Origin of the sequence: Granulosicoccus antarcticus IMCC3135 (assembly GCF_002215215.1) — a bacterium.
Classification (GTDB): Bacteria; Pseudomonadota; Gammaproteobacteria; order Granulosicoccales; family Granulosicoccaceae; genus Granulosicoccus; species Granulosicoccus antarcticus.
The window spans coordinates 2,921,469-3,036,811 of record NZ_CP018632.1; the positions used below are offsets into that span (position 1 = coordinate 2,921,469).

79 protein-coding genes, 1 tRNA gene and 1 pseudogene (1 of these 81 only partly in view) are annotated in these 115,343 nt (G+C 52.5%); 40 read left to right on the forward strand and 41 right to left on the reverse strand.

The genetic code is table 11. The annotated features are described in order from the left end of the window. The 3 genes from IMCC3135_RS12675 to IMCC3135_RS12685 form a co-directional block, all read right to left on the reverse strand. Positions 1 to 1,271, reverse strand: the 5' portion of a protein-coding gene (locus tag IMCC3135_RS12675) for an ATP-binding protein (protein ID WP_088917951.1). It extends 607 nt beyond the left edge of the window; the window shows 1,271 of its 1,878 coding nt (coding positions 1–1,271); its start codon is at positions 1,269 to 1,271; its stop codon lies off the left edge, out of view. A 160-nt stretch (positions 1,272 to 1,431) separates the two neighbouring features. Beyond that, positions 1,432 to 3,831, reverse strand: coding sequence for an ATP-binding protein (locus tag IMCC3135_RS12680; protein ID WP_088917952.1), 2,400 nt, complete (start codon positions 3,829 to 3,831; stop codon positions 1,432 to 1,434). Positions 3,832 to 3,897: 66 nt separating this feature from the next. Beyond that, positions 3,898 to 4,269, reverse strand: coding sequence for a hypothetical protein (locus IMCC3135_RS12685; RefSeq protein WP_088917953.1), 372 nt, complete (start codon positions 4,267 to 4,269; stop codon positions 3,898 to 3,900). A gap of 225 nt (positions 4,270 to 4,494) precedes the next feature. Here IMCC3135_RS12685 and IMCC3135_RS12690 point away from each other — a divergent pair, with 225 nt between their 5' ends. The 5 genes from IMCC3135_RS12690 to IMCC3135_RS12710 all read left to right on the forward strand — a co-directional run bounded on the left by IMCC3135_RS12690 (position 4,495) and on the right by IMCC3135_RS12710 (position 10,231). After that, complete coding sequence (locus tag IMCC3135_RS12690; protein ID WP_088917954.1) at positions 4,495 to 5,484, forward strand: HlyD family secretion protein; 990 nt, start codon at positions 4,495 to 4,497, stop codon at positions 5,482 to 5,484. Positions 5,485 to 5,486: 2 nt separating this feature from the next. Next, entirely contained in the window at positions 5,487 to 7,247 is a 1,761-nt protein-coding gene (locus tag IMCC3135_RS12695; protein WP_088917955.1) for an ATP-binding cassette domain-containing protein, read from the forward strand. Next, positions 7,244 to 8,380 (forward strand): ABC transporter permease, encoded by a 1,137-nt coding sequence (locus IMCC3135_RS12700; RefSeq protein ID WP_088917956.1) that lies wholly within the window; start codon positions 7,244 to 7,246, stop codon positions 8,378 to 8,380. The genes IMCC3135_RS12695 and IMCC3135_RS12700 overlap by 4 nt, the downstream gene beginning before the upstream one ends. Next, on the forward strand, positions 8,377 to 9,483 hold the full coding sequence (locus IMCC3135_RS12705) for an ABC transporter permease (RefSeq protein ID WP_088917957.1): 1,107 nt from the start codon (positions 8,377 to 8,379) through the stop codon (positions 9,481 to 9,483). The genes IMCC3135_RS12700 and IMCC3135_RS12705 overlap by 4 nt, the downstream gene beginning before the upstream one ends. 115 nt (positions 9,484 to 9,598) lie before the next feature. Further along, on the forward strand, positions 9,599 to 10,231 hold the full coding sequence (locus IMCC3135_RS12710) for a glutathione S-transferase family protein (RefSeq protein ID WP_088921823.1): 633 nt from the start codon (positions 9,599 to 9,601) through the stop codon (positions 10,229 to 10,231). A 3-nt stretch (positions 10,232 to 10,234) separates the two neighbouring features. Here IMCC3135_RS12710 and IMCC3135_RS12715 read toward each other — a convergent pair whose 3' ends face one another. Then, positions 10,235 to 10,912 (reverse strand): cytochrome b/b6 domain-containing protein, encoded by a 678-nt coding sequence (locus tag IMCC3135_RS12715; protein WP_157735949.1) that lies wholly within the window; start codon positions 10,910 to 10,912, stop codon positions 10,235 to 10,237. Positions 10,913 to 10,974: 62 nt separating this feature from the next. Next, positions 10,975 to 11,457 carry a c-type cytochrome gene (locus tag IMCC3135_RS12720; protein WP_088917959.1) on the reverse strand — a complete coding sequence of 161 codons (483 nt, stop codon included), beginning with the start codon at positions 11,455 to 11,457 and terminating at the stop codon, positions 10,975 to 10,977. 167 nt (positions 11,458 to 11,624) lie between these two features. On the opposite strand from IMCC3135_RS12720, the gene sseA reads away from it, so the two are divergent. Next, positions 11,625 to 12,467 (forward strand): 3-mercaptopyruvate sulfurtransferase, encoded by an 843-nt coding sequence (sseA, locus tag IMCC3135_RS12725; protein ID WP_088917960.1) that lies wholly within the window; start codon positions 11,625 to 11,627, stop codon positions 12,465 to 12,467. Positions 12,468 to 12,471: 4 nt separating this feature from the next. On the opposite strand, the gene IMCC3135_RS12730 is transcribed toward sseA, so the two are convergent. The 3 genes from IMCC3135_RS12730 to IMCC3135_RS12740 are packed head-to-tail and all read right to left on the reverse strand — an operon-like array spanning position 12,472 to position 15,498. Continuing rightward, a complete protein-coding gene (locus IMCC3135_RS12730) occupies positions 12,472 to 13,965 on the reverse strand; it encodes a tripartite tricarboxylate transporter permease (RefSeq protein WP_088917961.1) in 1,494 nt (497 codons plus the stop codon). After that, a complete protein-coding gene (locus IMCC3135_RS12735) occupies positions 13,965 to 14,471 on the reverse strand; it encodes a tripartite tricarboxylate transporter TctB family protein (RefSeq protein WP_088917962.1) in 507 nt (168 codons plus the stop codon). Before IMCC3135_RS12735 ends, IMCC3135_RS12730 begins: the two co-directional genes overlap by 1 nt. A gap of 28 nt (positions 14,472 to 14,499) precedes the next feature. Next, positions 14,500 to 15,498: a tripartite tricarboxylate transporter substrate binding protein gene (locus IMCC3135_RS12740; protein ID WP_088917963.1), complete on the reverse strand. Its 999-nt coding sequence runs from the start codon at positions 15,496 to 15,498 to the stop codon at positions 14,500 to 14,502. Positions 15,499 to 15,733: 235 nt separating this feature from the next. Here IMCC3135_RS12740 and IMCC3135_RS12745 point away from each other — a divergent pair, with 235 nt between their 5' ends. After that, positions 15,734 to 17,401 carry a SulP family inorganic anion transporter gene (locus IMCC3135_RS12745; protein ID WP_205738023.1) on the forward strand — a complete coding sequence of 556 codons (1,668 nt, stop codon included), beginning with the start codon at positions 15,734 to 15,736 and terminating at the stop codon, positions 17,399 to 17,401. 125 nt (positions 17,402 to 17,526) lie between these two features. Here IMCC3135_RS12745 and ugpC read toward each other — a convergent pair whose 3' ends face one another. The 4 genes from ugpC to ugpB form a co-directional block, all read right to left on the reverse strand. Continuing rightward, positions 17,527 to 18,579 (reverse strand): sn-glycerol-3-phosphate ABC transporter ATP-binding protein UgpC, encoded by a 1,053-nt coding sequence (gene ugpC, locus IMCC3135_RS12750; protein ID WP_088917965.1) that lies wholly within the window; start codon positions 18,577 to 18,579, stop codon positions 17,527 to 17,529. A gap of 9 nt (positions 18,580 to 18,588) precedes the next feature. Next, the gene (gene ugpE / locus IMCC3135_RS12755) at positions 18,589 to 19,434 is read right to left on the reverse strand and encodes a sn-glycerol-3-phosphate ABC transporter permease UgpE (protein WP_236994777.1); all 846 of its coding nucleotides are present in this window, start codon (positions 19,432 to 19,434) and stop codon (positions 18,589 to 18,591) included. Further along, positions 19,434 to 20,303 (reverse strand): sn-glycerol-3-phosphate ABC transporter permease UgpA, encoded by an 870-nt coding sequence (gene ugpA, locus IMCC3135_RS12760; protein ID WP_236994778.1) that lies wholly within the window; start codon positions 20,301 to 20,303, stop codon positions 19,434 to 19,436. Before ugpA ends, ugpE begins: the two co-directional genes overlap by 1 nt. A gap of 113 nt (positions 20,304 to 20,416) precedes the next feature. Then, complete coding sequence (gene ugpB, locus IMCC3135_RS12765) at positions 20,417 to 21,730, reverse strand: sn-glycerol-3-phosphate ABC transporter substrate-binding protein UgpB (protein WP_088917967.1); 1,314 nt, start codon at positions 21,728 to 21,730, stop codon at positions 20,417 to 20,419. 172 nt (positions 21,731 to 21,902) lie between these two features. Between ugpB and IMCC3135_RS12770 the strand changes: the two genes are divergently transcribed. The 3 genes from IMCC3135_RS12770 to exaC all read left to right on the forward strand — a co-directional run bounded on the left by IMCC3135_RS12770 (position 21,903) and on the right by exaC (position 25,527). Further along, positions 21,903 to 23,051: an ABC transporter substrate-binding protein gene (locus IMCC3135_RS12770; RefSeq protein ID WP_088917968.1), complete on the forward strand. Its 1,149-nt coding sequence runs from the start codon at positions 21,903 to 21,905 to the stop codon at positions 23,049 to 23,051. Beyond that, positions 23,051 to 23,893, forward strand: a complete 843-nt coding sequence (locus IMCC3135_RS12775) for an alpha/beta hydrolase (RefSeq protein ID WP_205738024.1) — start codon at positions 23,051 to 23,053, stop codon at positions 23,891 to 23,893. Before IMCC3135_RS12770 ends, IMCC3135_RS12775 begins: the two co-directional genes overlap by 1 nt. A gap of 113 nt (positions 23,894 to 24,006) precedes the next feature. Further along, positions 24,007 to 25,527 (forward strand): acetaldehyde dehydrogenase ExaC, encoded by a 1,521-nt coding sequence (gene exaC / locus IMCC3135_RS12780; protein WP_088917970.1) that lies wholly within the window; start codon positions 24,007 to 24,009, stop codon positions 25,525 to 25,527. Positions 25,528 to 25,608: 81 nt separating this feature from the next. Here the strand turns inward: exaC and IMCC3135_RS12785 are convergent, their stop codons facing one another. The 3 genes from IMCC3135_RS12785 to IMCC3135_RS12795 all read right to left on the reverse strand — a co-directional run bounded on the left by IMCC3135_RS12785 (position 25,609) and on the right by IMCC3135_RS12795 (position 29,722). Next, positions 25,609 to 26,763: a helix-turn-helix domain-containing protein gene (locus IMCC3135_RS12785; protein WP_088917971.1), complete on the reverse strand. Its 1,155-nt coding sequence runs from the start codon at positions 26,761 to 26,763 to the stop codon at positions 25,609 to 25,611. Positions 26,764 to 26,981: 218 nt separating this feature from the next. Further along, positions 26,982 to 28,490 carry a hypothetical protein gene (locus tag IMCC3135_RS12790; protein ID WP_088917972.1) on the reverse strand — a complete coding sequence of 503 codons (1,509 nt, stop codon included), beginning with the start codon at positions 28,488 to 28,490 and terminating at the stop codon, positions 26,982 to 26,984. A gap of 29 nt (positions 28,491 to 28,519) precedes the next feature. Further along, a complete protein-coding gene (locus tag IMCC3135_RS12795) occupies positions 28,520 to 29,722 on the reverse strand; it encodes a hypothetical protein (protein WP_088917973.1) in 1,203 nt (400 codons plus the stop codon). Positions 29,723 to 30,003: 281 nt separating this feature from the next. On the opposite strand from IMCC3135_RS12795, the gene IMCC3135_RS12800 reads away from it, so the two are divergent. After that, on the forward strand, positions 30,004 to 31,395 hold the full coding sequence (locus IMCC3135_RS12800) for a S41 family peptidase (protein ID WP_088917974.1): 1,392 nt from the start codon (positions 30,004 to 30,006) through the stop codon (positions 31,393 to 31,395). Positions 31,396 to 31,484: 89 nt separating this feature from the next. On the opposite strand, the gene IMCC3135_RS12805 is transcribed toward IMCC3135_RS12800, so the two are convergent. The 4 genes from IMCC3135_RS12805 to ltnD are packed head-to-tail and all read right to left on the reverse strand — an operon-like array spanning position 31,485 to position 35,045. After that, positions 31,485 to 32,249: a hydroxypyruvate isomerase family protein gene (locus IMCC3135_RS12805; protein ID WP_088917975.1), complete on the reverse strand. Its 765-nt coding sequence runs from the start codon at positions 32,247 to 32,249 to the stop codon at positions 31,485 to 31,487. Further along, entirely contained in the window at positions 32,246 to 32,896 is a 651-nt protein-coding gene (gene otnC / locus IMCC3135_RS12810; RefSeq protein WP_088917976.1) for a 3-oxo-tetronate 4-phosphate decarboxylase, read from the reverse strand. The genes IMCC3135_RS12805 and otnC overlap by 4 nt, the downstream gene beginning before the upstream one ends. Continuing rightward, on the reverse strand, positions 32,893 to 34,143 hold the full coding sequence (gene otnK, locus IMCC3135_RS12815; protein WP_088917977.1) for a 3-oxo-tetronate kinase: 1,251 nt from the start codon (positions 34,141 to 34,143) through the stop codon (positions 32,893 to 32,895). The genes otnC and otnK overlap by 4 nt, the downstream gene beginning before the upstream one ends. Further along, entirely contained in the window at positions 34,143 to 35,045 is a 903-nt protein-coding gene (gene ltnD / locus IMCC3135_RS12820) for an L-threonate dehydrogenase (RefSeq protein ID WP_088917978.1), read from the reverse strand. The genes otnK and ltnD overlap by 1 nt, the downstream gene beginning before the upstream one ends. Before the next feature lie 135 nt (positions 35,046 to 35,180). Between ltnD and IMCC3135_RS12825 the strand changes: the two genes are divergently transcribed. The 12 genes and pseudogenes from IMCC3135_RS12825 to IMCC3135_RS12875 all read left to right on the forward strand — a co-directional run bounded on the left by IMCC3135_RS12825 (position 35,181) and on the right by IMCC3135_RS12875 (position 48,383). Then, positions 35,181 to 36,197 (forward strand): LacI family DNA-binding transcriptional regulator, encoded by a 1,017-nt coding sequence (locus tag IMCC3135_RS12825; RefSeq protein WP_088917979.1) that lies wholly within the window; start codon positions 35,181 to 35,183, stop codon positions 36,195 to 36,197. A 126-nt stretch (positions 36,198 to 36,323) separates the two neighbouring features. Further along, positions 36,324 to 36,527 carry a hypothetical protein gene (locus tag IMCC3135_RS12830; protein ID WP_157735950.1) on the forward strand — a complete coding sequence of 68 codons (204 nt, stop codon included), beginning with the start codon at positions 36,324 to 36,326 and terminating at the stop codon, positions 36,525 to 36,527. Between the two features lie 247 nt (positions 36,528 to 36,774). After that, positions 36,775 to 36,954: pseudogene (locus tag IMCC3135_RS35485) on the forward strand (YgaP family membrane protein); the annotation flags it as partial. Between the two features lie 168 nt (positions 36,955 to 37,122). Next, a complete protein-coding gene (locus IMCC3135_RS12835; protein WP_236994779.1) occupies positions 37,123 to 39,015 on the forward strand; it encodes a putative bifunctional diguanylate cyclase/phosphodiesterase in 1,893 nt (630 codons plus the stop codon). A gap of 144 nt (positions 39,016 to 39,159) precedes the next feature. Continuing rightward, a complete protein-coding gene (locus IMCC3135_RS12840; protein ID WP_088917982.1) occupies positions 39,160 to 40,083 on the forward strand; it encodes a COG3904 family protein in 924 nt (307 codons plus the stop codon). Positions 40,084 to 40,383: 300 nt separating this feature from the next. Further along, positions 40,384 to 41,415: a Gfo/Idh/MocA family protein gene (locus tag IMCC3135_RS12845; RefSeq protein WP_088917983.1), complete on the forward strand. Its 1,032-nt coding sequence runs from the start codon at positions 40,384 to 40,386 to the stop codon at positions 41,413 to 41,415. A gap of 4 nt (positions 41,416 to 41,419) precedes the next feature. Next, positions 41,420 to 42,493, forward strand: a complete 1,074-nt coding sequence (locus tag IMCC3135_RS12850; RefSeq protein WP_088917984.1) for a Gfo/Idh/MocA family protein — start codon at positions 41,420 to 41,422, stop codon at positions 42,491 to 42,493. Between the two features lie 128 nt (positions 42,494 to 42,621). Further along, positions 42,622 to 43,902, forward strand: a complete 1,281-nt coding sequence (locus IMCC3135_RS12855) for an ABC transporter substrate-binding protein (RefSeq protein WP_088917985.1) — start codon at positions 42,622 to 42,624, stop codon at positions 43,900 to 43,902. Between the two features lie 134 nt (positions 43,903 to 44,036). Further along, on the forward strand, positions 44,037 to 45,005 hold the full coding sequence (locus tag IMCC3135_RS12860) for a carbohydrate ABC transporter permease (RefSeq protein WP_088917986.1): 969 nt from the start codon (positions 44,037 to 44,039) through the stop codon (positions 45,003 to 45,005). Further along, on the forward strand, positions 44,998 to 46,065 hold the full coding sequence (locus IMCC3135_RS12865; protein ID WP_088917987.1) for a carbohydrate ABC transporter permease: 1,068 nt from the start codon (positions 44,998 to 45,000) through the stop codon (positions 46,063 to 46,065). Before IMCC3135_RS12860 ends, IMCC3135_RS12865 begins: the two co-directional genes overlap by 8 nt. Positions 46,066 to 46,100: 35 nt before the next feature. After that, positions 46,101 to 47,183: an ABC transporter ATP-binding protein gene (locus IMCC3135_RS12870; protein ID WP_088917988.1), complete on the forward strand. Its 1,083-nt coding sequence runs from the start codon at positions 46,101 to 46,103 to the stop codon at positions 47,181 to 47,183. Between the two features lie 261 nt (positions 47,184 to 47,444). Then, entirely contained in the window at positions 47,445 to 48,383 is a 939-nt protein-coding gene (locus IMCC3135_RS12875; RefSeq protein ID WP_088917989.1) for a DMT family transporter, read from the forward strand. Between the two features lie 4 nt (positions 48,384 to 48,387). Here the strand turns inward: IMCC3135_RS12875 and IMCC3135_RS12880 are convergent, their stop codons facing one another. Continuing rightward, on the reverse strand, positions 48,388 to 49,425 hold the full coding sequence (locus IMCC3135_RS12880; RefSeq protein WP_088917990.1) for a trans-3-hydroxy-L-proline dehydratase: 1,038 nt from the start codon (positions 49,423 to 49,425) through the stop codon (positions 48,388 to 48,390). A gap of 453 nt (positions 49,426 to 49,878) precedes the next feature. On the opposite strand from IMCC3135_RS12880, the gene IMCC3135_RS12885 reads away from it, so the two are divergent. After that, complete coding sequence (locus tag IMCC3135_RS12885) at positions 49,879 to 51,513, forward strand: hybrid sensor histidine kinase/response regulator (protein ID WP_088917991.1); 1,635 nt, start codon at positions 49,879 to 49,881, stop codon at positions 51,511 to 51,513. Positions 51,514 to 51,693: 180 nt separating this feature from the next. Then, positions 51,694 to 53,295, forward strand: coding sequence for a hybrid sensor histidine kinase/response regulator (locus IMCC3135_RS12890; protein ID WP_088917992.1), 1,602 nt, complete (start codon positions 51,694 to 51,696; stop codon positions 53,293 to 53,295). Between the two features lie 22 nt (positions 53,296 to 53,317). Here IMCC3135_RS12890 and ilvY read toward each other — a convergent pair whose 3' ends face one another. After that, on the reverse strand, positions 53,318 to 54,196 hold the full coding sequence (gene ilvY, locus IMCC3135_RS12895) for an HTH-type transcriptional activator IlvY (RefSeq protein ID WP_088917993.1): 879 nt from the start codon (positions 54,194 to 54,196) through the stop codon (positions 53,318 to 53,320). A gap of 107 nt (positions 54,197 to 54,303) precedes the next feature. Between ilvY and ilvC the strand changes: the two genes are divergently transcribed. Together ilvC and modF are read left to right on the forward strand one after the other, a co-directional pair. After that, positions 54,304 to 55,776: a ketol-acid reductoisomerase gene (gene ilvC, locus IMCC3135_RS12900; RefSeq protein WP_088917994.1), complete on the forward strand. Its 1,473-nt coding sequence runs from the start codon at positions 54,304 to 54,306 to the stop codon at positions 55,774 to 55,776. 21 nt (positions 55,777 to 55,797) lie between these two features. Beyond that, complete coding sequence (gene modF, locus IMCC3135_RS12905) at positions 55,798 to 57,228, forward strand: molybdate ABC transporter ATP-binding protein ModF (protein WP_088917995.1); 1,431 nt, start codon at positions 55,798 to 55,800, stop codon at positions 57,226 to 57,228. A 41-nt stretch (positions 57,229 to 57,269) separates the two neighbouring features. Here the strand turns inward: modF and IMCC3135_RS12910 are convergent, their stop codons facing one another. The 4 genes from IMCC3135_RS12910 to IMCC3135_RS12925 form a co-directional block, all read right to left on the reverse strand. Continuing rightward, on the reverse strand, positions 57,270 to 58,538 hold the full coding sequence (locus IMCC3135_RS12910; RefSeq protein ID WP_088917996.1) for an amidase family protein: 1,269 nt from the start codon (positions 58,536 to 58,538) through the stop codon (positions 57,270 to 57,272). A 125-nt stretch (positions 58,539 to 58,663) separates the two neighbouring features. Continuing rightward, positions 58,664 to 60,430, reverse strand: a complete 1,767-nt coding sequence (locus tag IMCC3135_RS34980) for a diguanylate cyclase (protein WP_088917997.1) — start codon at positions 60,428 to 60,430, stop codon at positions 58,664 to 58,666. A gap of 151 nt (positions 60,431 to 60,581) precedes the next feature. Next, entirely contained in the window at positions 60,582 to 61,823 is a 1,242-nt protein-coding gene (locus IMCC3135_RS12920) for a hypothetical protein (protein ID WP_088917998.1), read from the reverse strand. A gap of 101 nt (positions 61,824 to 61,924) precedes the next feature. Further along, the gene (locus IMCC3135_RS12925; protein WP_157735952.1) at positions 61,925 to 63,304 is read right to left on the reverse strand and encodes a DUF2254 domain-containing protein; all 1,380 of its coding nucleotides are present in this window, start codon (positions 63,302 to 63,304) and stop codon (positions 61,925 to 61,927) included. Between the two features lie 247 nt (positions 63,305 to 63,551). Here IMCC3135_RS12925 and IMCC3135_RS12930 point away from each other — a divergent pair, with 247 nt between their 5' ends. Then, on the forward strand, positions 63,552 to 63,914 hold the full coding sequence (locus IMCC3135_RS12930) for a response regulator (RefSeq protein WP_157735953.1): 363 nt from the start codon (positions 63,552 to 63,554) through the stop codon (positions 63,912 to 63,914). A 54-nt stretch (positions 63,915 to 63,968) separates the two neighbouring features. Here the strand turns inward: IMCC3135_RS12930 and IMCC3135_RS12935 are convergent, their stop codons facing one another. Continuing rightward, entirely contained in the window at positions 63,969 to 64,982 is a 1,014-nt protein-coding gene (locus tag IMCC3135_RS12935; RefSeq protein WP_088918001.1) for a GlxA family transcriptional regulator, read from the reverse strand. Positions 64,983 to 65,122: 140 nt separating this feature from the next. Here IMCC3135_RS12935 and IMCC3135_RS12940 point away from each other — a divergent pair, with 140 nt between their 5' ends. From IMCC3135_RS12940 to IMCC3135_RS12955, 4 genes are read left to right on the forward strand one after another with little or no spacing between them, the layout of a single operon-like run. After that, complete coding sequence (locus tag IMCC3135_RS12940) at positions 65,123 to 66,376, forward strand: sarcosine oxidase subunit beta family protein (RefSeq protein ID WP_088921825.1); 1,254 nt, start codon at positions 65,123 to 65,125, stop codon at positions 66,374 to 66,376. A 33-nt stretch (positions 66,377 to 66,409) separates the two neighbouring features. Continuing rightward, positions 66,410 to 66,742, forward strand: a complete 333-nt coding sequence (locus IMCC3135_RS12945) for a sarcosine oxidase subunit delta (RefSeq protein ID WP_088918002.1) — start codon at positions 66,410 to 66,412, stop codon at positions 66,740 to 66,742. Beyond that, the gene (locus IMCC3135_RS12950) at positions 66,739 to 69,792 is read left to right on the forward strand and encodes a sarcosine oxidase subunit alpha family protein (RefSeq protein WP_205738025.1); all 3,054 of its coding nucleotides are present in this window, start codon (positions 66,739 to 66,741) and stop codon (positions 69,790 to 69,792) included. Before IMCC3135_RS12945 ends, IMCC3135_RS12950 begins: the two co-directional genes overlap by 4 nt. Beyond that, positions 69,789 to 70,493, forward strand: a complete 705-nt coding sequence (locus IMCC3135_RS12955; RefSeq protein WP_088918003.1) for a sarcosine oxidase subunit gamma — start codon at positions 69,789 to 69,791, stop codon at positions 70,491 to 70,493. Before IMCC3135_RS12950 ends, IMCC3135_RS12955 begins: the two co-directional genes overlap by 4 nt. Here the strand turns inward: IMCC3135_RS12955 and IMCC3135_RS12960 are convergent. The 6 genes from IMCC3135_RS12960 to IMCC3135_RS12985 all read right to left on the reverse strand — a co-directional run bounded on the left by IMCC3135_RS12960 (position 70,486) and on the right by IMCC3135_RS12985 (position 91,221). After that, positions 70,486 to 84,396 (reverse strand): cadherin domain-containing protein, encoded by a 13,911-nt coding sequence (locus tag IMCC3135_RS12960; RefSeq protein ID WP_088918004.1) that lies wholly within the window; start codon positions 84,394 to 84,396, stop codon positions 70,486 to 70,488. The two genes, IMCC3135_RS12955 and IMCC3135_RS12960, sit on opposite strands and share 8 nt — an antisense overlap. Before the next feature lie 165 nt (positions 84,397 to 84,561). Beyond that, positions 84,562 to 85,728: a carboxynorspermidine decarboxylase gene (gene nspC / locus IMCC3135_RS12965; protein WP_088918005.1), complete on the reverse strand. Its 1,167-nt coding sequence runs from the start codon at positions 85,726 to 85,728 to the stop codon at positions 84,562 to 84,564. Positions 85,729 to 85,852: 124 nt separating this feature from the next. Then, positions 85,853 to 87,049: a saccharopine dehydrogenase family protein gene (locus IMCC3135_RS12970; RefSeq protein ID WP_088918006.1), complete on the reverse strand. Its 1,197-nt coding sequence runs from the start codon at positions 87,047 to 87,049 to the stop codon at positions 85,853 to 85,855. Positions 87,050 to 87,103: 54 nt separating this feature from the next. Further along, the gene (speA, locus tag IMCC3135_RS12975; protein WP_088918007.1) at positions 87,104 to 89,092 is read right to left on the reverse strand and encodes a biosynthetic arginine decarboxylase; all 1,989 of its coding nucleotides are present in this window, start codon (positions 89,090 to 89,092) and stop codon (positions 87,104 to 87,106) included. A gap of 8 nt (positions 89,093 to 89,100) precedes the next feature. Continuing rightward, positions 89,101 to 90,069 carry an agmatinase gene (gene speB, locus IMCC3135_RS12980; RefSeq protein ID WP_088918008.1) on the reverse strand — a complete coding sequence of 323 codons (969 nt, stop codon included), beginning with the start codon at positions 90,067 to 90,069 and terminating at the stop codon, positions 89,101 to 89,103. A gap of 12 nt (positions 90,070 to 90,081) precedes the next feature. Beyond that, positions 90,082 to 91,221, reverse strand: a complete 1,140-nt coding sequence (locus IMCC3135_RS12985) for a GNAT family N-acetyltransferase/peptidase C39 family protein (RefSeq protein WP_088918009.1) — start codon at positions 91,219 to 91,221, stop codon at positions 90,082 to 90,084. Between the two features lie 138 nt (positions 91,222 to 91,359). On the opposite strand from IMCC3135_RS12985, the gene IMCC3135_RS12990 reads away from it, so the two are divergent. The 3 genes from IMCC3135_RS12990 (at position 91,360) to IMCC3135_RS13000 (ending at position 94,325) form a co-directional block, all read left to right on the forward strand. Beyond that, positions 91,360 to 92,856 carry a RimK family protein gene (locus IMCC3135_RS12990; protein ID WP_088918010.1) on the forward strand — a complete coding sequence of 499 codons (1,497 nt, stop codon included), beginning with the start codon at positions 91,360 to 91,362 and terminating at the stop codon, positions 92,854 to 92,856. After that, a complete protein-coding gene (locus IMCC3135_RS12995; protein ID WP_088918011.1) occupies positions 92,846 to 93,928 on the forward strand; it encodes a peptidase M42 in 1,083 nt (360 codons plus the stop codon). Before IMCC3135_RS12990 ends, IMCC3135_RS12995 begins: the two co-directional genes overlap by 11 nt. 157 nt (positions 93,929 to 94,085) lie before the next feature. Beyond that, positions 94,086 to 94,325, forward strand: a complete 240-nt coding sequence (locus tag IMCC3135_RS13000) for a hypothetical protein (protein WP_157735954.1) — start codon at positions 94,086 to 94,088, stop codon at positions 94,323 to 94,325. A 27-nt stretch (positions 94,326 to 94,352) separates the two neighbouring features. On the opposite strand, the gene pyc is transcribed toward IMCC3135_RS13000, so the two are convergent. From pyc to IMCC3135_RS13015, 3 genes are all read right to left on the reverse strand, one after another. Then, on the reverse strand, positions 94,353 to 97,820 hold the full coding sequence (gene pyc, locus IMCC3135_RS13005; RefSeq protein ID WP_088918013.1) for a pyruvate carboxylase: 3,468 nt from the start codon (positions 97,818 to 97,820) through the stop codon (positions 94,353 to 94,355). Between the two features lie 147 nt (positions 97,821 to 97,967). Then, the gene (locus IMCC3135_RS13010; protein ID WP_088918014.1) at positions 97,968 to 99,125 is read right to left on the reverse strand and encodes a cytochrome b/b6 domain-containing protein; all 1,158 of its coding nucleotides are present in this window, start codon (positions 99,123 to 99,125) and stop codon (positions 97,968 to 97,970) included. 43 nt (positions 99,126 to 99,168) lie between these two features. Continuing rightward, the gene (locus IMCC3135_RS13015) at positions 99,169 to 99,786 is read right to left on the reverse strand and encodes a YceI family protein (protein ID WP_157735955.1); all 618 of its coding nucleotides are present in this window, start codon (positions 99,784 to 99,786) and stop codon (positions 99,169 to 99,171) included. Positions 99,787 to 99,930: 144 nt separating this feature from the next. Between IMCC3135_RS13015 and IMCC3135_RS13020 the strand changes: the two genes are divergently transcribed. Next, positions 99,931 to 100,007: transfer RNA gene (locus IMCC3135_RS13020), tRNA-Arg, on the forward strand. A gap of 573 nt (positions 100,008 to 100,580) precedes the next feature. On the opposite strand, the gene IMCC3135_RS13030 is transcribed toward IMCC3135_RS13020, so the two are convergent. Together IMCC3135_RS13030 and IMCC3135_RS13035 are read right to left on the reverse strand one after the other, a co-directional pair. Continuing rightward, a complete protein-coding gene (locus IMCC3135_RS13030; RefSeq protein WP_088918017.1) occupies positions 100,581 to 101,654 on the reverse strand; it encodes a hypothetical protein in 1,074 nt (357 codons plus the stop codon). 279 nt (positions 101,655 to 101,933) lie between these two features. Further along, positions 101,934 to 103,001 (reverse strand): MBL fold metallo-hydrolase, encoded by a 1,068-nt coding sequence (locus tag IMCC3135_RS13035; protein WP_157735956.1) that lies wholly within the window; start codon positions 102,999 to 103,001, stop codon positions 101,934 to 101,936. Positions 103,002 to 103,122: 121 nt separating this feature from the next. On the opposite strand from IMCC3135_RS13035, the gene IMCC3135_RS13040 reads away from it, so the two are divergent. Together IMCC3135_RS13040 and IMCC3135_RS34720 are read left to right on the forward strand one after the other, a co-directional pair. After that, positions 103,123 to 104,169, forward strand: coding sequence for an RNA-guided endonuclease InsQ/TnpB family protein (locus IMCC3135_RS13040; RefSeq protein WP_088921827.1), 1,047 nt, complete (start codon positions 103,123 to 103,125; stop codon positions 104,167 to 104,169). Positions 104,170 to 104,585: 416 nt separating this feature from the next. Next, positions 104,586 to 105,071, forward strand: coding sequence for a hypothetical protein (locus IMCC3135_RS34720; protein WP_205738026.1), 486 nt, complete (start codon positions 104,586 to 104,588; stop codon positions 105,069 to 105,071). Positions 105,072 to 105,191: 120 nt separating this feature from the next. Here IMCC3135_RS34720 and IMCC3135_RS13055 read toward each other — a convergent pair whose 3' ends face one another. The 3 genes from IMCC3135_RS13055 to IMCC3135_RS35340 form a co-directional block, all read right to left on the reverse strand. Further along, positions 105,192 to 105,578, reverse strand: coding sequence for a SpoIIAA family protein (locus tag IMCC3135_RS13055; protein WP_088918019.1), 387 nt, complete (start codon positions 105,576 to 105,578; stop codon positions 105,192 to 105,194). A gap of 116 nt (positions 105,579 to 105,694) precedes the next feature. Further along, positions 105,695 to 107,926: an ATP-binding protein gene (locus tag IMCC3135_RS13060; protein WP_088918020.1), complete on the reverse strand. Its 2,232-nt coding sequence runs from the start codon at positions 107,924 to 107,926 to the stop codon at positions 105,695 to 105,697. 21 nt (positions 107,927 to 107,947) lie between these two features. Next, positions 107,948 to 108,187 carry a type 2 periplasmic-binding domain-containing protein gene (locus IMCC3135_RS35340; protein WP_335589294.1) on the reverse strand — a complete coding sequence of 80 codons (240 nt, stop codon included), beginning with the start codon at positions 108,185 to 108,187 and terminating at the stop codon, positions 107,948 to 107,950. 689 nt (positions 108,188 to 108,876) lie between these two features. Here IMCC3135_RS35340 and IMCC3135_RS13075 point away from each other — a divergent pair. After that, complete coding sequence (locus tag IMCC3135_RS13075) at positions 108,877 to 111,945, forward strand: HD domain-containing phosphohydrolase (protein WP_157735958.1); 3,069 nt, start codon at positions 108,877 to 108,879, stop codon at positions 111,943 to 111,945. Next, positions 111,935 to 113,116, forward strand: coding sequence for a cache domain-containing protein (locus IMCC3135_RS13080; RefSeq protein ID WP_088918024.1), 1,182 nt, complete (start codon positions 111,935 to 111,937; stop codon positions 113,114 to 113,116). Before IMCC3135_RS13075 ends, IMCC3135_RS13080 begins: the two co-directional genes overlap by 11 nt. A 233-nt stretch (positions 113,117 to 113,349) precedes the next feature. Here IMCC3135_RS13080 and IMCC3135_RS13085 read toward each other — a convergent pair whose 3' ends face one another. After that, a complete protein-coding gene (locus tag IMCC3135_RS13085) occupies positions 113,350 to 114,699 on the reverse strand; it encodes a glycoside hydrolase family 16 protein (protein ID WP_088918025.1) in 1,350 nt (449 codons plus the stop codon). Between the last annotated feature and the right edge of the window lie 644 nt (positions 114,700 to 115,343).

Sequence of the window (115,343 nt, forward strand, 5' to 3'; positions counted from 1 at the left end):
CCGGTATCGCTGATAGTCAGGCGAGTTCGCAAGCCCCTGGTTTCTTCATGATCTGATGATGGCGGAAATTCAATCATGCTGGTTGCGACAAGAATGGTTCCACCTTGGCTCATGGCGTCCCGTGCATTGATAACCAGGTTGAAAAAAACTTGCTCTATCATGCGCTTGTCGGCATTGACACGGGAGGTGCTCAGATCCAGATCATGTTCGATTCTGATATCCGGGCCCAATAGCCTTGAGACCATGGGAGTCACGCCCATGATCAGTTCGTTCAAGTCAATAAGCGTAAATTCAGTCTTTTGTCCACGGCTGAACGTCAATAACTGATTGACCAGGGTGCCGGCTGCATCGGCTGCATCTTCTATTCTGTCCAGCGCTGTATCAATCGATGTCGATTGGTTTTTTTGATTTCTGGCCAACTCCACGTATCCCAGTATGATTTGCAAGTGATTGTTGAAATCATGTGCGATGCCTGAGGAAAGCTGGCCTAATGCTTCCAGACGCTCTGAATTCTGGATACCTTGTTCCCGTTGCCTCTGGTTGCCTTTGCGAAAGCTGACAGATGCGTAGGCCAATAACAGAATGGCCATATTGGCAATGAAGCCGTGTGCTGGAATCGGTTGGACGAGGGGAATATCCAGTCTCAATAAATTCAGCGTTGCATCGATAAATATAAGTAGCAAACCGGCGGCAATCGGCAGTCGGACTCGTCGACGGCTGCCCACCAGCGAGAGAATGACTGCGACCATCAGAAGAGCCGCTGAACTACCGTAGACGAACCAGCTTTCAGATGTTTCCGAGAACAGCAAGGCTGTATTGTTGGCACTGTCATTCAACCAGCTTGGAGCTGCTACCAGATAGGCGAGCGAAAGCATGGACAATGACAGTGCCAGATAGCCTTGATAACTTGTACGAGACTTGAGCAGCAATTGTAGAAAGGCGGTAGCTATCAGGATCCGGCAGAGAGAGACCAGCAAGGCTTGCAAGGGTGGCCAGAACGGCAGGAGTAGGTTGGCATGAACCATATCCTCGATGAGCAAGGCATTGACGGTGAAAAGCAGCAGCTCTGTCAGAAAGCAGAATGCAATGCTGTTTAACAGGAATCGGTCACCGACTTGCCGATGTTGTTTCTGGCTCAACCTCTCATAGACGAAGAAACCTCCCCACAAGATCATGCCGACGAAATAGGGTATCAGGGTATAGTGCACGTCCTGATGAGAACCGAATGGCTGATCAAGCGCATTCAGCGGAATATTGACTTGGTTGGCCATTGGGCTTTATGACGCACGCGCGTAGAATATGCAACATCTAATGGGTAATCACTTGCTTCATAAACTCTGCGTGTGACTCTTTCGTTCGCTGGTAATCAAATGATTATCTGAAAAATACTGGCTAATCAAGCTGTAATAAGCTGATTAGCCGGTTGAGTGATCAGTCGCAGGGTATCCAGACTAGTGTTACATCATCAATGCTGATATCGGCTTTTTCAAGACCGATAATCAGTGTTGTTATCTCACTGGCCTTGTCCGACCACTCATTCTGTATTTCGAACAGATCCTCACCGAGCGAGTCTTCGAGTTGGTCGCGATCTTCCAGAAGCTCGTTGTAGCGGTTCTCAGCCGTTTTCAGACGCTCTTCGGCGCGAGCTACCAAACGTCCCTTGCTTTGACTGCGTCGCAGGCCTCCGGTGATGATGGAGCGTGTACTGCGCCTGCCACCCAGTAACCCACCCAGTAGTCCACCGGCGATATCCATGACTTGCGTGGTGCGTTGATCTTTCTTGCGGCTAGCTGCATCAAATTGCAGTTCTCGAAGCTTATCTTCAGAGACCTCGATAGCTGCATTGATGCGATCTGTTTTTTTGGCCAGTATCTGGCGAAGTTTGTCTGCGTCTTTATCTGTCTGTTCGTCGGCCACAAGCTGACAACGCATTTCAAAATCTGCCTGACTCTCGCCTATGCGTGAGAAGACTTTCAGAGCAGGGTTGTGAAAAAGCTCCACTTCCTGATTTCTGTAAATATGATCCTTGATGATTTTTTTTGCCGAAGTGAAATAGGTTTTGTTCTGAATCTTTGCATCCGGCAGTTTATAGATCGCTTGTTCGGGAGCAGCGCGTCTCAGATCGCGATCATCGAAATCGACAAGCAAGGCATCGTCGCCGTCAATAACCCTGGATAGTGGTGTGAATATGGCTTCCCATTCGACTTCATGTCGCAGTTTGGACTTGGTGTCGTCAAACAGCATATGTACCCGCACCGCGATGCCAGCCTCCAGGCGCTTGCCACCTGCGGATGCGCCGATGATGTCAGCATAAGGGACGGCAGGATCCAGATAGCGAACCGGGGCTGTGTCTGCAATTCGTGGCGCAATGGCACTTTCATTGTCTGCCAGCTCGACAACTGCGGAGTCCTCGTGACTTGCACCAGTCCCGTTGTCTGAGCTGCGACGGGTGACTGCCTGTCGCTTTTCCGGAGGTGTCAGTAGACTTATCTGATCGCGAGTCAAGGGGCCAGCCAGATAAGACATGGCCCAGCGAGTATGGAACGATTGGGGTTGTCTGGTACGCGTGGAATGCAATACGAATTCACGCTTTTCCAATCTGGATATGCTGTCACTGATGGCTTTCAGATCGACGGCCCCGTCCGAGGAACCCATGCCGTCGAGCAGGCGTTGTTTGTCCCGTTCAGTTTGCAGTCGACCGATCATCCAGGTGCCCGCATTGGAGATTGCCTTGTAGTCTATATCCACCGGGTTTTGTGTTGATAATACAAGTCCAACACCAAATGCACGGGCTTGTTTGAGAATCGTCAGGATTGGTTTCTTCGAAGGCGGTGCTCCGACTGGTGGCACATAACCAAACACCTCGTCCATATAGATAAGTGCGCGCAAGTCACTGGTACCCGGTTGCGCCCGCATCCAGGTAACCATCTTTGAGAGTAGCAGCGTTACGACGAACTGCCGTTCTTCCTCAGACAGGTGAGACAGGCACACGATGGCTGCCTGTGCCTTGCCGGTATCGGAATACAATAATTTCTGTATATCCAGTTCCGGCCCTTCATTCCAGCTGGCAAAAGAAGGTGAGGCCGCCAGGCCATTGAGCTTCATGGCCAACTTGACTCGATCACCGGGAGGGAAGAATGTATCCAGATCAATGACGCCCAGTTTTCGCATGGGAGGCTGTTGTACTAGCCCGATCAACATGCCCAGATCCAGATCACGGCCCTGGCTCCAGTTCCAGTAGATGATATTGGACAGGAGTATGTGTTCGCGGCTGCTCAAGGGGTCGCTCTGGATGCCGATCAATCCCAGAATGGAGGAGGCGAATCCGTCAATCTCGTCTTGCATGGCCTCGGGGTCGGTACCTTCGGCCGGGGCTTTGAGCGTGCCGATAATATTCAGCGGTATACCGGCAGTGGAGCCTGGTGTATAGATTGAAAAGTCGGCTTTTTCATGCAAGGCTTTGATGCGTGCCGGCTCGATGCCGGCTTTTTGCAGTCCCGACTTCCAGAGTTCGGCCTTTTCGTAGGCCGCTGTTGGCAAGTCACCAGCGGCTTCAGATTCGCTGATCCAGGGCATGAAATCGGTGGGCAGGAGACTGGGAAAACTGAGCAACAAGTTACCCATGTCACCCTTGGGATCAATGATCAAGGCAGGTGTGCCTGCTTGCAGGGCCTCTTCGAGTAAAACAACGCCAAGGCCTGTTTTGCCTGATCCGGTCATGCCAACGATGACCCCGTGGGTAGTCAGATCGGAAGCTTTGAGAAACAGCGGCTGATTATCTGTCTCGTTGAGGCCGAGATAGTAATGGCCGGCAGGTGTTTCCATTGACATGCTGCTGTGTCCAAGGGTAATGAGCGATAGCGTTAACTATAGCAATCAGCACTGCATAACGCCGGACTAGCGTGAGGTGCCCAGACGTTCCTGATTGGCCAGGACACGACTATTGGACGGGTAAGCCAGGCGCTGACTACTGTCGATGAATGCCTCGTTGACAGACTGACATGGGTTAGCACTCCAGCAGGCGCTCATGATGTCTACCCACAGCTGCATGGGGGTCTGACTGATGGCGACAATGGTTTCGCTCAAGGCTTCGTGCTTTTCGGTGATCATCTGTTGCATTTCCCGAGAGGCTTGCATCGGATCGCTGATCCATAACCAGGGCATCGCAACCAGTCTCAGATTGACTACGTCAGGTGAGCCCGTTGCCAGACGAGTCCAGGGCTCGAGCATGGAGTGGTAGACGGCGTAAGGCGATGTGATTTTGGGCATGGATTGTCGAGTCGGTTTTAAGTCAGTTGAATCGGGGTCAATGTGAACGAGTAGTAGCGATTTATGTTACATCGCTTGTATTCGGGCTGCGCAACAGAGAGGAAATTTGGCATGATTATTTACGTTTACGCGTTTGATCTATATCAGGATCTGTGAGGATATAGTGCAATAGCTATGCCTCGAGGTTCATAATCAGGCCTGTTGCCTGAACCGAAGCCTGATTGCATGGCGTTGAAATCCAAATTGCTTGCCGGTACGATTTTTCTTCTGGTGTCTCTGGCATTTTTGTTCTGGATACGCCCTTGGTCGAGTAACGCCGCTATCGAGACACCGCTCTACGGCAATGTCGATGTGCGTGAATTGCAACTGGCGTTCCGCACCAGTGGCCGTTTGCAGAGCATGAATGTCGAAGAAGGAGATCTTGTCGCTACCGGGGACTCTCTGGCCAGTCTGGATAGTGGGCCTGCTGAGGGCAATGTGAAAATAGCCGATGCCGAGCTGGCACATGCCGAGGCGCAACTGGCCAGTATTCGTGCAGGGTCCCGACCACAGGAGATTGCCCAGGCACGCGCGGCAGTCAGGGATGCTCAGGCGGCATTTGATGATGCGCAGCGCGGGGCGGAACGACAGGCTCAGTTACTGCGAACGCAGAGTACGAGTCGTACTCTGTTAGAGAGCGCCCAGACTTTAAGAGAAAGTGCTGCCGCCAGGCTGGTCTCTGCAGAAGAGGCACTTGCATTGGCTGCCGCGGGTGCTCGTCCGCAGGATATCAAGGCGGCAGAGGCGCTCGTTGCTGTTGTTCAAGCCCAACGAGACCAGGCGGCCCGAACCTTGGCAGACACGGTATTAACTGCACCAACGGCAGGAATCATAAGTACCCGTATATATGAGCCAGGTTCCATGCTCGCAATTGGTCAGTCGGTTTATACATTGGCGTTGACCGATCAGCTTTACGTGCGTGCTTATGCTGAGGAGCCCATGCTTTCGAGTATTGCCCCCGGCACCCAGGTCAGTATTCATACGGACAACGGCGCTCGCTACACCGGCCAGATTGGTTTTATATCGCCAAGCGCTGAATTCACGCCTAAAACGGTGCAGACCCCTGAGCTCAGAACGTCACTGGTCTACCGTTTACGCATTCTGGTCAAGGATGCCGATCAAGGCTTGCGACAGGGAATGCCGGTGACGATTGTATTGCCTGATGTCATGCCGTAGCCATGACCCGGCAAATAACCGAACTAGCCCCTGACTGTGGCCATGAACCGGCTATCGTAATCCGGGGAGTGGTCAAGCGTTTCAAGTCAGTGACGGCTATTCGACAACTGGATGTCGACGTGTTGCCTGGTCGATTGACCGGTCTGGTAGGGCCTGACGGGGCTGGCAAGACGACCCTGCTACGCATGCTGGCAGCCTTGATGGCCCCGGATGAAGGGCTTGTTCGGGTCATGGGCCATGATGTGGTTACAGCTGCCGAAGCGGTGCACTGCTGCATCGGTTACATGCCACAACGTTTTGGTCTCTATGAAGATTTATCGGTGGCGGAGAACCTGAAACTCTATGCGGATCTCAAGGACGTCGCTGTCAGTGAGCAGTCTGAAGTATTCGACAGGCTCTACGATTTCACCCGACTGAAACCCTTTGCCGCCCGACGTGCTGGAAACCTGTCAGGTGGCATGAAGCAGAAACTGGGACTCGCTTGTGCATTGATGGGCAAGCCGGATGTGTTGCTTCTGGATGAGCCCAGTGTCGGCGTGGATCCGGTGAGTCGCCAGGAGCTGTGGCGCATGGTGCAGGAGCTGGCTGGCGATGGTATGGCAGTGATCTGGGCGACAGCCTATCTGGATGAGGCAGAACGCTGCGAGTCGGTGTTGTTGCTTGAACAAGGTTCCTTGTTATTTGCAGGTGCGCCGCAAGAACTGACGTCAAGGCTTGCAGGCAGAAGTTATCGCGTTGTCGGCATTCAGGGGGACAGGCGAGCACTGCTGAGCTCGGCACTGGCACTGCCTGCTGTTTGTGACGGCGTTATTCAGGGCGATAGCGTTCGTCTGGTCCGTACGCCAGTGGCCGATCAGTCATCGTTACAAAGACTGGCCGAGCAGGCAGGTGCACGACTTGAGCCTGTTTTATCGCGTTTCGAGGACGCCTTTATCGATTTGTTGGGCGGTGGGCCGGATGGACATTCGCTAATTGCCGAGCGCATGCAAACCGTCGATACGCAGCGTGATGTCATGGTTGAGTGTTCGCATCTGACTCGTCGTTTTGGCGATTTTGTGGCGACAGATGACGTCAGCTTTTCTGTTAAAACCGGAGAAGTATTCGGCTTGCTGGGTCCCAATGGGGCAGGCAAATCGACAACCTTCAGAATGCTTTGTGGCTTGCTGCGCCCCAGTGAAGGTGTAGCAAGGGTTGCAGGTCATGATCTGGTAGCTGCACCGGCCATGGCGAAATCACAACTGGGTTATATGGCTCAGAAATTCTCTTTGTATGGCTTGTTATCTGTCCGGCAGAATCTGGATTTTTTCTCAGGCGCCTATGGTTTACGTGGCCCGTTGCGTCGGCAGAGAATCGAAGAGATGATCGATTCCTTTCAGTTGGGTGATGTGCTGAATGTGTCGCCTGAGAGCTTGCCATTGGGTTTCAGGCAGAGACTTGCACTTGCCTGTGCTCTGATGCATCGGCCCAGTGTGCTGTTTCTGGACGAGCCAACATCGGGTGTGGATCCGGTCACTCGCCGTGAATTCTGGACGCATATTTCAGGGCTGGTCAAGAAGCGCGTCACCGTGATGGTCACGACACACTTCATGGATGAAGCTGAGTATTGCGACCGGATTGCCTTGATGCAGAATGGGAAGCTTGTCAAGCTTGATACACCTGATGCATTGAAGGCGATGGTTGTCAGCGAAACACTGCCTGAGCCGACGATGGAGGAGGCGTTCATTCGTCTGGTAGGCAAAGAGCGCGGTGGAGTAGAGTCATGAGCAGGAGACGTCGCCTGCGTGCACTGGTCCACAAGGAGTCGATACAGGTACTGCGTGATCCATCCGCGTTGCTGATCGCACTGGTGATGCCGTTTATATTATTGTTTCTCTTTGCGTATGCCGTCTCGCTTGATGTGAAGGGTGTACGGTTTGGTGTCATTATCCAGAGCGAAGGTCCTGCCTCAACTGACCTGCTTGCAGCCTTTGAGTCAAGTGAGTGGCTGGATGTCCGGGTGGCGCATGATCGCAGGGAGTTGGAGCCTCAACTTCTGGCAGGGGACATTCGCGGCATGCTGGTGATACCTGCGGATTACGAAGCGCAGTTTGCAACGGCGCCCCGGGACATCACCCTGCAGTTAATCACTGACGGCTCACAACCGAACACAGCTACCTTTGTCTCAAATTACGCCCTGGGTATCTACAAGACGTGGTTGGCATCTTATCCTGGTGATGAGATGGGCATGCCTGCAGCGGCCAGTCAGGCCTTGATAACTGCCGAGCCGCGATTCTGGTTCAACCCCGAACTGGAGAGTCGACGTGTTCTGCTGCCAGGGGCCATTGCAATCATCATGACGATGATCGCCACCTTGTTGACCGCCCTGGTGGTATCGCGAGAATGGGAGCGGGGCACCATGGAAGCCCTGCTGTCTACACCTGCGAGTACAGCAGAAATTCTGCTTGCCAAACTGGCGCCTTATTTCATCCTGGGTCTGGCTGCAACGGTGGTCTGCACATCGGTCAGCCTGATGGTTTTCGAGGTGCCTCTGCGCGGCTCTTTGACAGCCTTGTTATTACTGTCGATAGTTTTTCTCCTGCCGGCACTGGGTCAGGGATTGCTCATATCGGCGATTGCCAGAAATCAGTTCATTGCCGCTCAGATTGCCTTGATCACGGGTTTTCTGCCTGCTTTTCTGCTGTCCGGATTTTTGTTCGAGATTGAAAGTATGCCCTTGCCAATCCGTGCCCTGACGACATTGGTATCTGCGCGTTGGTATGTTGAGGGCTTGCAAACCGTGTTTCTGGCGGGCGATGTCTGGTGCCTGTTGGGAAAAGACATGTTGATCCTGGCATGCCAGGGTGTCGCGCTGGTACTTCTGGCCGTCTGGTTTTCACGGCGAGGACTTGATGAATGATGGCATCGTTGAGTCGCTTGCAGACATTGGTTATCAAGGAGCTGCTGAGCTATCTGCGGGATCCGCGCACTCGCCTGATATTGATAGCTCCACCATTGATGCAGCTGTTGATCTTCTCGTTTGCCATTACTCTTGAGGTTCGGAATGTGAAAGTGGCCGTGCTTGATCTTGATGCCGGAGACTACGGCACACGATTGGTTCAGCAGCTTGATGCAACCCCGTTTATTACTGATGTCATTCTCACGCGCTCAATCAAGGAGCTTGGCGCAATGATAGATGAACGCAAGGTGCTGCTGGGTTTGGTCGTCGCTGCTGATTTTTCGCGTGAAATCGGCAGAGGCAATCCGACTGGAGTGCAATTGTTGCTTGATGGTCGTCGTGCCAATGCCGCGCAAGTCGCAAGCGGTTATGTGACCAGTATTGTGGCAGCCCTTGCCAGTGATGTGATGCCAAAAACCGTGCAAGCAGGTCTTAGGGTACGTCACTGGTTCAATCCAAATCTGTTGTATTCCTGGTTCATCGTGCCAAGCCTGTCCGGGGTGCTGGCCTTGCTGATAGCCATGCTCGTGACGGCATTGTCCATTGCACGTGAACGAGAGCTGGGTACCTTCGAACAATTACTGGTATCACCGATATCGGCCACCGAAATAATTATTGGCAAGAGCCTGCCAGCGGTTCTGATCGGTTCCGTACTTGGCACTGTCATGGTGCTTGTCGGTATTCTCATTTTCCAGATACCCTTCACCGGCAATCCAGCTTTACTGGCCGTGACGTTGCCCTTATTCATACTCTCAGGGGTGGGCATCGGCTTGTCGGTATCTGCGATCAGCAAGACACAACAGCAGGCCATCCTGGGGGCCTTTGCGATTATCGTTCCGGTGGTGCTGACATCCGGTTTTGCCACGCCGGTGGAGAACATGCCTCAATGGCTACAGTTTCTATCGATTGGTAATCCATTGCGATGGTATCTGGTGATAGTGCAAGGCTTGTTTCTGAAGGCGTTGCCCGCAGTCGACGTGTTCCGTAATTTACTGCCTTTGCTGTGCATCGCAGGCGTCTCTCTGAGCGTTGCTGTCGTGCTGGTACGCCGAAGGCTGGAATAAACCAAGGATAAAATCAAGGATAAGCCAAGGCAGACAGGGAAGGGAACTCATGCGGCTGCATGATAGTCTGACGCCTCAGCTGAGACCCTTTCCGCAACATCGCAAACAGGTAACTATGATCGAACTCTATACGTGGGGCACGCCTAACGGCCGCAAGGTGTCCATCGCTCTGGAAGAAATGGGCTTGGACTACACAGTCCATGCAATCGATATAGGCAAAGATGATCAGTTTGCGCCGGAATTTCTGAAAGTCAGCCCCAATAACAAGATTCCTGCCATCCGTGACGGTGATACGACGGTCTTTGAGTCGGGTGCTGTTCTCATGTATCTGGCACGCAAGTCAGGCCAGTTTCTAGCCGCAGAAGGCACGCCGGAATACTGGAAATGCATGGAGTGGTTGATGTGGCAGATGGGTGGGTTTGGTCCCATGCTGGGGCAGGCGCATCACTTCCTGCAGTTCAATCCGGGTACCTCGGAATATGCTGAAAAACGCTATGGTACCGAGGCACTTCGTCTGTACGGTGTGCTGGATCGACAGCTGGCAGAAACGGCTTATGTTGCTGGTGATTCACTGACAATCGCAGATATGGCGATCTGGCCGTGGGCATCACGATACGAATTTCAGCGTATTGATCTGAATGATTTCGCCAACGTCAAACGCTGGTATCTGGAACTGGCAGATCGTCCCGGATTCCAGCGCGGTTATGCCCAGCCTTCCTCGGCTCAGGCAATACCGATGCCCAAGTAGTCTTTAGCCAAACCAGCCGGCAACGTATCCGACTGCAGCGGCAGAGATGGCAAACAGCACCGCCCCGACCCAGAATTTCTGGAAAGTCACGGGCGGTGGTGTGGCATCGGATGACCAGTTCATCCAGCCGGTGATCATGGGTTTGATCAGATTCTGTTTTGCATATAGCAGGTAGGCGAAGACCATCAGAATATGGACGGCTACGACTATCTGGATCAGCTGAGCATTCAGTGAATGGATGCGCATGGCGATATCCGTACCTGAGCCGGAGAGGCTGCCATACAGTGCCCCTTCGATGAATTCGTCTTCATCGGCAATGAAAAAACCGGTGACGGCTTGTGTCATGATAATCAGCAATAATGTAAGAACTGCCCAGCTGCCGGCGGCATTATGGCCACGCTCAGCGGAGGGCTCACGGCGAAACAAACCGGCCAGATGAAGTAGGGAGGCCTTGGGGCTATGAAACAATTGCCCAAAGCGGGCATTGCCACTACCCCAGAATCCCCACAGCACCCGAAACAGAATCAATGCCAGAACCAGCTCGCCGACGGAGCGGTGCCAGTCGTAGAACTGCCAGCTGGTTTCGCCGCTGAGCAGCTGAAAGCCGACACTGATTGCCAGGCTCCAGTGAAACAACCTGACCCAACTATCCCAGATGCGGATTTTTGACGTTTTATTCATTGTCTCCATACCGACAAGATGTACAGGTTGTTTACCGGAGCTTTAGATGCAGATTGTCGGGATCAATCTTTCTTGACGCGAAAGTCGTCGTGACAGCCCTTGCAGGAGCCGCCAACATCACCAACCACGCCTTGCAGGGCGTCAAGGCTTTCGCCAGCAGCAGGCATCAGCATGGCAACAGCTTCATCGAATTTCTCGCCTTTCTCGGCAATAGCCGGGTAGGTTTCCCAGATTTCTACTGCTGCACGGTTCTGGGCATTGCCCTCAGTCTCACTGTCGGAACCTTGAGGCCAGAGCTGACTTTGACCCAGAGTGGCCAGAGCGGTGAGGTTGTTCGCAGCTTCCGCGGCAATCTCAGCGTCATAGGGAGCCTTCTCCTTCGCCATGTTGCTCAATATGCCCAGATTCTGGCTATATAGCTGCATCAAGCCCTGGCGAGCTTTGATGGCATCGTCGTGCGGACCTTCATCGGCGGCATATGAAAAGAGACTGAAGGCGCTCAATGCGCCAACGGTGGCAGCAATGGTCAATATTCTTGAAGTCATTTGGCTAGTTATCCTGTTAGCTGATGATCAATCGATTGGCAAGTGATGGCTCACGCAGACACCCGTCACGATTGTGACCATATCAAAGTATTCCGCTGTAGTTGTATCATGTTGGTAACAAAGCATTTCAACTTGCAAGCGCACTGAAATAAGGAGTTACACGGTTTATGAGTATGCGACCACTGGTTACGACAGACTGGCTGCATCAACATCTGCAGGATGATGACATCCGCATTGTTGAAGCCTCATGGCATCTACCGGCAGCAGGTCGGGATGCCCGCAGTGAATTCGAGACGGTCCATATTCCGGGAGCCGTATTCTTCGACATAGACGAGCATTCCAGCCCGAGTCATTTGCCGCATACGATGCCCACGGCCGACATGTTTGCCAGCGCTGCGGGAAAGCTGGGTATATCGAAAACGGACACGATCGTGGTTTATGACAGCCTGGGGCTGTTTTCGGCTGCGCGGGTATGGTGGATGTTCCGCTATTTTGGAGCTCAGAATGTGTACGTGCTCGATGGTGGATTACCCGCCTGGCTGAGTTCGGATCATGCAGTTGCAAAAGGTTTGGCCACGCCGGAGCCTGCGCACTTTGAAGCAGGTCGTTCTGCGCTCGCTATTGCCAGCGCTGACGATGTACTGCAGGCATCAGTTTCAGGAGATAGCCTGATACTGGATGCCCGTTCGCACCCGCGTTTTCTGGGTGTTGAAAAGGAGGCGCGTCAGGGGCTGCGCAGCGGTCATATACCCGGTAGCAAAAGCATGCCTTTCAGTGAACTACTTGAAAATGGCTATGTGAAGTCCGATGACGAATTGCGAGCCTTGCTACTGGCACGTGATGCAACCGGCGAGCGTCCTATCATTACCAGTTGTGGCTCAGGCGTAACTGCCGCTGTCATCAGTCTGGCCCTGGAGTGCATCGGGGTGTCCAATGTTGCCTTGTATGACGGCTCATGGACGGAGTGGGGTGCATTGACGGATATGCCGGTTGCCACCGGCGAGGCCTGAAGGTTCAGCGACGCTGTCGCCATCGATGCCAGACAGGCAGTTGCGAAAGCACGATGGCGAGCAGCATCAGGCTCAGTACACAGGTGATGGGGTGTGAGACGAAATTCCAGAGAAAAGTGCTGACATCACCGCGAGCACCGAGCATGGCGCGTCGATAGTTGGAATCCATCATGGGCCCCAGAATGACACCCAGAATAACCGGGCCAACCTGAAAGCCATGAATCTTCATGAAATACCCGGTAATGCCGAACAGCAGCATCCAGTAGACATCAGTGACGTTGTTCTGGATGGCATAGGTGCCCACTGCCGACAATACGATGATCAGTGGAATCATGACGGCTTTGGGGCATTCGACCACTTTACTGAATATTCGTACGCCTGTTAGCCCGAAGATCAACAGAAAGCAGTTTGCCAATGTGAGAGAGCCGACAATGAACCAGAACAGATGCGGTGTCTCAACCAGTAGCAAGGGACCGGGTTTGAGTCCGTGAATGAACAAGGCTCCGATGATGACAGCCGTTACCGCATCTCCCGGTATGCCCAGGGTCAGCATGGGAATGTAAGCACCTCCGACGGCTGCGTTGTTGGCAGTCTCAGGTGCGATCAGACCCTCGGTTGCACCTTCTCCAAAAGGCACCTCTGGATCGGGCGTGGAGCGTTTGGCATGATCGTAGGCCAACAAGGCTGCAATGTCGCCACCGGTGCCAGGTAGTGCTCCGATGACCGTGCCGATTCCGGATGTTCGTATAGCCAGCCAGAAGTGTTTCTTGATGCTGGACATTGACGGGACAATACGCCCGATTTTCTGCTTGACAGCCGGCATGTCCAGGTGTCGAAGTTGCACAAGAGCCTCGGCCACGCCAAAGAATCCGATCATGGCGGCAATATAGGGTATGCCTCCCATCAGAGCCACGGTACCGAAGGTAAAGCGTCCTTCCGCTGTCATCGGATCCAGTCCCACCATACTGATCAACACTCCCAGTGCAGCAGCAAAAATGCCTTTGGCAAAACTCTCACCGGAAAGAGTCCCGACCAGCATCAGTCCTATCAGACCCAGTAGCAGGTAGTCGCGGGAGTTGAACATCAGGGCAAAGCCTGAGATAAGCGGGGCAAACAGTGCCAGTGCAATGATGCCGATAAAGCCTCCGAATACGCTCATGATTGTCGTCAGGCCAATGGCTTCACCCGCCAGGCCTTTTTTTGCCATGGGGTAGCCATCAAGTGCACTGGCGATGGCGCTTGGGGCACCTGGAATATTCAGCAAAATGGCCGTTCGGGAGCCACCGTAAACACCACCGATAAAAACACCGCTAATTAGTGCCAGAGCCTCGTTGACGTCCCATTTGAAGGTAAACGAGATGAGGATTGAGGTGGCCATGGTGACCGACAGGCCAGGAATGGCACCGACATAGATGCCGGAGAAAGTGCCTGCGGCTGTCAGAAATACAAGCCAGGGGTTCAGCCACGCAATAGAGAAAAACGTCAGGGCGTCACTCATTACAGAAACAGGCCGGGTAGTGTACCTTGCGGCAAAATGACCTGGAACAGAATACGAAATATGACATGAATGGCCAATAGGGAAACCACACTGATAAGCAAGGCAAACCAGATGGATCTGTTCCACAGATAGGTGATGCAGGCAAACAGGAACAGCCAGGAGTCGAGCAGGAAGCCCAGTGTGGGCATCGCCAGTACGTACAGAATCAATAACAGAGCAACGACAACGACCCTGATTGGCAGGGGTCTGTAGGGAGCACTCTCGGTGGCGTTTTCAGACGCCGGTTCTTGTGCCTGGCTCTGATGTCGAGCATTGCGCAAGATGGCAATGCCGCTTGCCAGCATGGTGGCTGCGGCCAGCATGGGGAAGGCTCCCGGTGACGCCCATTTGGAAAAACCTGCAATCAGATAGGCTTGCCACAGAGCCGCGGCACTGAAGACAATCAGTACCGCCACAAATATCTGTTCACCCTTTTTGGCTTGCGCCGACGGTTCAGTCTTTTTCACCGGAAATTGTTTATAGCTAGCTGAGAGTTTATGGACGTTCGATGCCCAGTGATTCCGGGCTCACTTTGGCAGCTCCGGTATCCTGCAATGCCCAGGAAGTCACTTGCTGCCATTTGCTCAGAAACTCGGACGCCTTATCGCCGTGCAGATTCATGAGTACGTTGCCCGTGTTGATCATCAGCGTCTTGTAGCGCTCATCTTGAGCGGCAGTCTCAAAAGTTCCTACCAGTTTTGCCTTGATCTCATCTGGCACGTCTTCTCGTACAAAGACACCGTAGAAAGGACCCCAGGGCAGGAATTGTCCCATGCCTGGCAATGCGTCAGTGATGGCCGGTACACCTTCGAGTAGCTCCACCGGAGTGTCATTGATTACCGCTAGAGCGCGCAAGGTGCCAGCCTTGATTTGTTCAGCAGCGGCCGAGATGCCGGCAGGCATGAAATCGACTTCCTTGCCCAGCATGGCAAGTAATCCGGGGCCTTCACCACCGAATGGAATGGAGGTGACATCGAAGTCGGTGGAGTTTGCGATCAGAGCCGCGACGGTGCTCGGCAAGCCACCGGGGCCTGTAGAACCCATCAATACCGAGCCGGGGTTTGCCTTGATATCGGCTAGCAGCTCTTCGATAGTCTGGTAAGGGGAGTCTGTCGGCACAGTGATGACTGCGACACCCCGGCCCAGAATACGCACAGGGTAGAACAGTGAGTAATCCAGGCTGGCAACTCCCATGACCGGATGTAGCTGCGGATTTTCAGCACCATACAAAAAAGTGTAGCCGTCTGCGGGAGCAGTATTGACAAATGCTGTGGAAATAGCGCCTGCACCACCTGCCTTGTTGAGTACAACGATGGGTTTGCCCAAGGCCTCTTCGGCGGCCGGGTTGATTGCGCGTGCAACCGTATCGGTTGCCCCACCAGCACCCCACATGACTACACCCAGTACTTCTCGTTCCGGAAAATCTTCGGCGTGCAGTTGCGTCGTGTAGAGCGCGGCGAGAGCTGCCAGGCCCACGAAAAATTTCATGTTCATGATGCTATGTGTTGAGAAGGTTGATGATGTACTGGTGTAATAACATTATCCGCCATCATTGCGCAACTTTGGTGCGACAGGCACAGGAAAGTGCAAGTGGCTAAAGAGATGTGACTGGAAAGCGGCTTCGATCAAGAGTATGGTTTGGCCGTTCTGTAAGGAGTGAGCCAAGTTGTCTGTTCATGAGAGAGAAGGGAGGAGCGAACAAGGGTTCGCAAAACCAGCCAGCACTTTTTTGGAGCTGTTCACTCCCAAGCTCATAACGATTCTGCGAGAGCGCTATGGCCTCTCGCATTTTCGCTCTGATCTATTAGCTGGTTTGACGGTTGCCATTGTCGCCTTGCCCTTGTCAATGGCAATAGCAATAGCCTCGGGAGCTTCTCCGGCACAAGGCCTCTATACCGCCATCATTGGCGGGTTCCTCGTTTCCGCCCTGGGTGGTAGTCGGTTTCAGATTGGCGGCCCGGCCGGGGCCTTCATTGTACTTGTGGCCAGCACGGTACAGCTGCATGGCATGGAAGGTCTTTTTCTGGCAACCATCATGTCGGGGATTCTGTTGATGCTTGCAGGTTATCTGCAGCTGGGCAGCTATATCAAGTTCATTCCTTATCCGGTAACGATCGGCTTCACTGCCGGTATTGCCGTTATCATATTTGCCAGTCAGGTCAAGGATCTGCTGGGTCTGACGCTGTCGGGTCCCGAGCCCGGTGCCTTGCTCGAGAAACTACCGGTTATCTGGCAAGCGCTTCCCACCTGGGATTTGCCAACGGTGATTGTGGCCTTTGTGACGATCGCCATTATTGCGAGCCTTAAAATCTATCGTCCCCATTGGCCGGGTATGTTGTTTGCCATTGTCATCACCTCCATAGCGGTGACGATTCTGAAGTTGCCATTGAGTACGATAGGTACCGCATTTGGTGGAATTCCCAATACGCTACCCATGCCTTCGTTGCCAGAAGTGAGCTTTGCCAAGGTGGGTGCTTTACTGCCTGTCGCCTTGTCGTTTACGCTGCTCGGTTCCATCGAGTCTCTGTTATCAGCGGTGGTTGCAGATGGCATGACTGGCAGGCGACACCGCTCAAACTGCGAGTTGGTCGCCCAGGGCGTGGCCAATATAGCATCAGGTTTGTTCGGCGGAATCTGTGTGACCGGCACCATCGCCAGAACCGCTACCAACGTTCGCGCCGGGGCTCATGGTCCTGTTGCAGGCATCTTGCATTCGGTTTTTCTTCTGTTATTCATCGTGCTTGCAGCGCCGGTTGCCAGCTACATACCGCTCGCCAGCCTGGCCGGTGTTCTGGCTATCGTTGCCTGGAACATGATTGAAAAGCACGCCATCGCTTTGTTGCTGCGAGCTTCGCGTGGCGATGCTGCGGTGCTGATGGCAACCTTGCTGCTGACCATCTTCCGTGACCTGATGGAAGCTATCGTTGTCGGCTTTGCATTGGGTTCGGTGCTTTTCATACACCGTATGTCGAAAACCACAGCGGTATCGACACACCGGCCCTGGGTTGAGGATGATCAGCCCGATAAAGTCGATGGTTCACGCCTGCCTTATGATGAAAGTATCGCCTCCAACCCGGACGTATTGATTTACCGCATCAGTGGTGTTTTGTTCTTCGGCGCGGCAGCTTCGGTAGGCTCGGTGCTGGACAATATCTCCGACAGTTGCAAGCTGCTGGTCGTTGACTTTACTGAGGTGCCGTTTATTGATTCAACCGGTGCCAATACACTGGAGGGCCTGGCGCACAAGGGACGACAACGAGAGTTGCAGGTTGTTTTCACAGGGCTACCAGAAGAGCTGCGTGAAAAATTACGCAGCTATGGAATATCAGAGCCTCTGGTTGCATTTGCCGGCACTATTGATGAGGCGTTACAGCAGCATGGGGCGAGTACTGTGTAACAGCCTTCAGTTGTTCCAAGGCGTGCTGTGAGCATCGTTTGTCTGGTTCTATTCGACCTGGGCTGGTGGCCACTATATGTATATGGCTGGCTACCGATTGTGCACTACCATTGCCTACAACTGGTTCAGAGTCTGGATCCGGTCTCTGAGCTGAACACATGCTGCGCTGTCACAGGCACTTCAAAGCGCAGTTCAGCGCCCAGAGAGGCTTCACTATGCACACCCTGCAAGCTGGCAATCAGTGGCGTGCGGGTGCCGGCAAGAAATCCATGGATCAGGGTATTGGAACCTAGTTGTTCAACCAGGCCGGTTTCCATGATCAGTGGTCCTGTATCGGATCTGAGCAGATGTTCAGGGCGTATACCAAGATCGACGGTTCCAGTGGTCCGAGTGTCGCTGGGAATGGTCACACCGTTTTCCAGCGTGACGGTGCCATTCAGTGACTCGCCCCTGAAAATATTCATGGACGGACTGCCAATGAAATCAGCGACAAACCGGGTTGCTGGTTTTTCGTATAACTCGATCGGTGTGCCGAACTGTTCGACATGACCACCATTAAGCACCATCAGCCGATCACCCAGCGTCATGGCCTCTACCTGATCATGAGTCACATAGACTGAGGTTACGCCCAGATCACGCTGCAGTTTACGAATTTCCAGTCTCATCTGTACGCGCAATTTGGCATCCAGGTTTGACAGTGGTTCGTCAAACAGAAAGACGTCAGGCTTTCTGACGATGGCTCGGCCCATGGCTACCCGTTGACGCTGACCACCGGACAGTTCTCTGGGCTTACGTTGCAGGTAGTCACTGAGTTGCAATAACTGGGCGGCTTTTTCTACCCGTTCGCGTATATCAGCCTTGTCCAGTTTGGCTATCTTGAGGCTGTAGGCCATGTTGTCGAAAACGCTCATATGAGGGTAGAGCGCATAGTTCTGAAACACCATGGCAATGTTTCTTTCCATGGGTTCCAGATCATTGACGACACGCTCACCAATCATGATTGAGCCTGCGCTGATGGTTTCCAGGCCTGCAATCATGCGCAGCAAGGTGGACTTGCCACAGCCGGACGGTCCGACTATGACAATGAATTCCTTGTCGGCAATGTCAATGTTGACACCATGAATGATTTCTTCGCGACCATAGGATTTACGAACGTCGCTGAGCGTGACTGTTGACATGTGCGTGCTTTATTTCTCGGTTTCCACCAGGCCTTTGATGAACAGGTTTTGCATGAAGACGACGACGAGCACTGGCGGTAACATCGCCAACAGTGCTGTAGCCATGATCAGAGGCCAATCTGTCAGGTCGTCTCCGGATGGAAACATCTGCTTGATACCCATCACGATGGTGTTCATTTCAGGGTCGGTCGTCATCAACAATGGCCACAGATACTGGTTCCAGCCATAGATGAACAGGATGACGAACAGCGCTGCGATATTGGTACGTGACATCGGTAAAAGTATGTCGAAAAAGAAGCGCATGGGAGATGCGCCGTCAACCCGGGCTGCCTCAGCCAGTTCATCTGGCACAGTCAGGTAGAACTGACGGAACAGGAAAGTGGCTGTTGCCGATGCCACCAGTGGCAGTATCAGGCCTGAATAACTGTTCAGCATGCCGAAGTTGGCAACCACTACGTAGGTAGGAACGATTCGTACCTCGACTGGCAGCATCAGCGTCATGAATATCAGCCAGAAGAACAAGCCGCGCATCGGAAATTTGAAATAGACGATGGCAAAGGCTGACATGAGCGAGATGATGATCTTGCCGATGGAGATACCCAGCGCCATGATCATGGAATTGAGCAGCATTCTCCACACCGGTGCGTTGACACCGGAAAACAGAGCTCGGCTGTAGTTCTCGATCAGTTGATTGCCCGGTAGCAGCGGCATGGGGGGGCGAACCAGTTCGGCCTGTGTGACCGATGAGGCAACAAAGGCCAGATAGATCGGGAAGCAGACAATGCCGATACCGATGATCAGCCCGATATGGATCAGCCAGGTAGCCTTGCCGGTTTTTTCAACCATGCCGCTCATCAGTAGTGCACCCGTCGTTCAATGAACTTGAACTGTATGACTGTCAATATGCCAACCACGACCAGTAGCACCACGGATTGTGCCGCTGATGATCCCAGATCCTGACCAACGAAGCCGTCAGCGTAAACCTTGTACACCAGTATGGTGGTTGCCTGCTGCGGGCCGCCCGAGGTAATGGTATGGATGACGCCGAAAGTTTCGAAGAAGGCGTACACGATGTTGACGACCAGCAGGAAGAAGGTGGTTGGCGACAACAAGGGAAAAACGATGGTCCAGAATCGACGCCAGAAGTGTGCGCCGTCAATGGCTGCAGCTTCGATGACGCTCTTGGGGACCGCTTGCAGGCCCGCCAGGAAAAAGAGAAAGTTGTAGCTGATGCGACCCCAGGAGGAGGCCAGTACAACCAGCCACATGGCTTCGCCGCTATTGAGTTTGTGGTTCCAGTCGTAACCCATCTGGTCCAGGTACCAGCTGGCAATACCGACGTTGGGATTGAAGATGAACAGCCACAGAACACCGGCGACGGCAGGTGCCACGGCATAGGGCCAGATAAGAAATGTTCGGTAGGTGCCGGCACCCTTGATGATGCGATCAGCCATGAGAGCCAGCCACAGGGCAATGCTCATCGAGACTACGGTGACCAGTATGGAGAAAATGGCTGTGGTCTTGAAAGAGGCCAGGTAGTAGGGGTCAGAGAACAGATATTCAAAGTTCCCGAATCCGACAAACTGGGTTTTCAGGCCAAAGGGATCCGGTATGAACGCGGACTGATAGATGGCTTGGCCGGCGGGCCAGAAAAAGAACACCGCCGTGATGATTGCCTGGGGCAATATCAGCAGGATCGGCAGGCGCCATCCCTTGAATGTCACGCGTTTTTCCACGGACTTTATCGCTACCTGTGATCGTTGTGTTGATGGAGGAGATGCTGAGAGGCAATTCTCCGACGCTCAGATAACGTCGGAGAATTACCCTGCGCAGTGAATTACTTGTTGGCTTGTTCGAAGCGGCGCAACAGTTGATTACCGCGGCTGACGGCACTGTCGAGTGCATCTTGTGCATCCTTGTCGCCAGTCCAGACGGCTTCAAGTTCTTCATCGATTATACCGCGAATCTGATCAAAATTTCCCAATCGCAAACCTTTTGAATTGGCGGTTGTTGGCTTGGCGGTCATCTGCAGAATGGCGATGTCGGTTCCGGGGTTCTTTTCATAAAAGCCTTCTGCCTTGGTCTGCTCATAGGCAGCAGTAGTGATAGGCAGGTAGCCTGTGTCCTGGTGCCATTTTGCCTGGATGTCAGAGCTTGACAGGAAGTTCAGGAATTGGGCGACACCCTTGTATTCTGCGTCTTCATGTCCGTTAAGGACCCACAAGGATGAGCCACCAATGATGGTGTTCTGAGGAGCTGCCTTGACAGTTGACCAGTACGGTAAAGGACGAATGTCGAATTCGAATTCTGCTTCTTCCTTGACACCCGCATAGCCGGCAGAGGATTCAGTGAAAAAGGCACATTCGCCGGCACGAAAATTTGCACCACCTTCGTTGCGTCGACCGGCATACATGAATTTGCCGTCTTTGGCCCATTCACCCATGGCTTGTACGTGGGCTGCGTGCAGGGGGCTGTTGAAAGACAGTTCTGTATCCAGCCCGGTGAAACCGTTTTCCTGTGAAGCGAAAGCGATGTCGTGGTAGGCCGAGAAGTTTTCCAGATGTACCCAGCTCTGCCATGCGGTGGTGAAAGCGCAGGAGCTGCCGGATTCCTTGATCTTGTTCATGGCGCCGTCGACCTGTTCCCAGGTTGTCAGATCCATGTCAGGGTCGAGTCCGGCTTCGGTCAGCGCGTCTCGGTTAACATAAAGAACGGGTGTTGAGGAGTTATATGGCAGCGACAGCATCTTGCCATCAGCAGTGGTGTAGTAGCCCTTGACTGGCGCCAGATAGGCATCCGGATCGAACTCTGTGCCGCTGTCTTCCATCACTTCGTGGATGGGTTTGATAGCGCCTGCAGCGCTCATCATGGTGGCAGTGCCGACCTCGAAAACCATCAGAATGTGCGGTTGCTCGCCCGCACGAAAAGCGGCGATACCGGCGTTCAGGGTCTCCGAGTAGTTGCCTTTGTAATTGCCAACTACTTCATAGTCAGTCTGGGAGGCGTTGAAAGTTTCGATCTGCTCGGCCAGCAGATCGCCAAGGCGGCCAGTAAATGCATGCCACCACTGAATTTCTGTGGCAGCCGAGGCAGGCAGTGCCACAGCGCTCAAGGCGATAGCCAGAGCGGTACCTGTCAGTGTCTTCTTCATAATCGGGAATGCCTCTTTTGAGTGCGGTATGGACGTCAGGAGGGCACTTAACCACGAGAAGCTACAGAACTCAAGAGGCAGATGTATCGAATATTCGAATTTTGTTCTGTCACCAAAATCGCTTAGACTGCATGGATCAATCTGAAATCAATCCGAACTGGAGGCTGTTGCCATGCTGAAATCCCCTGCCTGTGCATTTGGTGTCGCACTTGCCGCCACACTGGCTACTGCCTGGTCGGCAGCGGCTCTGGCGGATCCTGTCAAAGTGGGGATGATCACGACTTTGTCGGGGGGCGGTTCTGGCCTGGGGATTGATGTCCGGGACGGGTTCCTGCTCGCTACCAGAGATAACAAGGACATCGAACTGATCATCGAAGATGATCAGAACAAACCGGATGTCGCCGTCCAGTTGGCAGACAAGATGATTCAGTCCGATAAGGTGGATATTTTGACGGGCATCATTTTCTCCAATCTGGCAATGGCTGTGGTGCCGGCTGCTGTCAATCAGGGAAAATTCTATCTGTCTCCCAATGCCGGACCCTCGGCTCTGGCAGGTAAGGGTTGCCACATGAATTATTTCAATGTTGCCTGGCAGAACGACAATCTGCATGAAGCCGCTGGCAGCTATGCCAATTCTGCAGGTCTTGTCAATTCCTTCATTCTGGCGCCCAATTATCCGGCTGGAAAAGATGCGCTGACCGGCTACAAGCGTTATTACGAAGGCGATCTGGCGGGCGAGCTTTATACCAAGCTGGGTCAGACCGACTACGCCGCAGAGATTGCCCAGATTCGTGCCTCCGAGGCTGACAGTGTATTTTTCTTCCTGCCCGGTGGCATGGGGATCAGCTTCATGAAACAGTGGGATCAGGCCGATATCGATCTGCCAGTACTAGGGCCTGCATTCTCATTTGATCAAGGTATTCTGGGAGCTGTAGGCGATGCAGCGCTGGGTGTGAAGAACACATCACAGTGGTCCAAGGATCTGGACAACGAAGCCAACATAGCCTTTGTGGCTGATTTTCAGGCAGCCTATGGCCGTCTGCCATCGTTGTACGCATCGCAGGGTTTTGACACCGGCAACCTATTGCTCTCCGCCATGGCTAAATCGCCTGTCACTGATGCCGACGCCTTTCGCAGTGCTCTGGAAGAAGCCGACTTTGCATCCACTCGCGGCAGCTTCTCATTTGACAACAGCCACCATCCCATTCAAGACATCTATGTTCGGGAAGTGGTGCGTGAAGGTGAGGTGCTGACCAACAAGATCGTATCGAAAGCGCTTACGCAGCATTCGAACGCCTATGCTACTGAATGCGTGATGTAGTGACTGATTTCTCCAATAGCGAATTCATCGATTGGAACGATGCGTTTGAAAATGGTGCCTATATACCCGGTGCCGCCTTGTTGCCGGATAAGTGGGCACGACTGTCGGCGCAGTTGCGAGATCGGCAGCAAGCTGGCGGCCGAATGCAGGCGGATATCCGGTATGGAGAGGGTGAGCGTCAGGTTCTCGATATTTTTCACCCTGAGGGTGAATCTTGCGGCCTGGTTGTTCTGGTGCATGGCGGCTATTGGCTGCGCTTCGACAAGAGCAACTGGTCGTTTCTGGCAGAGGGCTGCCTGGCGCATGGCTGGAGCGTTGCAATTCCAAGCTACCGCCTGGCTCCGGATGTACCGATCAGCGATATCACACAGGATGTCGCTGCTGCCGTACAGTTAGCGGCGCAAAACGTATCAGGGCCTATCAGGCTGGTGGGTCACTCTGCGGGTGCTCATCTGGTAGCCCGACTACTGTGTGCTGACCAGATTCTGTCCGAGGCTGTCGCTGCTCGATTGGCTCATGTGGTGCCTGTTAGCGGTATTTTTGATCTGCGACCTTTGCAGGCCAACCATATGAATGAATCATTGCAACTGGATCTGAAACAAGCTGTGGCAGAAAGCCCTGTGGCACACCAACCTCGAAGAGCGGTCCCCATGACGTTGTGGGTGGGCGCGGAAGAGCGACCGGAGTTTTTGCGCCAGACGCGACTGCTGTGCGAAAAATGGTCGGCTGAAATGGATCATATTCATGCCTGCTACGAGCCTGGCAAGAATCATTTCTCGGTAATTGACGGATTAACCCGACCCGATAGTGCGCTGGTCAGGGCACTGCTGGGTATTGATTAGACTGTCGTCAGGCACGACCAACCTATTGCCAACCCTCCATCGTTTATTAATGAGTCATTGCGGAAAACCAATTCCACAATCTGGCCTATCTATAATAATACGAGGAAGGAAACGTGATTTACGCAGATCCAAACACCAATGGAGCCGTCGTTGATTTCAAACAGCGGTATGACAATTATATCGGGGGAGAGTGGATAGCTCCGGTTGCCGGGAATTACTTTGACAATGTCTCCCCGGTCAATGGCAAGGTTTTTTGTCAGATTGCCCGTTCTGACGAGGCAGACATCGAACTGGCCCTGGATGCCGCCCATGCGGCCCGCGAGGCCTGGGGCAAGACATCGGTTGCACAGCGATCAAATATTCTGCTGAAAATTGCTGATCGTATTGAGCAGAATCTTGAAGCTCTTGCGGTTGCAGAAACCTGGGACAACGGCAAGGCCATTCGCGAAACGCTTAATGCCGATGTGCCACTGGCTGCTGATCATTTCCGATACTACGCCGGTTGCATGCGTGCACAGGAAGGCGGTATCGGAGAGATCGATGAGAATACCGTGGCTTACCATTTTCATGAGCCTCTGGGAGTTGTCGGGCAGATCATCCCCTGGAATTTCCCGCTGCTGATGGCGGCCTGGAAGATTGCTCCGGCTTTGGTTACCGGTAATTGCGTCATTCTCAAACCGGCGGAGCAGACACCAGCATCCATCATGGTTTTCATGGAGATCATCGGCGACTTGTTGCCACCAGGTGTGCTGAATATCGTCAACGGTTTTGGTCGTGAAGCCGGCAATGCTCTGGCAACCAGTAAGCGTATTGCAAAAATAGCCTTTACCGGTTCGACCCCGACGGGTTCGCATATTCTCAAATGTGCCGCAGAAAGCATTATTCCTTCAACCGTTGAGCTGGGCGGAAAATCGCCTAATGTCTATTTCGAGGATATCTTCGATCATGAAGAGGAATTTATCAGCAAGTGCGTAGAGGGCGCGGTACTGGCATTCTTCAACCAGGGAGAGGTGTGTACTTGTCCATCCAGGCTGCTGGTGCAGGAATCCATCTATCCGCGTTTCATCAAGATGGTGATTGAGAGAGCAGCTCTGATCAAACGAGGCAACCCGCTGGATACCGACGTGATGGTGGGTGCGCAGGCATCTCAACAACAATACGAAAAAATCCTCAGTTACATCGAGATCGGTAAGCAGGAAGGTGCCGAAGTTCTGATCGGCGGCGGTGTAGAGAGCATGAGTGATGGATTGACAACCGGTTTTTACGTAGAGCCAACGCTCTTGAAGGGCACCAATGACATGCGTGTCTTTCAGGAAGAAATCTTCGGTCCGGTTATATCCGTCACCACATTCAAGGATGAGGCGGAAGCCCTGGCCATCGCCAATGACAGTGAGTTTGGACTGGGTGCGGGCGTCTGGACTCGTGACATGAACCTGTCATATCGCATGGGTCGCGGCATACAGGCCGGGCGGGTCTGGACCAACTGCTATCACCATTATCCGGCGCATGCAGCGTTTGGTGGATACAAGAAGTCGGGAGTCGGTCGTGAAACTCACAAGATGATGATGGATCATTATCAGCAGACCAAGAATCTGCTGGTCAGCTACGACATCAACCCAATGGGATTCTTCTGATAGCGCGTTAACGAATCACCGAGTGTTGTGGTCGGGCAGCCGTAACTGGCTGGGTCTGTATGACCGTTCCTTGCCACAACCTCAGTGAGACAGATCGCCGCCAAGACGATTTCTTACCAATTCGCCCGCTATGCGGCCGGCGCCCATTCGGTTAACAAGCATGACGGTATCAACGGCTTTATCCAGTGTTTTGTAGGCAAGAGCATCAATGCAGCTTCTCCATTCTTCAAGCTCGGGAGAGTCCGAATTGATCAGCAGTGGGCCTCGATACAGATCCATGAATTCGGTTGTAAGGCTGGCTTCGTGTGCTTTCCAGATCTGGAGAAAATCTGCCCAGAAAGGTACGGTTAACCGATAGGGGCGAGAGCCGATATGTCCGCCAAGCCGTGAACGCAAATGCGACAGTTCCGCCTTGAGTGTCGACATTGAGACTTTGGCATCGCCGTACAGACTGGCGTGCAGTTGGTTGAGCGTCAGCCCTTCAGGGTTGAGTGCCAACAGGCAAAGAATTTCCAATTGCCGCAGTGGCATCGGAATCGGTTCTCCCTGATAAATGACTCGGGGTTGGCCCAGTGCATGAATTTCAATCTCTGCTCGGGGAGCTGCGCATGGCAGGTGTGCCGAGATCGATTGCGCAATGCCGGCCACCGCCGCTTGCCCCATGGGCGTGTAGTGCTGCCAGGTTGTGGACATGTCGAGAACACCAACACACTCCAGGGTCTGTGGGTGAATGATCGGCGCTGCATAACAGACCCATTCTCGTATCGAGGGCAGAAAATGCTCGGAGGAAAAAACGGTAACCGGTCGACTTAAAGCCAATGAGAGGCCGACTGCATTGGTACCGACCGATGACTCATCCCAGATGCCACCCTCGGTAAAGTTGACAGACTCGGCACGCGGACGCATGTGCTTGCTGGCAGCGGTCCAGAGCAGGCGACCGGAAGTATCAGCAATGGCAGCGACCATTTCACCCTCGTTCACCAATTGGTTCATATTGGCCTGCTCAGCCAGCGTTGCCTGGCAAAGATCCGAACCCTGCCAGGTATGTTTGAGTGAGTATTCATCGGCAATGGGCGCCAGGTTCGTGTGGGGCTGGATGTATTGCGCACTGCGTTGCCAGGACGCCATGATGTCCTTGTTCACGCTGTCCTTTTCTGTCCGGCCGCTGCCTGTCAGAAAGCAATCCCATTGAGTGTCAATTGCAGTCCTTCTTTGAGACAGAGTCCTGACAGACATTTTCAGCTCCTGTTGTTCGGCTGTGAAAGTGGCAGCGCATTGTGGCGAATCTGTCGAAACCTATCATGCTGACGGCGATACGTATATTCTCATTTAGTAGATAGCGGGGGACTTGAGAGGTCGCGGTTCCTGTCTCTGGGATGAACGATTTTCAGGTTTTCTCAATAAGAAAAGGGCCCCGCAGGACCCTCTCGATTAACTGAACAATCTGTTTCGTGCTACAGCAGACGTTGCACAATGGGGCAATTGACGATGATGCCGCTGGAGCCATAAGCACTGCCGCCGGGGCCTGTTATAAAACCGCGCTCAACCATGCCCAGGATGGCAAATTCTTCGCTCATGCGAGAACGGTAGCCGTTGTCTATGGCTTCCTGAGTCCATTCGCCAAGATTCACATCCCATAAAGGGCTGTAGTCGGTTGCGATGGTGGGTACGCCGCCCAGAACGTTCAGTGGACCGCCACCATCGACCAGAGCGCTGTTGAATCCCTGACGCTGTGGATTGGCTTCATCAAATACATTCGTAGGTCCGTTAGTCCAGGCAAACAGCCGTTCAACGGCGCTGAAGAGTGAATCGTCTCGACCCACAGGCACATTGCCCAGGGCAGGGGCATAGGTTGCACCTTCCAGTGCTGCAGCGATTTCAGCTGTGGCCTCGGTGGATAGATACAGGACCGGTCGGCCAAAGCTGAATCCATTGACCAGCTCCAGTGTGACGGTACCAGGTTCGCCAGACTCACCGGGGCAGATCGCTACAACACTGTCGTGAAGAGCCTGGTGTGCCCATGCGCTTTCTTCTTCAGAAATACCATCGCAATATTCTGACAAACGTTCTGGTGTTTCATTAAAGGCGACCATCGGGGCGTTGTAGACATGATTTCCAGCATTGCTGATCATGACTAGCGGGCTATAGAAACCATCAGCATCCCCCACATCCGCACCGACAGACCCAGCCTGGAAATCGAGAGAGTCCAGTAGGTTGCTAGTGCCTTGTGTGTCGGTGGAGCCCGGATTCATGATCCTTTCTGGTGTGAAGTCAACCGGTCCGCCACTGACGATCAACAAGCCTTCGGCATCGTAAAAACCGCTACGAACGCTTGTTGACATGAAGGTGTCGACCATCGGTGCCGGCAAGCTGGCGAAATTGAGTTTGGCACTGAAATTCAAACCCAGTGCAGCCGCGTTACCTTCATCCGAGGTATCAGTGACGATATACCAGATGGGGGCTCCGTCCAGAGGACCACCGGAGGCTAATCGACCCTGATACAGAGGCAGTGTTACGGTTGTTGTCGGTGTTGCTTCAAGATCAACCTGGCCTGCGGTCAGCAGTTGTAAAGGCCCCACCAGGTTTGCATTGACGGTCGTTGGTGATGGACCAAAATACGTTACTGGGACATCCGCGCCGATGGAGGGAGGGGCGGGTGCAAAATCGTCATCATCGACTTCTCCGGGACTCAGAGCGCTTGGGCTACCGGGGACGACACCGTTGAGAGCATTGGTGACAGCGGCGGTCTCATCAGCGATAGATTGAGCCAGCTGCCCACCCGCAAGCTCTGGTAGTGCTTCGCCGGAGCGTAGAGTGGCAGGGGTGCTTGCATCACGATTGTCGAGTGGTGCACCGGCAGTTGCTGCATCAGAGCTTCCTGCAATACTGCCATCGTCAGAGCATGCGGTTAGCAGAACACTGACAATGGAGACTGCAAGCAAGGTGTTTTTTTGGTTTTTCATGTTTTTGATCTCGTGTCGTGGGATGGCTATCAAAGGAAGCGATGCACAATCGGGCAATTGACAATGAAGCCTGATGATCCGTAAGCGGAACCACCGGGACCTGTCAGGAACCCACGCTCTACCAGACCAAGAATCTGAAATTCTTCTGTAACCCGCGAACGGTATCCGCGATCAATGGCCAGCTGTGTCCATTCGCCCACATTGAGATCCCACAAGGGGCTGTAATCGGTTGCCACAGTGGGAATGCCACCTAGTACATTCAGTGGGCCGCCTTCTCCGGACAAGGTGCTGAACAGGCCCTGGCGTTGTGGGTTGACCTGGCCTTCAACACTGTTGGATGGTCCGTTTATCGTAAGAAACAAGCGCTCTACGGCACTGAATAATGAGTCGTCTCGACCGACCGCAACATCTCTGAGCCCCGGTGCGAAGGTTGCACCTTCGAGTGCTGCTGGCAAAGGGTCGTTGGCTTCAGTGCTTAGATAAAGAACCGGCTTGGCAAAACTGAAACCTGCCGCAAGTGACAAGGTGACAGTTTCGTCAGCCGGGCAGATGCTCACCACACTGTCGTGTACCACGCTGTGGTCAGGGTCTCCATCGCAGAAGTCGATGTCGGCTTCATCAACGTTGAACGCAATCATGGGGGCGTTGTAGATATGACCACCTGCATTGGTGATTTTTACGAGCGGTGAGTAGAGCTCGTCACCTATCGATCCTGGTTGAAAAGCCAAGGGTGGGAATGGTGGCAGGCTTGCGTTTTCTGCGTTGCCTGGCGTCACAGACAGTTCAGGCGAGAAGTCGACGCTACCGACATCAAACATCAATGTTCCATCCTGACGGGTGGCGCCCGTGCGCACAGCTCTGCCATTCTCTGCAAAGGACAGTTTTCCTGAATGGTTCAGTCCCAGTGCCAAAGCCGCATCGCTATCGGTGGTATCTGTCACGATATACCAGATCGATTCGCCGGTTTCACGTAGCTCCCCCCGATACAGTGGCAAGGTAATGGTGCCAGCATCTTCGTCCAGTTGACCGGCCGTCAGTAATTGAAAAGGTCCGATCAGCTCAGGCTCGACAGATGATGGGGGTGGTCCGAAGTAGGTGACGGGTATGTCAGAGCCGATGGATGGTGGTGATGGACGAACATCATCGTCCTCGACTTCCTGGGCAAAACCTGTGGAAAGAAATGCTGATGCGATCAGCATTCCCAAGGGTGTGAATATGGCTTTTTTATTCATGACATTGCCTTGTTTGTAGTCAAAAGGTGGCGATGCGTTAGCAAGAGTGAAGAGCACCCCTCGTTGCGCACCCAATATCAGAGGGTCGTTTGCCTGTTCGTTCCCGCCGGAATAGTCACGTTTTCATATCGTTTTTGATAAGAGGTTGTTATTATTCTGTGACATCCGCGCCGCCTGGCTATTGAATGTGCTACTCGCATGGTGCAAGTTGACAAGGCCAGCTCATTTGTCAATAGTGGTGTCGGAATGGATAACGGACTATCACCGAGAGAATCGTAATCATGCAGTTCAAGGACATGAAAGTCATAGATACCGCGCTTGTAGCTACTCGCCCCAGGCAGCGCTGTTTGAGCATTTTTGCATTGCCGGCATTGTTGGTTCTGAGTGCCTGTGGCGGCGGCGGAGGGAGTGGAGACTCACCCTTCGATCCTGATAGCAGCGCTAGTTGCGAGGTGGATTATCAGAATCAGTGGGTCTACGATAATATGCGCGATTACTACCTGTTCTATGATCAGGTGCCGGTAGTCAACCCACAGTCCTACGACTCTACGCAAGACCTGTTGTCAAGCATCCGGTTCGAGGAGCGTGACCCCTTCAGTCATCTGGCTGATGCCACTGCGTCAGATCTGCTGTTTCAGGAAGGTCGGGAGTTCGGGCTGGGTTATCGTTGGGGCTACGATGAAGATGACAATGCACGAATACTGCAGGTCGTTGAGGCCAGCCCTTTTGGTCTTGCCGGGATCGAACGAGGCGATATCATTGTGTCAGTAAACGGATTGGACTGGCAAAGTGACGAGCTGAGCGAATTGTTTCAGGAGGACGTTGTCGGCACGCCCGAAACACCTACTCAGTCAAACTGGCGAATTGTGAAGCGTGAATCCGGAGCGCAGGTAGATATACCCATTTCGACTGCTGAATATGCAATCAATTCGGTGGAAGCCGTTGCCGAGTTTACGAATCCGGATAGTGGCAGCAAAACGGGCTACTTTGTTTTCAACCGCTTTCTGAATACCTCAGAGCAGGAGCTGCGTGACACCTTTCAGCAGTTCGGCCAAAGTGGTGTTTCCGATCTGATTGTTGATCTTCGATACAATTCAGGTGGTCGGGTATTCATTGCCGAGGTTCTGGCTAGTCTGATCGCAGGGAATGCCCGGGCGGGTGGCCTGTTATACCGGTATGAATACAACGATAAGTATCAGAACGAAAATTATGATTTGCTGCTGGAAGAGAATGATGAAAGCCTGGATCTGTCTCGAGTCATCTTTATTACACGCTCTAGCACTGCATCATCTTCAGAGATAGTGACTCTGGGATTGTCACCGCATATGGAAGTGGTCACCGTGGGGTCCACAACCTCAGGTAAGCCGTATATCCAACGAGGCAGGGTTCGTTGCGGGGAGCAGCTTAATGCAATCGAAGCCGAAGGCTTCAATGCTGCGGGTGTGAGTGTCTTTGGTGGGATGCCTGCTAGTTGTCAAGTGGCAGACGATCGCCTTCATGATTTCGGTTTGAATGATGATGGTGAGTTTGAAGGCATGCTGAAAGCCGGTATTGACTACCTGGCTGAGGGTAGTTGCGCCACTACCATTGCTGCCAAATCTGCTGGCATCGTCGATCAGGCCGATGAGACAGAGCTGCAAGGATTCGAGCTCTTTGCAGGCTCGCTTCGCTGAAATCAGGCATGACTGGCGAGGCATGAGACAGGTGGCTCCCTGAGAGGGGAGTCACCTGTGCAAAATAAGCGACCGTGAGCCAATTCCAGCTATTTCAAGGTGCTCATCCAGCCCAGTGTCTGATCTGTCTTGCCGGCCGGTTTGTATTCAGCTCCCAGTGCGCTCTTATAGCCAAGCTTGCTCAAGACATCAAAGATATGTCGGTAGCAAACTTCACCGTGCTCCGGTGAGCCACGGTCCGGAACTGAGGCGAACTGGATATGGCCTATTATTGGTAAAAGCCTTGTCAGTCGGTTACTCAAATCTCCTTCCATCAGCTGGATGTGATAACAATCGAACATCAGCTTGATATTGGTGCGATCAACTTCCGTGATAATGCTCTCTGCCTGCTCACTGGTACTCAGGAAGTAGCCCGGAGCATCATAGCTATTCAAGGGTTCGATCAATATGGTGATGTTGTGGCTGGCGGCCTGATCACAGGCATATTGCAAATTTTCAATAAACGTCTTGTGGGCTTGTGAGCCGGATACGAACCCGGCCATGACATGAACACAGGCTGTATTCGTTAGTGAGGCATACTGGATTGCCTCATCGATGAAGCTCCGAGCCTGAGTTATTCTATCGGGCAGCGCTGAGAGGCCATTTTCCCCGGCACTGGTATCTCCGCGTCGCGCGTTAAGGCCCAGCATACTCAAACCGGTTTCTGCCAATGCGGCATTGATATCATCCGTCGGCGTGTCGTATGGCCAATGGCACTCGACTGCATCAAAACCTGCAGATCTGGCTGCTCGAATAGCATCTGGTAACGATAGCTCGGTCCAGAGAAAACCAAGATTGGCCGAAAATTTGGTCATGCGTCCCACTCCACATCAAATTTGGTTACGATCGCCTGCACATGCTCTTCAGAAAGCATCCGAGGGTTGAAAGAGCGAGTCATCATGGCCAGGCGTGCCGTATCTTCAAGCTCCTCGATAGCATTGCAGGCCGCTTCCACATCCTTGCCCGCCACCACAGGTCCATGATTCGCCAACATGACTGCCGAACGTTTGCCTGCCAATCCTTTCACCGCATCTCCCATGGCAGGGTCTCCCGGCAAGAAGAAGGGCAGCAGCTTGACCTTGCCCAGCTTCATGATTGCATAGGGCGTAAGTGGCGGTAGAAAATTGTCCTCATCGACATCGGGCATCATGGACAAGGCAACCGAATGACAGGCGTGCAGGTGAACAACAGCCCCGGCTGTCGAACGAGTTGCATAGAATGCCTTGTGCAAAGGCATTTCCTTGGTAGGTTGATCGCCACCAATCAATACGCCATCACGATCGAAATGGCTGAGAGTGGCTGGGTCCAACCGTCCGAAGCTTGTACCTGTCGGTGACACCAGCAGGCCACCGTCACGAGTGCGTGCAGATATATTGCCGGTACTGCCACCGGTCAGTCCACGCTCGAACATGGAACAAGCTAGTCGGCAGATTGTTTCACGCAGGCGGGTATCGTGGCTCATGCCTGTCGATCCAGAATGCCGGCCGCTTTGACGAAATAATCGGGTGCACCAAAATTACCGGATTTCAGGGCTATGACAAGCTTTTCGCCCGCGCGCAGAGCGGGTACTCCCGGATCGATTTCGGGGCCAATTTCCAGTGTTGACAGGTTCAGGGCCTCGACCACGGCACCAGAGGTCTCGCCACCGGCCGTTAGAATCTTGGTGATGCCTCCTGCTACCAGTAAGCGGGCGATGTCAGCAAAGAGGGATTCAATGGCATGTGCAGATTGTTCACGTCCGTATTGGTTCTGAACCTGTTTTACAATCTCTGGGTCCGCTGAGCTGTAAGCGACAGGAACGCCCTGGTTGGCGATTAGCCAGTTTGCGATTGTCGGTGCATCGATACGACCTTCAATGACGTCGGCCGCAATAATCTCGAATCCCGGGTTGTCCTTCAGGTGAAGTTGCAGCTGGGTGCGGGTGGCCGTCGAGCATGATCCGGACAGAGCCACGCATTTGCCGCTCTCACCTTGCCAGTTTGCAGAGCTGGAGGTGATCTTGCCCTGCCGCCTGAAATTCTCGGGCAGACCCAGTGCAATCCCTGAACCGCCAGTAATCAATTTCAAATCAGCCGCTGCTTCACCAATCTGCATCAGATCCTCATCACGCAGAGCGTCCACCACCACCAGACGTTTGTTCGCCAGCTGTTCTCGCAACAAGGCCGCCCTGATGGCCTCGGTGCCGTGCAAGACATCTTTGGCGGCAACGTGGCCCACTTCAGACTGTGTCTGAAGTTGTAGCCAGCGACGAATATCAGGGTCAGTCATGGGTGTCAGGGGATGATTCTGCATGCCACTTTGATTCAGGAGCACATCATTGACGAACAGATGCCCCTGATAGATAGATCGACCTGTGCCGGGAAAGGCCGGGCAGACAATGATGCGATCTGCATCGAGTGCCTCTGCCAGTGCATCAATAACCGGACCGATATTGCCCTGCGGTGTCGAGTCGAAGGTGGAGCAGTATTTGAACAAAAACTGCGTGCATCCTTGTTTTTGTAGCCATTCAAGTGCTCGCAGCGACTGTTCTATTGCGTCCTGAGGATCAATGGAGCGGGATTTGAGGGCCACAACTCCGGCTTCAATGTCAGCTGCCGCATCCTCGGCAGGTACGCCAGTGTATTGAACCGTACGCATGCCTTGTTTGGCCAGCGTATTGGCCAGATCGCTTGAGCCGGTGAAATCATCACCAATGCATCCTAGTAACATCAGTCTTGTCCTGGTAGTGTCAGGCCTGCATTGCGAGCATAGACCTTGGCAATGGCTGCATCATCTTCCTGACCCAGGCCGGAGCCTGAAGCCGCCAGAAACTGCTGCAAGGCCGTTGCCGTGATGGGTGCGCTGAATTTGGCCGTCTTTGCGATATCCAGAACGATTCCCAGATCCTTTGGCCAGATGTCGATGGAAGAGTGCGGGGTGTAGTCTCCCTCGACAATATGAGGCGCTCTGTTTTCCAGCATCCAGGAAGTGCCAGCACACTCGGGGATGACTTCCAGAAATTTCTCTGCAGAAATACCTTGCGTCATGCCAAAGGTCAGCGCTTCGGCCATGGCGGCAATGTGTACACCTGCCAGTAATTGGTTAACCGCTTTCATGGCAGAGCCTTGGCCGGCCTCGTCACCGAGCTCGAAGACCTTGGCTGCGGTTGCATCCAGCACGGGGCGAGCTGCCAGCAGGGCCTCAGGGCTGCCCGATGCCATATATGAAAGCTGTCCATTGGCAGCCTTGATCGATCCGCCCGAGATAGGTGCATCCAGATAGTGGACGCCGTATTCCTTGCAGCGAGATGCCATGGCGCGGGCAAAATCCGGTGCGACTGTTGCACAGGCGATGACCACGGCGCCAGGTTTGAGTTTTGGCAGAACGGCATTTTCACCGAAGAGTACGGCCTCGGTCTGGGCGGCGTTCAATACCACCACAACCACGGCATCCAGATCTGGCCCGATCTCGGACAAGGTACCGATAGCACCACCTTCGGCGTGAAATTTTGCGACCTGCTCAGCGACTACATCGAACCCGTGCGTTATGACGCCTGCACGAAGTAATGATGAAGCAATTCCGTACCCCATGGAACCGAGTCCGAAAACTGCAACTTTTGTATCTGTAGCCATATATGTTCAATCTCCGTTGGCAGAATGCAGGGCAAGGATTTCATGAAGTTGGTAGCGCTGTCAATTGATAATTGGTTGCGCAACCAATTCTGCGCTAAGATGCATTCCACACATCATCGATGACACGGAAAACAGATGCGAAAACTGGCACGAGCAACGCTGAAGGATGTGGCAGAGCTGAGCGGCGTCAGCGAGATTTCAGTATCCCGTGTCATGCGCAATACCCCCAATATTTCATCCACGTTGCGCAAGAAGGTTGAGCAGGCTGCCGCCACCCTGAATTACACCCCTAACAGGGTGGCTGGTGCTCTGGCATCCAAGTCAACACAATTACTGGCCGTGATTGTGCCGTCCATGAGCAATTCGGTTTTTCCGGAAGTGCTGGATGGTATTGACGCGGTGCTCAGTAAAACGGCGTATCGGACCGTATTGGGAATATCGCACTACGATGAACAGCGTGAGGAAGAGATTATTCAGGATCTTCTTTCCTGGAACCCCTCGGGCATTATCGTGACCGGATTCGAACATACAGCGAGAAGTCTTGACATGCTCTCGCGGTTCCCCAATCCGGTCATCGAGATAATGGATGCGGATGGTAGTCCCATTGATGTCAGCATCGGAGTGTCGCATCAGCAGGCTGGCATCCTGATGGCTGATCATCTGGTTGGGCAGGGCTACAGAAAAATTGCCTATGTCGGAGCCGAGGGAGAACGACCTTCGCGTTCGATCAAACGTCGAGAGTCTTTCAGGAAGCGCCTGTCAGAACTGGCCGTGCCGCTGAGCTGCATGCAGATCGAAGCTAGTGATTCTTCGGTTTTGCTGGGTAAGCAGACCTGCTCTGACTTGTTGCGAAAGTATCCTGATACCGATGCGATCTATTTTGATAACGACGACCTGGTCGTCGGTGCTTACATGCATTGTTTACAGGCAGGCATTGATATTCCGGGTCAGTTGGCCCTGGCAGGGTTTAACGGTTTACCCTTCATGGATGCCATGCCGATGAAAATAACGACTATCCGAACGCCGCGGCTGGAAATGGGAGTTGCGGCTGCCGAATTGTTTCTGGCGCGTATGGAGACAGAAAAGCAGGCGCCTGCTGAGGGTTCAAAGGTCGTCATGCCATTACAATTCATTCTGGGTGAGACCAGTTAACCACCCCTTGGTAATCTAGTGTGTTTTCAATGTGAGTTTGGCACGTGATGTGATCTGTTCTTGAGATCATTCACGCTGATCCCGGATGCTTTACATCGGTTCAGCCTTGACGGCAAAGGTAGTCTTTTGAAAAATATCAGAAATGCATTATTGGTTGCCATTGCTTTGACAGCGATGCTGTTCGCCTACTACGCACTGTCAGGGCAGGTCAGCGAGATTGATGGACTCTGGGCGAATGGGGTGGCCATGTTCTTCGGCATTTTTGGTTATCTGTTATTCGCAGGAAGAAAGCCTCGTGGCAAGCACCATAAAGACAGACAGCACATATAGATTGCATACATTGGTTCAAGAAATGTAACCTGCGCGAGGCTGAGGATTACTCAGTCACAAGGGTATTCAGCCGATTTAAGTGACTATCGTAGTTATTCCACCATGCGTGGTTATTTACGTGACGTACTTCGTAAATAGCACAAATCTGGAATTCTCAAGTTTACCTAACCTGGATTTGGCATTTCATGAAGATTCCGGGCTGAAGTCGAGGCTATTTCCAATTCCAGTGCTAACAAAGCTCAACAATATGGGGCTGGCTGACAGGATTGTCAGATCTACCCTTGGCATAGGATTGATATATCTTGTCTGCTTTCAGCCTCAAGTCATCAATGATTTGATGCTGAACCTGTTGGTGGGTGCTTTCGGGGTTTTGAATGTAATCTCCTCTGTCGTCAGGATTTGTCCGGCCTATCTGCTGGCGAATTTTTCCACGATACCTAAGACGGCTGTACAGGCCTGCGCATCCGCGAGCGCCTCTGCGAGCGCCTCCTCACGTGCTTCGTCACTGTTTACTGGAAGTGCGAAGGAGTCGGACGCTCAGTCAAGAAGCACGGCTTTGTTGCGCAGGAAGCTACAGTTTTCAGTCGTCATTCCAATGATTATCTTGCTGGTTATTTTTGGCACAATCGTTGTCAATCTTAATCATCAGTTCTGGTTGTCGGCGTTGACGCGTAAAGTCGAAGTGGCAGCGGATGTGGCGGTACATGTTCAGTTGGTCACCGAAGAGGAAAGTCCCCTCGGCATTGCCAATCGTGAAAACGGCTACCTTGCCAGATCTGTCATCCAGGATGCACTAGTGGATGCAGACGTTTTTTTTCTTCATGACTCTGCTGGCAATAGCCTGCGCTCTGTTTTTGAAAAAGGTCGGGAGAATATTGCTGTTGTGGCAGCGGTTGCAGAAATTCACGCCGCCAACGGTTATGCCGGTGAGTCTGTGCGACGGGATATGAAGCTTATCGATGGGCAAAGCTATGTTTGGTCATCCACCCGAGTAGGTGGTACTGATCGCTGGTTTACAGCTGTGATGAAAGCGCCTGGCCACTACACCTTGTCCGCCTATCTACTATCCCCCAGTTTCCTTGTGATCATCCTGGCGGTTGTGTGGATGGCTATCTGGACTTCCACCTATATTGTCAGAAAGTTCGTGAACAAGATTGAAGAGAACTCCACGATTCTTCATTATCGCTCCATGCATGATTCACTGACAGGTCTGCCCAACAGGCAGAAGCTGAGTCAGATAATTCTTGAAAAAATGGCGGTTCTGGATACTGACAGGCAGCGCTTGTACCTTCTCCTGGTCGACCTGATCGGTTTCAGGGATATCAACGATACACTGGGCCATGATTTTGGTGATCAGCTACTGACCAGAATTGGTGTGTACCTGGGCGAGATTGAGGCTGATCGCGTGGATGTTGTCAGAATGGGGGGCGATGTATTCTGCCTGGTTTGTACTGAGGATCTGGTCAAGGATGATGCCAGCCGTCTGAGCGATGCAGTCAGGGACAAATTGCAGTGCAGTCATGAATTGAATGGCGTGCCTGTCGCGGTCCAGGTCAGAATAGGTATTGCCAGTTACCCGGAGAATTCAGTTCAGCCCGAGGAGCTTATCCGGTTCGCTGACATTGCTTTGGCGAAGGCGAAAAGCCTGCGTATAAGGGAATGTTATTATCGTCGTGAACAGAATACCCACTCACTGAGAAAGTTGACCTTGCTGGCTCGTTTGAAAACGGCCATTGAGCAAGATCAGTTGACATTGGTCTATCAGCCGAAAGTGAATATACACAATCACTCTCTGGTGGGCGTCGAAGCATTGGTCCGGTGGAATGATGCCGAATACGGTCCGATATCGCCCATTGAGTTTGTTACCTGGGCTGAGAAGTCCGGCCTGATTAATCGCTTGACACGCTGGGTCTTGAATACGGCCGAAGAGCAGAGCCGCGCATGGCAGGTGCAGGGCTATATGATTCCTATAGCGGTCAATATATCCCCGACCAATCTGAGCGATCCAAAGCTGATTCCGCTGATAGAACAGCTGGTAACGGAAGGTAGTTTTGGCAATTCGATGCTGGAGCTTGAAATTACTGAAAATGCGATGATGGAGAACCCGGAGCAAGCCCTGAAAAGCATGGAAGAGCTCTGTAAAATGGGGTTGAAGTTCGCTATTGATGATTTTGGCACAGGCTTGTCCTCATTCTCCTATTTACTAAAAATGCCGATCAGTAACCTGAAGATTGATCGTGCCTTCATTATGAATAATGACGAGAATGATAAGGACGCCGTTATACTGCGATCGATGATAAAACTGGGACAAGGTCTGGGTTGTATTGTTACCGCAGAAGGTGTTGAGGATCAGCTTTGCCTTGAGAGGTTGAAGAGTCTGGGGTGTGACTGCGTACAAGGTTTTCATGTCTGCAGGCCCATACCCGCAGATGAGCTATTGCGATGGATAGACGACAGTGGTTGGGTGGCTCAGGATAAGGCTGCTTGAGCCAAGCGTAGCAGAAGAAGTCGTATCCATGTGTCGCTGTATGATCCTGAACCAAGTGCTCGTGATAGATTATGGTTTCACGAGCCTTCAGGATAGCGATATGGACGGTAACGAGATGGCCTCGCATATCCCTGCGGATATCTGATGAAACTACCTGAACAAACGTTGCGCAAAAGATGGTCAGTCATCGATTATCTTCTTGCCCATTGGCGTGGGCAGCAATCACTATTCTGGTCGTTCTGGGTCAATCTGCTGGGCCTGCGGATTCTGGTTTTCAATCTACAGGATCGACTGAGCCCGCCTGAGGGGCAAGACTTCAGTGGGCATGCTGGACTGCTTGTCTGCGCCGTTGTGTTGTCACATGGTGTGCTTCTGCTCTGGCAACTGGTGGGTGTGGTTCGAGCGGCGGAGTCAGACTTTGCAACGCGCGGCAATCTGGCACTGGTATGGGCAACTCAGCTGGGTGCAATCGTCCTGTTTTTGCTTAGTGCGGTATACGCACTGGGTGCCTTGCAATGGACCCAGGTATTGCCGGTGGAACAGGATCACCTGTCTCGCATGGCCGAAGAGCATGCCAGCCAGTACCAGCTATCAGTTGCACCGTCGGGTCAGTCCATGAGCATAGAGGGGTCGATCGAGCTCGGTATTTCCAAAGCGGTAAGGGCACTGCTGGCAGAACACCCTCAGCTCAGGCAGGTCAGGCTGAACAGTCGGGGTGGCAATGTCTATGAAGGGCGAGCGTTGGCAAAAATCTTCATGGAGCATCAGCTGAACACGCGTGTAGAAGGTGTCTGCGCCTCGGCCTGCACCACCGCCTATGTCGGTGGAATCCATCGTTCTGCGGCAGCCGAGGCCACACTGGGCTTTCATCAGTATCGTCTGGATGCGAGCTACACAGTCATTGGCGTGGAAGTTCAGAAAGAACAGGAGCGAGACGCCGAACTGTTTCGACAGGCGGGGGTCAGTGTCGACTTTGTCCAGACACTCTTCGAGAGCTTGCCCGAAAACATGTGGTGGCCGACTCTGGAGGAGCTGCTTGCTGCTCGTCTGATTCATGAGATCAACTGATCCTCGTAGTTCTCCAAGCCGCAATTACCAAGTTGGAGGACTACTAGCGACTCCGTGACTGCCGTCACGTATCGGCGATAGAGGGGGCTTTATTGGATGATGGTGGTTACGGCCTCTTCGCCGGTTGGATTTTTGCTGGCGAAAGTGACTCGGATTCACTACCATTGAGACGGTTCTGATAAGGTGGGAAATCATGCACCTTCTCAGTGCGTTGGCTTGTCCACTATCACTTTCTGTCGCTCTGTCGCGTAGACGGCTTTACAGAAAGCTCGGTTAAATCTTCCTTCATCATCTTTATTCATGGCAAAAATACTGAAATTCGCAGCGGTTGGTATCGACCATCGACATATCTTCGGCCAGATCCAGAACATGCTGGATGTCGGTGCTGAGTTCGCTGGTTGGTGGACCGAAGGCGAACCCGAGACACTCGATGGCTTTGTCAAGCGATTTGATGGTGCGCATCGGTTTGCCTCGCTGGAAGAGCTGTTGGGAGACGCCAGTATCGAGTTGATTCTGGTTGCTTCATTACCTTGCGATAGAGCGGGGCACGCCATTTCTGCCATGCAGGCTGGCAAGGATGTCATGGTCGACAAGCCCGGTTGTACGACGCTGGAACAGCTCGATCAGATCAAACAATGTGTGGCAGAAACCAAACGAATCTGGTCCATCGATTTTTCCGAACGCTTTGAAGTCGCCAGTGTGACCAAAGCGGCATCCCTGGTGCAATCAGGAGCGATCGGCAAGGTGATACAAACTCTGGGAATGGGCCCTCACAGACTCAACCGTCCCAGCCGTCCAGACTGGTTTTTCGACCGGCAGAGCTATGGTGGAATCATTTGCGATATCGCCTCCCATCAGATAGATCAATTCCTGTACTTCACCGGCAGTACCGATGCCCAGATCCGCATGGCAACGGTGGGGAACTACGCTAATCCCGATGACAAGGGGCTACAGGACTTTGGTGAGGTGGCTTTGCAAAGCGACAACGGGCATGGCTATATTCGTGTTGACTGGTATACACCAGATGCTTTGCCAACCTGGGGGGATGGGCGATTGACCATCCTGGGAACCGAAGGCTATATCGAGCTGCGAAAATACGTGGATGTGGCGCGCGATACCACCATAGACAACCTGTTTCTCGTCAATGGTACGCGCCACGAACAAATCGATTGCAGCGATGCGGGTTATCCGTACTTCCAGAATCTGGCGAATGATATCGCCCAAAGGACCGAGACTGCCATGCCACAGGCACATGCGTTCAAGGTCATGGAGCTTGCATTGAAGGCGCAGGCGATGGCCGAACAGATGCAGCCGGCTGGTCACTGGTCTTGACAGAATGACAACGCTAACCGCACAGCCGCTACGTGTTGCCATTATTGGCGCGGGTATCGGTCGAGAGCATCTTGAAGCCTATCGGGAGCTGGCAGGCAAATACGAAGTGCGGATCATTTGTGATCTGGACGAAGAGCGAGCCAGAAGCATTGCCGACAGTGATTCGCTGACAATTACCAGTGACCTATCGAGCGTCTTGCAGGATGCCGACATTGATATCGTTGATGTCTGCCTACCGCCACATTTGCATTTTGATACAACAATAGCGGCGCTGCAGGCTGGCAAACATGTGGTCTGCGAAAAGCCTCTGGTGACGTCTTTGGCACAGGCCGATGCATTGGCCGAGGCTGCACAAGCAGCGGGTCGAACGATCACGCCTGTCTTTCAGTATCGCTATGGTCCGGCCATGCAGCAATTGCAAGCCTTGATGGCAGCGGGTCTGACCGGTAAACCTTATATGGCGAGCCTGGAGACGCACTGGAACCGAGATGCTGACTACTACGCCATTGCCTGGCGTGGAACCTGGGCTGGTGAACGTGGTGGAGCCGTTCTGGGCCATGCCATTCACAATCATGATCTGTTGACCCATGTGTTAGGCCCGATCGCGAGCTTATCCGCTAATTGCGCAACACGTGTCAATGACATAGAGACGGAAGACTGCGCGGCTATCATCTTCGAAATGGAAAATGGCGCTCTGGCTACCAGCTCGATCACGCTGGGAGCTGCAACGGATACGTCAAGACTTCGGTTCGTATTCGAAGGCTTGACAGCCACCAGTGGTACCGCACCCTATGCACCCGCGACAGATAGCTGGGAGTTCACTGCACGTGACCCGCAGAAACAAAGTGCAGTTGACGCCGTACTGGCATCAGTGACTGGCAAAGCGACTGGCTTTACCGGCTTTTTTGATGCACTGTCAGATGCGCTGAATGGTCAGCCGGGACAAGAAGTGTTGCTGGCTGATGGACGGCGTTCGCTGGAGTTGGTCAGTGCGATCTACTTGTCGGCAAAGACGGGCAACAAAGTGGCATTGCCGCTAGGCCCTGATGATTCTGTTTACGAAAGCTGGCTTCCCTGAGAACAGGGTGCCATCGAGCAGTTCAGTTGTTGTTTAGAACGTTGTCGCTGGAATGGATTCAAGAACACGACCGGGATTAACCCGTGCTGAATTCCCGTCAACGATACCATTGGAGAACGGAGAGACGAATGCAATATAAAAAACATGTGTTGGGTCAGCTGATTCTGGTTGCCTCCCTGAGTGCGACGGCATCCATGAGTCAAGCTCAGGAGCTTCGCTTCATGTGCTCAACGGATGGTAACGAGTGCGAAGTGATTGAAGATCTGGTTACCCGTTTTGAAGCGGAAAATGCCGGTGTTGATGTCATTGTCGATATCGTTCCGTACAAGTCCATCCAGGAAAACCTGCCGGTACAGTTGGCCGCAGGCACTGGTCCGGATCTGGCCAAAGTGACCGATCTTGGAGGATTGTCCCCGTACTATCTGGATATCAAACCCTTCGTCGATGCCGACTACTGGGAAAAGTCCTTTGGCGATATTCTTAACTGGTACCGCAAGGGACCAGATGATGAGGGTCTCTATGGATTGCATTCGCAGCTGACCATCACGGGTGGCTACATCAACCGCACCTTGTTTGATCAGGCGGAAGTCGAGCCACCTGCGGCAGATGCAACCTGGGAGCAGTGGGCAGAGGCTGCAGCCGAAGTGGCTGAAGCAACAGAAACCCCCCATCTGATGGCCATGGATCGCTCAGGTCACCGTATCGCAGGGCCGGCCATTTCTGAAGGTGCAAAACTGTTTGCTGAGGACGGTTCGCCCATTCTGGTAGACGAAGGCTTCACTAATTTTGTTACCAAGTTTGTGGAATGGAATAATGATGGCACCATGCTGCGCGACGTCTGGGCAGGTACGGGTGGAGACACTTACCAGGATGCATCTCAGGAATTCATCAACGGTTCATTGGTCTATTACTACTCAGGTAGCTGGCAGGTAGGCAAGTTTGATAGCGAAATCGGTGATGCATTCGATTGGCAAGTGGTGGGTACACCGTGTGGTGCGGTTGCCTGTACCGGAATGCCCGGTGGTGCCGGAATCGTCGGATTCAAATCAACCAAGCAGCCAGAGATGGTTGCCAAGTTGCTGGACTTTCTGGCCCGGGAAGACATCTATGCCGAGTTGACTGCCAGAACGCTCAACATCCCGGCTCATGCTGCGGTTGCCGCCAAAGGCGTTGACTATGAAGGTGCATCTGCACCCGCTGCTGCTGCACTGAATGCCTGGGGTAAACAGGTTTCTACTGTTTCACCGGTTGCCTATGCCTATCAAGGGTACAAGAACAACCGTGCCATGTTCGGAATAACCATGACGCGTGTCTCTCAGGCTATTGTGGGTGAACTGACAATAGAGGAAGCGATGGAACGTGCCAAGGTTGATCTGGAGCAGGCGCTCACAGAAGTGGACGCCAAGTAGGCAAGTATTAACCGGCGACCCCCATCCGTGGGTGATTCGTCTTAGCCGTCGATGAAAGAGGGCGTTTAGCGAGCGTGCCAGTTACCGGATTGATGAGTCTGGTAGCTGACACTATGGAATCCCGGAGAACTTCGATGGCAGTATTTCTCAATTCTTGCATGCGGATCATAGAGATTCCCATGCTGTATCTACAGCAGAAACTCGGCATATCCAAACTGGCGTGGGTTTTTCTGTTGCCCAATCTGCTGTTGTTTGGGCTTTTCGCTTTTTTGCCTGTCGTTCTGAACCTGGTTTATGCGATGACCGGCAGCGACCAGATTTTGCTGGAGGATCGCACTTGGGTGGGGATGGGTAACTACAACACTCTGCTCAGTTGCAAGGATTTTCTGGACCCCAATAGCTGCACCGATGATCTGTTCTGGCGGGCTGTGTACAACACCTTGTCATTTGTCTTACTGCAAGTCGGTTTCATGGTGGGTTTTGCCCTGTTAACCGCGCTCATACTCAATAGCAAGATTCGCGCGCGTGGGTTCTTCCGCAGCGTATTCTTCTTTCCTGTCTTGTTATCGCCTGTTGTTGTGGCTCTTATCTGGAAATGGATTCTGCAACGAGAAGGCCTGGCGAATGCCGCGCTGGAAGGGGCGGGGTTCGATACGATCAACTGGTTGCTGGACCGGCACTGGGCTTTCTTCTGGTCAGTTTTTGTTTCGGTCTGGGCACATATGGGCTTCTATACCCTGATACTGCTGGCAGGCCTGCAAGCCATACCTCGGGATGTCTACGAAGCCGCCAGCATGGATGCCGCAACGCCTCTGAGGACGTTTCGTAGAATCACTCTGCCATTGCTGATGCCGACCATGATTGTCGTGCTGGTGCTGTCCTTGATAAAAAGTGTCCAGACATTCGATGAGGTCTACGCTTTTACTGGGGGTGGGCCTGGTTCTGCCACCACGTTCCTGATTCAGTATGTCTATGAAACCGGATTTGCCGGTATGCCAAGACTGTTCGGGTTGGCATCAGCTGCCTCAATTCTGCTGGCTCTGGTACTGGTTGTTTTGACATTCCTGCAACTGTGGGCTAGCCGGAGAAATGCAAATGGGTAAGGCAATTGCGTTTCTGACTCGTACCCGGGGTAGTCGTGATCACGCTGGCAGCCGCCTGCACTGGACTGACTGGTTCACCTACGGCTACCTGCTTCTTGGCATCGTGTTGATGTTCGGGCCGGTTATCTGGTTGCTTATGTCATCGTTCAAGACCGATGCCGAACTCAACACGTTTCCGCCACGATTCCTGCCCTATGCGCAGGAAATGATCACTCTGGACGGGCATACCAAGCCGCTACCGATCTTCACGGTGACTGAGGGTGAGTTAGAAGGCGTTCAGGTTGCACAAGTGCGCCGTGTCGGTATCGTCTCGCAGGTGGTGAAGATGGATGCACCGGATGAAATCATCAAGATCAAGGTAAAGGAGCGCGAGCCGGTAGAGAAGCTGGCGCTGGCCTGGGAAAATTATTCTGATCTGTTCAAGCGTTTCAATTTCATGCAGTTCCTGTGGAACAGTACCTTCATCACGGTCATTTCTACACTGATCATGTTGCTGGTCAATTCAATGGCCGCATTTGCCCTGTCCAAGTATGAGTTTAGAGGGCGTACAGTGGTGCTGGCCATGATTATCGGTACTTTGATGATTCCGCAAACCGTCGTGCTGGTGCCACTGTTTCTGGTGGTTCGGGAAATGGGCATGATCAATTCGTTATGGGGCGTGATTATTCCGGGGGCGGCAACCCCAACCGGTGTATTTCTACTGCGGCAATATATGCTGACGATACCGGATGAAATTCTGGATGCAGCTCGCATGGATAAGGCCAGTGAATGGAAGATCTACTGGCGCATCATTCTGCCCTTGAGTGCCCCGGCGATTGCGGTGCTCGCAATACTGGCCATCATGTGGCGCTGGAATGATTTCCTGTGGCCCTTGATTGTGCTATCCCGTACTGAGAACTTCACGTTGCAACTGGCTCTGAACAGCTTTCAGGGCGAGATGGCAACACAATGGAGCAGTCTGCTTGCCATGACTGTTTTGACGTTATTGCCTATCGCTGTGGTGTTTGCTTTCCTGCAAAAATACATCGCCACGGGTATCGCATCGACAGGTGGAAAATGATGACAGCAACTATCAGACAGACGAAATCCTGAATCATGGCAAATTTACAGCTGCAAGATATAGAGAAGGCCTTTGGGTCCGTCAAGGTTATCAAAGGGGTAAATCTGACTGTCAATCACGGTGAGTTCTGCGTGTTCGTCGGACCGTCGGGGTGTGGCAAATCCACACTGCTGCGGATGATATCGGGACTGGACTCGGTTAGCGGCGGGCGCATCACCATTGATGGTGATCTGGTTAACGATGTCGCTGCGGCGGATCGTGGGTTGTCGATGGTCTTCCAGTCCTATGCGTTATATCCGCATATGAGCGTGCGGCAAAACCTGTCGTTTGGTCTGGAGAATCTGAATACGCCGCGTGATGTCATCAAGAAGAAAATTGATGAAGTAGCGACCATGCTGCAAATCCATGAGCTGCTGGATCGCAAACCCAAGGACTTGTCAGGCGGGCAGCGTCAGCGGGTGGCCATTGGTCGTGCGGTGGTACGAGAGCCTCGCATATTCCTGTTCGATGAACCGCTGTCAAATCTGGATGCTGAGTTGCGGGTAGATATGCGTGGCGAAATTGCACAGCTACACAAGCGTCTGGGCAATACCATGATCTACGTCACGCACGATCAGGTGGAAGCCATGACCATGGCTGACAAGATTGCCGTGCTGCGAGCGGGTGTAGTCGAGCAGTTCGGTGCTCCGTTGGAGCTGTATCATTCGCCGGTCAATCAGTTTGTGGCCGGTTTTATCGGCTCTCCCAAGATGAATTTTCTGAATGCCCAGGTAGTCTCTGCTGCCAATGGCAAGGTATCGCTGGGTGCTGGTCGCAGCATTATCCTGCGCTCAGACGACTTCATGCTCAGTGATGATGCTGTGGTAGTGGCCGGTATCCGGCCTAACGCCGTTAGAGTGGCAGAGTCAGCAGTTGCAGACTTTACAGTAGAAATTAGCGGTGTCGAACGACTAGGTGGTGAGTCCTACCTGTATACAAAAACCAGAGATGGCAGCCCGGTGACGGTCAATATACAGGGTGAGACATCGTTGGAGCCGGGCCAGGAGATCGGGTTAAGTGTTGATGTCGAGAAAGTGCATCTGTTCGACAGTGATACCGGTGCGACGCTGCACCGATAGCCCCTGATCTTGAGGATGAGGACTTGCAAGGAAATCGGTGGGCCTGATCTAAAGTCGAGTGTCTGATCGCTCTGAACTCGGCTTTTTGTTAGTGCTTATCGCGTTGATGAAATTGTCAGTGATGTTAGCGTGGAGGATGAAGCGGTAGGTGGTGTTTGCTCACCTTTGCCGCTGGATATCCTTATGTCGGCGGACCGGATTGATTCGACGTGAATTGATGTTTTCGGTAAAGCTGATACTGCGTTAGCAGGTGGCTGAACAGTGCATCATTTATTGTCAAAGGCGACGGTTCACATAACGAGGTTGAACGGCTGTCTACTACTGTTTGCGGTAGGAGCGCTTTTTGGCTTGTCCGTCCCTTTGTCAAAACTGGCTGCTGAAGTAGAAGCTCAGCCCATTGGTCTGGCTTTATGGGTCAATATCATTGTTGGTGCTTCATGCCTGACAATTACCATCATTCGCGGGCGGATGCCTGTTATCAGCGCAGACGTGATTCGATTCGTTTTTCTGTGGGGTCTGGTAGGGGCGGTAGGAGGCGATGTTTTGCTGTTCTGGATCGTCCAGGAATTGCCAGCATCGACAGTCTCCATTCTTCTTGTGTGTGAAGGCTTTATCGTCTTCGGCTATGTGACTATCAGGGACAAGTTGCAGGTAAACAGGAAAAACATGGCAGGTCTGGCGGTTGGCATGTTCGGCATGGTGCTGTTGATCAGCAATGGTGTTTCATTCTCAGCGGTGGGAGCGCCTGTCTGGATTATTCTGGCATTGAGTGTTCCGCTCATGTTCGCCGCCGAAGACTTGTTGATCTCGGATTGGACTCCACCCGGAGTGGATTTTGTGGCGTTGACAGGCCTTGCTGCTATCGCCGGCAGTGTCATGTTATTGCCCGTGGCCTGGTATCTGGACGATCTCATTGTCCTGAGCTGGGTTCTGTCGCAACTGGAAATAGCGATTGTCTGCATTGCGATCAGCAGCGCGCTGGGAACTTTGCTGATGGTTCGACTATTGACTGAAATGGGGCCCGTTTACGGCAGCCAGGCAGGCTATACCATAACGTTTGCCGGTATTGCCTGGTCAATGGTTCTGCTCGGAGAGCGTTTGAATTCAGGGACACTATTTGCATTATTGTTGCTCCTGACGGGACTCCTGATCGTTGAGCCCCGTAAACCGATACCGCTAGTTTCCACTAAGTTTGTCTGACTGTTTATTTTCGAAATCCGTTGGGCCAGGTATCGCTCAGGCGGTAGCCTTCGGGCCAGGGATCCTCTGGATCAAGCATGTGCTGATGGGTTCCGGTAATCCAGGCTCTGCCACTAATTTCCGGGATGATCGCCGCTTTTTCACCTACCTGAGTGGTGCCGATGATTTGGCCGCTGAATTCTGATCCGATAATGGATCGTGCGGTAAATGTCTCGCCAGCTTGCATGTCTCCTTTGGCGTGTAACAAGGCCATTCGCGCTGATACTGCTGTTCCAGTTGGCGAACGATCAATTTTTCCCGGTTGGATGGCTACGGCTGACAGAGCGCTCAATTGATCAGCGTGACGGCTGAGTTGACCTGCAAACAGGCAGAAAGAAAAATGTGTCCACTCAGAATTGTCTGGGTGATGAAACGTTAACTGGGCATTGGCAGCATTGGTGATTCTTACTCCCAGACTGGCCAGCTCTTTGGCTTCGCTTGACTCCAGTTGGAAGCCGAGCGCTTGTGCATCAACAACCACAAAGCTGTCACCGCCAAAGGCTGTGTCAACAGTGATCTGTCCAAGGCCGGGGACATCGAGGGTGACATTCAGTTCGCCGACAAAAGAGGGCAGGTTTTGCACGAAAATGCGTTCAGCTTTGCCCTCATGACACTCAGCACGAACATGGACCAGCCCGCCTGGCGCTTCGAGAACCATATGAGTAAGTGGATATTGCATCGGGATAATGCCGGTTTCCAGTAATACAGTGGATACACAAATGGAATTGGAGCCTGACATCGGTGGTGTGTCTTCGGGTTCCATGATTATCCAGCCCATCTGTGCATCGGGATGGCAAGGGGGAACTAGCAGATTGACATGACGAAAGACGCCACCACGCGGTTCATTGAGCATGAAGTTTCGAAGCGTCTGATCTTTTGCAATCCAGCTTCGTTGTTCCCACAAGGTTTTACCTGGTGGTGGAGCGACACCGCCGACAATGACATCACCGACTTCGCCTTCGGCGTGGCATGACACGACGTGAATGGTTTTGGAGGTACGCATGACATCATCCTCAATTTGAATTGCTGACGATACCTGTTACTGGTTTGTGTTGGAATAACAATAATACATAATCGGGAGTCTTGAGGTCGTACGGGTCGAGTGGGTGCGATAGGTCCATGGAGTGATGGAATGGTTTGCTTGAGGTTTTCTGCTGCTTAAAGAAGTTGGGTATTTGCTACATATTCATGATTGAATTCAGAATCAGATTCAATCAGCGGTAGCATATATGCGGTGATATGTGCTTAGGGGTCGTGAAACAATAAACTATACTTTTCAGTCGCCCCTGCATCCTGCCCTTCTGCGTTGTTTGTCGGTTGAATAGCCAGCTATTCGCCCTCCTCACGCCTTGCCGGGCAGGCGCAGGACCAACCGAAAAGTATAGTTAATTATTTCACGACCCCTTAGCCATGTTCTGAGCAGTGACTCTGATAGATAACTGGTATGGCAGGGTAAATGGATTTTGAGCAGCTGCAATTACACAATGAACGCCTGCAGAGGGAGTTGGTTGAACTGCGTAAATCCAACGAGGAGCTACAGGTGTGCAAGCAGCAACTTGATGCCCTCATGGATAATTCTCCTGTTGAAGTCTATTTTAAAGATCGTCAGGGTCGATATCTCAAGGTCAACAAGAAGTTCGAACGGATATTCGGGATTAAAGAAGAGAAGACCTCCGGTTTGCTGCCCGAAGATATTTGTGCGCCCAACCTGGCAGATAGTTCGCGAGACCATGATTTATCTGTGCTGAGTTCCGGGATCACAGAGCGTCGGGAGGTGGCTGCCAAGATAGCCTGTGACGATCAGCTGCACACCTTGTTGACGATCAAATTTCCTGTATTCAATCAGGACGGTGAAATTGATGGACTGGGCGCTATCATCACCGACATTTCCGAGCGCAAGCAGATTGCGGAGGCTTTGCGTCGTGCTCAGAGAATGGATGCGATTGGTCAGCTGAGCGGGGGAATAGCGCATGATTTCAATAATATTCTGGGAATTGTCATGGGTAATCTTGAGCTGCTGGAACCCCACCTCGAGAACAACAAAAACGCAACGTTCTACCTTGAATCTGCCCTGAAAGGTGCCGAGCGAGGGGCGGAGCTGACCAGGAAAATTCTGAGTTTTTCCCGACCGCCCGGAGGGCTGGTTAAATGCATTTGCCTGAACGACTTCATTCTGGGAATGGAAGCAATTACAGCTAAATCACTACCTGTTTCCACAGACATGGAAACGCAACTCAATGATGATCTGTGGAGCGTTTGTATTGATCCGGGAGAACTGGAAGACGCCATTTTGAACCTTACATTGAATGCGCGTGATGCTCTGTCTAACGGTGGGAAAGTGATCATCAGGACGAGCAACGAAGTCATCGATGAAATCTATGTACGCTTTAACCCACAGGCGACTGAAGGTGACTTTGTCATGTTGTCGGTAAGCGATAACGGTCATGGTATGACACCGGATATCATCAAACGCGCGACAGAGCCCTTTTTCACCATGAAGGAGGCAAGCAATGGGACAGGACTAGGCCTCAGCATGGTGTACGGATTCGTGAAACGCTCGGGAGGACACATGAAAATCCTGTCAAAACCGAATGCTGGAACAGAGGTCAGATTGTATTTGCCACGATCCGATGAGCTGATCGAGTGCGATAAGACCATTTCGAAAAATACAACTATTCAAGGTGGAAGTGAAACCATTCTGATCGTTGATGATGAAACAGGACTGGTCGAGATCGCTGTAACACATCTCCAGAAGCTGGGTTATACGACATATACAGCTAATAACAGTCAACAGGCCATGGAGCTGCTGGATGCTCATGAACAGATAGATATGCTATTTCTGGATGTGATCATGCCGGGGGATATGGATGGTCTTGAACTGGCCACGGCCGTTCGACACCGGCGTCCGAATCTGAAAGTGTTGCTGACCAGTGGGTTTACCAGGCAAGTGCATGAAGCCGCTGAATGGGATCTTGATGCTGATGCTGATTTCAAGTCGAAACTATTGGGCGGAGTCTTGAAAAAACCTTATGACAAGCAGAGTCTGTCTGCAGCTGTTCGCAGAGTGCTCGATACAAATCCTCCGTCGTAGATCAGAGCCACGCCTGCTCTGTTACCCAGACCGAGTTGTCTTGTAATTCGCACTCTTGATTGGAGAGTGGTCTGCACGAAAATATCCTGCTAGTCTACTATGTAACACTCGGCCTGCTCATAGGTAGTGGTATGGATAACAACTCGTATGGTGGAGCCAATGAATGGCTAGTAGCAGCCATTGGATAATCAAAGCCTGCTAGAGGAGTTGGAGGAGCTTCGTGCATCCAATAAGGAGCTTCTGGTTTGCAAGCAGCAGCTGGATGCAATAATGGACAATGCTCCCGTTGAAATCTACCTGAAAGACCGTAATGGTCGATATCTTAGAATCAACAAGGAATTCGAGCGGATATTTGGCGTCCAAGGCAAAGAACTGATCGGTTTGCTGCCCGAGGATGTGCATGATCCCAAGCTGGCAAGTTCCACCAGAAGTCACGATTTATTCGTTCTCAACTCTGGACTTGTCGAGCGCCGGGAAGAAGTTGCCATGTTGGCAGGCGACAATCAGCTACACACGTTGTTGACGATAAAATTTCCCGTATTCGATGATGACGGCGAGATCAATGGCCTGGGGGCTATTGTCACTGACATCTCCGAGCATAAGCGTTTGGAGGAAACCGTGCGACGTGCCCAGAGGATGGATGCGATTGGTCAGCTCACCGGCGGTATTGCCCACGACTTCAACAATCTCCTGGGAATCGTGATGGGTAATCTGGAGCTTCTGGAAGCCTTCGTGAATCACAGCGAAAAAGCGAGATTCCATGTTGAATCTGCATTGAAGGGTGCAACAAGAGGGGCAGAATTAACCAGAAAGCTTCTGAGCTTTTCGAGACCGACAGGCGGTATTGCCAAAACCGTTTGCCTTAATGAATTCATTCGGGAGATGGAGGCGATAGCTGTCAAGTCGCTGACTGTCTCCATCAAGCTGGACATACAACTGGCGGATGATCTCTGGACGGTAAGAATCAACCCTGGAGAAATGGAAGATACCCTTTTGAACCTGTCGCTAAATGCGCGAGATGCTGTACCTGCCGGGGGTCAGATCTTCATCAGGACGAGTAATGAAGTCATTGATGAAAGTTACGTTCGCAACAATCCGCAAGCCAGAACTGGTGAATTCGTGATGTTATCGGTCCGTGACAATGGTCATGGCATGACACCCGAGATTCTCAAGCGTGCAGTAGAGCCTTTTTTTACCATGAAGGAGGCTAACGAGGGTACGGGGCTGGGCCTGAGTATGGTGTACGGCTTTATCAAACGTTCCGGTGGACACATGAAAATCCTGTCTGCACCCGGCGAAGGTACTGATGTCAGATTGTATTTGCCACGAGTATACGAGGACGTTGCCAGTGATTTGAAAAATCAGGCGCAGACGACTATGCACGGTGGCAATGAGACGATCCTGATTGTTGATGATGAAAAGGCGTTGGTCGAAATTGCCGTGTTCCATCTCCAGAGTCTGGGTTATAAAACGTATACCGCTAACGATAGTCAACAAGCCCTCGAACACCTGCAGGCCCATGATGAAATAGATCTTTTGTTTGTGGATGTCATTATGCCGGGTGAAATGGATGGTCTTGAGCTGGCCATGAACATTCAGGCAATACGTCCGAATCTGAAGGTGTTGCTGACCAGTGGGTTTACGCGCAAACACCATGATGTAGTTGATGGTGATTCTGGTTTGAAATCGACGCTGTTGTCTGGTTTGCTGAAAAAGCCCTATGACAAGTCCGAATTGTCAGCCGCTGTACGTGGGGTCCTTGATGTGAAAGCAGGGAGGTGACAAGCCTGTGCTGCTGTGCCGTTTACAGCACTCCCCAGAAAGCGGCAACCAGTGGGTTCTGCAAGCTCTTTTTTAGTGTAAACAAACCGACGTCATAGGCCTCCAGTTCCGGTTTGACCTGCAGTATGCGAATCCTTTCAGCCATGGGGCTGTTATCGAGAACAATTTTGGGTACCACACCAACTCCCAGTCCCAGACTCACCATACTGACAATGGCCTCGTTGCCTGCCACCTGTGCATAGATACGCGGCGTCACATGCATGGCCTTGAACCAGCTGTCTGTGCGCGTGCGAAGGATGCCGCCCTCGGAGACGATCATCGGCACTCTTGACCACTCGCTGGTGTTCATCGGCGGTTTGATCGGAATATCTGAATCTATTTGCTCGGCTGGTGCAATGAACAGCAGCGGGGAGACGATGGCGGGTTTGAATATCAGAGAGCGGGAGAGGCGGCCAGGGTAGGCGGCGATACTGATGTCCTCCTCACCGGTTAGAGCACGAGGGATGGCATGTTCGGGGTCACCGGTATGCAATTTTATGTCGATACCCGGATAGTTGGGTCGAAATCGATTCAGCAAGTCGTACAAGATGCTCTGACTGGCAGTCACGGAGCAGTAGATGCTGAGCTCGCCGTGCAGTGGGTCACCTGTGTCCAGTAGCTCCCGTTGAATCCTGTTCCAGTTGGTGAGAGTTTCACGGGCATAGATTTCGAACTTCAGGCCTTTGGCACTCAGGACAACCGAGCGGTTGTCTCGTTCGAATAGCGATACGCCCAGTTCCTCTTCAAGCTGACGGATGTTTCTGGAGAGGGTGGAAAGACTGATGTTGCATGCCTCGCTGGCATGCCCGAAATGCAGCGTGCGGGTGAGGGCGAGGAACTGATTCAGGGTTCTGGGGTTCATTGCAGATATTAAAACATTGCGTTGCAAATATATCAATTTACGAAACGAGCTTGAACCGATACACTGCGCAGCAAAACTACAGCCTAAGTCTTTACGGGGACATCACAATGTCGAACTATTTCAATACTTTACCTTTACGTGAGCAGCTTGCACAGCTCGGAAAATGTCGTTTCATGCACCTGAATGAATTCACCGATGGTGTGAATGCGCTCAAGGGCAAGAAGCTGGTTGTGATCGGATGTGGCGCTCAAGGCCTGAACCAGGGCCTGAACCTGCGTGATAGCGGCCTGGACGTCTCCTATACCTTGCGTGCAGCGGCGATCGAAGAGAAGCGTCAATCATGGAAGAATGCAACCGAAAACGGTTTTACCGTCGGTACCTATGAAGAGCTGATCCCTACTGCCGATGTGGTGTTGAACCTGACACCTGACAAGCAGCACACCTCTGTGGTCAACGCCATCATGCCTCTGATGAAGCAAGGTGCCTGCCTGTCCTACTCACATGGTTTCAACATCGTTGAGGAAGGCATGAAAGTTCGTGATGACCTGACTGTCATCATGGTTGCTCCCAAGTGCCCGGGCTCCGAAGTCCGCGCAGAGTACGTTCGTGGCTTTGGTGTTCCGACACTGATTGCGGTACATGAAGACAACGACCCTAAAGGCGAAGGCCTGGAACTGGCAAAAGCCTACGCAGTTGGAACCGGTGGTCACAAGGCCGGCGTGCTGATGTCCTCGTTCATTGCAGAAGTAAAATCCGATCTGATGGGTGAGCAGACAATTCTGTGCGGCATGCTGCAGACCGGTTCAATTCTGTGCTTTGACAAGATGATTGAAGAAGGTGTTGAGGCTGGTTACGCCTCCAAGCTGATTCAGTACGGTTGGGAAACTGTGACTGAAGCCCTGAAATACGGCGGCGTCACCAACATGATGGATCGTCTGTCCAACCCTGCGAAGATCAAGGCGTTCGATCTGGCAGAAGAAATGAAAGACATCATGCGTCCTTTGTATCAGAAGCACCAGGATGACATCATGACAGGGCACTTCTCAGCCACCATGATGGCTGATTGGGCTAACGATGATGCTGAGCTGTTGGGATGGCGTGCAGAGACTGCTGAAACGGCGTTTGAAAAAACACCAGCAGGTGAAGTGGATATCAGCGAGCAGGAATATTTTGACAATGGAATCCTGATGGTTGCCATGGTCAAGGCAGGCGTCGAGCTGGCATTCGAAACCATGACATCGGCCGGTATCATTGCCGATTCTGCCTACTACGAATCACTGCACGAAACTCCGTTGATTGCCAACACGATTGCACGCAAGAAGCTGTACGAGATGAATTCCACTATCTCTGATACAGCTGAATACGGTTGCTACCTGTACAACCATGCCTGTGTTCCATTGCTGGGCGATTTCATGAAAAACATCAAGACTGATGTTATCGGTCGTGGGCTCAATCTGAATGACATGGGCGTAGACAATGCACGCCTGATCGAAGTCAACCATAGCCTGCGAACGCATCCGGTTGAAGATATCGGTGGTGAGCTGCGCGGCTATATGGCTGACATGAAGCGCATCGTATAAAACGTTACTGAATACTCCAGCATGACCGATCAATCCGCCATTCAATTAGCATCCCTGAGCGTCGACTTCGATGAGCGCTTCCGGCTCATCGATATCGACTGGCGGATCGAACCCGGTCAACACTGGATGATTACCGGTACCAACGGTTCCGGCAAGTCGGCACTTGCTGCCGCTCTTGCCGGCGCCGGCGATTTGGTGTCGGGCAGTATCGATGGGCTGCCATGCAAGGTGGCGCTGGTCTCCTATGAGGCTCAGGGTGAGCTGATCGAGGCCGAACGGCGCAAGGATGATGCGGACATCATGGATGTGATATCCGAGGGCACGCCGGTAAAGGAAATATTATTTGACGGCTGCATGGATCACGACCTGGCGGCGCAACTGATTGAGCAGTTCGGACTGACAGCATTACTGGAGCGTGCGTTTCGCAAGCTCTCTACGGGTGAGAGTCGCAAGGTTTTACTGGTGCGGGCACTAACGTGCAAGCCTGAGTTACTCATTCTGGATGAGCCGTTTGACGGGCTGGATGCTGCCACCCATCGGATGCTGGCACTGCACCTTCAATCACTTGTCGGTCAGGTGCCCATGATTCTGGTACTCAACCGCTTCGATGAGTGTCCCGAGTTCATTACCGATATTGCCTATATGGACAAAGGCCATCTGTTGCACAAGGTCCGACGCAGTGATGAGCAGGCTTATAACGAGCTGTATCAACTTCTGCACTTGAAAACCAGTGCTTTGGAGTTGCCCAAGGTGGATCCGGTTTCAAGTTTGCCACCTCTGGATCCCACTCAACCGCTGGTGCAGTTGAATGAGGTAAGCATTCGGTACGGTGATATCAGTATCTTCGAAAATCTATCCTGGACTATAGAACGTAATCAGCATTGGCAGCTGACGGGGCCGAACGGCAGCGGCAAGACCGGTCTGTTATCGCTGATAACGGGTGACCATCCGCAGTGCTATGTGAACGATATTGTGGTGTTCGGCTTCAAACGGGGAAGCGGGGAGAGTATCTGGCAGATCAAGCAGTATATCGGCTATGTTTCTACGGCATTACAGTGGGAGTATCGCGTCGGTACCAGTTTGCGACATGTGATCATCTCCGGCTTCTACGACAGTATTGGTCTGTATAGCAAGTACACAGATCGACAGCGTGAAATAGCGGATGAATGGCTGGCGGTGCTGGGGATGAGTGATCGTGCCAGTGAACCGTTCAACAAATTGTCCTATGGTGATCAGCGTCTGCTGCTGATAGCGCGCTCCATGGTCAAACATCCACCTTTGCTCATTCTTGATGAGCCCTGTCTTGGGCTGGATGACATGAACCGGCAACTGGTTCTGGCTTTGATCGAAAAGATCTGTGCAGGTTCGGAAACCTCAGTCATCTATGTCAATCACCATCCTGAGGATGCTGTGGCGGGTATCGATCAATACCTGGCCCTGGGTGCTGCCTGATCACCGAGATCGATGATCAGGGGCCGTGTTCGCGGCTAGTATCAGGCTTCCAGCAATGCTTCGCAAAGTGCTGCCAGTTGTAGTAAGGCCTGATCTGAAAAAGCCTGGGCAGTCAGCATCAAGCCGGTAGCATTGCCTTCGTGAATGACGGGTAGGGAAATGCTGCAACAATCCATGACGTTGGCAATGCTGGGATTACGCAAGACTTGCACGTTCAATCGAGCGTAAGTGTCATCGTTGTCGAATACGGACATTGAGGGCGGCAAAATGGGGACGGTTGGCATGAGTAGAACCTTGCCCATCATTTCTGCCTGATATTGACGGATCAGATCATTGCGCGCATTCAGAGTTGTGCGGTATTCGAGCGCGCTGAGTGTTTGCGCACGAGCAATGCGACTCGATACTCGCGGGTCAAACTGATCCGGGTATGATTGAAGGGCTTCATGGTATTCCGCGTAAGCCTCGACAGCTGCAATCTGCCAGACAGCCAGTGATTTCAGGCGTTCAAGGCTGGCCAGAGACTGTGTACGTACGTCATGTCCCGCATCGCGCAGACGTAATACGGCATGGGTAAAGGCTGCCGCAACTTCAGGTTCCAGATCGTCCATGCCATAGTTGTCAGGGATGATGAATACCGGATCAATCTCTCTTTCGGTGGTGGCTGAGTCGTCGCGCATAACCTGGTAGGCCTGGCTGCAGGTCTCCACGCTGGCTGCCATGGGTCCAATGCTGTCCAAAGTCTGCGACAGTGACTTGCAGCCCTGGCGAGACACAGTGGCCTGGGTGGGTTTGAACCCCACGATGCCATTGAATGCTGCAGGAATACGCAGAGAACCACCAGTATCGGTGCCGACGGCAATATCGGCGACACCTCGGGCGACTGAGATCGCGCCACCCGAGGTGGAGCCACCTGGGATGCAGCCGGCATGAATGGCATTCTCCGGCGTTCCGTTATGGGGATTCAAACCCAGACCGGAGTAGGCAAGCTCAGTCATATTGGTCGTCCCGAGCATAACCGCACCCGCTGCTCGCAAACGCTGGATGGGCAGAGCATCGGCTACGGCAGGTGCATCCTCAGCCATGAAACGGGTGCCGGCGCGGGTCACGTGGCCCTTGACATCGAACAGTTCCTTGACCGATACCAAAGCCCCATTCAAGGGGTTGTTGATGGGTGATTGTCCGGCGATCGGGTCGTGAAAGATTTCGGTAAACACATGCCTCAGAGCGGGGTCATCACTGTCGAGCCTGGCCTGCAGATCTGCGACCCGGATGGGGGCGCTATCGGGTGTCCATGGATAGGATGAAGTCATGTTTCTGTCCTTTCAAACCTTCGGGTAAGAGTGCTCGCCCTGATGAGCGACTGATAGGCTTGATTATAGGAGATTCAGCCATGATGTTGTTTACCCGGGATTTTCGGGGTCATAGCAGTGATTGATCAGACAGATACGACTTCTTTTCGCTCAATGATGAAGTCAGGGGTTTTCTGCGCTCGTGGCAGATGTTCGCCAGAGCTATAAGTACAGTTCTTTCGGGTCGCCTTGCCGGATACCAGCGCATGATCGGCACGCTTCAGTAGCGTGTACAGATCATCCTCGGGCCGTATTTCGGTAAACCCCATCGTCATGCCAAAAGAGTGTCGTCCAGAGGTGGTAGGGACCGGATCTGACACAATCTTGAGACGCAATTGTTCCAGATACAGGGTTGCATCAATATTTTTGTCCAGCACGCAGGTGAAGGCGAACTCGTCCCCACCGACCCGACCAACGATATCCTTCGGTTGCAAATTGGCTTGCAAACGCTTGACGACGGTTTTGAGAATGACATCGCCTGCGCTATGACCGAAACTGTCGTTTATGATCTTGAAGCCATCCAGGTCCAGAGCAACAACGATCTGACGTTGGTCTGCAGGCAGGTTATGCGCCTGGGCCAGTTTGGTTCTCACCCGTGTTTCGAATTCATCACGATTAAAGGCACGAGTCAGTTGATCCACAGTCGCCTGGCGGTGCAGTCGGTAGACTGGCCCGGTGACGATGACGACAAACAGCAACGCCAGAATGCCAGGCGTGGCAATAATGAGCATGGCCAGGCGCATACCTGAATCCAGAATGTTGCCACTGCTGCTCAGAGAGTGATAATCGGGTTGAGTGATCAACAGGGACCAGTTGATCGCGCCATTGAAAAGGTTGACTGAGCGCGCCATACCCAGCTGTTTCTCCTTGGCCAGGTTTACATGTTCGACGAAGGTATCCTCGCCATCCTTCTTGCCAAGCCTTTGTTCATGTGTACGAGAGTACAGTTCAAACAAAGCTGTATTGCTGGAGTCGCGAAACAGCGAGTCGATATCACTGAAACCGATAGGTCCGGGCTGATTCTGGCCTGCTGAGTGCGCAATGATTCGCCCGTTTGCATCCAACATGACTGCTGAGAGATTGCTGCCACTGCGGGTATTGTCAATGAAGGCTGTCAGGTCGTGCAGATCAACGGCGACGCTGAGAACACCCGCTTCGAGGCCATCTCGCGTGGTTACGGCAACCGAGGCCGAGACCGTTGGCTTGCCGTTGGCGTAGAAGCTGAAAGCATTGCTCCAGACCAGGTTTTTTCCGGAGTGTGCGGCGCTGTACCACTCTTGCTGTCTGGGGTCGCTCCTTTCTTCGGAATTATCCCACTGGCGAATGTCGCCCGTTTCCTCGTCGCGCTGCTCATAGATGACTTGCCGGTTCTCGCCCTGCACCAGAATCGATTTGGTGATCATCACGTTACGATTGAACTGCGACCCGGACTTTGCGCTGCTTTCGAATCTGGCAACACGTATCAGGCTGCCGTTTTCCCGACCCAGATACATACCCTTGAGCCAGTGGTTGGAGCGAAGCTGGGAGCGAAAGAAGGTGGCCAGTAACTGGTCATTGTGTGGGTCCAGCACGCCGTCAGCTATCAGCTGGCTGGCCACTGTCAGCTGACTCAACGCGGGGACAAGGAATAGCCGGGTTTTCTCCACCACTTCATCCGCGTGCATCTTCAGGGCGGCACTGGTTTCCAGCTGTTGCTGTTGCTCCAGCTGATTTCCTGACATTACACTGACCACGCCTAACGAGGTTAGCTGCAACGTTACAACGATGGTTACCAGGGTTAGTCGCAGGGAATTGGGTGTCATCTGCATCAAAAGTGAAAAATTACATCCACCCTCAAGCAAGAAAAACGCCATTTATGCTCTGCTCATCGGCAGGCAGCAGAAAAACTTTAACAATGTCGGTATTCCAGTGTCTGCCGGCCTGGAAGGGGCGTTATTGCACATTAAAAAGCCCTTCAAAAAGAAGGGCTATATGGCTATGGTTTGTCTTGCGCCACGTGACTACTTACTTCACACGGTAACGGATTCCGAGGACCGCTGATTTATTGACTTCATCATCCCCATTATCGTTGTCAGGACGTACGTCTTCATCATTGGCTGCCAGCGTCAGGCCCAGGTCCAGCTCGTTGGTCAGGTGGTAGAGGAAGGTTGAGGTCAGCTCGTTGGTGACAAATCGAGTGTCGTCTTCGTCACCTACCTGTTGAAAGCTGAGGTTCCAGGCATTCAGCCAATCGACCCGGTCAGAAATTTCGTAGGTATAGCTCAATCGATTGGTAATGATGTGTACCGTATCATCACCGAAAACTGGTTCATAGACAGCCGTTTCCAGCAGCTGGCCTGTCAGGCCATAGGGTTTGGCATACTCAAGTTCAAATCGCAGTTTAGGATCGTTATCCACGGTGCCTGAGAATTCTCTGAGCTGCATACCCACGCCTGCGCGTGCCAGCCAGCCGTGACGTCGGGCACTGATAGGCTCGTCAAACAGAACGTCGTCAAGGCGGACGGCGCCCAGCGCACTGAGTGTGTCACCGGCCAGCAGGCCTTCCTTTCTCAATACCTCTTCCATCTCGGCATACCAGACGCCTCTGTAGGTATCCTCACCTTCCTGAGCGCGGTACTGATCTTCTTTGGCAACGATGTCGGCCAGTTCTCTGGCACCCTCATCACTGATGTCTCCGGTGATCTGTCCGGTCTCCTGTAAATCTTCTTGAATACGCAGTACCTTGGCTAAAGGCGTTGCATTCCAGACACGGCCATAACCGATACCCACCGAGAATCCGGCGCTATCGTCTTCAGCACTGTCCTGGAATGCATAATCGGCTGCGCCAAACCAGAACAGCTTGTCTTGGGTTTCACTGAAATAGTTGTCTGAGCTGACCCCCAGGCTGGCCCCATAATCATCACGAGTTCGATCATCATCACTCGGGCCGCGTGAGGCATCATAGTTTGCGCCGAACCGATAGTTAAGCACTCTGTCTTTCGTGCTCTCCTGATGGTTGTAGAATCCGTTGAGCAGCGCATCATAGGAAGTCTGATCCTGATTGCCATCATTGGCATTGGCATTGAAGTCGATATAGGCTTCATCGAATTCTGTGTCAGGTTCGGTATAGTCCGTCAGCTCAAGAGCGAATACCGATGAACTTATCGTACCCAGCGCGATGGTGACTGCCACAGAGCTGATTGAGCGTGTGATGCCACTCTTGTAGTGTTGTTGAAGAGGGGCTGAATTCGAGAGGATAAGTGTCATGTCGAGTCTCTGTGTTGAAAAGATGCGACAAGATTATCTATTTCAAAACGGCTTCTCTGGAGTTTTGAAAGCAGGTAAAAACACTCTGTTATTTTTACAATTCAGGCGCTGCCACCAAACCACGTTGCGCAAGCTCTGACCTCATTGATGTCTCGCTTGCTGGAGAAAATAGACAAGGCTTCCTCATAGCGTCGAGTAATGTCTTGCGATTCCACATTTCCAGCCATGCAAGAAAGACTGCTTTTATGTAGTTTATCCAGATGCATCAGTAACAAGGTTCTGGAAGGCCCTGGTCCGGCATGCCAGGCACACTCTGCAATCAAGGCCAGCGTATGCAAGCTGGTATTTCGATCTGCAGCGACGTACTGTCGGGTGTAGTCAAACATGACGGCACACAGGCGCGATAAGTCTATGGGGGTCAGCTGTATCCGTGCCGGGCGCGAATCGTCGTTGGCGTCGCTGTGGTCAGTCGAGGTCGAGTATCCATCACTCAGGTATTCCATCAGGGCCGTGCGAAACCAGTTCATGCAACTGATTGCGGTGAATGGATCGTTGATGCCTGGTGAGAGTGCTCTGGCAATCACCTCGCTCAATTGTTCGGCCAGAAAAAGCACATTCTGGTGTTCGGTTCGCTCTTGGCCGGTGGCGAAGCATTCACGTAATGAGTCATGGGAGATGTCCTCGTCACTGCCTGTCCAGAGGCTCAACAAGCAATCGTGTGTGGTGGTGAAATCGCCTGGACGATAATGAATGCGGATTAACAGATCCTGTTCCTGGGTAAGCGAAGACAATCTGTCCAGGTCGATGGCTTGTATATAGCCGATCGTCTCGGCTTTGACCGAGTGCATGTTTCTGCCGTGAATAGCGGTCTGAAAATCTGGTTCATCAATCCGTGGAATGTGAGAACCCCTGTTGGGAAAAGGCTTGTTGATACGGTTCGTAAGGCTATGACCAATGCTGGCCGTGATGTTCTCTATGTTGATTATTTCAGTGATGTGATTAATGAAATAGATAAGGACATAGATTGATGCCAGGCTCAGCAGCAAAGCCACGCTGAGGCTCAGGTTGGGAATAAAAGCGTCGATTTGTTCGCCCGATTCGGTTGTGTAAGGGCCGTGAAGGTTGGTCAGTACCGTCAGGCAATAGACAAACGTGCCAATAAATGTGCCTAGCGTGTATTGGCTGCCCTTGTCACCCATGAAGTTGTTGATCAGCCGCGGGCCGTAGTTGGAGCTTGCAAATGAGACGGCGACCACCGTGATGGAGAATGTCACGCCAGCGACGCCCAGCACGGAGGTGGCGACGACACTGAGCAAAGTGCGGGCATCATCGGCGTTTGCGTGTATCTGCCAAGGGAGCCAGCCCGTTGCCTGGTTGGCATCAAGCCACCCGAGGCCCAGCCCCAGCCCCATGGCACCCAGCACCATGCACATGGGCACGAACCAGTAGCTGGATGCTATGTCATTGATTAATTTGATCAATTTTGCATGCACAGTAATAAGGGTTCTCAGTGGTTTTTGATGGGCAAAAGGGTTGGAACAGACTAAATGTTACAAGGCAGCTACCGTACAGCCATAAGCGCTATATGGTCTGTTCACCGGATTGAATAATACCTTCTACGTTGAATAGAGCCTGTAAGTAATGATTGCCGAGAATGATGGTCAAACGATGTTGTGTGACAGGTTCTGTCGATGTTTTTCTGATGTACCATTTTTTATGAGACCTCTTGTGGATATTCTGATTGTCGAAGACGATGAGCAAACTCACGGAGCCTTGATGCGCCTGGTGACTCGAATGGGGCATAAGCCGCGAGGCGCGCGCTGTGCGCGTGATGCTCGAGATGCGCTCCTGTATCAGGCACCGCAGGTGCTCATAACTGATTGGGACTTGGGAGAGGATCAAAGCGGCGTTGATATTGCCGATCTTGCCCTGGAGCTCAGGGGCAGTTGCAAGGTTGTTTTCTGGTCTGGTAACGATATGCCACAACTCAAGCGTGACAGTCGGCATCTGGATGTCACTGCCTATATCAGCAAACCTAGCTCATTGGCAAACCTGAGAAGTGAACTATCGCAGGTACTGCCAGTGGCCTGACGCTAGGGTCGCTGGATTGATGGCAATTAATCTGGCCCAAATGCAGGTAAAGTCTCAGGTATCAAGTAGGGCGGTGACCGAGCGGCGAACATCGGAAGGGGCGAGGCCGTAGCGCCGATTGAAGGAACGGCTGAAATGTGCAGAGCTGATAAAGCCGCAGGCATCACTGATTTCCCCAACAGACAAGTCACCGTGCGATAGAAGCTCATGGGCTCTCTGCAGGCGAAGCGTCAGATAGTGGCGTGCCGGACTGGTGTTCAGGTGACGCTGAAACAATCGCTCCATTGCCCGTATGGAAAGATTGATATGTTGCGCCAGATGACGCTTGCTGACAGGCTCTTCCAGGCTGCTGCGCATCAGTACCAGAGCGCTGTGCAGATTCTGCGGCAGCCAGTCCTGGCCCGGCGGGTAGGCCGTGGTCCGGGCCAGGCGCGAAGGCGAGGTATCGGCCTTGAGAATCTGTCGTATTTCCTGCACGGTTTCAGCAGAATCGTAGCGTCGTATCAGCAGTAGCATGAGTTCGAATGCGCTGTTGGGGCCAGCAGCCGACAAACGATTTCGATCAACGACTACGGTGTCAGGTCGTATCTGCAGGTTCGGGTGAAGACGTGCAGCATGCGCATGGTTGTCCGGATGTAGAGAGCAGGAATAACCATCCATCAAACCTGCCAGGGCAATTTGTAGAATGCCGTTCCAGATGCCTCCCAACAGGCATCCTCTGTGCTCACTCTGGCACAGCCATTCGTTCAACAAGGGGTTGGCAACCAGGTCGCAGCGATAACCACCGCAGACAATGATGACGTCGATATCCACATCGTTGTCAGGTTGGGAGCTGGTGTTGTCGCAGATGGTCTCATCCACGGGGATGGCAATCCCCAGGTCGCTGACCACGTGCTTGTCCTGAATAGATGTTGTCCGGAAAGTAAAGTGCTTTTGCCGGTTGACCAGATTTGCGGTGGTCAGTGCATCGGCGGCGGCTGTGAATGCCAGCAATGAAAAATGCGTTTGCAAGACAAACGTCACGTTGACGGTTTGTTGATGCTCGCAAAGTTCATTTTCATTATCCATAGCGGCAGAATACCTGCACTTTTGTCGCAAAATGCTATTAGTGGCGCAAAGAGACAATAAATGTACGTGATTGGTCAGGTCCAGAGCCGTCGAGAAGTTCACAATACAGGCTAACTCTCTTCCACATGCAGCAGTCAGACATGAATCGTTTCTCTGGGTTTGGCCTCATCAAGCAGGCGTTTCAGCATCAGGAGCACTGGCAGCGCATGTGGCGCAATCCCAAGCCGAAAAAGCACTACGATGTCATTATCATCGGCGGTGGTGGGCATGGTCTGGCAACTGCCTATTATCTGGCCAAGCTGCATGACAAGATCAATGTGGCGGTGATCGAAAAAGGCTGGATTGGGGGCGGTAATACGGGTCGTAATACGACTATTGTGAGATCCAATTATTTGTGGGACGAAGCTGCCAACCTCTATGAGCATGCCATGCAACTCTGGGAAGGCTTGTCACAGGACCTTAATTACAACGTGATGTTCTCCCAGCGTGGCGTCATGAACCTGGGTCACAACCAGCAAGACATGCGCGATATTCAACGCCGCGTCACTGCCAATCGATTGAACGGCATCGACGGAGAAGTGCTGGATGCACAACAGTGTGCCGAGATCGTGCCGATCATGGACTGTTCAGGAAACACCCGATATCCGATAATGGGAGCCTCGTGGCAGCCCAGAGCCGGTGTCGCCAGACACGATGCTGTTGCCTGGGGCTTCGCCAGAGGTGCTGATAGCTACGGTGTGGATATCATCCAGCAGACCGAAGTGACCGACATCATCATTGAAGATGGTGCGGCCGTGGGTGTTCAGACAAAGCAGCATGGGATCATCGGGGCCAACCGCATCGGTTGCGTGACCGCTGGTAACTCTGGGGTATTGGCAGGGTACGCAGGCTTTGAGCTCCCGATAGAGTCTCACCCTTTGCAGGCCTATGTGTCCGAACCCATCAAACCTATCCTCGATACGGTTGTCATGTCCAATGCGGTGCATGGGTATATGTCACAGTCGGACAAGGGTGATCTGGTCATCGGGGCAGGTATTGACGGATATGTCGGCTATGGTCAACGCGGTTCCTATTCGGTTATAGAACACACCATGCAGGCCATCATAGAATTGTTTCCCGTGGTCTCGCGTGTGCACATGAATAGACAGTGGGGTGGAATCGTCGATACAACTCCGGATGCCTGCCCCATTATCTCCAAAACTCCGGTCGAGAATCTGTTCTTCAACTGCGGTTGGGGCACTGGCGGGTTCAAGGCGACGCCGGGTTCAGGCCATGTCTTTGCCGACATGCTGGCAACCGGCGAGCCCAATACGCTGAGCAATGCGTTTAATTACTGGAGATTCCAGACAGGCGCGCTGATCGACGAGCACGGTGCTGCAGGCGTTGCGCACTGATCCCCGATAAATCGACTAAAGAATAACGCTGCCATGTTTCTGATTCATTGCCCCTATTGCGGTGAACACCGCGAAGAAGAAGAGTTTCACGCTGCTGGACAGGCACACTTGCCTCGGCCACTGGACCCCGACTCAATGACGGATGAGGAGTGGGGGAACTTTCTCTTCTACCGTAAGAATCCACGCGGAGAGCATCGCGAGTTATGGGTGCATGCGGCCGGTTGTCGCAAGTTTTTCAATGTGGTTCGTAATACTCAAACCTATGAAATATACGGTACTTACAAGGTTGGTGAAATGCTCGAATTCGATGGAGCTCCCGAGGTCGGTCCGACAGGTTCCGTGATGAACTGGAAATCACCCTCATGATGACGTCTCATCAGCTGGCTATGCAGCAACGTAACCGACTGTCATCGGGTGGGCGGATAGATCGCAGCAAGCCGTTGGCATTTACATTTGACGGTCGTCGCATGCAAGGGTATGAGGGCGATACACTTGCCTCGGCACTGCTGGCTAACGGTGTAGACGTTATCGGTCGCAGTTTCAAATACAGTCGTCCGCGCGGCATCATGACGGCAGGTGTGGAAGAGCCAAATGCGGTGTTGCAGATTGGCGCTACCGAAGCGACTCAGACACCGAATATCAAGGCGACCGAGCAGAGCTTGTACGATGGTCTGGTCTGCAAACCGGTTAATGGCTGGCCGAATGTCAACTTCGATGCCATGGGCCTGGTAGGCAAGTTCGGCGGTGTGCTGATGTCGCCGGGTTTCTACTACAAGACTTTCATGTGGCCTAAATCTCAATGGGAAAATTATGAGAAATTGATTCGCAAGGCGGCAGGGCTGGGTCGTAGCCCGAAGCTGCCTGATGTGGACCGTTATGATCATATGAACCACCACGTGGATGTGCTGGTCGTTGGTGCGGGACCTGCTGGTCTGGGCGCAGCCCTGAGTGCTGCGAGGCAGGGGGCACGAGTCATGATCGCGGATGAGCGCTCAGAGTTCGGTGGTTCTCTGCTTTTCAGCAATGACTCCATTGATGGTCAGCCAGCGATGCTGTGGGTGGAGAAGTGCGTTGCAGAGCTTGTGCAGATGAAGAATGTGACTGTCATGAGTCGTGCAACAGTCACCGGCTATCATGATCACAACTTTCTAACCATCAGTGAGCGTCGTAGCGAGCATCTTGGCGACAGAGCGCCGGAGAACATGACACGCCAAAGACTGCACAAAGTGCGGGCGGGTAGTGTGGTCTTGGCTACGGGGGCACACGAGCGTCCATTGGTTTTTGGTAACAACGATCTGCCCGGTTGCATGGTGGCCTCCAGTCTGTCGCACTACATCAACCGCTTTGCGGTTGTACCCGGAAACAAGCTGGTTGTCATGACCAGTAATGACTCGGGCTACCAATGTGCATTTGACTGGGCTGATGCGGGACGGCAGGTAGTTGCTATCGTTGATACACGTCGTGAACCTGACGGCACTGTCACCGATACCGCTCTGCAACGAGGCATCAAGGTCATCACAGGCTCCGCCGTGGTGGAAGCCAAAGGTCGTTCTCGCGTGACAGGTGCTTTGGTTATGCCGATCAATGCAGGGGCTACCTTTGTGACCGGTGATGGGCAGTTGCTGCCATGCGATACGCTTGCCAGTAGTGGTGGTTGGAGCCCGGTTGTACATCTGTCCTGCCATACCGGCAGCCGACCTGTGTGGTCTGAAGAGATACTCGGCTTTGTGCCAGGTGCAACCATTGAGCAGTGCTGGAGCTCTGGAGCCATGGCGGGTGTTCAAACTTTGGGTGATTGTCTGGTCGATGGCATGCAGGCAGGTAGTGATGCGGCTTCGGCAGCCGGCTTTGTGGCCATGCAAGAGATAGCCGGGATTCCGCCGACAGCATCTGGCAATGATGTAGTTTGTGAGGCGATGCCGGCATTTCTCATCCCACACAGCAAGCCGTGCAGTCGAGCGCCAAAACAGTTCGTTGACATGCAGAACGATGTCACGGCTGCAGGCATAGAAATGAGTACGCGTGAAGGCTTTGAATCCATCGAGCACGTCAAGCGCTATACGGCGATGGGCTTCGGCACGGATCAAGGCAAGACAGGCAACATCAACGGTCTGGCAATTGTTGCCAAAATTCTGGGTAAAACCATTCCGGAAACCGGGACAACGGTGTTTCGTCCAAACTACACGCCTGTCAGTTTCGGTGTCGTGGCAGGTGCTCACACGGATCTGCTTTTTGACCCGCAACGTTTCACCCCGATGCATAGCTGGCATCTGGAGAACGGTGCTGAATTTGAAAACGTAGGCCAGTGGAAGCGTCCCTTGTATTTTCCGGTAGGGGACGAGACGATGGAAGAGGCTATTGCTCGTGAGCAATTGGCCACCAGAAACGGTGTCGGCATCCTGGATGCGACAACACTGGGGAAAATAGATATACAAGGCAAGGATGCACGGGAATTTCTGGGACGTGTCTATACCAATGCCTGGGCGAAACTGGAACCAGGGCGTTGTCGCTATGGTTTGATGTGTGCCGAGGATGGCATGATCACGGATGATGGCGTGACGTCCTGTCTTGCAGAAAATCACTTTCTGATGACCACCACCACCGGTGGTGCAGCGCACGTTCTTTCGTGGCTGGAGGTTTATCACCAGACTGAATGGCCTGAAATGGAGGTGTTCTTCAATAGTGTGACGGACCAATGGGCAACGATGACCATTGCCGGGCCTGACAGTCGCAAGCTATTGGCGAAGTTGACCGATATCGATCTGTCGGCGGATGCCTTTCGTTTCATGGATTGGCGAGAGGCGAAAGTTGCGAATATTCCGGCTCGAGTATTCCGAATATCTTTCACCGGTGATCTTTCCTATGAGATCAACGTACCGTCTCACTACGGTTTGCAGGTATGGAAAGCACTGTTTGAAGCAGGCAAGGAATTCAATCTGACGCCCTATGGTACTGAGACCATGCATGTATTACGGGCCGAAAAAGGCTTCATCATCGTGGGTCAGGATACAGACAGATCAATGACACCTTATGACATGGACCATGGTTGGGCAGTATCCAACAACAAACCATTCAGTTTCATTGGTAAGCGGGGCATGAATCGTTCGGACTGTCTGCGCACAGATCGCAAGCAGCTGGTTGGTCTGATGACGACGGATCCGCAGGCTGTATTGCCGGAAGGGGCACAAGCCGTTCGAGATCCTCAGCAGGCGATTCCCATGACGATGGTTGGTCATGTCACGTCCAGCTATCACAGTGCCTTTCTGGGCCGGCGTATCGCCATGGCGGTGATCAAGGACGGAATCCAGAGAAAGGGTGAGAAAGTCTATTTCCCAATGACTGATGGTTCGTTCATCGAAGCAGAAACCTGTTCCACCGTTTTTCTTGACGCCGAAGGCAGCAGGCAAAAAGCATGAGTAAGCTGGATAAAACAATAGCGGTGATGGACCTGCATGTCGGTAGTGATATCGCTGATGTGGTCGAGCTGTCTCCATTGGCACATGTGGGTCTGCCTGCGCGTGGTGGTCCGGCATCCATATCGAGAATCGTGCGGGCGAAAGCCTCATCCAGAACGCTGGTTGCCAGTGCAGTGCTGGAAGAGGCGTCGGTAACGGGTATTCTCGTGCTACGTGCCAGTACTGGCAAAGAGGCGCTCGCAAGTGCATTGCAAACGACATTGAATGTGAAGCTGCCTGAAAGGCTTGCGAGTCATTCCATCAGTGACAAGTATTGTGTTCGCTGGATGTCTCCAGACGAATGGTTACTGACTTGTCCATTGGATGAAGCATTTGAGCTGGAGAACAAGTTGAGAGCGGCAGCGGACGGACCGATTGCCATTGTCAATGTGTCTGGTGGTTACAGCCTGCTGACCTTGTCCGGAGAGAGTGCACTGAAGGTACTTAAAAAGAGTACTTCATACGATGTTCACCCGGACAGCTTTGGTCCGGGGAAAGTAGTCAATACGGTCATGGCGAAGGCCCAGGTAACTCTACGAGCCGTGGGTGAAGATCGCTATGAAATCATTGTCAGGAGAAGTTTTGCCGACTATCTCTGGTTATGGTTACAACGTGCCGGCAAGGAGTATGGGCTCGAAGCATTCTCTTTAACAGCTAGCTGAACGAGTCGTTCGACTCGTCGTCGGATTCGCGTTTGTGAAGTATCGGGATGGGGTCAATTGCACTCCATAGCGGTGCACTGGTTCTTGCTGCGGACAATAGCAGGCCGGCTTTGAACATCCAGGTGACAAAGCCGGCTGTCAGTGCAACACTGGCTACTCCACCGATAGCCAATATTGTCGTTTCTTGCTGCTGGTCTCTGGATTGAGAATCTTTCAAATCTTGCGACAGGCTATTCATACCGCTAGAGTCCAGTGGTGACAGAGTCAATGTGAATGGCATGAAATCATAGCCTTCAATGACCAGGTTCGTTGTCACCAGTCCACGACTCTTGATACCTTCGAGTATGTTGAGCAATCTGGTTTGCGCGCTTGCGGTTTCATTCGCAATATGTTGTGTTTGTGAATATTGCTGAATGTCCGCGTTACTGGCTGATTCGGATTGATAGATCGAAATGCCGTCGGTCGTTGCTGTCAACAAGTCCTCGATGAGTACGTCGGTATCGGCACTTTCAATATCCACATTCTCAGGGTCGATAGAGCCTTCAGACTCGATGGATGCCATTCCATCGATTCTTTGATGGTCCGGTGTCGGTGGGGAGGGACGTCCGGAGTCGGCTTTATGTTCGGCAAGCGAACCCGATACGTCCGGCAAACTTGGCGATGCAATATCCGGCATGGCAGCAGCGAGTCTGGGATCGCCCAATATAGTGATCATCAATGTTGCTTCGGTAGCATTGCCTTCTGTATCAATGAGCATGACCTGCAAGGAATATTGGCCCTTGTTCAATTGCTGGTTTTGAGTAAGTTGTGCAGTTTGCGCATCGTAGGTAAAATACGGTTGGGCACTCCCACCTGTGATTTGCAACGTGACCTGATCCTGCAAGTCTGGGTCAAACACTTGTATCTGTCCGATGACACCCGTAAATTGCGCTGAGCTGCTCATCTCGGTTGTATTCAGAGTGGGTGCCATGTTTACGTCGGTAACCTTCACCAGGATAGCCTGTGTCGTTGCAGTTCCGTTAGCATCAGTAGCAGCGACCGTCAATTCGTATCGATTCGAATTAGAGGTATCTCTGGGTGCTTCAAAATCTGGCGATAACTTGAAGCTCAGATACCCGGTGGATGCATTGATCTGAAAATGAACCGCATCGGGCCCACCTGTTATCGAGTACTGAACAGAATCACCATCCAAATCTGTTGCATTGACTTGACCGACGTCAGCCTGGTTCTCGGGAGTGCTGAATGTCGAGGAGGATACGATCTCAGGTGCACTATTGACGTTCTCAACCGAAATCAGAAAGCTGTGGTTCGAAGTGGATTTGTCAGAAGAGCTGGCAGTTACTTCTATCATGTAGCTGAATTCTGACTCGCGACCTAACGACTCAGTGAGTGTTATCACACCCGTTGACTCGTCGATGGTAAACAGCCCATTTGCATTGTTGGTCAGCGAGTAGGTGACCGTAGCGGTACTGTCGGTGTCTGTGGCGGATGCTGTAATTCCAACGACAGTCCCGATAGCCGCTTTGTGATCGATGGAGTTATCACCGGTATCTATATCGGTAATCGGACTGATCTGGAACTCGTTGGTATCACCGACCAGAATGACGAATGACTGTGTGGAAGTAGATGAATCGCTTGAGGTGGCGGTGACTTCGATTGTATGGCTGGCAGCTGTTTCTCGATCCAGTGCACCGGCTAACGTTACGATACCTGTGGTGGCATCAATGGAGAACAAGCCATCGGGGTTATTGGATAGTGTGTAGGAAACCGTGTTGTTGGTACTGTCTGCATCAGTAGCTGAGGCAGTGACACCAACCGTTGCACCTGCGGTTGCATTCTCGTCGACCGTGTTGGCTGCGGCATCGCTATCGGTTACGACTCCTACATCAAATTCATCGCTATCGCCAACCAGGATGACGAATGATTGTGTCGAGGTGGAAGAGTCGCTAGAGGTCGCAGTCACTTCAATGGTATGACTGGCGGCGGTTTCTCGATCCAGCGCACCGGCCAAGGTCACGATACCCGTGGTGGCATCGATGGAAAACAAGCTGCCGGGGTTGTTGGATAATGAGTAGGAGACGGTGTCAGCACCATCGGTATCACTGGCTACAGCCGTGACGCCAACCGTTGCACCTGCCGTCGCTTTCTCGTCGACCGTGTTGGCTGCGGCATCGCTATCGGTTACGACGCCAACATCAAATTCATCTGCATCACCGACGAGGATGATGAATGATTGTGTTGAGAAGGACGAATCAGTCGATGTGGCGGTGACTTCAATGGTATGGCTGGCAGCTGTTTCTCTGTCTAGCGCACCGGCCAAGGTCACAACACCAGTGGTGGCATCAATGGTAAACAAGCTACCGGGGTTGTTGGACAATGAGTAGGAAATAGTGTCCGTGCTATCAGCGTCACTAGCCGAAGCCGTGACACCAACCGCTGCACCTGTCGTCGCATTTTCGTCGACCGTATTGGCTGAGACATCGCTATCGGTTACAACGCCTACATCAAATTCATTTGCATCACCGATGAGGATGATGAATGATTGTATGGCAGTGGAGGTGTCGCTTGAGGTGGCAGTCACCTCAATGGTATGACTGGCAGCGGTTTCCCGATCCAGTGTACCTACCAAGGTCACGATGCCCGTGGTGGCATCAATGGCAAACAAGCTGCCGGGATTATCGGACAAGGAGTAGGAGACGGTGTCAGTACCATCGGCATCACTGGCTACAGCCGTGACACCAACTGTTGCACCTGTCGTCGCATTTTCGTCGACCGTATTGGCTGCAACATCGCTATCGGTTACAACGCTTACATCAAATTCATCTGCATCACCGACGAGGATGACGAATGATTGTGTTGAGAAGGACGAATCAGTCGATGTAGCGGTCACTTCAATGGAATGACTGGCAGCTGATTCTCTGTCTAGCGCACCGACCAGAGTTACGACACCGGTGGTGGCATCAATGGAAAACAGGCCACCAGGATTGTTGGACAATGAGTAGGAAATAGTGTCCGTGCTATCGGCGTCACTGGCCGAAGCCGTGATTCCCACCGTTGCTCCCGCAGTTGCACTCTCGCTGATTGTATTGCTGGCGGCATCGTTGTCGGTTACAACGCCTACATCAAATTCATCCACATCACCGACGAGAATGACGAATGATTGTGTTGAGGAGGATGAGTCAGTCGAAGTAGCAGTCACTTCAATGGTATGACTGGCAGCGGCTTCCCGATCCAGCGCGCCGATCAAGGTCACGATACCCGTGGAGGCATCGATGGTAAACAAGCTACCGGGGTTGTTAGATAATGAGTAGGAAATAGTGTCCGTGCTATCGGCGTCACTGGCCGAAGCCGTGATTCCCACCGTTGCTCCCGCAGTTGCACTCTCGCTGATTGTATTGGTGGTGGCATCGTTGTCGGTTACGACGCCCACATCAAATTCATCCGCATCACCGACGAGGATGATGAATGATTGTGTTGAGGTGGATGAATCGGTCGACGTGGCGGTGACTTCAATGGTATGGCTGGCAGCGGCTTCCCGATCCAGCGCGCCGATCAAGGTCACGATACCCGTGGAGGCATCGATGGAAAACAAGCTACCGGGATTGTTGGACAATGAGTAGGAAATAGTGTCTGTGCTATCAGCGTCACTAGCCGAAGCCGTGACACCAACCGTTGCACCTGTCGTCGCATTTTCGTCGACCGTATTGGCTGAGACATCGCTATCGGTTACAACGCCTACATCAAATTCATCCACATCACCGACGAGGATGATGAATGATTGTGTTGAGGAGGATGAGTCGGTCGACGTAGCAGTCACTTCAATGGTATGACTGGCAGCAGCTTCCCGATCCAGCGCGCCGATCAAGGTCACGATACCCGTGGAGGCATCGATGGTAAACAAGCTGCCAGGATTGTTGGACAATGAGTAGGAAATAGTGTCCGTGCTATCAGCGTCACTGGCTTCAGCGGTGATACCAACGGTTGCCCCCGCAGTTGCACTCTCGTTGATTGTATTGGTAGCGGCATCGCTATCGGTTACAACGCCTACATCAAATTCATCCACATCACCGACGAGGATGATGAATGATTGTGTTGAGGAGGATGAGTCGGTCGACGTAGCAGTCACTTCAATGGTATGACTGGCAGCAGCTTCCCGATCCAGCGCGCCGATCAAGGTCACGATACCCGTGGAGGCATCGATGGTAAACAAGCTACCGGGGTTGTTAGATAATGAGTAGGAAATAGTGTCCGTGCTATCGGCGTCACTGGCCGAAGCCGTGATTCCCACCGTTGCTCCCGCAGTTGCACTCTCGCTGATTGTATTGGTGGTGGCATCGTTGTCGGTTACGACGCCAACATCAAATTCATCCGCATCACCGACGAGGATGATGAATGATTGTGTTGAGGTGGATGAATCGGTCGACGTGGCGGTGACTTCAATGGTATGGCTGGCAGCTGTTTCTCTGTCTAGCGCACCAGCCAAAGTCACGATGCCCGTGGTGGCATCAATGGTAAACAAGCTGCCGGGATTGTTGGATAATGAGTAGGAAATAGTGTCTGTGCTATCAGCGTCACTAGCTTCAGCGGTGATACCAACGGTTGCCCCCGCAGTTGCACTCTCGTTGATTGTATTGGTGGCGGCATCGCTATCGGAAATGGCACCAACATCAAATTCATCCACATCACCGACAAGGATGACAAATGACTCTGTGGCTGTGGAGGTATCGCTAGAGGTGGCAGTCACTTCAATGGTATGACTGGCAGCTGATTCTCTGTCTAGCGCACCGACTAGGGTTACGACACCGGTGGTGGCATTAATGGTAAACAAGCCACCGGCGTTGTTAGACAGTGTGTAGGAAACCGTATTGTTGGTACTGTCTGCATCGGTAGCTGAGGCTGTGATGCCAACCGTTGCCCCTGCGATCGCATTCTCGTTGACCGTATTGGTTGCTGAATCGTTGTCGGTTACGATGCCTACATTAAATTCATCACTATCGCCAACCAGAATGACAAATGACTGAGTCGAGGTGGATGAATCGGTCGATGTGGCGGTGACTTCAATGGTATGGCTGGCAGCTGTTTCTCTGTCTAGCGCACCGGCCAAGGTCACAACACCGGTGGTGGCATCAATGGTAAACAAGCTGCCAGGATTGTTGGACAATGAGTAGGAAATAGTGTCCGTACTATCGGCATCACTGGCTATAGCGGTGACACCAACCGTTGCTCCCGCAGTTGCATTCTCGTTGATTGTATTGGTAGCGGCATCGCTATCGGTTACGACGCCTGCATCAAATTCATCCACATCACCGACGAGAATGACGAATGATTGTGTTGAGGAGGATGAGTCAGTCGACGTAGCAGTCACTTCAATGGTATGACTGGCAGCGGCTTCCCGATCCAGTGCGCCGATCAAGGTCACGATACCCGTGGTGGTGTTGATATCAAACAACCCACCGGCGTTGTTAGACAGTGTGTAGGAAACCGTATTGTTGGTACTGTCTGCATCGGTAGCTGAGGCTGTGATGCCAACCGTTGCCCCTGCGATCGCATTCTCGTTGACCGTATTGGTTGCTGAATCGTTGTCGGTTACGATGCCTACATTAAATTCATCACTATCGCCAACCAGAATGACAAATGACTGTGTCGAGGAGGATGAATCGGTCGATGTGGCGGTGACTTCAATGGTATGGCTGGCAGCTGTTTCTCTGTCTAGCGCACCGGCCAAGGTCACAACACCGGTGGTGGCATCAATGGTAAACAAGCTGCCAGGATTGTTGGACAATGAGTAGGAAATAGTGTCCGTACTATCGGCATCACTGGCTATAGCGGTGACACCAACCGTTGCTCCCGCAGTTGCATTCTCGTTGATTGTATTGGTAGCGGCATCGCTATCGGTTACGACGCCTGCATCAAATTCATCCACATCACCGACGAGAATGACGAATGATTGTGTTGAGGAGGATGAGTCAGTCGACGTAGCAGTCACTTCAATGGTATGACTGGCAGCGGCTTCCCGATCCAGTGCGCCGATCAAGGTCACGATACCCGTGGTGGTGTTGATATCAAACAACCCACCGGCGTTGTTAGACAGTGTGTAGGAAACCGTATTGTTGGTACTGTCTGCATCGGTAGCTGAGGCTGTGATGCCAACCGTTGCCCCTGCGATCGCATTCTCGTTGACCGTATTGGTTGCTGAATCGTTGTCGGTTACGATGCCTACATTAAATTCATCACTATCGCCAACCAGAATGACAAATGACTGTGTCGAGGAGGATGAATCAGTCGATGTGGAAGTGACTTCAATGGTATGACTGGCAGCTGTTTCTCTGTCTAGCGTACCGACCAGAGTTACGACACCGGTGGTGGTATCAATGGTAAACAAGCTACCGGGGTTGTTGGACAATGAGTAGGAAATAGTGTCCGTACTATCGGCATCACTGGCTATAGCGGTGACACCAACCGTTGCTCCCGCAGTTGCACTCTCGTTGATTGTATTGGTCGCGGCATCGCTGTCGGAAATAGCACCAACATCAAACTCATTCACATCGCCGACGAGGATGACGAATGACTGTGTCGAGGAGGACGAATCGGTCGATGTGGCAGTCACTTCAATGGTATGGCTGGCAGCGGCTTCCCGATCCAGTGCGCCGACCAAGGTCACGATACCCGTGGTGGTGTTGATATCAAACAATCCACCGGCGTTATTGGATAGTGTGTAGGAGACAGTGTTGTTGGTACTGTCTGCATCAGAAGCAGAAGCGGTGATGCCAACCGTTGCCCCTGCGGAAGCATTCTCGTCGATCGTATTGGTGGCAGCATTGCTATCAGTTACGACACCGACATTAAATTCATCGATATCTCCAACCAGGATAACGAATGACTGTGTCGAGGAGGATGAATCGGTCGATGTGGCTGTGACTTCAATGGTATGGCTGGCAGCAGTCTCCCGATCCAGCGCGCCGGCTAAGGTCACGACACCGGTGGTGGCATCAATGGAAAACAAGCTGCCGGGGTTATTGGATAATGAGTAGGAAACAGTATTGTTGGTACTGTCTGCATCAGAAGCTGACGCCGTGATCCCAACGGTTGCCCCTGCGGACGCATTCTCGTCGATCGTATTGGTGGCAGCATCGTTGTCGGTTACGACACCGACATTGAATTCATCCACATCACGGACCAGGATAACGAATGACTGTGTCGAGGAGGATGAATCGGTCGATGTGGCAGTCACTTCAATGGTATGACTGGCAGCGGCTTCCCGATCCAGTGCGCCGATCAAGGTCACGATACCCGTGGTGGTGTTGATATCAAACAAGCCACCGGCGTTGTTAGTCAGTGTGTAGGAAACCGTATTGTTGGTACTGTCTGCATCGGTAGCTGAGGCTGTGATGCCAACCGTTGCCCCTGCGATCGAATTCTCGTTGACCGTATTGGTTGCTGAATCGTTGTCGGTTACGATGCCTACATTAAATTCATCACTATCGCCAACCAGAATGACAAATGACTGTGTCGAGGTGGATGAATCAGTCGATGTGGCAGTGACTTCAATGGTATGACTGGCAGCTGTTTCTCTGTCTAGCGTACCGACCAGAGTTACGACACCGGTGGTGGTATCAATGGTAAACAAGCTACCGGGATTGTTGGACAATGAGTAGGAAATAGTGTCTGTACTATCGGCATCACTGGCTATAGCGGTAACACCAACCGTTGCTCCCGCAGTTGCACTCTCGTTGATTGTATTGGTGGCGGCATCGCTGTCGGAAATAGCACCAACATCAAACTCATTCACATCGCCGACGAGGATGACGAATGACTGTGTCGAGGAGGATGAATCGGTCGATGTGGCAGTCACTTCAATGGTATGACTGGCAGCGGCTTCCCGATCCAGTGCGCCGATCAAGGTCACGATACCCGTGGTGGTGTTGATATCAAACAACCCACCGGCGTTATTGGATAGTGTGTAGGAGACAGTGTTGTTGGTACTGTCTGTATCAGAAGCAGAAGCGGTGATCCCAACCGTTGCCCCTGCGGAAGCATTCTCGTCGATCGTATTGGTGGCAGCATTGCTATCAGTTACGACACCGACATTAAATTCATCGATATCTCCAACCAGGATAACGAATGACTGTGTCGAGGAGGATGAATCGGTCGATGTGGCTGTGACTTCAATGGTATGGCTGGCAGCAGTCTCCCGATCCAGCGCGCCGGCTAAGGTCACGACACCGGTGGTGGCATCAATGGAAAACAAGCTGCCGGGGTTATTGGATAATGAGTAGGAAACAGTATTGTTGGTACTGTCTGCATCAGAAGCTGACGCCGTGATCCCAACGGTTGCCCCTGCGGACGCATTCTCGTCGATCGTATTGGTCGCGGCATCGTTGTCTGTTACGACACCGACATTAAATTCATCAATATCGCCAACGAGGATAACGAATGACTGTGTTGAGGAGGACGAATCGGTCGATGTGGCAGTCACTTCAATGGTATGGCTGGCAGCGGCTTCCCGATCTAGTGCGCCGACCAAGGTCACGATACCCGTGGTGGCATTGATAGTAAACAACCCACCGGCGTTATTGGATAGTGTGTAGGAGACAGTGTTGTTGGTACTGTCTTCATCAGAAGCAGAAGCGGTGATCCCAACCGTTGCCCCTGCGGAAGCATTCTCGTCGATCGTATTGGTGGCAGCATTGCTATCAGTTACGACACCGACATTAAATTCATCGATATCTCCAACCAGGATAACGAATGACTGTGTCGAGGAGGATGAATCGGTCGATGTGGCTGTGACTTCAATGGTATGGCTGGCAGCAGTCTCCCGATCCAGCGCGCCGGCTAAGGTCACGACACCGGTGGTGGCATCAATGGAAAACAAGCTGCCGGGGTTATTGGATAATGAGTAGGAAACAGTATTGTTGGTACTGTCTGCATCAGAAGCTGACGCCGTGATCCCAACGGTTGCCCCTGCGGACGCATTCTCGTCGATCGTATTGGTCGCGGCATCGTTGTCTGTTACGACACCGACATTAAATTCATCAATATCGCCAACGAGGATAACGAATGACTGTGTTGAGGAGGACGAATCGGTCGATGTGGCAGTCACTTCAATGGTATGGCTGGCAGCGGCTTCCCGATCTAGTGCGCCGACCAAGGTCACGATACCCGTGGTGGCATTGATAGTAAACAACCCACCGGCGTTATTGGATAGTGTGTAGGAGACAGTGTTGTTGGTACTGTCTTCATCAGAAGCAGAAGCGGTGATCCCAACCGTTGCCCCTGCGGAAGCATTCTCGTCGATCGTATTGGTGGCAGCATTGCTATCAGTTACGACACCGACATTAAATTCATCGATATCTCCAACCAGGATAACGAATGACTGTGTCGAGGAGGATGAATCGGTCGATGTGGCTGTGACTTCAATGGTATGGCTGGCAGCAGTCTCCCGATCCAGCGCGCCGGCCAAGGTCACGACACCGGTGGCGGCATCGATGGAAAACAAGCTGCCGGGGTTATTGGATAATGAGTAGGAAACAGTATTGTTGGTACTGTCTGCATCCGTGGCTGTAGCGGTGATCCCAACCGTCGCCCCAGCCGTCGCATTCTCGTCGACCGTGTTGATTGCCGAATCGTTGTCGGTTACGACGCCGACATCAAATTCATCCACATCGCCGACCAGAATGACAAATGACTGGGTGGTGGTCGATGAATCCGAAGAGGTGGCCGTAACTTCAATAGTATGACTGGCCGCCGTTTCTCGATCCAGAGCACCTGTCAGCGTCACGACGCCCGTAGTGGAATTTATGGCGAACAATCCACCGGCGTTATTGGACAGTGCGTACGAGACTGTGTCGGTGCTGTCTCCATCACTGGCTATAGCGGTGACGCCGACGATTGCACCTGCTTTCGAATCTTCCTTGACAATGTTTGAATCGGCATTGTTATCGGTTACAACCCCCACATCAAATTCATCGACATCACCAACCTGAATGACAAATGACTTGTTGGCAGTGGATAAATCAGAAGACGTAGCAGTGACTTCGATAGTGTGACTAGCTGCAGTTTCACGGTTCAGGGCCACAGCGGTGGTCACTTTTCCCGTAACAGTGTCTATTGAGAACAGGTTGCCCGGGTTACTACTTAGCGAGTAGCTAATGGTCTGCCCAGCATCACCGTCGCTGGTATCGGCTTCAATACCGACACTGCTTCCGATTGCGCTGTTTTCATCAACTCGGTCAGCAAGTCCATCGATGTCTACGATTGACCTCAATGGTTCATCAGCAGCATCGTTGATGTTGATGATGACATTCTCGGTATCATCCGCATTTACTCCATCGCTGGCGGTGATGCTCAATGTAAATTGTTGAGAGTTCTCATAATCGATGGCGGCAGTGTTCGCTACCGTAATCTCGCCAGTGTTCACATCAATTGCAAACGCATTTCCTGTATTCCCACCAGCGATGCTCCACGTAATAGACCCTACCGTATCAGGGTCATTAGCAGTCACAGTGCCTACAACAGTGGTGTCAATGGCATCCTCATCAATTGAAAATGATTGTGCTGCATCTATAACCGGTGCATTGTCATTCAGATCCGTGACCGTGACGGAAAGGGCCTGCGTGCTGGTCGCGTTTGATGTTCCAGACCCATCATTGACTCCTACTGTCACATTGTAGATATTGTTGCCGCCATTATCTGTAGGGGCTTCAAAATCGGGTGCTACCTTGAAACTCAAAGCTCCTGTAACCGCGTCTATCTGGAACAAGCTGGAATCAGTTCCTCCGGCAATGCTATAGCTGAGTGTATCCCCGGTATCGCCATCGCTCGCGATGACATTACCAACCGCGCCCTGGTTCTCTGCAATGCTGAAGCCGGAAGGTGAGCTAAAGACAGGTGCCTGATTGACCGAGACGTTTATTGTGAAGCTCTGCGTGTCAGTCAGTCCGCCAGCATCGGTCACCACCAGAACCACATTGTGCGGGCCACCTTGTCCAGGGCCTGGTGTGCCGGTTAGCTTGCCTGAGGTGGAGCCATTGTTGATGACGGTTAACCACGAAGGTAGAGTAGTTGCCGAGAATGTAAGAGTATCGCCAGCATCTATATCTGTAGCGGAAAGGTTGTATGTATATTGTAAGTCGGCTGTTGCATCGACGATCGGACTGGAAGTGATTACGGGGTTTTCATTGACATCTTCTACTGCGATTGTGAAGCTTTCATTGGTGATCGAACCATCACTAGAGGTCGCTAGAACAGTGATTGAATGCGAATTGCCTGTTTCCTTGTTCAGGTCGCCAGCCACTGAAACAACGCCAGTATTGGAATCGATTGTGAACTTGTCATCTGATGAGTTGGATAGGGTGTACGTGATTGTTTGACCGGCATCGCCGTCGCTTGTATTGGCGGTAATTCCCACCAAAGTACCAGGCGTACTATTTTCGGGAACTGAATCGACAGTGGGATCGGTATCGCTTATGGTAGCCAAACCCTCAGAAACGTTATTGACCGTGACGGTTATTTCCTGAGTGACGACACCACCATAACCATCATCAACTTCCACAGAGACGAGGTAGTCGTTGTCACCATTCGCACTCAAGGGTGTCTCGTAATCGGGAGGCGACAGAAATGATAGCTGTCCTGTACTCGAATCTATAGTGAAGAATGAGTAGTCCTTCGTGCTTACCAAACTATATACAGGTGTGTCCCCATTAGAGTCATTGGTGGTGATAGTACCTACTGAAGACGAATTCTCATCGACATCGAATGAATTCGAGGAGGTGAAAACAGGATCAGAATTTGACCGCACGGTTTCAATATTTTCTGAGAATTCAGATGTGCTTCCATAATTACCACCAGCAGAAAATTCAGTTGTGGTTGATGTGATATAAGTGCCTACGGCAACATTTGCACTAAATGCGAACGCTCCATTGACAGTGCCACTCGCGCCTGTTGAGAAATTAGTTGAACCTAGATACACAGAGGCTCCGCCATGTCCGGAAGCATTCGGTGTATCAGTGGCGAAAAACTCTATTCTATAACTCTTGTTAGGTGTAGTGTTCAGGCTGCCGGTGATTGTGAGGCTGCCACTTTCATCTGTTATTGCAGAGGTTAAAACGGTGTAGTTCTGGTAATCATTCGGACCGCTATCTACATCGTCTACATCATTAGCAGTAAGGCTACCTCCATTCAATGATATGGCCTGTCCTGCATTGTTTTCTATGATATTGCGTAGAATAGAGTTGCCGATCGAATTGGATCCGGTAATTCTTATCCCATCACCCTCATTGCTGGTAATAATGTTTCCATCCCCAGCGACAAGGCCTCCAATGGTATTGTCGCTTGCATCATTATCTATCCAAATACCAGAACCAGTATTTGCAATATCAACAGTGATTGTTTCATCAAGCCCAATAACATTGCCTGATATAACGTTGCCAGTTGTATTGGATCCGGATATTCTTATACCTGATCCTTCATTGCCTGATATGACGTTGCTGTACTCTGTACCAATGGTATTGTCGCTGGCACCATCTGTTAAGTAGATTCCTGCCTCGCCGGAAGCGCCGCTACCATTAGCGATTGATTGCTCGTCCCAGCCAAAACCAATATAGACATTGTTGATGGCGTTACCGGTGCTGCCTGAGCCTGAAATATGAATACCGGATAGTGCATTGTCTGAGATCAGGATTCTTTCAATATTCGTCCCTGATATAGTGGTCGAGCCGATGTTGTTGTTCTTGCCATCGATAATTTCTATGCCGTACTTGCCATTGCCAAAATTAGCTGTTCCGTCGCTGCCAATATCAGTTTGAGTGATTGTATGTGAGTCAGTTTTATCTATCAGGATGCCAGAGTCTTTGAAATCTCTGATGGATAAGCCCTTGATGACACTGCCATCTGATCCGCTAGCGAGTGTGAGTCCGTTGCCTGAGGATGTTCCTGTACCGACAATGGTTATGGAAGGATAATTGGGCGCGCCGGGATATGTTGTTCCATCAATGGTCAGGGGTTTCTTTATATCTGGCAGTTCCGAAGTCAAATAAATATAGTGATACTCTGAGAAAACGATGATGCTGTCATCGTTGTCAGCATTGGCTTGTTCAATGGCCCAGCGCAAGGAATTGGTACCACTATCCTGGTTGTTGCTGACGGTATACGTGGTCGCCAAGGTACTACTGTAGTCGCTGAGCAGTACATCACCCATCTCCGTATTAGCCTCGATAGCCCCCGATCTGTATTCGAGCTGCCAATCACCGCCAAGTGCACTGGAGCCAGTCAAATTGGTCGAAGCGGCAACATCTGCGGTAGTCAACTGCCCCAATAGAGTTGCGAACTCGATGCCTGCTTCTGAACCGACAAGGTCGCAGCCGTAGATCAGCAGATCAGCGTCGTTAGTCAGGGATTGGGACCAGGCACTGATCTGGTCTGCACGAATCAAAAGATCCTGAGCGTCGATCGTTGAATTGCCCAATTGCAATTCGGCCTGCTGGCCATGGGAGAAGATATGCACGGCAGAAACGGATTCATATTTCGCCAGCAACTCTGAAATCTGATCAATTCCATCCCGGTCGGTATCCAGAAATTCAATGATTCTGGTAGTGCCGTCCTGAGTGGAAAGTTGCTCGGCGATCCAGTCTGAATCCTCCAGCGATCTATCGATGATGACCAGTTCGATAGGAGGTGTGGTGGCCTCCGATTCCTGAGCTGTGACAGAACTTGCTTCCACTTGATAGTAAGGGGCCACCACAGCTGAGGCTGGCTCACCACCTGGAAAAGTGTTATCAGCAAAGGCTTGGTTGGCAGCAAACAGGCTTGCAGCATCGGCTGAAAACAGCAGTCGTGGCTCCAGAGCTTCCAGCTTGAAAGAATCCCTTTTACCCGGCTCTATTGAGCTGTGCTTTTTTTGCTTCATTTCCCCTGGACCTGCAGAGCACGTGCGTTCCAGCGGGCTGGAGCCGACGGCTGATAGATGTGCGCAGGTGCAAAATGCACAGATTGCGCAGTATTTCAAATCAGTTATCGGCGGGCTCTACTGCTGCTTGAACGCGTGGCCCAATGCGGCCTCAGGGGGTTATTTTCAGGACAGGCGGTTCTTGAAGTCTTCGTAGCCAAATTGCCTGACTATCTGCAGCTCATCGGTGCGGGAGTCCCAGACAGCCAGTGAGGGCAGGGGAATGCCGTTGAAGGTGCTGGTCTTGACCATGGTGTAGTGGGCCATGTCATCGAACACCAGTCTGTCACCAATGTGCAGCGGCTCACGAAAACTGTAGTCACCGATGACATCACCCGCCAGGCAGGTCATGCCGCCGAGCCGATAAGTATGAGCTTGTTCACCTTTTTCTGCACTGTTCAGAACATGAGGTCGATAGGGCATTTCCAGCGTGTCTGGCATATGACAGGTGGCGGAAATATCCAGAATGGTCTGTTGGTAGTCTGTTGGTATGATGTCGAGTATTTCACTAACCAGTACACCGGAGTGAATGGCAACCGCTTCGCCTGGTTCCAGGTATACCTGAACGTCATAGCGAGCAGCGAAGTCCTTGATCAGCTGGATAAGCTCTTCGACTTGATACCCCGGCTCCGTCACCAAATGACCGCCGCCGAAGTTGACCCACTGCATGTGCGGCAGGACGTCTGCGAAGCCGGCTTCAACCGCTTCCAGTGTGCGTTTTAATGGCGGTACATCCTGTTCACACAAAGTGTGAAAGTGCAGGCCGCTGATGCCTTGCAATTCATCGACTTCGAATTGCGCGCGGGTGATGCCCAGTCGAGAGCCCGGGGCGCAGGGATCATAGATAGGCGTAGTACCTTCAGAGTGTTCCGGGTTGATCCTCAAGCCGGCTTTCAGGCTCGGTCGACGAGCTTGTTCAGTAAAAACAGATTCGCGAAATCGTTTCCACTGGCCGAAGGAATTGAAAACAAGGTGGTCTGCGATAGGCAGTAATTCATCCAGATCAGCGGCAGAATAAGCGGCGGAGAATACGTGTACTTCACCCTTGTAGTGTTCGCGTCCGAGCCTTGCTTCATGCACGCCACTGGCGCAAGTACCGTCCAGATACTGTGATACCAGAGGGGCCAGGTTCCACATCGAAAAGGCTTTCAATGCCGACAGGACTCGGGCTCCGCTCTGGTCGGCCACATGCTTCAATATCTGCAGATTCGCTTCGATACAGGCGCGATCTACAACAAAGCAGGGCGAGGGTACGCGCTGGGTATCGAATTTTGAAAAAGTGTTTTCTGTCACAGTAAAAATGACTCTGTCGTTGTCGCTGAGTAGCGCAGCAGGAGAGGACCGCGATGGATCCTCTCCGCTGCTGTTTTGCCGTTTGGCAGGGCGACGCTATTCAGAAGTCGCCAACCACCGCGTTCTAATCCAGGCTGACTGTCTCAGGCGTGGTTTCAGTCCAGGGCAGGCCGAACTTGTTCAGATCAGCCATGAACGGATCCGGGTCAAGCTGTTCGACATTCCAGACACCTGGCTTCATCCAGTGACCTTCAAGCATCATCTTGGCGCCGATCATGGCCGGTACACCCGTGGTATATGAAATAGCCTGTGATTGCACTTCGGCATAGCAGGCTTCATGATCACTGATGTTGTAGATATAGTATTGCTTCTGTTCGCCGTCTTTGACACCACGAATCAGGCAGCCAATACAAGTCTTGCCCTTGGTCAATGGACCGAGACTGGAGGGGTCAGGCAGCAGGGCTTTAAGAAATTGCAGAGGAACAATTTCCTGACCGTTGAACTGCACAGGATCGATGCGCGTCATGCCCACGTTTTCCAGCACTTCCAGATGCTTCAGGTAGTTGTCCGAAAAGGTCATCCAGAATCGAGCGCGCTTGATCTCTGGCAGGTGAGTAGTCAATGACTCGAGCTCTTCGTGATACATCAGGTACATCGGCATCTTGCCAATACCTTCGGGGAAGTCGAATTCGTGGCGAACCGATAAAGGATCGGTTTCCTGCCACTCACCGTTTTCCCAATAACGACCCTTTGCCGATACTTCGCGGATATTGATCTCCGGGTTGAAGTTGGTGGCAAAAGGCTGACCATGATCACCGGCATTGCAGTCAATGATATCCAGATACTCGATGGTGTCGAAGTGGTGCTTTTTTGCGTGTGCGGTGAAAATACCTGTGACACCCGGATCAAAGCCACAACCCAGTAGTGCCATCAGCCCGGCTTTCTTGAACTTGTCCTGATAGGCCCACTGCCAGTGGTATTCAAATTTTGCTTCGTCAGGTGGCTCATAGTTCGCCGTATCCATGTAATGCACGCCGGCTTCCAGGCAGGCATCCATCAAGTGCAGATCCTGATAAGGCAGGGCAACGTTGATGAGCAGGTCAGGTTTTTCCTCGTTAAGGAAGATGACCATGGCCGGTACATCGTCTGCATCAATGGTGGCCGTTCGGATAGGGCGATCCAATTGCGCGGCAATTGCCTTGCATTTGGATTCTGTACGGCTGGCCAGAACGATTTCGTGGAAGACATCGGGCAATTGCGCACATTTGTGTGCGACCACGCCGCCGACGCCTCCCGCTCCTACAATTACAACTTTAGACATGCTGACTCCTTGATAACTGTTTGGGCTTGTCCGCCGCACTGGCGCCCGTGAATGTCAAATGTTCTCATAATATGTGTAGCCACCGAGACTCTCGGTGAAGCTTTTCACAATGGTGCGCCGCTCTGCTACGGTCAGGTGACCGGATCGTACCGCCCGTTCAGCGACATGTCGAAAGGACTCCAGCAGGGTGGCTGGTTGATACTCGACATAACTGAGTACGTCGGCAATCGTATCGCCGTGCAACTCGCGCTCGTACTGAACAGCGCCATCTGCTGTGATGCGGATGCTGGCAACGTTGGTATCGCCGAACAGGTTGTGCAGATCTCCCAGCGTTTCCTGATAGGCACCGACCAGAAATACACCCAGAAAGTAGTCTTCTCCTTTGCGTACTTCATGCAGAGGCAAGGTGCGGGACTGGCCACTGGGATCGGCGAAATGATCAATCTTGCCGTCACTGTCGCAGGTGATGTCAGCGATGAATGCTGTACGTGTCGGTTCTTCGTTCAGTCTATGAATGGGCAGCACCGGAAAAACCTGCTCGATAGCCCAGGTGTCGGGCAATGACTGGAAGATACTGAAGTTGCCGTAATAGATATCGGAGGTACTTTCGGAAAGATCCTGCAAAACCGCTGGCACACGCGCAACGTTGGGCAGTTCCTCGCGAATACGTTCGATGATCTGCAGGTAGGTGTTGTCAGCCATGGCCATGGCACGCAGCGTACTGGTACCGCGTCGGAACCGATCCCGCATTTCTTCACGGTAGAAATTGGCGTCGTTAAAACACTCCTGAAGGTTATCAGGGCACACGCTATCCCGCACTTCCCTCAGGCGTAGAATCTGCGGATCTTCGTTCAGATCAGAGACTGTGGACTCGGTCGAATCAGCTGCTGCAGAGTCGCTTGCAGGCGCTTCGGCATCCATTGATGAATCGGGCAGGGGATTGGAGTCGGTCACATCCAGAATATTGAACAGCAATACGGAGGAATACGCCACGGTTGCACGTCCGGATTCTGTGATGAGTTCCGGGTGCGCTATGTCCAGTGGGTTCAGGACTTCCAGGATCGTATCGACAATGTCGGCACAGTATTCATCCAGCTTGTAATTCATGCTGTGCGTCCAGTTACTCTGGCTGCCATCATAGTCAACCGCCAGGCCACCACCCATATCCATATGGCCCATGGGAGCACCTTCACGAACCAGGTCCACATAATAGCGACAGGCCTCGGCAACCCCCGCACGTACGTTCATGATGTTGGGAATCTGCGAGCCGATATGGGCATGCAGCAGTTTCAGGCAATCAAGCATATCGGCTTCTTTGAGCAAATCCACCACTTCCAGAAGTCTTGCCGTGGACAGGCCAAAAATGCTGCGATCGCCGCTATCTTCCTGCCAGTGCCCGTCTACTCGTGTCGATAATTTTACGCGTACGCCGATCAGGGGCTTGATATCCAGTGCGCGGCTTTGTTCGATGATGATGCGTGCTTCGGTGGGGTTTTCCACAACAAAGAAGCAATCGATTCCCAACTTGCGTGCATAGAGGCCAAGCTGGATGAATTCTGCATCCTTGAAACCATTACAGATGATGGGGCTCTCATGGCTTTCCAGAGAGGCCATGGCGATCAGTAACTCGGCTTTGCTGCCGGCTTCAAAGCCATGGTTGTAGGCGCTGCCCGCACGGGCGATTTCCTCGATCACATGGCGTTGCTGGTTGACCTTGATCGGGAATACACCACGATAGCGATTGAGGTAGCCGCCATCCTTCATGGCGCGGGTAAAAGCCTCGTTGATGACCTTGATGCGATGATCAAGTATGTTCTCGATTCTGAGCAGCACAGGTGGTTCCAGTCCACGCTCGCGCAAGCCTTCCATAACGGTCAGCAGAGAGACTCGAGGGCTATCCGGGTTTTCTGGATCGATGACGACCATATGGCCATGCTTATCGGCACTGAAGTAGCCGGCACCCCATTCATCGATACCATAGCGTTCGGCGGATTGGGCAACGCTCCAGACAGGAGTGTCGTCATTGTCAGAAGGTCGCTTCATGCCAGTACTCACAGTCGACCTACACCTCGTTTGATGGCACCGCGTTGACTGGCCAGTACACATAACCAGTCATGAGCGACTGAGGCTGCTGCCAGAGCCGTGATTTCTGCATGATCATAGGCTGGCGCAACTTCAACCACATCCATGCCGATCAGGTGCAAAGGTTCCAGACCGCGTACGAACTCGAGTGCCTGCCAGGTGGACAGACCGCCAACAACAGGAGTACCCGTGCCGGGGGCAAAGGCTGGGTCCAGCCCGTCAATATCGAAAGAGAGATAGACCGGTTGATCACCGGCTCGCTCAATCACGACTTTTAGTGCTGCCTCGATTCCATTGCGATGAATCCACGGCGAGGTAAGAATTTCAAAACCTGCATCATGGTCGTTATAGGTTCGCAAACCTACCTGAGTGGAGCGGCTCGGATCAACAATGCCGTCGGCTATGGCGCGCGTGAACATGGTGCCGTGATCGAGCTGACTGCCATCATCTTCCCAGGTGTCGCAATGCGCATCAAATTGCACGAGAGCAATGGGGCCGTATTTTTCTGCATGAGCCTTGAGAAGCGGGTAGGTGGTGAAGTGATCTCCACCGAAGGTCAGCATGCGCGCGCCAGATTCCAGAATGCCTGTGGCATGGGCGGCGATATCGTCGATAACAGTTTCCGGATGGTGAGGGTCAACGACACAATCGCCGTAATCCACCACGGACAAGGTTTCGAAGGGGTCGAAGCCGAAGGGGAAAGCGAGCAATTCGGCCATTTGCACCGAGGCTGCACGAATGGCGCGAGGACCCAGGCGGCAACCTGAGCGATAGGTGACCGCACAGTCATAGGGGATGCCACTGACGACAACATCGACACCCTCCAGATCGCGACTGTAGCGTCTTCGCAGAAAGCTCAGTGCACCCGCATAGGCTGGCTCGGGCCAGCGCTCTTTGTTCGACTTGGCACGAAATGCCTGATCACCTGTTTTGCTCATTTTCGGGGGGTGTTACTCGGTTAGGGGCGGGCAGAGGCACATCGCTGCCTGCATGCGTGATTGTCCAAAGTGAATCATACGTTCAAAGTCATCGATGCGCACGGGTACCGACTGTGTATCGCCCGGAGCCTTGCTCAACTGAGCATCGACATCGGGATCGTGAAGGTAGACAAAACTGTCGTCTGCGGCCACCAGAACCACCCAGTGAGGGGCCTTGTTGTCGTTGAAACGCCAGGAGCTGATCAGCACTAGTGGGACACAGCCAGATGACAAAGCGGTGACAAGTGCCGCTGAATCAAAACCCGCATAAGAGACTTCAATGTCGGTCTGTCCGATTTGTGTGAGGAAGTCCTCATGAACCAGCTCCAGCACGGCTTTCTTGTCGGCGCGCCGAACCCCATCCAGAAACAACGGTCCCGAATCATTGAGCATCAGACGCGCATGAAAGCCACGCCGATGAGCTGCCAGAGCCAGTCCATGGGGGCTGCAGCCACCATGCCCCGAGGTCATGTAAATGGTGGTGGCCTCACGCCATAGTTGCAATTCCAGGGTGCGATCCGCCTGCAGGGAAGGATCTAACGCTCGCATGGCCATGATCAGACTGGCCGGCCCGCAAGAAAAGTCCAGTGTCTGCTCGTAGTAGGGAACGGTATGGGAAATGCTCGGTGAGGTGCTCAGGATGCGCTTCTGATAGCGCAGAGCATCCCCGTGGTCCTGATAGTAATCTTCATGTGTGCCAAACAATTTGTAGCCGTTGCGCTCATACAAGGCAACCGCTTTGACATTGCGTGGATCGACCTCCAGCCTCAGGTATACACATTGATGGGAGAGCGCCATTTGCGCAGCTTCATCGAGCAGTAACCGGCCAAGACCACTGCCGCGATGCAAAGGCGACACCGCCAGCGAATAGAGGCGGGCCAGAGAGGTCCCCTTGTGGAACAGTACCAGGACGTAGCCGGTCAGCTCATCGGATTCCATGCAGACGTTGAGCTGGGCGTTGGCACGGGTGATCATCCAGCGAAATTGTCGCCGGTTTATCCTGTCACCGGAAAAACACAAGTTCTCCAGAGCAACCAGTTTGTCGACATCCTCCAGCGTGGCAAGGCGTATGAGTTGACTGGATGTCGTTTTTGGGAAGGTGATGGCGTTCATCAGTACGTATCGGAAGGTAGGGAAATATTCAACGTGCTATCACTATTACACGGGTATCTGCCGATAGCGGCAGGGTGCAAGTACTCTTCCAATACGTCTTTCTATCCAATACAGTAACTATCAGGGTCTTATCCAACGATGCCTAGTGTATCTATCGTCATCAGTGCTGCTGATGACTGGAAGCCGTATTATCCCAGTCAGGATGTGACACCGGTTGACGCCTATCTGGCGGCGCAAAAAGGGCCTGTTGCCCAAACCGTGATTCTGAACCTTTGTCGAAGTTATCGCTACCTGAGTCATGGGTATTATTGCTCGTTGCTGGCAGAATCACGCGCTCAGCAGGTGATACCGTCCATTCGAACCATCAATAGTCTGGGCAGCAAGTCGTTATACCTGCTGGATCTGGATGCGGCCGGTGATGCTCTGAAGCGACTGGATACGCGGCTCAGCGCGCGTGTGGAGTCCTCTGAGCGTACCAAATTCACACTCAATGTCTATTTTGGTACAACCAGCGATGAGGATTTCAGCTCACTGGCACGAGTCCTCTTCGAGCAGTTCCCTTGTCCGATTCTGGAGGTTCAGTTCCGTCGCGATGAGCATTGGCATATCAGCCGTTTGCGCATGCGGGGTATCAACTCGCTGGACGAGCAAGAGCAGAGTGAATTTGCAGAAGCGCTGGATCAGTTCAGTCGCAACATCTGGCGAAAGCACAAAAGTCGAAAACAGTATCGCTATGACATGGCTATTCTTGTCGACCCGGACGAGAAGATGCCACCTTCGGATGCGCGGGCGTTAAAACGCTTTGAAAAAGCGGCACGCGGGCTTGGTCTGGATGTGGATATCATTACCCGCAAGCATTTTTCCAGGTTGGCAGAATATGACGCCTTGTTCATTCGCGCCACGACCAATATCGACAATCATACCTACCGATTTGCCAAGCGAGCCGAGTCGCTGGGCTGCGTCGTGATCGATGACACGCAATCGATTCTTCGCTGTACCAACAAGGTCTATCTGGCCAATTTACTGGAAGTGAATAAAGTGCCGACGCCCAGGACGCGTGTTCTGAATCGCCATCAGACAGACTGCCTTGAAAGCGCTGCCGAGGATCTGTTATTCCCGCTGGTACTGAAGATACCGGACGGTGCTTTTTCTGTTGGCGTCAAGAAGGCCAAGGACATGGCCGAGTTGAAACAGATTGCCCATGATTTCTTTGCCCGTTCTGCGCTGATACTGGCTCAGGAATTCTATCCAACGGATTTCGACTGGCGCATTGGGGTGCTGAACGGGCAGGCTTTGTTCGCCTGCAAGTACTTCATGAGCCGCGGGCACTGGCAGATCTACAACCATGCCGAGAATGGCCGGGTGTCTTCTGGTAACTTTTCAACCATGGCGGTGGAGGAGGTACCCAAGAAGGTATTGCGCACCGCTATCAAGGCGACACGTTTGATCGGTAACGGTTTTTATGGGGTTGATCTGAAGCAGAGCGGCAAGGATGTTGTCATCATCGAGGTGAACGACAACCCGAGCGTGGATGCTGGTGTCGAGGACAAATTCCTGGGCGCCGAACTATACAAACAGCTGGCTGGCGAGTTTTTGCGCCGGCTCGAACTGAGAACAATAAACAATGCCAGATGATAGCGGGCCGATCCACGAGCGCCTGTCGGCCTCTTTCGTAGACTTGTTGGCGACACTGATTCGCAACCCCAGTGTCGTTGGTGCTGAGCATTCCTTCTTCAGGGTACTGCAGCGTGAGCTGGAGGAGCGGGGCGCTCGTGTCACCTGGTATGAGGGCTTGCTGGTTGCCGAAGGCGACAAGCCGAACAGTGTCATGTTCTCAGCCCATATCGACCGGCATGGTCTGATGTGTACTGGGCCCAATGAATTCCAGTACGCCGCCTTTGTGGCAGGTGCAAGATCAGACCTGCTGGGTAACTCTGTCAGTGAATCGTTGATGAACAAGGTATCTGACCGGTTCGAATCGCAATCGGTTTATGCCTATGAGCCCTGGTCAGGGGCCTATCGCGGCAAAGGCCGAATTCACAATGCCTATGTCAGTGAGCGTCGCAACAATCTGATCTTTCAACTCGAAGGTCTGGAATACCTGGTGGCAGGCTCTCCGGTGGCCTTTACCGACAAACTCAAGCTGTCGGGTCGCAGTCTGAGCGGGCAGCTGGACAATGTTCTGACCGTCGCAGCACTGGTCTATCTATATGAGCTTGGGTTTCAGGGGACAGCCTTTTTCACCGCCCAGGAGGAGGCTGGCAAGAGCTGGAGATATCTGCTGGAATGGTTCCGCCGCTTTGGCAATTCGACCAATCAGCTCATTGTTGTGGATACCAGTCCCTTTCCTGATTCTGAGGCGGCTGATCGTCAACAGGTCGTTCTGAGGAATAAAGATGCCAATGGACTGTTCAACGCTCAGCTGACAGAGCGTGTTGCTCAGGTGTGTGAGTCGAGCGATGTCACCTATATGTACAAGGACATCTATATCGAGCAACTCAATGAAAAACGGCTGGCCAGTGGCGAGGATGCCCACTCTCTGGGATCAACCGAGATGGGGCGCATTATTACGGCCAGTCAGGGCCTGGTGGACGGGACGACATTGCAGGTTCCCACAACCGGTTATCACACCATGAATGAATCAGCCTCCTTGAATGCTGTTCACGGCTTCATGCGTGTGCTGCGAGGTCTGGCTGAGCTGGAATGAGTTGCTGACACTTGCCTGATAGCGTCATGCATGTCTCATTCAGGAAAATTACATAAAAAAGTGCTTGATACCTGTAGCCCTAAAGCCGCAAATTCGCTGGACGGAACACTCCCCCGCAATTGGCGAATTCAAGAGGTAGTTACAGATGGGTAAGCGCATGTCAGACAGATTTGATGATGATTATTTTCCAGAACCCAATTACGACAAATTGTCAGACCAGGAGCTGGATGAGCTGTACTACTTCGGTGAAATTCGGACAGCAGTCAAACCCAAGAAATCCGGGGTCAAGAAGTCAGCCGTGAAAAAAGTCGCACCCAAGCTGTTTGCGAGCGACAGCGATGAAAACTGGCTGGATGTCGATTTGAATGGTGACGACGATCTGTACGAGGACGACTAGTTCTCGTACAGATCGACTTCTGCTTTCCTAGCTGCTGGGGACTATTCGAACCAGCAGGTCTTTGGCATCAATCTGGTCGCCAGCCTTGACCAGCAGCTCCTCGATAACACCATCCATTTCGCTGTAAATGGCGGTCTCCATTTTCATGGCTTCCAGAGAGAGCAGAATATCTCCCGTCTCAACGCTTTGGCCTTCCTTCACGTTGACGGTTGAGACCACACCTGGCATGGGAGCGCCTATGTGTTCTGCATTGCCGGGCTCGGCCTTGGCTTTTACCTTGGCACCTGAAGCACCGTGACGTCGATCAGGTACCGCAATTGAGCGCGGTTGACCATTGAGTTCAAAAAAGACTCTGACCATGCCTTCCTCGTTAGCCTCACCGATGGCCAGGCATCGAACGACGAGGGTCTTGCCTTTCTCAATCTCGATAAAGATCTCGCTACCTACTTTCAAGCCGTAAAAGTACACCAATGTTGGCAGCACACTGGTGGGTCCATACATGACCTGCGTTGTTGCGAAATCCGTGAACACCTTGGGATACATATTGTACGAAGCGAGTTCGTTCTCGCTAGGTTTGTGGCCCAGTGTTTCGGACAGCAGTGCACGGGTGGCGTCCAGATCTGCAGGTTCCATCTCGGCACCGGCACGGTTTTTCAAAGGCTTATCACCCTTGAGAACCTTGTTCTGTATGCCTTCAGGAAATCCACCCGGCATCTGACTGAGCTCGCCTTTCATCATTGATACGACAGAGTCGGGGAAGGAGATATCCTTGTCCGGGTTCTGCACATCAGCGATAGTCATATCCTGACTGATCATCATCAACGCCATATCACCGACGACCTTGGATGATGGTGTCACCTTGACGATGTCACCGAACATCTGGTTGACATCGCTATAGGCGCGAGCCACTTCATGCCAGCGTGAATCCAGTCCCATCGAACGAGCCTGTTCTTTCAGGTTGGTGAACTGGCCACCGGGCATTTCGTGAAGATAAACTTCTGATGCCGGGCCTTTCATATCACTTTCAAAGGCGACGTACTGGTTGCGAACCGCTTCCCAATAGAAAGAGATCTGTTCGATGGTCTGGCGACTCAGCCCGGTATCCCGAGGGGTGCCACGCAGAGCCTCGACGATGGAGCCCAGGCAAGGCTGGGAAGTGTTGCCGGACAAGGCATCCATGGCGGCATCAATGGCATCGACACCAGCGTCGACAGCGGCCAGAACCGTGGCAGCCGATATGCCGGAAGTATCATGGGTATGGAAGTGAACGGGTAGTGAGGTTTCCTCACGCAAGGCCTTGAACAGCACGCTGGCTGCAGCAGGCTTCATGAGTCCCGCCATGTCCTTGATACACAGGATGTGAGCACCTGCTTTTTCCAGATCACGAGCCAGATCCAGGTAATACTTGAGGTGATACTTGGGGCGGGCTTCATCCAGCATATCGCTGGTGTAGCAGATGGTGGCTTCACACAGTTTGTCGGCTTCCAGTACCGCATCCATGCTGACGCGCATGTTGTCGACCCAGTTGAAGCAATCGAAAACACGGAACAGGTCAACACCGGTTTCAGCGGCCTGCTTGATGAAATGCCGGACGACATTGTCGGGGTAATTGGTGTAGCCAACGCCGTTGGCACCACGAATCAGTGCCTGTAGAAGGATGTTGGGGGCCCTTTCACGAATCATGGCGAGACGTTCCCATGGATCCTCTGTGAGAAAACGCATGCTGACATCGAAGGTTGCACCGCCCCAGCATTCCAAAGACAACAACTGCGGCAAACCATGCGCGTAGGAACCAGCGATATCGATGATATCTTTGCTACGCATACGGGTGGCCAGCAGCGACTGATGAGAGTCACGCATGGTGGTATCAGTCACCATGACATGCGGGGTGTCTCGCAGCCATTTACTGAAGGCAACCGGTCCGACCTCGTCCAGACGGTCTTTAGTGCCTTTTTCAAGTGGCTTGTCGAACCAGGGTTTTACCGGGGGCAGGGCATCTGCTCTGGGCTTTGGCCGATCACGTGCTTCAGGGTGTCCGTTGACGGATACATCAGCGATGTATTGCAGAAGTTTGGTCGCACGATCTCTTCGTTGTACCTGTTCGAAAAGCTCGGGGGTCGTATCAATGAACTGCGTGGTATAGGTGTTATCAATGAATTTTTCGTGGCCGATAACGTTTTCCAGAAACGTCAGATTGGTTGCCACACCACGGATACGAAACTCGCGCAGTGCACGGTCCATACGCTTGATGACTTCTTCACTGGTTGGAGCCCAGGCGGTGACCTTTTCCAGCAGAGGGTCATAGAAGCGGTTGATGACAGCACCTGAGTAGGCAGTACCACCATCGAGCCGGATACCGAATCCTGATGCGCCGCGGTAGGCGGTGATACGACCATAGTCGGGCACAAAGTTGTGCTCAGGATCTTCTGTCGTGATACGACACTGCATGGCGTGGCCATTGAGCCGGATGTCTTTCTGGGCAGGTACGCCGGATTCGGGAGTGCCGATGACAGCACCTTCCACCAGATGTATCTGCGCCTTGATGATATCGATTCCCGTCACTTCCTCGGTCACCGTGTGCTCAACCTGAACACGTGGGTTGACCTCGATGAAGTAGAAGGACTGGGTGTCCATGTCCATCAGGAACTCAACGGTTCCCGCACCGACATAGTTGGTTGCGTTGGCAATTTTCAGCGCGTACTGGCTGAGCTCTTCGCGTTGCTCGTCCGACAGATAGGGCGCGGGTGCACGCTCTACGACTTTCTGGTTGCGCCTTTGCACGGTGCAGTCACGTTCGAACAAATGCACCGCGTTACCGTGGGTATCGCCCAGAATCTGAGCTTCGACATGACGAGCCCGCTCTACCAGTTTTTCCAGGTAGATTTCGTCTTTGCCAAAGGCGGCTCTTGCTTCACGTCGTGCTTCATTGGCCTCTTTATCCAAGTCCTCTTCGCAGCGAATGGTACGCATGCCACGACCGCCGCCGCCCCAGGAGGCTTTGAGCATGATGGGATAGCCGATCTCCGCTGCCATCTTCTTGATGGTTGGCAGATCTTCTGGCAATGGCTTGGTGGCAGGGACCACGGGTACGCCCGCTTCGATAGCCAGGTTACGTGCAGCAACCTTGTTACCCAGTCGCCGCATGGTATCGGCACGAGGGCCGATGAAAGTGACGCCAGCAGCATCGCAGGCATCAACAAACTCGGGACTCTCGGACAGCAAGCCGTAGCCGGGATGGATGGCATCAGCACCGGAGAGCTTAGCGACTCGCAACACTTCTTCGATTGAGAGATAGGACTCGATAGGACCCATGGTCTTATCCAGATGTGGGCCTGCCCCAACCTGATATGCCTCGTCTGCCTTGAAACGGTGCAAGGCGAGCTTATCCTCTTCAGCCCAGATGGCTACGGTCTTGATACCAAGTTCATTGGCTGCCCGAAATATCCTGATAGCGATCTCAGAACGATTGGCAACAAGAATTTTCTTGATCGACAAGGCGAGACTCTCCTAATTTCTGTGCGGAAGCTCAGGATTCTACCTGTATCGGGCTTTGATCGTCAGTTAGTGATCGCCAAGGTGTTTGGATAATTCACAGGCGCGCCAATGGTCACTGAGGTGGTATGGTAGTAGGGATAAGTCAACTCAGCTTGATTGCGCGGCTATATCAAAGCGAAATTTCACCACCACCGGGTACCCTACGAAGTCATCACTTTGCTGGCTGTCGAGACCGATAGAGAATTCGCGCCGATCAATCGAAAACTCGCCGCGGGCCACCCGTGTGCCATCCTCATCAGATAACGTCATGGGGAATGAAACCTCTATTGTGGTTTCCTTGATGGTCAGGTTGCCTGTGACTTGCAGGCTGCCGTCATCAGACAAGGCGACACTGCTGGATTCGAACAAGGCCTCAGGGTAGTTCTGGACATCAAACCATTCAGTGTTGGGCAAGGAGCCTGCTACCTGCATATTGTCGCTGGACAGCGAAGCTGTTTGTACACGTGCCACAAGGGTGCTGGCCGATGGGTTTGCTTCATCAATGAGTGCTTCTACAGCGGTATCGGAGAAGATCCCCGGTGTCGGTTCTCCGGTGACGTTGGCAATAAAGCTGACCTCACTATCCCCAGCTGCCAGCAGTGCGGCCTGATTGCCCGAGTTTGCATAGAAAGACAGACCTGCGGTGCCAGCGGCGACAAAGAACAACAGAGCCCCCAGCTTGCGTTTGAAACTGCGCGAGCCACTGGCTGGCAGCATGCGGGTCAGGGTTACATCCTTGTCGACAAAGTGGTGTTTAAGGGCCGCGCCGATGTGGGCCAGCAGAATGACAATGAGTACTGTGCCGGCGATTTCGTGATAGTCGTGAAAAGAATGAGCGATGTCTGCCCGGTTTTCAAGCGTGGCAAACGGTGGCAGGTGAGGCCAGGGTATGACGTTGAACAGGACGGTGTCCAGATTCAACGGTGAGGCGGAAACCATGATCCAGCCGGTTATGGGCAGTGCGAACATCAGCACGTAGAGTAGGCCGTGTACCAGGGAGGCCACACGAGATTGCCAAGTCGGAATGGAGGGCAGTTCGGTGGGTGGTTTGTGGGTGAAGCGCCAAAGCAGTCGCAGTACCGACAAGATCAAAACGGTGATACCAAAGCTCTTGTGCCACTGAGTCAGCACAAATCGGACAGGGTCGTTCTCTTCCAGAGAGGTCATGTACTTGCCGATGATCAGCAAGCCGATAATGAGCAGTGCGATGGCCCAGTGAAAGATAACAGCGATATCACCGTAGCGCTGTTCAGGAGAACGACCCATAGAATGTCCTTGAGAAACTGATTTAAGTCTTGGTAGCGGCTACTTATTGAACTTTGTTGAGTTCAGCGGTGATGTTCAAGGACATTTCATCACTGACATTAGGTGCATAATTGCCCAGTCCGAAGTCAGAGCGAATCAATTCACCGGTGGCGTCGATACCGACAACCGGTTTGCCACTCATTGGATGATTCATGGCAGCGTTGATAGTGACGTTCAGTGTGACGGGTTTGATCTCGCCCTTGACTGTCAGGTCGCCATTGACGGTGTAGGTCTCGTCATCGTTTGCCGTGATGGTCGTGGACTGGAAAGTGATTTCAGGGAACTGTGCTACATCAAGCCAGTCAGCACTGGTCAGGTGGTCCTTGAAGATTGCCGAGCCTGTGATAACGCTGGCCGGGTCAATTGATACAAGAATCATGGATTTGGTTGGATCTTCGCTATCCAGGTTCAGGTCGACAGTAAAGTCATCAAAGCTGAGTGTCGGATGTGACAGGCCCAAGTGGCTGTACTGAAGATTGATAAACGCATGAGTCGGGTCTACAGAGTAGCTACCACTGGGTACGTCCGACAAACTGGCCGCTGAAGCGATGTTGATAAGGCTTGACGTTGCGAGCAGTGCTGTGATCGCGGTGGCCTTTGCCAGGTTTTTCAGAATTGCCATAGAACTGTCGTACTCCATTGAGGGGAAAGAGTGGCATGGTGCCGTAAAAAGAAATGGTTTGATATGTCCTTTATGAAGAAAGTTCAACCATAAGGAAGTTCAACATCGTATACTACGCGCTCGGCATGTTTTGCTTGAGTCTGCGCGCCCGTAGCTCAGTTGGATAGAGTACCTGGCTTCGAACCAGGTGGTCGGAGGTTCGAATCCTTCCGGGCGCGCCATTTTTATTTAAAAATTCAGTGGGTTACAGTAGTCTCTTGCTGCTGATTAAGCCTCAGGCCTGTAGAGTGAAAATACCTCTATGAATTGGTCTGTAACTGGTTTCATCTTCTTCCGTGATCGAAAAGGCTGAAACCCCTGTTTGCAAATCGTCTTCTGCACGTAATTCGATAGCGAAAAGATGGCTGCGTAAGCTGTTACCAGAATGCAGGTCATGCCTTCCTCGGCCAGTTCCTTGATAGTCAGTAGAGCTTCGCCAACGGTTTCGGGGTCCATTACGATGGAGTGTATGAGCTTGACAAGATCTGTGACTATCAAATTTTGATCATGAGCTTTAAAGGTGCGACTGCACTCTGGCGAAGCATGGGCTGACCAGAGCGCCGAAAACTAAAGAGCGAAATGTGCTGGCTGCTTGTCATGATTGGTGGTGAAGCAGGAGCATTTTTGCTTTTAGTGCCAGAGTTGCAATATATTGTTTCAAGCAATGCTTGAAGTTGAAACCCGCTATTTGAAACACCCATAAAAAAGCCCCGCTCGAAGCGGGGCTCTGAGTTGGCAAATCTTGTCGCTGTATTCTACTTAACCATTCCCGGTTCCATCTGGTCATCAGGTGTATTAGCAGGCGCTTTCCATTCAACCCGTTCGGAAAGCTCGGATGGATTTCCTTCAGCATCCCAGGCTTCTACGCGGTAGTCGTATGTGGCAAGAATATCCGCTATCAATATTCCGTAGTAATCGTCTGGAGTTGATCTGTCCAGGTTGCGTGTTATCTGGTAGGTGAACGTAGTGGGCTCATCAGTTTCTGCAACCTGAGTATCAACCGATTGGTCATTAAGGTAGACCGTGTATCCAGCGGCTTGACCTTCCCAAGTGATCGTCATGGTCAGTATGGTGTTCGGTCTCGTATCGAACCCGCCGTTTGCCTCTTGTTCGTCCTCAGGTACATTCACCCACCCATCTGACCACGTGTAACCGCCTGTTGGCTCCGGTGTTTCGACTCGAGCTCCAGCAGGCGTTTCGACAGGTGTTTCAACAGGTGTTTCAACAGGTGTTTCAACAGGTGTTTCGACAGGTGTTTCAACAGGTGTTTCGACAGGTGTTTCAACAGGTGTCTCTACAGGCGTTTCGGTTGGCTCTACGATAGCAGGGGGTTCAACTGGAGCTGGTGTTTCTTCAGCAACCGTTACAACTTCAGGCTGCTCTGTATCAGGGAAGTAGTAACCGATGTTGTCATAGATACTTCTACCCCCGCGATACCATCGCTGGATGTAGTCCTCTAGTGTGATGTCGCGGTTGTCTTCGATGCCGTTGCGATCATTGTCATAAAAGGGCTCTTGCTCAGTGGGGATGCATACGCGACTATCTTGATTGAATTCGCCACCTTGTAACCAGCATTGACGAGCGTCTGACTGGGTGTAGTCGATCAGCTCACCACAAGTTCCTGTGACACTAATGCCTTCCGAGTTGCAGTCCTGCCCTGTGGTACTGACTCCAGCACCTACGACGCTGTTGCCATTGTTGTTTTGAGTGGGTACCGTCGCATCCTCTAAAGGAGTGTTTCCCGATGAATAGGTGAGTGAATCACCGTCTGTGCAGGATGCCAGAGCACCACTGATGGCAACTGCAAGTAAAATATTCCGTGTTCTCAACGTCTTGTCCTTTTTCCGTGGTTTCAAGCCCCATGTTAACTTGTGATTGACGTTGTGCCAGCGGTAATAATGACGGTTTCGACATTGGCTCTACTCTCTATGAGAATCATAGGAAAACCATTGGGTAGCTGCTGAAAGCCACAGGGTAATTGCTGACAGGGTTCTGAGCTGTAAATTGCAAGTAGCTACGCTGTCGGGCGAAGCCGCTTGCAACCGAATTACATCTGCGTCATCAAGGAATTGATAGCCGCGCACTGACTGACATCGTTGAAAAAGACTTCAGTCAGCGGGAATCTGAATGGAAATCAGGTCAGTGCCGACAATGGTATTGCCGGTGTAACCGCTATCCAGCACAGCAGAGCGATAATCCTCCTCGTTCAATGCGCCACCTGGAATAGGGTAAGGACCTTGCTTTTCAGCTCCCAAGGGAGGAATCAAATGAGTCAGCATCAGGTATTCAGTGCCTGTTCTCTTGGCCAGGGCTCCCAGGTCCAGAGCATTGCTTTGTCGATAGTAGATCGGTGGCGGGAAGCCACTGCCTTGATCTGGTCCCATGACAGGGTGGATGACAGAATGAACGACAATATCGGCACCCATGGCCAGTGACTCTACTTGTTCTGAGGTAGAGGATTGACGAGGTGGCTCCGGGATGTCGTTTCCAGCATCGCCACCAATGACAACACTGCCTGCTGGAGTATCGACTCTATAGGATGCATGTCCACCGATGTGCTGAGACTGGATTGCACTGACTTTGACATCATCGAGTTGCCATACTTGCTGAGCTTTTGGCAGGTTCTCGAATGCCATGACGTGCAGCAAGTCAGCCGGACCTCCGGTCAAACGCTTTGGATTTTCAGACAAGCGTTGGGCCATCTCACCAGAGGCGATCAGGGTGTCTCCTATGTGTTCTGCAAAGCCGTTGCAGCTGAGTGTGTAACCGTTCTCTGTCTCTACGTCTTGCGAGCAAACCAGATCCAGTTTGGGACCCGCAGAAGAAAAGTGCCAACGTAGTTGCGCGATATCGCTCAGGCCTTCTGAATGATCAGAATGCATATGGGTGAGAAATACAGCGTTCAGTTTTTCTACGGGTACACCCAGTTTGGACAATTGCTGGGTGGTGCCGCGACCTGTGTCAAATTGTAGTTGCACGCTAGAGCAGCTGGATTCGGAATCTCCATACTGCACCAGCGTACCAGCGCCAGCTTGTCCATTGAAGACAGGTGGACCACCCTGGGTACCTGTCAATGTCACACGCAGGCAGGGTTCAGCAAGGGTGGCTCCGGAGAAAAGAAGCAGTGGTGCAATGGATAGGGCAGGGCATAGTCTGACCAGAAATCTTGTTTTCATCCCTTCAATTCCAAGGATACCCCGTCGTTCAGGGCGGGGAGGAATTGGAATGCTGTATATATAGCCAGTTTTTGTTGGCCCTTCTGGGTGAATAGGGGCGGAACGGATATACAATCGAGCCGTGAAATCAACATGCATCAAAGTTCTCAAAGTCAGGGTAAAAGATCGCCACGCGCCGCTTTTGCGCAGCATGGCGACTGAAGTCAATCAGGTATGGAACTACTGCAACGAGCTGTCTGATCGTATGATTCGGGAGCGTGGTCGGTGGATGTCCGGATTTGACTTCTCTGCTTACACGGTTGGTGCGTCGAAGCAGTTCGAGCACATTGGTAGCAGTACGATTCAGGAAACTGCCGAACACTACGCCAGCAAACGCTCCTCGGCAAAGCGTCGCAAGCTGAGGTGGCGCAAGAGTTTTGGCGATAAACGCTCGTTGGGGTGGGTGCCCTTCAAGGCTCGGGCAGCTCACTGGAAGCACGGGCAGGTCTTCTTTGCAGGTTCTCACTTCAAGGTATGGGACAGCTTCGGTCTTGCCAATTACAGGTTCAGGGCAGGTTGTTTTACTGAGGATGCTCGCGGTCGATGGTATTTTTGCATCTGTGTCTCGGTTGATCGCACGTGTCCCAAGGGGCAAGACAGTATAGGTATCGATCTTGGTCTGAAAACCGTTGCCACCTGCAGCGATGGCACCGTGCTGGAGGGACGTTGGTATCGCCACCTGGAAGGCAAGCTTGCCAAGGCCCAGCGGGCAAGACGCAAACGGCGCACCCGGGCGATTCACGCAAAAATCAGGAATCGCAGAGCAGATGCCCTGCATAAATTCAGCCGCAATCTGGTCAATCGATGCGGCGAGATCTACGTGGGAGATGTCAGTAGCTCGAAGCTGACAAAAACCACGATGGCCAAGTCTGCGCTTGACGCAAGCTGGGCCAGCTTCAAGACAATGCTCGACTACAAGAGCCAGCAGGCCGGTATTGTCTATCGAGAAATCAATGAAGCCTATACCACGCGAGCGTGCTCCGAATGCGGAAGCCTGTGCGGACCGCAGGGAATAAGAGCTCTTTCGGTAAGAGACTGGCAATGTGTTGAATGTGGTGTTCAGCATGATCGTGACGTTAACGCGGCTCGAAATATTCTCCGTCTCGGCGCAGGACATTGCGCTCCTTAGTGGGAATCCTCTTTCTTTAGGGAGAGGAGGATGTGTGCGCCCGGCATGGGTGCGATCTTGGAGGTGAAAGTCCTTCCGGAAGCTGACCACAGCGACCGAAGTGAAACACAACTGCGCAAGGGCGACCAAGCGTGGGGAGGAAGTGTATAGCGAAACCACGAGCCGATGAACAAGAACCGAATATTGAGGCATTATCAATCAGGGCGAGCGGGCACGTCATCGCGAAGCTCTTGTGGTCAAAGGGAGATAATGTAGATTCGGCGGTTGTGTGGGGAAGGATTGCAGTCTTACCCGGGGAGATCTCACCTTGTGCCTGAAAGGGCGACGATCGTATGGTCGGAGTGAGAAGTCAGCAGAGGCCATAGTAGTCGTCATTATGCGATGAAGGGCTAAACGAGAAGGAGAGCTAGAAGACGTTGACGCTCGACAAAGCAAAGCACCAGAAACTCGGGAGACCGAGGCGCAGTGAGAGACGAACGGGTGAAGCCCGAAAGCTTTCTGCGCGCGGTGAAGCGGTGTCGGTGCCTCAACGAACCGAAGGCTTGGGGCGGGAGAATCTGCTTGAGCAGGCGCTCTCGCGAGAGAACATGGTGGAGGCGTGGAAACGCGTCAAAGCCAATAAAGGTAGTGCGGGCGTAGACGGTCGTTCAATCACTCAAACGATTGAATATCTTCACACCCAGTGGCCAGTGATCCGGGATGAATTGCTGCGCGGTAGTTATCGGCCATCGGCCGTGCGACGCGTGGAAATTCCGAAACCGGGTGGAGGCTCCAGGGAATTGGGGATACCCACCGTCATCGCTTGCTCTAGCAAACGTTGTTGGCACAACAGCCTTTCGGGATTGCACCTTATTCTATCGGTCAAGTATTACGATGGCGTCGGTGTTCCTCGTCTCTCATGACCTCAACTTCTCGAACCGCCCGGTGCGGACCCGCATGCCGGGTGGTGTGGGAGGGGCCCGACTTCGGTCGGCCCCTATCCCGATCAATTCCTGTCAGCATGAAATAGATCAAAAGAGCTTTTAGCGTTCTTCCCTCGTCGAACTCGTGGCTAACCACTGCTCGGCAAGGTCCACTTCGTTTGCATCAAAAGCTTTGATTGACAGTCCGGGCAAGAACTTGCCTTCTAGCTCGCTGAGTTTTTGCAGCCAGCGTTTTTCGGTAAGTACTGCGACACGATCAAAGCGACGCAGCAAATCAAAGAGCATTGGCAGACGTGACAATTCAACCGCTATGGCGCCGAAGGAGGGCATGTCGAAGTTATCGATGCGATACAGCATTCGCCCATTTACAAAGCCCTTGCTCTGACTATCGAGGGCGTCTAGCGATTCACGCATCGTATTACTGTCAACTTTGCCACTGATAGAGATATCAAGGCGGTCAGGACCGTTTAATTGTGTCTCGAACATTTCCAACTCCCGTTTTACAGTAGAATAGCGGGAGAGCATGGCAGGGTTCCAGAGTGATGACTATCCGTAGTTACCGCAGATGATTCACGTGATTCCCCTAATGAGGCCTGAGCATTTCAGGTGATCAGCAACGACTCTGAAACAGCCTCAGATGCCCTGGTGAAAGCTGTCACCAGGTCTGCCCTGGAAAACGGCTTCTGCAACATGATAACGCCGTCGTCGAGCCTGCCCTGGTGAATGATGGCATTCTCTGTATAGCCAGACATATAGATGACTGCCGCATCCGGATAGGCGTCTTTCAGGCCAGCTACCACTTCAGGCCCCTTCATGCCATTTGGAAGAATGACGTCGCACAGAATAAGATCGATTTGAGGAATGCCCGGGGCCAGGCGAAAGGCTGTATTGCCATCGGATGCACTGTTAACAAGTGCCCCCATTTCTTCCAGTTGCAGAGTGAAGGTCTGCCGCAGTTCGTCATTGTCTTCCACCAGAAACACGTGTAAGCCGTGGAACCGAGTGGCAATGGGCGCTGTTAATGGTGACGGAGGGGCTTCCTGTGATGCTTTGGCACGCGGTAAATAGAGTTTCACTGTCGTGCCACGAGCAATTTCAGAATAAATCTTCAGGTGCCCTCCGGACTGTTTGACAAAGCCATAGGCCATCGACAGTCCAAGCCCGGTGCCCTTGCCTACATCCTTGGTTGTGAAGAAGGGTTCCATTGCCTGGCTGATCGTCATTGCGCTCATGCCGCAGCCGCTGTCGGTAATAGCGATACAGACGTATTGTCCGGGCTGAACTTCATAGTGAAGCTGAGAATAATCTCTATCCAGTCTTGTATTACCGACTTCTATTGTGAGTTTTCCACCATTGGGCATGGCGTCTCGGGCGTTGATCACCAGATTCATGATAGCGGCTTCAAGCTGTGTTTTATCCACTTCGGTACGCCACAATCCACCGTCTGTAACTACCTCCAGATCCACGCTTTCTCCCACGGAGGTGCGCAGGAGCGAAAGTGAGTCCCGAATCAACCGGGATGGATCAAGCACCTCTGGCTGCAAAGGTTGTTTGCGTGCAAACGCCAGTAGTTGATGAGTGAGCTCGGCGCCATGCTTGACGGCACGGAAGGAGGTCTGAACATAACCCCGGGCTAATGGCTCTGATATTCGTTCTTCCAGTAACTCCAGGTTCCCGGAGATCACAGCCAGGATATTGTTGAAATCGTGTGCGACCCCGCCAGTCAGATTGCCGATGTTCTTGACTTTCTGCGCATGAACCAACGTACTCTGCAAACGATTGAGCTCCGTAACGTCCTGGGCAACGACAAGCACCAATGAGGATTCTCCTTGTTTGCGGGAAGCTACGGTGAACAGCTGGCGTATGTGACGATAGTCGCCTGTGGCGTTAGCAATTCTGAAGGCTCCTTCCGTCTCAATACCATGTGCAAGTTGCCGACGTATTTCCATCATTTGATCGAAGTCATCAGCATGCAGTCGCTTGTTCAGCATGTCTTCTCGACTGGAGGCCACCATCATTTCGCCAACAGTCTGACCGGACATGCTTGCGAAAATATCATCACATTCGACAATCTTTCCACTACCCAGATCAAAGGAGGCATAGCCAATCCCGGCAATTCGGGCAGCACTGAGCAGGCGCTCGTCTTTTGTTTCGATAATCCGGTTGGCCGCCAGAATCTGATCCCGCATGCCATGAATCGAACTGACCAGGCGGTCCAGTTCGTTTTCGTGCGACTTGCTGTGGTGCTCGTTCCTGCCAAGATTTATCTTGAAGTCATGCCAGTCACCATGCCAGTTATCGAGTCCGTTGGATATTTTCAGAACTGGTTCTACCAGTCTGTTATTCAGCAAATACTGGATGATGAATGTGGTAGCAAGCACCGCTAACGAGGCAACGGCAAGAGTCTCGAGAATACGAGTGCGAACCATATCCCAGACAAGCTGATAACTCATCTCCAGAGTCAGTATGCCTATCTGCCTAGTGGAATGAGAGTCCTTACGCTCCAGGATATGAGAATAACGATAGGAGGAAGCTGCAGGCTGGCTATCGCCTACCTGCAGATTGTAATCGGGGTCTTTTGCCGTAATCTGTGCCGCTGTCACGGCGCCCAGACTGACGTATTTTTCCAGCAATACCTCAATCGTTGAATTGTCCATTTGCCATAGCAGATCTTCGAACAGCACGGCGCTGCTTTGCGCAAGATTATGTATTCGTTGCTCCAGTTGAGCATTGCCTGTCTGGTAGGTGAAAATGGAGACCAGTACGACAGCCGCCAGTGCCAGTGCCGATATAGGCAGGACCAGGCTCTTGTTGAGTGTCGTGCGAATGCCCATGTCAGAGTGTCTGCTTAGGGGTCATCTTGAGCGCACAACGCCGTAGTCAGCCAGTATCGAATCAAAGCTGCCATCAGCCTTCATGGCTATCAGCTGCTGTTCAAGGACAGGCAAGAGGCTGGCATGACGTTTATTCAAGTGTAGATACAGCTGAATAGTAAGGTGAAAATCCGATACCTTCAGATTGTCCATGCCGATGTCATTGGCAATATATTTTCCCGGAAATGTTGCGTAGAAAACAACGTCAACTCTATCTTGCATCAACATGCTCATCAGCACATTGGGGTTGCGAACTTCTTCAGTACGATCATGTTTGCTGAACAGTTTGTCAGTATGTCCAAAGCCTCTGATGTAAGCCAATCGATAATTGAAGAAGTCGTCGGCAGAAGAAAGGACTATATCGTCCCTTGTATACAGCCCTGCAAACTCTACCGGTACAGTTGTGCGAATGCCTCAACAGAGAAAAAAGCCAACAGCAATAGTGCAAGGGCTAGCACACCACCATTCGGCCTTGGAAAATGCTTCATCATGATTTCCGAGCGCTGGACGCTCCGTGCCGTTTTCTGAACAAGCAAGGAACCGTCGGTGGCGGCATGCATCCGAAAAAAGATCATAAGTGCTGGCAGGCATTGAAGTAAAGATCAATAAGTTACATCTGACCGTTTGCGCAGACGCTGCAAGCAGCTTTAGACGTATCAACTTCACACTACGGACCCTTTATTCAATTATGCTAAGCGATATCGCGCATGAGAAATGTATGGCAACATCGTTTGACAGTTTTGCTGCCACTAAGCCATTTAATAATAAGGATGTCGAAGGTTCATTGATTTCGATAGTCTCAAGCAGGTACTAATGCTTCGCTGCAGATCAAGACAGAGACATCGAACCTTACGACCGGTTCGACAGGACAAAGGTAATTACGTACGGATCCGCCTCAGTGTCGTGGCGCTGTGAGAGTACCCTCGTTACGGCTATGGTTGCCCGGCAAGCTTCGCCTGCGTCAACCATGGGCACGTGAAAGCGCATCCCGGCGTAGTCTGCGGGTCAATATCGGAGTCGCTTTTTCGCTCCTGATTTTCGTACTTGGCAGCGGCCTGATTACTTTCTCGCACGAGCGCCATCGACGCATTGCCTTGGTCACAGCTAGCGAGCTGTTCGAACGTAGTACCGCACAACTGGCTGCGGACATCAGCTCGCTCTACGGGCCAGCCGAGACGCTTGTGAACCTGACTGCAACGCTTGCGAACGAGCTGCCTATCCTCGTCACTGATCGAGATCTGTTGCTTGTTCATTTCGCTGCAGCGCTTGACGATCATCCCAATGTCGAGGCCGTTTTTGTGGGGGAAGGTGACGGCAGTTTTTTCCTCCTTCGCAGTATCAAGGACTCGCCTGACTCAAGCGGGCTGGACACCGTGGTGCCAGCGGGTACTCGTTACCAGGTGGAGTCGGTGGAGCGCGGGCAAGGTGAGGGCGCACAATATGAACATGTGTTTCTCGGTAAGGATCTCGAATGGCTAGGGGCGAACGAGGCCTTCATCACCGGTTATGATCCGCGATCTCGCGACTGGTATCGGCTCGCATCGCGTTCGAGTGAGCTTTTACACACCGATTTTCATACCTTCTTTACTACGCGCGAGACGGGTACAACGATAGCTCGACGCATTGGTGAAACGAAGTCCGTGGTCGGTGTGGATATAACGCTTGAGATTCTTTCGGCGGCGCTCGGCAAACTGTCAACGAGCGCCACAGGGGAGATTATCGTGTTCACCGAGGATGGCAGGCTCCTGGGCTCGGACAAGCCAGATCGTATGGGCGGTACCGGTAAGCTTCGTCCATCGGGTTCGAGCCCACGGATTGCTGACTTCGATGAGCCCATTCTTGACGAGCTCTTCCACCGCTTCGTTGAGGGCGATCGCGATGCCTCACTTATGCTCAACGCCGCGGGGCAGTCCTGGTTCGCATCGATTCGTCCTGTCAGATTCGGCTCGAATCGTGAGAGCGCTTTTATGGCAATCGCAGTCCCGGAGAAGGAGATGCTTTCGGCACTCGAGCGCGTGCGTCTGCAAAGCGCTGCATTCGCGCTAGTTGCACTTGCGCTCTCGGTGCTGTTTGCATGGTACCTCTCCACCTCTATCTCGAAATCAACGGCGCAGCTGGCTGCCGAGACGCGTGAGATGAGCCGTCTGCGCTTCCACTCGCCTATCACAGTACGTTCGCGTATCGCCGAAATCGACGCGCTGGCTCGCTCGATGGCTGTCTTGAAAGCGGCATTGCAGCGCTTCACCCGAGTGGCTGTATCGCTGTCGGCAGAAGAGGGTAGTGATGGCGTTGCGCGGGTCCTGCTCGCAGAGGCCAAGGCGGCCTCGCGAGCGCAGGTCGCCAGGTTGTTTCTGGTGTCAGATGATGAGAAGTGGCTCGTGGCGTTCGAACCCGACGATGCAATTGAGGAGGCAGATGTTGACGTCCGCGCTGGAGGTTCGGCCAGCATCGGTAGGGCGAGAATTGCTCTCGAATCGACCGACTGGCAGGGCGTGAGTGTCCCCCCGGAGGTGTTCGCGCTGAACGCTGGTCGTACGGTCATCGACGGGGTTGACGTTGAGCCGCGCGGTGCAGAGAGTTCGGTGCAAGCTGATGCAAGACTGCTTCTGGTGCCACTCAAAGCCGATGATGAGCGAGCAATAGGGGTTTTGCAGCTCAGCGTATCGCCCGCAGGCGGCGCATCGCTTCAGGTTGACGAGGAAAACGTTCGTTTTCTTGAATTGCTGGCCGCCAGTGCCGCCGTTGCGATCCGCAATCGTCAGCTGATCGAAGCTCAGCAAGCGACCTTTGAGTCTCTGATCCGGTTGTTGGCGGCGGCGATCGATGCGAAGTCGCCGTATACCGGACGCCATTGTGAGCGTGTGCCGGTGTTAACCGAACGGCTGGCGAGTGCGGCGAGTGCCTCAGAGGCACCCGCTTTTCGCAACTTTCATCTGGATGAGCATCGTGCACGTGAACTGCATGTCGCCAGTTGGCTGCACGATTGTGGCAAGGTGACGACGCCAGAGCACCTCGTCGACAAGGCCACCAAGCTCGAAACGGTATATAACCGAATCCACGAGATTCGTACGCGTTTCGAGGTGTTGTGGCGCGACGCCGAGATTGACTACTTGCGTGCCGTCGATGGTCTGCCCGGTGGCGAGCGGGAATCGCTGAGTGCCGAGCTGGAAAGGCGGCGCATTGAGTTACGGGCGGATTTCTCTTTTATTGCGAGCTGCAATATCGGCAGCGAGGGCATGGACGAAGAGAGTGTCGAGCGTATACGGGCGATAGGCCGTCAAGCCTGGATGCGTCATTTTGACAATACACTCGGGATCTCGCAGGCCGAACTCAAGCGCATGCGCAATCATGGTTCCGCCTCATTGCCTGCAACAGAACAACTGCTTTGCGATCGCCCGGAGCACCGGATTGAGTGGCATGCCCAGCCCGATCCGGCCGAGCGTGAGCGTCACGGGTTCACCGCCCCTGTGCCGGAGAACGAGTACGATCATGGCGAGCTCCACAACCTGACGATCCGCTACGGTACGTTGACGGCAGAAGAGCGGCACAAGATCAACGATCACGTCAACCAGACGATACTCATGCTTGACAGCGTGTCGTTCCCGAAAAATCTCAAAAGAGTCCCGGCGATAGCTGGTAGTCACCATGAGAAGCTCGATGGTTCAGGCTACCCGCGTGGGCTGGGTGCGCAGGAACTGGGTATCGAGGAGCGCATCATGACGATCGCCGATATCTTTGAGGCGCTGACCGCTCCGGATCGACCCTACAAGCGCGCAAAGACACTGGGCGAGTCACTTTTGATCATGCGAGATATGGGGGAACAGGGGCTAATCGATGCCGAGCTGTTGGAACTCTTCGTTGAGTCTGGCATTCCGCAGGAGTACGCGCGTGAGAATCTCGCCGCGGTGCAAATCGACATTCCGATTTCCGTGAGACCAGCAGTAAATCCGATAGGGGAGCGCATAAACGATGAGCGATGATCAGCTGAGAGGTAAAGGGCGCTACCGATGGTTCAACAATCGCCTGGCGGTTATGGCTGCGCTCGGCCTGGTCGCATTCGCCAGCACAGCGTCGATCGCAATACTCGCCGTGCGTGACGTCCGTGCCACGAACGAGGCGCGTATGCACGACCATTTGCGGGCAGAGCTTGCGGTACATCGCAATGCAGTAAAAGCTTATCTGGGCGACATTGCCGACAATCTGGAGAGTCTGACGGAGGCCCCGGGCAGTCTGACAATGCTGAAGGAATTCGAGATGGTCGCAAGCGCGCTTGGGCAAGACGCAGGAGTGCGTTTGCAGCGGGCCTATATAGACGAGAACCCCAACTCGCCATTGCGTCGAGATGATCTCCTGCGATCAGGCGAAAACAGCGCCTATGACGCTGTACATGCCCGCTACCATCAGTGGTTGCGTGATCTGGTCAAAGAGCACGACTATTACGATCTGTTCGTGGTCTCCGGAAGTGGCGACATTCTCTATACCGTTCACAAGAGGATGGATTTTGCGACCAGTCTGGTCGATGGACCCTTTGCTGATACAGAGCTTGCTGACACCTTCGCGCAACTACGCGATGACGCCTTCCCCGGAGATCTTGTTTTTGGTGACTTTGTCGCCTACGAACCGAACGATGGCAAGCCTGCGGCCTTCGTCGGTATGCCATTGATGGAGGCTGACGGGTTTGCTGGAGCTCTTATCGTGCAACTTCGCACGCGTCCCTTTGGCGCACGCATGGATACCGCCCGCGCACTCGGCGAGAGCGGCAAAGCCTACCTTGTCGGCCCCGACCGCTTGACTCGTTCTGGTTCACGCGTGGGTGGAAATCAGGATGCGCTTGGGCTGCGCATTGACACGCCGAGCGTTGAACGTGCACTGGCTGGTCTCTCGGGCGTGCAGGTGATCAATGATCATCGTGGAGTGTCGGTCTTCTCGGCTCACGCGCCGCTCGTCTGGAACGGGACGAGCTGGGCGGTGGTCGTGGAAATCGATCACGCCGCAGTCGACGGCCCGATCCGTGAGCTGATGACCAGGCTTGTGCTCGGCTCCGGGCTATGCATTTTACTGGCAGCACTGTTGGGCTGGGTGGTGGGCGCGCCAGAGCCGCGAGCCAGGGTGGTGCTGCCGGTGCTCGGGGACGACTCTCTCGACGTCTGAGGCGGCATCTCAAGTGCCCTTTGGGTGGTAAGGGGCTGGCTTCATACTAATGGGGGGCTCTGAGGCCTGTCTTACATGGTCCGAGCCCAGTAAGTGCATTGATAGGGGGCTTGCTTTTCTCTGTGCATAAAAAAGGCGCCTGACCATGATGGGAGGCGCCTTTTCTGAAAGTCAGCTTTTCTTCTCGATCAAGGATCGTGATTAATCAGATCCTTGATCGAACAAGGGATAGCTTACTGAGCCTTGTAGAAACGGACGTAGTCAATTTCGAGGGCAGGATTGTCGAATTCAACGAGATCGTTAGCATTCGGGAAGAGCGCGTCAGAACTGCGTCCCAGGCCACCAGCGGTCGTTGGGAAGTTAGTCCAGTTTCCACCCATTGCCAGGTTGATTATGACGTATAGCTCTTCGTAGTTGGCTTCGTTACTACTGACTTCACTAACCTGTACGCCGTCGATGTACCAGACGATGTTGCTTTCAGTCCACTTCACTGCATAGACGTGGAATTCTTCGCTGAAGTCCGTACCGTCATAAACCTGACCACTTGGCTCAGGCTTCATGAAAGTTGCATCGCCAAAGTAGGAAGACGTTACGTTCTTGAAGTAGTGAAAGGAATTATAGATATACCAGGGAGCGTGGCCCAGGTTTTCCATGATGTCGATTTCAGTACGCTGTGTGCCTTCATTGGCCTCTTTGTCGTGAAGCAACCAGAAAGCCGGGAAAGTACCTGTTGCACTGGGGATTTTGATGCTTGCTTCAAAGTAGCCATACTTCTGGCTGAACTTGTCATGTGTCGAGATGACGCCAGAGAGGAAGGTTTGCTGTGATGAGATTTGCTCCAGTGAGCCGTAAGTGAGCTCATTGGTGTTTGTTTGCAGCGAGTTCTTGGCAGAGCGAATGGAGAGTGTGGAGCCACTAAACTGGAAGGGATCGTATACCGGTGCGATTGTGTCCAGGTGCTCTTGATCTTCACTGAGGACGTTGACATAAAACTGGTCTTCGCCGTTGATGACGCGATACTCAAAGCGCTCACCATTGAATTCACCATCCCAGCGCAACTGCGAGTTCCAGCGGTAAGGGTTGAGTGCTGTACCGTTGAATTCATCACTGAACACCAGCTCATAACCGCTGTGCTCATAGACTTCAGGATAATCGTAAGAGGCCGGATCGATCAGGCTCTCGACACTGGATGCACTCGCATCGCCTTGCACTGAGCTATCGATACTCTTGCTACCTATACCGGTAGTCACATCGACATTGGCTGTTGCGGATTGCACTGATGAGTTACCACTGGCATCGATTGCTTCAACGGTCATCGAGTGTTCTCCAGCCCAGAGATCGCTGCTGGTAAAGCTCAGGTCACTGGTTTCCCCGACGTAGGCGCCATCGACTGTCACCTGGTAGCTGCTGGCACCGGAAACGGCACTCCAGGTCCATGTGATCACACCATCATTGGCATAAGATTGTGCTACTTCGCTGCCGCTGGTGTCCAGCGGAGCATCGATGGCGTAAGCCATGGACGACAGGCACCCTGAAAGGGCAATTGCAAGGTAGGACTTTTTTACAAGGTTCTTACTAGTCATCGTGGTTCGTCTAATGTGCTCATTCAGCAATATATGTGGTCAGAGGAAGAGCCTACCTTGGCCCCCTGAACGCAGACATCACCTTTTGGTGTAGTTAGCAGAAACCGCTCGCGTAAGAAATTCTTTCGCGACGAGTGGCTTACAACGTTTGGAATAATATGTACGAGAAATACTTAACAATGATGCAATGCAAAAAAGCTATTGCAAACAACTGTTGCTGGCGTGGATTCTACGGTAAAAATTCCTGAAAACCAGTCAATTCCATGAGCTGGTTTATGATGGTTTAGCCATGATAACTAGACGGAAAGGTAGAAAACGGCTTCAGAAAGTCATTTTGATGAATAAAAATACATGTTATTTGTGCATATCAGGAAATTATTCGTAATTGTAAAAACGGCAGTGCATCAGGCTTTAAGATGAAAAATAAGCAATATTTCGCATATTTTTAGTTCAAATAACCATGTTGCAGTGCAAAATTGAATAATCTTTTATTGATCAAAAATTGCGACATTGATCAAGAGTTCTGATTAGGATTTGATGGCTGAATTTGTAACCAAATAAAATCGCAAAAGTGTCTCGAATTGAATGCAGCGCAGAATAATGTGACCTGGTGCAGAGTAATGCGAGCTTGCTGTGACGGTGTG

Bases quoted from the DNA above. Each gene is read 5' to 3' on its own strand.
- IMCC3135_RS12680 (WP_088917952.1), bottom strand. From the start codon at position 3,831: ATGTCAATGGAAACACCTGCCGGCCATTACTATCTCGGCCTCAACGAG.
- IMCC3135_RS12685 (WP_088917953.1), bottom strand. From the start codon at position 4,269: ATGCCCAAAATCACATCGCCTTACGCCGTCTACCACTCCATGCTCGAG.
- IMCC3135_RS12690 (WP_088917954.1), top strand. From the start codon at position 4,495: ATGGCGTTGAAATCCAAATTGCTTGCCGGTACGATTTTTCTTCTGGTG.
- IMCC3135_RS12695 (WP_088917955.1), top strand. From the start codon at position 5,487: ATGACCCGGCAAATAACCGAACTAGCCCCTGACTGTGGCCATGAACCG.
- IMCC3135_RS12700 (WP_088917956.1), top strand. From the start codon at position 7,244: ATGAGCAGGAGACGTCGCCTGCGTGCACTGGTCCACAAGGAGTCGATA.
- IMCC3135_RS12705 (WP_088917957.1), top strand. From the start codon at position 8,377: ATGATGGCATCGTTGAGTCGCTTGCAGACATTGGTTATCAAGGAGCTG.
- IMCC3135_RS12710 (WP_088921823.1), top strand. From the start codon at position 9,599: ATGATCGAACTCTATACGTGGGGCACGCCTAACGGCCGCAAGGTGTCC.
- IMCC3135_RS12715 (WP_157735949.1), bottom strand. From the start codon at position 10,912: ATGAATAAAACGTCAAAAATCCGCATCTGGGATAGTTGGGTCAGGTTG.
- IMCC3135_RS12720 (WP_088917959.1), bottom strand. From the start codon at position 11,457: ATGACTTCAAGAATATTGACCATTGCTGCCACCGTTGGCGCATTGAGC.
- sseA (WP_088917960.1), top strand. From the start codon at position 11,625: ATGAGTATGCGACCACTGGTTACGACAGACTGGCTGCATCAACATCTG.
- IMCC3135_RS12730 (WP_088917961.1), bottom strand. From the start codon at position 13,965: ATGAGTGACGCCCTGACGTTTTTCTCTATTGCGTGGCTGAACCCCTGG.
- IMCC3135_RS12740 (WP_088917963.1), bottom strand. From the start codon at position 15,498: ATGAACATGAAATTTTTCGTGGGCCTGGCAGCTCTCGCCGCGCTCTAC.
- ugpC (WP_088917965.1), bottom strand. From the start codon at position 18,579: ATGTCAACAGTCACGCTCAGCGACGTTCGTAAATCCTATGGTCGCGAA.
- ugpE (WP_236994777.1), bottom strand. From the start codon at position 19,434: ATGAGCGGCATGGTTGAAAAAACCGGCAAGGCTACCTGGCTGATCCAT.
- ugpB (WP_088917967.1), bottom strand. From the start codon at position 21,730: ATGAAGAAGACACTGACAGGTACCGCTCTGGCTATCGCCTTGAGCGCT.
- IMCC3135_RS12770 (WP_088917968.1), top strand. From the start codon at position 21,903: ATGCTGAAATCCCCTGCCTGTGCATTTGGTGTCGCACTTGCCGCCACA.
- IMCC3135_RS12785 (WP_088917971.1), bottom strand. From the start codon at position 26,763: ATGTCTGTCAGGACTCTGTCTCAAAGAAGGACTGCAATTGACACTCAA.
- IMCC3135_RS12790 (WP_088917972.1), bottom strand. From the start codon at position 28,490: ATGAAAAACCAAAAAAACACCTTGCTTGCAGTCTCCATTGTCAGTGTT.
- IMCC3135_RS12795 (WP_088917973.1), bottom strand. From the start codon at position 29,722: ATGAATAAAAAAGCCATATTCACACCCTTGGGAATGCTGATCGCATCA.
- IMCC3135_RS12800 (WP_088917974.1), top strand. From the start codon at position 30,004: ATGCAGTTCAAGGACATGAAAGTCATAGATACCGCGCTTGTAGCTACT.
- IMCC3135_RS12805 (WP_088917975.1), bottom strand. From the start codon at position 32,249: ATGACCAAATTTTCGGCCAATCTTGGTTTTCTCTGGACCGAGCTATCG.
- otnC (WP_088917976.1), bottom strand. From the start codon at position 32,896: ATGAGCCACGATACCCGCCTGCGTGAAACAATCTGCCGACTAGCTTGT.
- otnK (WP_088917977.1), bottom strand. From the start codon at position 34,143: ATGTTACTAGGATGCATTGGTGATGATTTCACCGGCTCAAGCGATCTG.
- ltnD (WP_088917978.1), bottom strand. From the start codon at position 35,045: ATGGCTACAGATACAAAAGTTGCAGTTTTCGGACTCGGTTCCATGGGG.
- IMCC3135_RS12825 (WP_088917979.1), top strand. From the start codon at position 35,181: ATGCGAAAACTGGCACGAGCAACGCTGAAGGATGTGGCAGAGCTGAGC.
- IMCC3135_RS12835 (WP_236994779.1), top strand. From the start codon at position 37,123: ATGATTATCTTGCTGGTTATTTTTGGCACAATCGTTGTCAATCTTAAT.
- IMCC3135_RS12840 (WP_088917982.1), top strand. From the start codon at position 39,160: ATGAAACTACCTGAACAAACGTTGCGCAAAAGATGGTCAGTCATCGAT.
- IMCC3135_RS12845 (WP_088917983.1), top strand. From the start codon at position 40,384: ATGGCAAAAATACTGAAATTCGCAGCGGTTGGTATCGACCATCGACAT.
- IMCC3135_RS12850 (WP_088917984.1), top strand. From the start codon at position 41,420: ATGACAACGCTAACCGCACAGCCGCTACGTGTTGCCATTATTGGCGCG.
- IMCC3135_RS12855 (WP_088917985.1), top strand. From the start codon at position 42,622: ATGCAATATAAAAAACATGTGTTGGGTCAGCTGATTCTGGTTGCCTCC.
- IMCC3135_RS12860 (WP_088917986.1), top strand. From the start codon at position 44,037: ATGGCAGTATTTCTCAATTCTTGCATGCGGATCATAGAGATTCCCATG.
- IMCC3135_RS12865 (WP_088917987.1), top strand. From the start codon at position 44,998: ATGGGTAAGGCAATTGCGTTTCTGACTCGTACCCGGGGTAGTCGTGAT.
- IMCC3135_RS12870 (WP_088917988.1), top strand. From the start codon at position 46,101: ATGGCAAATTTACAGCTGCAAGATATAGAGAAGGCCTTTGGGTCCGTC.
- IMCC3135_RS12880 (WP_088917990.1), bottom strand. From the start codon at position 49,425: ATGCGTACCTCCAAAACCATTCACGTCGTGTCATGCCACGCCGAAGGC.
- IMCC3135_RS12885 (WP_088917991.1), top strand. From the start codon at position 49,879: ATGGATTTTGAGCAGCTGCAATTACACAATGAACGCCTGCAGAGGGAG.
- ilvY (WP_088917993.1), bottom strand. From the start codon at position 54,196: ATGAACCCCAGAACCCTGAATCAGTTCCTCGCCCTCACCCGCACGCTG.
- ilvC (WP_088917994.1), top strand. From the start codon at position 54,304: ATGTCGAACTATTTCAATACTTTACCTTTACGTGAGCAGCTTGCACAG.
- modF (WP_088917995.1), top strand. From the start codon at position 55,798: ATGACCGATCAATCCGCCATTCAATTAGCATCCCTGAGCGTCGACTTC.
- IMCC3135_RS12910 (WP_088917996.1), bottom strand. From the start codon at position 58,538: ATGACTTCATCCTATCCATGGACACCCGATAGCGCCCCCATCCGGGTC.
- IMCC3135_RS34980 (WP_088917997.1), bottom strand. From the start codon at position 60,430: ATGGCGTTTTTCTTGCTTGAGGGTGGATGTAATTTTTCACTTTTGATG.
- IMCC3135_RS12920 (WP_088917998.1), bottom strand. From the start codon at position 61,823: ATGACACTTATCCTCTCGAATTCAGCCCCTCTTCAACAACACTACAAG.
- IMCC3135_RS12935 (WP_088918001.1), bottom strand. From the start codon at position 64,982: ATGGATAATGAAAATGAACTTTGCGAGCATCAACAAACCGTCAACGTG.
- IMCC3135_RS12940 (WP_088921825.1), top strand. From the start codon at position 65,123: ATGAATCGTTTCTCTGGGTTTGGCCTCATCAAGCAGGCGTTTCAGCAT.
- IMCC3135_RS12945 (WP_088918002.1), top strand. From the start codon at position 66,410: ATGTTTCTGATTCATTGCCCCTATTGCGGTGAACACCGCGAAGAAGAA.
- IMCC3135_RS12950 (WP_205738025.1), top strand. From the start codon at position 66,739: ATGATGACGTCTCATCAGCTGGCTATGCAGCAACGTAACCGACTGTCA.
- IMCC3135_RS12955 (WP_088918003.1), top strand. From the start codon at position 69,789: ATGAGTAAGCTGGATAAAACAATAGCGGTGATGGACCTGCATGTCGGT.
- IMCC3135_RS12960 (WP_088918004.1), bottom strand. From the start codon at position 84,396: ATGAAGCAAAAAAAGCACAGCTCAATAGAGCCGGGTAAAAGGGATTCT.
- IMCC3135_RS12970 (WP_088918006.1), bottom strand. From the start codon at position 87,049: ATGTCTAAAGTTGTAATTGTAGGAGCGGGAGGCGTCGGCGGCGTGGTC.
- speA (WP_088918007.1), bottom strand. From the start codon at position 89,092: ATGAAGCGACCTTCTGACAATGACGACACTCCTGTCTGGAGCGTTGCC.
- speB (WP_088918008.1), bottom strand. From the start codon at position 90,069: ATGAGCAAAACAGGTGATCAGGCATTTCGTGCCAAGTCGAACAAAGAG.
- IMCC3135_RS12985 (WP_088918009.1), bottom strand. From the start codon at position 91,221: ATGAACGCCATCACCTTCCCAAAAACGACATCCAGTCAACTCATACGC.
- IMCC3135_RS12990 (WP_088918010.1), top strand. From the start codon at position 91,360: ATGCCTAGTGTATCTATCGTCATCAGTGCTGCTGATGACTGGAAGCCG.
- IMCC3135_RS12995 (WP_088918011.1), top strand. From the start codon at position 92,846: ATGCCAGATGATAGCGGGCCGATCCACGAGCGCCTGTCGGCCTCTTTC.
- IMCC3135_RS13000 (WP_157735954.1), top strand. From the start codon at position 94,086: ATGTCAGACAGATTTGATGATGATTATTTTCCAGAACCCAATTACGAC.
- IMCC3135_RS13010 (WP_088918014.1), bottom strand. From the start codon at position 99,125: ATGGGTCGTTCTCCTGAACAGCGCTACGGTGATATCGCTGTTATCTTT.
- IMCC3135_RS13015 (WP_157735955.1), bottom strand. From the start codon at position 99,786: ATGGCAATTCTGAAAAACCTGGCAAAGGCCACCGCGATCACAGCACTG.
- IMCC3135_RS13035 (WP_157735956.1), bottom strand. From the start codon at position 103,001: ATGAAAACAAGATTTCTGGTCAGACTATGCCCTGCCCTATCCATTGCA.
- IMCC3135_RS13055 (WP_088918019.1), bottom strand. From the start codon at position 105,578: ATGTTCGAGACACAATTAAACGGTCCTGACCGCCTTGATATCTCTATC.
- IMCC3135_RS13060 (WP_088918020.1), bottom strand. From the start codon at position 107,926: ATGGGCATTCGCACGACACTCAACAAGAGCCTGGTCCTGCCTATATCG.
- IMCC3135_RS35340 (WP_335589294.1), bottom strand. From the start codon at position 108,187: ATGCAAGATAGAGTTGACGTTGTTTTCTACGCAACATTTCCGGGAAAA.
- IMCC3135_RS13080 (WP_088918024.1), top strand. From the start codon at position 111,935: ATGAGCGATGATCAGCTGAGAGGTAAAGGGCGCTACCGATGGTTCAAC.
- IMCC3135_RS13085 (WP_088918025.1), bottom strand. From the start codon at position 114,699: ATGACTAGTAAGAACCTTGTAAAAAAGTCCTACCTTGCAATTGCCCTT.